104 protein-coding genes, 1 tRNA gene and 1 pseudogene (2 of these 106 running past the window's edge) are annotated in these 115343 nt (G+C 64.2%); 86 read left to right on the forward strand and 20 right to left on the reverse strand.

Annotated elements, in window-relative coordinates; translation table 11 throughout:
• From CXY71_RS18660 to CXY71_RS18685, 6 genes and pseudogenes are all read left to right on the forward strand, one after another.
• Positions 1-109 carry the final stretch of an adenine phosphoribosyltransferase gene (locus CXY71_RS18660; RefSeq protein WP_104139070.1) on the forward strand. It extends 443 nt beyond the left edge of the window, so only the last 109 of its 552 coding nucleotides appear in the window; its start codon lies beyond the left edge, outside the window; it ends in the stop codon at positions 107-109.
• 79 nt (positions 110-188) lie between these two features.
• Positions 189-695: pseudogene (locus tag CXY71_RS18665) on the forward strand (NUDIX domain-containing protein); the annotation flags it as partial.
• Positions 696-786: 91 nt separating this feature from the next.
• Positions 787-1383, forward strand: a complete 597-nt coding sequence (locus tag CXY71_RS18670) for a CDP-alcohol phosphatidyltransferase family protein (protein WP_104139401.1) — start codon at positions 787-789, stop codon at positions 1381-1383.
• A 211-nt stretch (positions 1384-1594) separates the two neighbouring features.
• Positions 1595-2008, forward strand: a complete 414-nt coding sequence (locus CXY71_RS18675) for an FHA domain-containing protein (RefSeq protein WP_233198489.1) — start codon at positions 1595-1597, stop codon at positions 2006-2008.
• A gap of 53 nt (positions 2009-2061) precedes the next feature.
• A complete protein-coding gene (locus tag CXY71_RS18680) occupies positions 2062-2730 on the forward strand; it encodes a MerR family transcriptional regulator (protein ID WP_104139407.1) in 669 nt (222 codons plus the stop codon).
• 308 nt (positions 2731-3038) lie between these two features.
• Positions 3039-3590, forward strand: coding sequence for a MerR family transcriptional regulator (locus CXY71_RS18685; protein WP_104139078.1), 552 nt, complete (start codon positions 3039-3041; stop codon positions 3588-3590).
• A gap of 47 nt (positions 3591-3637) precedes the next feature.
• On the opposite strand, the gene CXY71_RS18690 is transcribed toward CXY71_RS18685, so the two are convergent.
• Positions 3638-4450, reverse strand: coding sequence for a ParA family protein (locus tag CXY71_RS18690; RefSeq protein WP_104139081.1), 813 nt, complete (start codon positions 4448-4450; stop codon positions 3638-3640).
• Positions 4451-4528: 78 nt separating this feature from the next.
• Here CXY71_RS18690 and CXY71_RS18695 point away from each other — a divergent pair, with 78 nt between their 5' ends.
• From CXY71_RS18695 to CXY71_RS18705, 3 genes are all read left to right on the forward strand, one after another.
• Positions 4529-7933: a pyruvate carboxylase gene (locus CXY71_RS18695; protein ID WP_104139083.1), complete on the forward strand. Its 3405-nt coding sequence runs from the start codon at positions 4529-4531 to the stop codon at positions 7931-7933.
• 35 nt (positions 7934-7968) lie between these two features.
• Entirely contained in the window at positions 7969-9363 is a 1395-nt protein-coding gene (locus tag CXY71_RS18700) for a MinD/ParA family protein (protein WP_233204722.1), read from the forward strand.
• 94 nt (positions 9364-9457) lie between these two features.
• Complete coding sequence (locus CXY71_RS18705; protein ID WP_104139086.1) at positions 9458-9949, forward strand: peptide deformylase; 492 nt, start codon at positions 9458-9460, stop codon at positions 9947-9949.
• 227 nt (positions 9950-10176) lie between these two features.
• Here CXY71_RS18705 and CXY71_RS18710 read toward each other — a convergent pair whose 3' ends face one another.
• Positions 10177-12009: a long-chain fatty acid--CoA ligase gene (locus CXY71_RS18710; RefSeq protein ID WP_104139089.1), complete on the reverse strand. Its 1833-nt coding sequence runs from the start codon at positions 12007-12009 to the stop codon at positions 10177-10179.
• 173 nt (positions 12010-12182) lie between these two features.
• On the opposite strand from CXY71_RS18710, the gene CXY71_RS18715 reads away from it, so the two are divergent.
• The 3 genes from CXY71_RS18715 (at position 12183) to CXY71_RS18725 (ending at position 15419) form a co-directional block, all read left to right on the forward strand.
• Positions 12183-13127: an ROK family glucokinase gene (locus CXY71_RS18715; protein ID WP_104139092.1), complete on the forward strand. Its 945-nt coding sequence runs from the start codon at positions 12183-12185 to the stop codon at positions 13125-13127.
• A 131-nt stretch (positions 13128-13258) separates the two neighbouring features.
• Positions 13259-13948, forward strand: coding sequence for a 1-acyl-sn-glycerol-3-phosphate acyltransferase (locus tag CXY71_RS18720; protein WP_104139095.1), 690 nt, complete (start codon positions 13259-13261; stop codon positions 13946-13948).
• 100 nt (positions 13949-14048) lie between these two features.
• Positions 14049-15419: a class II 3-deoxy-7-phosphoheptulonate synthase gene (locus CXY71_RS18725; RefSeq protein ID WP_104139097.1), complete on the forward strand. Its 1371-nt coding sequence runs from the start codon at positions 14049-14051 to the stop codon at positions 15417-15419.
• Between the two features lie 179 nt (positions 15420-15598).
• Here CXY71_RS18725 and pknB read toward each other — a convergent pair whose 3' ends face one another.
• Together pknB and CXY71_RS18735 are read right to left on the reverse strand one after the other, a co-directional pair.
• A complete protein-coding gene (gene pknB, locus CXY71_RS18730) occupies positions 15599-17575 on the reverse strand; it encodes a Stk1 family PASTA domain-containing Ser/Thr kinase (protein WP_104139100.1) in 1977 nt (658 codons plus the stop codon).
• An 88-nt stretch (positions 17576-17663) separates the two neighbouring features.
• A complete protein-coding gene (locus CXY71_RS18735) occupies positions 17664-19076 on the reverse strand; it encodes a LysM peptidoglycan-binding domain-containing protein (RefSeq protein WP_104139103.1) in 1413 nt (470 codons plus the stop codon).
• A 200-nt stretch (positions 19077-19276) separates the two neighbouring features.
• On the opposite strand from CXY71_RS18735, the gene CXY71_RS18745 reads away from it, so the two are divergent.
• The gene (locus CXY71_RS18745) at positions 19277-19618 is read left to right on the forward strand and encodes an Rv2175c family DNA-binding protein (protein ID WP_092450557.1); all 342 of its coding nucleotides are present in this window, start codon (positions 19277-19279) and stop codon (positions 19616-19618) included.
• Between the two features lie 109 nt (positions 19619-19727).
• Here the strand turns inward: CXY71_RS18745 and CXY71_RS18750 are convergent, their stop codons facing one another.
• The gene (locus CXY71_RS18750) at positions 19728-20894 is read right to left on the reverse strand and encodes a polyprenyl synthetase family protein (protein ID WP_104139109.1); all 1167 of its coding nucleotides are present in this window, start codon (positions 20892-20894) and stop codon (positions 19728-19730) included.
• A gap of 132 nt (positions 20895-21026) precedes the next feature.
• Here CXY71_RS18750 and CXY71_RS18755 point away from each other — a divergent pair, with 132 nt between their 5' ends.
• The 12 genes from CXY71_RS18755 (at position 21027) to murC (ending at position 35112) form a co-directional block, all read left to right on the forward strand.
• Entirely contained in the window at positions 21027-21404 is a 378-nt protein-coding gene (locus CXY71_RS18755) for a DUF3040 domain-containing protein (RefSeq protein WP_104139111.1), read from the forward strand.
• Between the two features lie 334 nt (positions 21405-21738).
• Positions 21739-22170, forward strand: a complete 432-nt coding sequence (mraZ, locus tag CXY71_RS18760; protein WP_092339873.1) for a division/cell wall cluster transcriptional repressor MraZ — start codon at positions 21739-21741, stop codon at positions 22168-22170.
• Positions 22171-22269: 99 nt separating this feature from the next.
• On the forward strand, positions 22270-23226 hold the full coding sequence (rsmH, locus tag CXY71_RS18765) for a 16S rRNA (cytosine(1402)-N(4))-methyltransferase RsmH (protein ID WP_104139114.1): 957 nt from the start codon (positions 22270-22272) through the stop codon (positions 23224-23226).
• On the forward strand, positions 23223-23780 hold the full coding sequence (locus tag CXY71_RS18770; protein ID WP_104139116.1) for a hypothetical protein: 558 nt from the start codon (positions 23223-23225) through the stop codon (positions 23778-23780). Before rsmH ends, CXY71_RS18770 begins: the two co-directional genes overlap by 4 nt.
• 27 nt (positions 23781-23807) lie before the next feature.
• The gene (locus CXY71_RS18775; RefSeq protein ID WP_104139120.1) at positions 23808-25616 is read left to right on the forward strand and encodes a penicillin-binding protein 2; all 1809 of its coding nucleotides are present in this window, start codon (positions 23808-23810) and stop codon (positions 25614-25616) included.
• Positions 25617-25631: 15 nt separating this feature from the next.
• Positions 25632-27176, forward strand: a complete 1545-nt coding sequence (locus CXY71_RS18780) for a Mur ligase family protein (protein WP_104139123.1) — start codon at positions 25632-25634, stop codon at positions 27174-27176.
• Positions 27177-28586 (forward strand): UDP-N-acetylmuramoyl-tripeptide--D-alanyl-D-alanine ligase, encoded by a 1410-nt coding sequence (gene murF, locus CXY71_RS18785; RefSeq protein WP_104139126.1) that lies wholly within the window; start codon positions 27177-27179, stop codon positions 28584-28586. It abuts the gene before it with no gap.
• Entirely contained in the window at positions 28583-29674 is a 1092-nt protein-coding gene (gene mraY, locus CXY71_RS18790) for a phospho-N-acetylmuramoyl-pentapeptide-transferase (RefSeq protein ID WP_104139129.1), read from the forward strand. The genes murF and mraY overlap by 4 nt, the downstream gene beginning before the upstream one ends.
• Positions 29674-31173 carry a UDP-N-acetylmuramoyl-L-alanine--D-glutamate ligase gene (gene murD, locus CXY71_RS18795; RefSeq protein WP_233198480.1) on the forward strand — a complete coding sequence of 500 codons (1500 nt, stop codon included), beginning with the start codon at positions 29674-29676 and terminating at the stop codon, positions 31171-31173. The genes mraY and murD overlap by 1 nt, the downstream gene beginning before the upstream one ends.
• Positions 31174-31187: 14 nt before the next feature.
• On the forward strand, positions 31188-32546 hold the full coding sequence (ftsW, locus tag CXY71_RS18800; RefSeq protein WP_233198481.1) for a putative lipid II flippase FtsW: 1359 nt from the start codon (positions 31188-31190) through the stop codon (positions 32544-32546).
• Positions 32543-33616 (forward strand): glycosyltransferase, encoded by a 1074-nt coding sequence (locus tag CXY71_RS18805; protein WP_104139136.1) that lies wholly within the window; start codon positions 32543-32545, stop codon positions 33614-33616. The genes ftsW and CXY71_RS18805 overlap by 4 nt, the downstream gene beginning before the upstream one ends.
• 74 nt (positions 33617-33690) lie before the next feature.
• Positions 33691-35112: a UDP-N-acetylmuramate--L-alanine ligase gene (gene murC, locus CXY71_RS18810; RefSeq protein ID WP_104139139.1), complete on the forward strand. Its 1422-nt coding sequence runs from the start codon at positions 33691-33693 to the stop codon at positions 35110-35112.
• A gap of 114 nt (positions 35113-35226) precedes the next feature.
• Here murC and CXY71_RS21290 read toward each other — a convergent pair whose 3' ends face one another.
• The gene (locus CXY71_RS21290; RefSeq protein ID WP_158253161.1) at positions 35227-35466 is read right to left on the reverse strand and encodes a hypothetical protein; all 240 of its coding nucleotides are present in this window, start codon (positions 35464-35466) and stop codon (positions 35227-35229) included.
• A gap of 157 nt (positions 35467-35623) precedes the next feature.
• On the opposite strand from CXY71_RS21290, the gene CXY71_RS21295 reads away from it, so the two are divergent.
• From CXY71_RS21295 to CXY71_RS18860, 10 genes are all read left to right on the forward strand, one after another.
• The gene (locus CXY71_RS21295) at positions 35624-36439 is read left to right on the forward strand and encodes an FtsQ-type POTRA domain-containing protein (RefSeq protein ID WP_158253162.1); all 816 of its coding nucleotides are present in this window, start codon (positions 35624-35626) and stop codon (positions 36437-36439) included.
• A gap of 287 nt (positions 36440-36726) precedes the next feature.
• Positions 36727-37917: a cell division protein FtsZ gene (ftsZ, locus tag CXY71_RS18820; protein WP_104139145.1), complete on the forward strand. Its 1191-nt coding sequence runs from the start codon at positions 36727-36729 to the stop codon at positions 37915-37917.
• 80 nt (positions 37918-37997) lie between these two features.
• Entirely contained in the window at positions 37998-38711 is a 714-nt protein-coding gene (locus tag CXY71_RS18825; RefSeq protein WP_104139148.1) for a YggS family pyridoxal phosphate-dependent enzyme, read from the forward strand.
• Between the two features lie 32 nt (positions 38712-38743).
• Positions 38744-39277, forward strand: a complete 534-nt coding sequence (locus CXY71_RS18830; RefSeq protein ID WP_104139151.1) for a cell division protein SepF — start codon at positions 38744-38746, stop codon at positions 39275-39277.
• An 8-nt stretch (positions 39278-39285) separates the two neighbouring features.
• Positions 39286-39579, forward strand: a complete 294-nt coding sequence (locus CXY71_RS18835) for a YggT family protein (protein ID WP_233198482.1) — start codon at positions 39286-39288, stop codon at positions 39577-39579.
• Between the two features lie 189 nt (positions 39580-39768).
• Complete coding sequence (locus CXY71_RS18840) at positions 39769-40389, forward strand: DivIVA domain-containing protein (protein WP_104139154.1); 621 nt, start codon at positions 39769-39771, stop codon at positions 40387-40389.
• The gene (lspA, locus tag CXY71_RS18845; RefSeq protein ID WP_104139157.1) at positions 40379-41026 is read left to right on the forward strand and encodes a signal peptidase II; all 648 of its coding nucleotides are present in this window, start codon (positions 40379-40381) and stop codon (positions 41024-41026) included. The genes CXY71_RS18840 and lspA overlap by 11 nt, the downstream gene beginning before the upstream one ends.
• Positions 41023-41955 (forward strand): RluA family pseudouridine synthase, encoded by a 933-nt coding sequence (locus tag CXY71_RS18850; protein ID WP_104139160.1) that lies wholly within the window; start codon positions 41023-41025, stop codon positions 41953-41955. The genes lspA and CXY71_RS18850 overlap by 4 nt, the downstream gene beginning before the upstream one ends.
• Before the next feature lie 75 nt (positions 41956-42030).
• Entirely contained in the window at positions 42031-45561 is a 3531-nt protein-coding gene (gene dnaE, locus CXY71_RS18855; RefSeq protein ID WP_255411407.1) for a DNA polymerase III subunit alpha, read from the forward strand.
• 84 nt (positions 45562-45645) lie between these two features.
• Positions 45646-46428: a 1-acyl-sn-glycerol-3-phosphate acyltransferase gene (locus tag CXY71_RS18860; protein WP_104139166.1), complete on the forward strand. Its 783-nt coding sequence runs from the start codon at positions 45646-45648 to the stop codon at positions 46426-46428.
• A 144-nt stretch (positions 46429-46572) separates the two neighbouring features.
• On the opposite strand, the gene CXY71_RS18865 is transcribed toward CXY71_RS18860, so the two are convergent.
• Entirely contained in the window at positions 46573-47163 is a 591-nt protein-coding gene (locus CXY71_RS18865) for a flavin reductase family protein (RefSeq protein ID WP_104139169.1), read from the reverse strand.
• A 121-nt stretch (positions 47164-47284) separates the two neighbouring features.
• Here CXY71_RS18865 and hisD point away from each other — a divergent pair, with 121 nt between their 5' ends.
• The 3 genes from hisD to CXY71_RS18880 all read left to right on the forward strand — a co-directional run bounded on the left by hisD (position 47285) and on the right by CXY71_RS18880 (position 50279).
• Positions 47285-48595, forward strand: a complete 1311-nt coding sequence (gene hisD / locus CXY71_RS18870) for a histidinol dehydrogenase (protein WP_104139172.1) — start codon at positions 47285-47287, stop codon at positions 48593-48595.
• An 87-nt stretch (positions 48596-48682) separates the two neighbouring features.
• Positions 48683-49225, forward strand: coding sequence for a transcriptional regulator NrdR (nrdR, locus tag CXY71_RS18875; RefSeq protein ID WP_104139175.1), 543 nt, complete (start codon positions 48683-48685; stop codon positions 49223-49225).
• A gap of 19 nt (positions 49226-49244) precedes the next feature.
• On the forward strand, positions 49245-50279 hold the full coding sequence (locus tag CXY71_RS18880; RefSeq protein WP_104139178.1) for a quinone-dependent dihydroorotate dehydrogenase: 1035 nt from the start codon (positions 49245-49247) through the stop codon (positions 50277-50279).
• A gap of 193 nt (positions 50280-50472) precedes the next feature.
• Here CXY71_RS18880 and CXY71_RS18885 read toward each other — a convergent pair whose 3' ends face one another.
• Positions 50473-51495 carry an App1 family protein gene (locus CXY71_RS18885; RefSeq protein ID WP_104139418.1) on the reverse strand — a complete coding sequence of 341 codons (1023 nt, stop codon included), beginning with the start codon at positions 51493-51495 and terminating at the stop codon, positions 50473-50475.
• A 148-nt stretch (positions 51496-51643) separates the two neighbouring features.
• Between CXY71_RS18885 and CXY71_RS18890 the strand changes: the two genes are divergently transcribed.
• The 5 genes from CXY71_RS18890 (at position 51644) to CXY71_RS18910 (ending at position 55697) form a co-directional block, all read left to right on the forward strand.
• Positions 51644-52321 carry a TetR/AcrR family transcriptional regulator gene (locus tag CXY71_RS18890; protein ID WP_104139181.1) on the forward strand — a complete coding sequence of 226 codons (678 nt, stop codon included), beginning with the start codon at positions 51644-51646 and terminating at the stop codon, positions 52319-52321.
• Between the two features lie 138 nt (positions 52322-52459).
• Entirely contained in the window at positions 52460-53359 is a 900-nt protein-coding gene (locus CXY71_RS18895) for an ABC transporter ATP-binding protein (protein WP_104139184.1), read from the forward strand.
• Positions 53356-54036 carry an ABC transporter permease gene (locus CXY71_RS18900; RefSeq protein ID WP_104139188.1) on the forward strand — a complete coding sequence of 227 codons (681 nt, stop codon included), beginning with the start codon at positions 53356-53358 and terminating at the stop codon, positions 54034-54036. The genes CXY71_RS18895 and CXY71_RS18900 overlap by 4 nt, the downstream gene beginning before the upstream one ends.
• Positions 54033-54740, forward strand: coding sequence for an ABC transporter permease (locus CXY71_RS18905; RefSeq protein ID WP_104139191.1), 708 nt, complete (start codon positions 54033-54035; stop codon positions 54738-54740). The genes CXY71_RS18900 and CXY71_RS18905 overlap by 4 nt, the downstream gene beginning before the upstream one ends.
• 30 nt (positions 54741-54770) lie before the next feature.
• Positions 54771-55697, forward strand: coding sequence for an ABC transporter substrate-binding protein (locus tag CXY71_RS18910; RefSeq protein WP_104139193.1), 927 nt, complete (start codon positions 54771-54773; stop codon positions 55695-55697).
• Positions 55698-55700: 3 nt separating this feature from the next.
• On the opposite strand, the gene CXY71_RS18915 is transcribed toward CXY71_RS18910, so the two are convergent.
• Positions 55701-56675: a M56 family metallopeptidase gene (locus CXY71_RS18915; protein ID WP_104139196.1), complete on the reverse strand. Its 975-nt coding sequence runs from the start codon at positions 56673-56675 to the stop codon at positions 55701-55703.
• Between the two features lie 25 nt (positions 56676-56700).
• Entirely contained in the window at positions 56701-57087 is a 387-nt protein-coding gene (locus CXY71_RS18920; protein ID WP_104139199.1) for a BlaI/MecI/CopY family transcriptional regulator, read from the reverse strand.
• Positions 57088-57195: 108 nt separating this feature from the next.
• On the opposite strand from CXY71_RS18920, the gene CXY71_RS18925 reads away from it, so the two are divergent.
• Genes CXY71_RS18925 through cydC form a run of 4 tightly spaced genes read left to right on the forward strand, consistent with a single transcriptional unit; the run spans position 57196 to position 62997 of the window.
• Positions 57196-58608, forward strand: coding sequence for a cytochrome ubiquinol oxidase subunit I (locus CXY71_RS18925; RefSeq protein ID WP_104139202.1), 1413 nt, complete (start codon positions 57196-57198; stop codon positions 58606-58608).
• Positions 58609-58624: 16 nt separating this feature from the next.
• The gene (cydB, locus tag CXY71_RS18930) at positions 58625-59629 is read left to right on the forward strand and encodes a cytochrome d ubiquinol oxidase subunit II (RefSeq protein WP_104139205.1); all 1005 of its coding nucleotides are present in this window, start codon (positions 58625-58627) and stop codon (positions 59627-59629) included.
• Positions 59630-59633: 4 nt separating this feature from the next.
• Positions 59634-61304 (forward strand): thiol reductant ABC exporter subunit CydD, encoded by a 1671-nt coding sequence (gene cydD / locus CXY71_RS18935; RefSeq protein WP_104139208.1) that lies wholly within the window; start codon positions 59634-59636, stop codon positions 61302-61304.
• Entirely contained in the window at positions 61297-62997 is a 1701-nt protein-coding gene (gene cydC / locus CXY71_RS18940; protein ID WP_104139210.1) for a thiol reductant ABC exporter subunit CydC, read from the forward strand. Before cydD ends, cydC begins: the two co-directional genes overlap by 8 nt.
• Here cydC and CXY71_RS18945 read toward each other — a convergent pair.
• On the reverse strand, positions 62985-63620 hold the full coding sequence (locus CXY71_RS18945) for a DedA family protein (protein WP_104139212.1): 636 nt from the start codon (positions 63618-63620) through the stop codon (positions 62985-62987). The genes cydC and CXY71_RS18945 overlap by 13 nt on opposite strands.
• A 186-nt stretch (positions 63621-63806) precedes the next feature.
• Between CXY71_RS18945 and leuS the strand changes: the two genes are divergently transcribed.
• From leuS to holA, 4 genes are all read left to right on the forward strand, one after another.
• On the forward strand, positions 63807-66407 hold the full coding sequence (leuS, locus tag CXY71_RS18950; protein ID WP_104139215.1) for a leucine--tRNA ligase: 2601 nt from the start codon (positions 63807-63809) through the stop codon (positions 66405-66407).
• 135 nt (positions 66408-66542) lie between these two features.
• The gene (locus tag CXY71_RS18955) at positions 66543-67235 is read left to right on the forward strand and encodes a helix-hairpin-helix domain-containing protein (RefSeq protein ID WP_104139218.1); all 693 of its coding nucleotides are present in this window, start codon (positions 66543-66545) and stop codon (positions 67233-67235) included.
• Positions 67232-69688, forward strand: a complete 2457-nt coding sequence (locus CXY71_RS18960; RefSeq protein ID WP_104139222.1) for a ComEC/Rec2 family competence protein — start codon at positions 67232-67234, stop codon at positions 69686-69688. The genes CXY71_RS18955 and CXY71_RS18960 overlap by 4 nt, the downstream gene beginning before the upstream one ends.
• A 39-nt stretch (positions 69689-69727) precedes the next feature.
• Positions 69728-70783: a DNA polymerase III subunit delta gene (gene holA / locus CXY71_RS18965; protein WP_104139225.1), complete on the forward strand. Its 1056-nt coding sequence runs from the start codon at positions 69728-69730 to the stop codon at positions 70781-70783.
• Between the two features lie 272 nt (positions 70784-71055).
• Here holA and rpsT read toward each other — a convergent pair whose 3' ends face one another.
• Together rpsT and CXY71_RS18975 are read right to left on the reverse strand one after the other, a co-directional pair.
• Positions 71056-71319 carry a 30S ribosomal protein S20 gene (rpsT, locus tag CXY71_RS18970; RefSeq protein ID WP_092339797.1) on the reverse strand — a complete coding sequence of 88 codons (264 nt, stop codon included), beginning with the start codon at positions 71317-71319 and terminating at the stop codon, positions 71056-71058.
• A gap of 297 nt (positions 71320-71616) precedes the next feature.
• Complete coding sequence (locus tag CXY71_RS18975) at positions 71617-72354, reverse strand: alpha/beta fold hydrolase (protein ID WP_233204723.1); 738 nt, start codon at positions 72352-72354, stop codon at positions 71617-71619.
• A gap of 63 nt (positions 72355-72417) precedes the next feature.
• Here CXY71_RS18975 and CXY71_RS18980 point away from each other — a divergent pair, with 63 nt between their 5' ends.
• From CXY71_RS18980 to hemW, 4 genes are all read left to right on the forward strand, one after another.
• Positions 72418-73641 carry an amidohydrolase gene (locus CXY71_RS18980; protein WP_104139228.1) on the forward strand — a complete coding sequence of 408 codons (1224 nt, stop codon included), beginning with the start codon at positions 72418-72420 and terminating at the stop codon, positions 73639-73641.
• A gap of 127 nt (positions 73642-73768) precedes the next feature.
• The gene (gene lepA / locus CXY71_RS18985) at positions 73769-75619 is read left to right on the forward strand and encodes a translation elongation factor 4 (protein ID WP_104139230.1); all 1851 of its coding nucleotides are present in this window, start codon (positions 73769-73771) and stop codon (positions 75617-75619) included.
• 5 nt (positions 75620-75624) lie between these two features.
• Positions 75625-76278, forward strand: a complete 654-nt coding sequence (locus tag CXY71_RS18990; protein ID WP_104139233.1) for a DUF1990 family protein — start codon at positions 75625-75627, stop codon at positions 76276-76278.
• 24 nt (positions 76279-76302) lie between these two features.
• Positions 76303-77526, forward strand: coding sequence for a radical SAM family heme chaperone HemW (hemW, locus tag CXY71_RS18995; protein ID WP_104139236.1), 1224 nt, complete (start codon positions 76303-76305; stop codon positions 77524-77526).
• 31 nt (positions 77527-77557) lie between these two features.
• On the opposite strand, the gene CXY71_RS19000 is transcribed toward hemW, so the two are convergent.
• From CXY71_RS19000 to CXY71_RS19005, 3 genes are all read right to left on the reverse strand, one after another.
• Positions 77558-77965 (reverse strand): DUF4870 domain-containing protein, encoded by a 408-nt coding sequence (locus CXY71_RS19000; protein WP_233204724.1) that lies wholly within the window; start codon positions 77963-77965, stop codon positions 77558-77560.
• A 157-nt stretch (positions 77966-78122) separates the two neighbouring features.
• Entirely contained in the window at positions 78123-78215 is a 93-nt protein-coding gene (locus CXY71_RS22240; protein WP_233198484.1) for a DUF4870 domain-containing protein, read from the reverse strand.
• On the reverse strand, positions 78216-78596 hold the full coding sequence (locus CXY71_RS19005) for a DUF4870 domain-containing protein (protein ID WP_233198485.1): 381 nt from the start codon (positions 78594-78596) through the stop codon (positions 78216-78218).
• A 238-nt stretch (positions 78597-78834) separates the two neighbouring features.
• On the opposite strand from CXY71_RS19005, the gene hrcA reads away from it, so the two are divergent.
• From hrcA to era, 8 genes are read left to right on the forward strand one after another with little or no spacing between them, the layout of a single operon-like run.
• A complete protein-coding gene (hrcA, locus tag CXY71_RS19010; RefSeq protein ID WP_104139239.1) occupies positions 78835-79854 on the forward strand; it encodes a heat-inducible transcriptional repressor HrcA in 1020 nt (339 codons plus the stop codon).
• A 51-nt stretch (positions 79855-79905) separates the two neighbouring features.
• Positions 79906-81012 (forward strand): molecular chaperone DnaJ, encoded by a 1107-nt coding sequence (dnaJ, locus tag CXY71_RS19015; protein WP_104139242.1) that lies wholly within the window; start codon positions 79906-79908, stop codon positions 81010-81012.
• A 1-nt stretch (position 81013) separates the two neighbouring features.
• Positions 81014-81754 carry a 16S rRNA (uracil(1498)-N(3))-methyltransferase gene (locus CXY71_RS19020; RefSeq protein ID WP_104139245.1) on the forward strand — a complete coding sequence of 247 codons (741 nt, stop codon included), beginning with the start codon at positions 81014-81016 and terminating at the stop codon, positions 81752-81754.
• A gap of 19 nt (positions 81755-81773) precedes the next feature.
• On the forward strand, positions 81774-82151 hold the full coding sequence (locus CXY71_RS19025) for an HIT domain-containing protein (protein ID WP_104139248.1): 378 nt from the start codon (positions 81774-81776) through the stop codon (positions 82149-82151).
• A 40-nt stretch (positions 82152-82191) separates the two neighbouring features.
• Complete coding sequence (locus tag CXY71_RS19030; protein ID WP_104139251.1) at positions 82192-83208, forward strand: PhoH family protein; 1017 nt, start codon at positions 82192-82194, stop codon at positions 83206-83208.
• Positions 83205-83669, forward strand: a complete 465-nt coding sequence (gene ybeY, locus CXY71_RS19035; protein ID WP_104139254.1) for an rRNA maturation RNase YbeY — start codon at positions 83205-83207, stop codon at positions 83667-83669. The genes CXY71_RS19030 and ybeY overlap by 4 nt, the downstream gene beginning before the upstream one ends.
• A complete protein-coding gene (locus CXY71_RS19040; protein WP_199184371.1) occupies positions 83669-85000 on the forward strand; it encodes a hemolysin family protein in 1332 nt (443 codons plus the stop codon). Before ybeY ends, CXY71_RS19040 begins: the two co-directional genes overlap by 1 nt.
• A complete protein-coding gene (gene era / locus CXY71_RS19045; RefSeq protein ID WP_104139260.1) occupies positions 84997-85914 on the forward strand; it encodes a GTPase Era in 918 nt (305 codons plus the stop codon). The genes CXY71_RS19040 and era overlap by 4 nt, the downstream gene beginning before the upstream one ends.
• 191 nt (positions 85915-86105) lie before the next feature.
• On the opposite strand, the gene CXY71_RS19050 is transcribed toward era, so the two are convergent.
• On the reverse strand, positions 86106-87317 hold the full coding sequence (locus CXY71_RS19050; protein WP_104139263.1) for an LCP family protein: 1212 nt from the start codon (positions 87315-87317) through the stop codon (positions 86106-86108).
• A gap of 448 nt (positions 87318-87765) precedes the next feature.
• On the opposite strand from CXY71_RS19050, the gene leuA reads away from it, so the two are divergent.
• Positions 87766-89532, forward strand: a complete 1767-nt coding sequence (gene leuA, locus CXY71_RS19055; protein WP_104139266.1) for a 2-isopropylmalate synthase — start codon at positions 87766-87768, stop codon at positions 89530-89532.
• Positions 89533-89638: 106 nt separating this feature from the next.
• Here the strand turns inward: leuA and CXY71_RS19060 are convergent, their stop codons facing one another.
• Positions 89639-90331, reverse strand: coding sequence for a hypothetical protein (locus CXY71_RS19060; protein WP_199184372.1), 693 nt, complete (start codon positions 90329-90331; stop codon positions 89639-89641).
• A 168-nt stretch (positions 90332-90499) separates the two neighbouring features.
• Between CXY71_RS19060 and recO the strand changes: the two genes are divergently transcribed.
• The 20 genes from recO (at position 90500) to pyk (ending at position 113054) form a co-directional block, all read left to right on the forward strand.
• A complete protein-coding gene (recO, locus tag CXY71_RS19065; RefSeq protein WP_104139269.1) occupies positions 90500-91237 on the forward strand; it encodes a DNA repair protein RecO in 738 nt (245 codons plus the stop codon).
• On the forward strand, positions 91234-92052 hold the full coding sequence (locus CXY71_RS19070; RefSeq protein ID WP_233204725.1) for an isoprenyl transferase: 819 nt from the start codon (positions 91234-91236) through the stop codon (positions 92050-92052). The genes recO and CXY71_RS19070 overlap by 4 nt, the downstream gene beginning before the upstream one ends.
• Positions 92053-92135: 83 nt before the next feature.
• Positions 92136-92813, forward strand: coding sequence for a DsbA family protein (locus CXY71_RS19075; RefSeq protein ID WP_104139275.1), 678 nt, complete (start codon positions 92136-92138; stop codon positions 92811-92813).
• 369 nt (positions 92814-93182) lie between these two features.
• Entirely contained in the window at positions 93183-94370 is a 1188-nt protein-coding gene (dusB, locus tag CXY71_RS19080) for a tRNA dihydrouridine synthase DusB (RefSeq protein ID WP_104139278.1), read from the forward strand.
• A complete protein-coding gene (locus tag CXY71_RS19085) occupies positions 94363-95613 on the forward strand; it encodes a deoxyguanosinetriphosphate triphosphohydrolase (protein WP_104139281.1) in 1251 nt (416 codons plus the stop codon). The genes dusB and CXY71_RS19085 overlap by 8 nt, the downstream gene beginning before the upstream one ends.
• A gap of 306 nt (positions 95614-95919) precedes the next feature.
• Positions 95920-96594 carry a ribulose-phosphate 3-epimerase gene (rpe, locus tag CXY71_RS19090; protein ID WP_104139284.1) on the forward strand — a complete coding sequence of 225 codons (675 nt, stop codon included), beginning with the start codon at positions 95920-95922 and terminating at the stop codon, positions 96592-96594.
• A gap of 4 nt (positions 96595-96598) precedes the next feature.
• Positions 96599-96862 (forward strand): phosphoribosyl-ATP diphosphatase, encoded by a 264-nt coding sequence (locus CXY71_RS19095; protein WP_104139287.1) that lies wholly within the window; start codon positions 96599-96601, stop codon positions 96860-96862.
• Between the two features lie 70 nt (positions 96863-96932).
• Positions 96933-97772, forward strand: a complete 840-nt coding sequence (gene hisG, locus CXY71_RS19100; RefSeq protein WP_104139290.1) for an ATP phosphoribosyltransferase — start codon at positions 96933-96935, stop codon at positions 97770-97772.
• Between the two features lie 24 nt (positions 97773-97796).
• Complete coding sequence (gene hisF / locus CXY71_RS19105; protein WP_104139293.1) at positions 97797-98558, forward strand: imidazole glycerol phosphate synthase subunit HisF; 762 nt, start codon at positions 97797-97799, stop codon at positions 98556-98558.
• Entirely contained in the window at positions 98558-98923 is a 366-nt protein-coding gene (gene hisI / locus CXY71_RS19110; protein ID WP_104139295.1) for a phosphoribosyl-AMP cyclohydrolase, read from the forward strand. The genes hisF and hisI overlap by 1 nt, the downstream gene beginning before the upstream one ends.
• Entirely contained in the window at positions 98920-100470 is a 1551-nt protein-coding gene (locus tag CXY71_RS19115) for an anthranilate synthase component I (protein WP_104139298.1), read from the forward strand. The genes hisI and CXY71_RS19115 overlap by 4 nt, the downstream gene beginning before the upstream one ends.
• Complete coding sequence (locus CXY71_RS19120; protein ID WP_146072879.1) at positions 100470-101114, forward strand: Trp biosynthesis-associated membrane protein; 645 nt, start codon at positions 100470-100472, stop codon at positions 101112-101114. Before CXY71_RS19115 ends, CXY71_RS19120 begins: the two co-directional genes overlap by 1 nt.
• A gap of 74 nt (positions 101115-101188) precedes the next feature.
• Complete coding sequence (locus CXY71_RS19125) at positions 101189-101419, forward strand: DUF6704 family protein (protein ID WP_104139304.1); 231 nt, start codon at positions 101189-101191, stop codon at positions 101417-101419.
• Between the two features lie 19 nt (positions 101420-101438).
• A complete protein-coding gene (gene trpC / locus CXY71_RS19130; protein WP_104139308.1) occupies positions 101439-102209 on the forward strand; it encodes an indole-3-glycerol phosphate synthase TrpC in 771 nt (256 codons plus the stop codon).
• Positions 102210-103436 (forward strand): tryptophan synthase subunit beta, encoded by a 1227-nt coding sequence (trpB, locus tag CXY71_RS19135; protein WP_104139311.1) that lies wholly within the window; start codon positions 102210-102212, stop codon positions 103434-103436. It abuts the gene before it with no gap.
• Positions 103433-104266: a tryptophan synthase subunit alpha gene (trpA, locus tag CXY71_RS19140; protein ID WP_104139314.1), complete on the forward strand. Its 834-nt coding sequence runs from the start codon at positions 103433-103435 to the stop codon at positions 104264-104266. The genes trpB and trpA overlap by 4 nt, the downstream gene beginning before the upstream one ends.
• Positions 104267-104359: 93 nt before the next feature.
• The gene (lgt, locus tag CXY71_RS19145; RefSeq protein ID WP_104139429.1) at positions 104360-105349 is read left to right on the forward strand and encodes a prolipoprotein diacylglyceryl transferase; all 990 of its coding nucleotides are present in this window, start codon (positions 104360-104362) and stop codon (positions 105347-105349) included.
• Between the two features lie 165 nt (positions 105350-105514).
• Positions 105515-110092 carry a glutamate synthase large subunit gene (gltB, locus tag CXY71_RS19150; RefSeq protein ID WP_104139316.1) on the forward strand — a complete coding sequence of 1526 codons (4578 nt, stop codon included), beginning with the start codon at positions 105515-105517 and terminating at the stop codon, positions 110090-110092.
• Positions 110085-111542: a glutamate synthase subunit beta gene (locus tag CXY71_RS19155; RefSeq protein WP_104139318.1), complete on the forward strand. Its 1458-nt coding sequence runs from the start codon at positions 110085-110087 to the stop codon at positions 111540-111542. Before gltB ends, CXY71_RS19155 begins: the two co-directional genes overlap by 8 nt.
• 66 nt (positions 111543-111608) lie before the next feature.
• The gene (pyk, locus tag CXY71_RS19160; protein ID WP_104139321.1) at positions 111609-113054 is read left to right on the forward strand and encodes a pyruvate kinase; all 1446 of its coding nucleotides are present in this window, start codon (positions 111609-111611) and stop codon (positions 113052-113054) included.
• Positions 113055-113111: 57 nt separating this feature from the next.
• Here pyk and CXY71_RS21300 read toward each other — a convergent pair whose 3' ends face one another.
• Positions 113112-113282, reverse strand: a complete 171-nt coding sequence (locus CXY71_RS21300; protein ID WP_158253163.1) for a hypothetical protein — start codon at positions 113280-113282, stop codon at positions 113112-113114.
• 186 nt (positions 113283-113468) lie between these two features.
• Positions 113469-113551, reverse strand: a tRNA-Leu gene (locus CXY71_RS19165).
• A gap of 38 nt (positions 113552-113589) precedes the next feature.
• On the opposite strand from CXY71_RS19165, the gene CXY71_RS19170 reads away from it, so the two are divergent.
• Positions 113590-114195, forward strand: coding sequence for an ANTAR domain-containing response regulator (locus CXY71_RS19170; protein WP_035879545.1), 606 nt, complete (start codon positions 113590-113592; stop codon positions 114193-114195).
• 134 nt (positions 114196-114329) lie between these two features.
• Positions 114330-115343, forward strand: the start of a protein-coding gene (locus CXY71_RS19175; RefSeq protein WP_104139323.1) for a bifunctional RecB family nuclease/DEAD/DEAH box helicase. It continues 2598 nt past the right edge of the window; 1014 of the gene's 3612 nt are visible here — the first part of the coding sequence; its start codon is at positions 114330-114332; its stop codon lies off the right edge, out of view.

Raw genomic sequence — 115343 nt, forward strand, 5'->3', positions numbered from 1 at the left:
ACGGGCCGGCTACACCGTCTCCGGTGTCGGCGTCGTGCTCGAACTGACCGATTTGCACGGTCGCGAACGTCTGGGCACGGCTCCGATGCACGCCATCATGTCGGTCTAGGGCCCGAGAATCCACCGACAGCGTAAATTCGTCGGCCGCCTGAATTCGTTTTGGGGTCGCAGACGGGCATGCTTAGAGCATGACTGACGGTTCTGACGTGTCTGGTCCGGCTGCAGCCGGTGTGCCTCGGCTTCCCGTGAATCGGGACAGCGGCGACGCCTGGGTCTACAGTCCGGACGGCCGTAAGTATTGGGGCCGATTCGGGGCGGCCGGTTTGCTCGTGCATCATCCCGACCGTGGGGTGTTACTTCAGCATCGCGCGGTGTGGAGCCATTTTGGTGATACCTGGGGACTACCCGGTGGCGCCCGTCACGAGAACGAAACCGCGCTCGACGCGGCGCTGCGCGAAGCGCGGGAAGAAGCGGGCGTTCCGGCCGACCTCGTCATTCTAAAATTCACCTCGCGCTTGGACCTGGGCTTTTGGTCGTATACGACCGTCGTCGTCGAAGCCACCGAGGTGTTTGAGCCGGTGATCAGCGATCTGGAGAGCATTGCCCTGCGCTGGGTACCCGCCGACGCCGTTGACCTGCTTGCGCTGCATCCCGGTTTCGCTGCCAGCTGGCCAGCCCTGCGAGCGCGACTGAGCTGACCGCACAGTCGGGCACGTAGCGTGTCTTGCCGTGCAGTCCCGGTCGGGCGCTCGATAGACTGCGTATGTGACAGGCCCAGTGAACGGCATGGTGAGCGATCGGGTCTTGACCCTGCCCAACATGCTCAGTTTTTTGCGTCTCCTGCTCGTACCCGTGTTCCTGGTATTGCTGGCTCAGGGAGAAGATGCCTGGGCGCTCGTCGTGCTCAGCATCTCCAGTTTCACGGACTGGCTGGACGGCTTCCTGGCCCGCCGCTGGAACCAGATCACCCGCCTCGGCCAGTTACTGGACCCGGCCGCCGACCGCCTCTATATTTTCGCTGCGTTAATCGGTCTGGCGTGGCGCGACCTCGTGCCGTGGTGGATCGTGCTCGTCGTGGTGGGTCGCGATGTGTTTCTCCTGGCACTGGGAATCATCCTCGCGAACTTCGGCTTCGGTCCGCTCCCGGTACACCAACTGGGCAAGGTCGCCACTTTTTGCCTGTTCTACGCCCTGCCGATGATCATGCTGGGGCAGGCATTTCCGCAGCTGGCATGGTGGTCGCAGCCGGTGGGATGGGCCTTCGGAATCTGGGGCGTTTTTCTGTACTGGTGGGCCGGCATTATCTACGCCATTGAAGCGATGCGAGTGATTCGACTTTCGAGGGTCTCCGAGGGTGTATCTTCCGATACGCTGGAACGATAGGAGGTGCATGATGGTCGATTTATCCGGTAGCAATAATTGCGAGAAACAGAACGATCCCGTGCCCCCAGATCAGCCAAAGAACCCGACGACAGGCGAAGCAATGCCCAGCAAGGCGCAGTCCACCCCAGCATCGTCCAACGGCGAGGTGCCCATCGACGCGGTGTCCGGCGAGACGACGACGGTGCACGACATGCTCAGCACCGATACGACGATGAATTTCAGCCAGGAGTTCGCCGTTCAGATCGCGTCGATTGACTCCAACGTGACCGCAGAGGAGCAGGAGTCGATCGCAGCGTTGCCGTCGGGCTCTGCGCTCATGGTGGTTCGTCGTGGCCCGAATGCCGGAGCCCGCTTTCTGCTGGATGCCGACCTTACGAGTGTCGGCCGGCACCCCAACGCTGACATTTTTCTAGACGATGTCACAGTGTCCCGCCGCCACGCCGAATTCCTGCGCAACGGCACCGGGTTCACCGTCAAAGACCTCGGTTCGCTCAACGGCACCTATTACGAGGGGGAGCGCATTGAAACGGCTCGCCTCACCGACGGTGCCGAGGTGCAGGTCGGTAAATTCCGCCTGACCTTCTACGCGTCGCGCCTTGACCTCGCCCGCACGGCGAGCGAATAGTGGCGGCAAGCGCCGCTCAGACTCGGCCCGTGTCGGCGGCGAAGGCGCAGTCCATGAGCTCCGCGCCGTTGCTGAGCATCGGCCAGGTCCTGGCGCGGCTCACCCCGGAATTCGCTGATCTCACCCCGTCCAAGCTTCGCTTTCTCGAGGAGCAGGGTTTGGTTTCCCCGGCGCGCACCGAATCGGGCTATCGCAAGTTCTGCACGGGCGACGTGGATCGGTTACGGCTGATTTTGTCCATGCAGCGCGATCACTACCTGCCGTTGAAAGTCATCCGTTCTTATCTGGACGATCTGGACGCCGGTCTATCGCCGGTGCTGCCGGGCGGAACGGCCCCGGGGCCGTCGATGCTCGGCACCGTGCGCCGGCTCGCCCGGGAAGATCTCCTGCGTGAGGCGGGGTCCTCGGCGACCCTGCTGCACGATGCCGTCTCGGCGTCGATCATTTTGCCCGCTGATTACTACGGCGAGGGGGCGCTGAACGTGCTGCGTGCTCTCGTGGAGTTGCAACGAAGTGGCATCGAACCGCGCCACCTGCGTGGCTTCCGTGGGGCCGCTGAGCGTGAGCTGGGGCTGATTGAGAGTGCCTTGGTGCCTCTGGCTCGACGTAAAGACGCCTCGAGCCGGGCAAAAGCTGCCGAAATGGCGGTAGAAATCGCCGGGCAGCTTGAAGTGATTCGGGGCAGTCTGATTCGCTCAGCTCTGGGCCGACTGACCAAGTAGGTCCTAGACTGGCACAGGCACAAACCGTCGTGAAGTCGGTTCGACGCCGTCGCTTTGGCGCCTTCGTCGGTGTCTGTCGCCGACACGCCAAACCTATTGCGCGAATGTCAGGCACCAAGGCACCCCACCTCGGTACCGTAGTTAGAGCGACCCACAGCAGGACCTCGTCGCAGCACCAGCTGTACGGCACCAACCTTCAGCACTAATTTTTCACTAGTTCTTTCTGCACCAATTCCGCACCACAGTGAGTCAGAGCGTCACCGCCAGCTGAATCACCGCACCAGGTAAATCCCCGAGAGGCAACCCATATGAGTGAGCTCAAGCCTGATGCTGACGCCTCGCGTTACTCGTTAGGACTGCTGTTCACCGATGGCATGCCCGAGCTTGATGAGAACTCCGGCTACCGCGGTGCTATCGCTGCGCGTGCTGCCGGTATCAGCTACCGCCAGCTCGACTATTGGGCCCGCACCGGCCTGGTCGAGCCAACAGTGCGTGGGGCGGCCGGATCCGGCTCCCAGCGTCTCTACGGCTTTCGCGACATCCTCGTGCTCAAACTCGTCAAACGCCTGCTCGATACCGGCATCTCGTTGCAGCAGATTCGCACCGCCGTCAACCAGCTGCGCGAATCGGGCATCAGCGATCTCGCCGAGACCACGCTCATGAGCGATGGCGCGAGTGTCTACCTCTGCACCTCCAACGACGAGGTCATCGACCTGGTCAGCCGCGGTCAGGGCGTCTTCGGCATCGCCGTCGGCAAGGTGCTCCGCGAGGTCGAGACCAGCCTGGTCGAACTCGACATGCAGCCGGTCGACCCCGCCGACGAGCTAGCAGCCCGTCGCAGCACCCGCAAAATTTCCTAGCAGCCCAGGCACGGAGCCACTGGCTCGCAGCGCGTGGCGCGAAAATTCTAGTGCGCCGGAACCTCGGCATACTCGCCGATGCGCGCTGTGCGCAGCACCCGGTCGAGAAGTTGGTCGAAGTAGCCCGCCATTTCGAGGGCACTGTCACCGGGCCAGATGTGCAGCGGCTTCGCAGCGCCCTGCGCCTGCTGTAGGGAGGTGCGCTCGGGCAAGTGCGGGCTGAGCACGAGCGGCCCGAACATGTCGCGCAGCTCCTTGATTCGAAACTGGTGCTCGAGCGACGCCGCGCGGGCCCGGTTCACGATGATTCCGAGCGGCTGCAACCGCGGGCTCAGCCCACGTCGAATTTCTTCGATCGCGCGCAGCGCCCGGTCAGCCGCAGCGACCGAGAACAGACCGGGCTCGGTCACAACCGCGACCCGGTCGCTCGCGGCCCATGCGGTACGCGTGAGGGCATTGAGCGACGGCGCACAGTCGATGAGCACGAGCTCGTAGTCCTTCTCGATCGTCGAGAGTGCTTCCTCGAGTTTCCAGATATCACGGATGCTCGGGTGTGGCCCGTCGAAATTGATGGCCGAAGGGCTGCCGATCATGACATCAATCGTGCCTGGACGATTCCGCGTCCAACCGCTGGGCGCAATCGCGGCCCGAACGGTCTTTTCCTTCGGCGAACTGAGCACATCGGCAACGTTGAGGTGACCGGCAACCTGAATATCCATTCCGGTGGAAACATCAGACTGCGGATCGAGATCCACGACCAGTGTTCGCACGCCGCGGGCGAAGGCTGCAGAAGCCAGACCAAGGGTCACCGTGGTCTTTCCTACGCCTCCCTTGAGGGAGCTAACGCTGAGTACGTGCATGAGTACCAAGGTTACCTTCACTAGTGTTAGAGAACCTAACCGTTAGCTGTGCGCCCCGTACGCCCTCGAAAGGCTTGCATGTTTGAGAAAATCCTTGTTGCCAACCGCGGAGAGATTGCGATCCGTGCCATGCGCGCGGCTTACGAGCTCGGATCCAAGACCGTGGCGGTGTTTCCGTTCGAGGATCGGAACTCCTTGCACCGTCTGAAAGCGGATGAGGCGTATCAGATTGGCGAGACCGGGCATCCGGTTCGCGCGTACCTCGACGTAAGTGAGATCATCCGCGTCGCCAAGGAATCTGGCGCCGATGCTATCTACCCCGGTTATGGTTTTCTGTCGGAGAACCCGGAGCTGGCCGATGCCGCTGCCGCTGCCGGCATCACCTTCATCGGCCCCGGCGCCGACGTGCTCGAAATGGCCGGCAACAAGGTCACGGCGAAAGAACACGCCATCGCGGCCGGGGTTCCCGTGCTCAAGTCAACCCAGCCGTCGACCGACGTTGAACTGCTGATCAGCCAGGCCGATGAGATCGGCTTTCCCATCTTCGCCAAGGCCGTCGCGGGCGGTGGAGGGCGCGGCATGCGTCGCGTCGCCAAGAAGAGCGAGCTGCGTGGAGCACTGGAAGAGGCCATGCGCGAGGCCAACAGCGCCTTCGGCGACGCCACGATGTTTCTCGAGGCCGCAGTGCTTCGGCCCCGGCACATCGAGGTGCAGATTCTGGCGGATGCCTCCGGCGAGACCGTGCACCTGTTCGAGCGCGACTGCTCGGTGCAGCGCCGCCACCAAAAGGTCATCGAGATCGCTCCGGCGCCCAACCTGAGCGATGAGATTCGGGTCCAGCTCTACGCCGACGCCATCAAGTTCGCCCGCTCGATCGGCTACGTCAACGCCGGCACGGTCGAGTTTCTGCTCGACACCGTCGGGGAACGCGCTGGTCAGCACGTGTTCATCGAGATGAACCCGCGCATCCAGGTCGAGCACACCGTGACCGAAGAAGTCACCGATGTCGACCTCGTGCAAGCGCAGATTCGTATTGCTTCGGGGGAGACCCTCGCCGAGATCGGCCTGACCCAGGGCGAGATCCGCCTGCGCGGCGCAGCCCTGCAGTGCCGCATCACCACCGAAGACCCCGCGGCCGGGTTCCGGCCCGACACCGGCAAGATCACCACCTACCGGTCTCCCGGTGGCGCCGGCATCCGTTTGGATGGTGGCACGATCAACCCGGGAGCGCAGATCAGCCCGCACTTCGACTCGATGCTCGCCAAGCTCACCTGCCGCGGCCGCGACTATGCCGCCGCCGTCGTGCGGTCGAAGCGTGCGCTGGCCGAGTTCCGCATTCGCGGCGTCTCGACCAACATCTCGTTCTTGCAAGCCGTGCTCGACGACCCAGACTTCGCCGCCGGCGATCTGAGCACCTCGTTCATCGACGAGCGCCCGGAATTGTTGCGCGGCCGCGAGTCCAAGGACCGCGGCACCAAGATTCTCAAATGGCTGGCCGAGGTCACCGTCAACCAGCCCAACGGCGTGCCGCCGACCACGGTGCACCCACGCGATAAGCTGCCGCAGCTCGACCTGAGCCAGCCGGCGCCCGATGGCTCGCGCCAGAAGCTGCAGCTACTCGGCCCGACAAAGTTCGCCGCCTCCTTACGCGGCCAGACCGCGCTGGCCGTTACCGACACGACGTTCCGGGATGCCCACCAGTCGCTGCTCGCGACCCGGGTGCGCACCAAGGACCTTGTCGCAGTGGCCCCTTATGTGGCCCGGCTGACGCCGCAACTGCTGTCGGTCGAGGCGTGGGGCGGCGCCACCTACGACGTCGCACTGCGTTTTCTCGGCGAAGACCCATGGGAGCGCCTCGCAGCCCTGCGTGAAGCGCTTCCGAACATCAACCTGCAGATGCTGCTGCGCGGCCGCAACACCGTCGGTTACACGCCGTATCCGACCGAGGTAACCGACGCGTTCGTGCGCGAGGCGACCGACACCGGCGTGGACATCTTTCGCATCTTCGACGCCCTCAACGACGTGTCGCAGATGCGTCCGGCGATCGATGCGGTGCTGAATACCGGCACCGCGCTGGCCGAGGTGGCCGTCTGCTACACCGGTGACCTGCTCGACCCGGCCGAGAACCTTTACACCCTCGACTACTACCTACGCCTGGCCGAGCAGATCGTCGACAGCGGCGCCCACGTCATCGGGATCAAGGATATGGCCGGGCTGCTCCGTCCGAGCGCTGCCGAGAAGCTCGTCGCCGCGTTCCGCGAACGCTTCGACCTGCCCGTGCACGTGCACACCCACGACACCCCGGGCGGCCAGCTCGCGACCCTGCTCGCCGCAGCGCGGGCCGGTGCGGATGCCGTGGACGTGGCATCCGCACCGATGGCCGGCACGACCAGCCAGCCGTCGGCATCCTCTCTCGTCGCCGCCCTCGCCCACACCGAACGCGATACCGGCATTTCGCTCAAGGCCACGACCGACCTCGAGCCGTACTGGGAAGCTGTGCGCACCCTGTACAGCCCCTTCGAATCGGGGCTCAGCGCCCCGACCGGCCGGGTGTACTCCCACGAGATCCCGGGCGGGCAGCTGTCGAACCTGCGCACCCAGGCCGTCGCTCTCGGCCTGGCCAACCACTTCGAACTAATCGAAGACATGTACACCGCCGCGAACACCATCCTCGGCCGGGTGCCCAAGGTTACGCCCTCGTCGAAGGTCGTCGGGGACCTCGCTCTCTACCTCGCCGCGGTGAAGGCCGACCCGGCCGACTTCGAAGCGAACCCGGGCAACTACGACGTGCCGGACTCCGTCATCGGATTCATGGCCGGCGAACTCGGCGACCTGCCAGGCGGCTGGCCAGAACCGTTTCGCACCAAGGTACTCGCCGGACGTAACGTGCGCGTCGGCGTCACCGAAATCACCGACGGTGAACGTACTGCCCTCGATGCCGGAAGCGCCGAGCGTCGTGCAATGCTCAACCAGTTGCTGTTCCCGGCGCCGACTCGCCAGTTCGAACAGGTCAAGGAAACCTACGGCGATCTCTCCGTCGTTGACACCCACGACTACCTTTACGGCCTGCAGCAGGGCCACGAGCACGCCGTCGAGATAGCGAAGGGTGTGCGGCTCTACGTGGGCCTTGAAGCGATCGGTGAGGCCGACGACAAAGGCATGCGCACCGTCATGACCATTCTCAACGGCCAGCTGCGCCCGGTGTTCGTACGTGACACGAGCATCACCGTGCAGACCAAGGTCGCCGAGAAAGCGGACGCGAACCAGCCCGGCCAGATCGCCGCGCCCTTCTCCGGTGTGGTCACTTTGAAAGTCGAGGAGGGTACGCACGTTGAAGCCGGCCAGAGCGTCGCGTCGATCGAAGCGATGAAAATGGAAGCCGCGATCACCTCACCGATTGCCGGAACCATCGAGCGGGTCGCTATCCCGCTCACCCAGCAGGTCGATGCCGGCGATCTGCTCGTAACGGTGCGTCCACGCTAAGATTAGGGCCGTTATCGATCAGTTGAGGATGTACCGTGCCAGACAAACGTACTGACGACCAGAGCGCGCTCGCGCGCCCCGTGTCGGCCGCCGCCAAGCGAACCAGGGACGAGCATCGCGGTACCGATGACCGCGGTGTCGACAGGCGCAGTGACGAGTCTGGCATTACCGACAACAACGGCGACGAGTACCACAGCGAACTGCCACCGCACACGATCGACAACCTCGCTGCCTCCCTGCCCGAGAGTTTCAGCGTTTCCATCGACGTGCCCGCCGCCCCACGGCGGGCCGTCGCACAGGGGGGACCGAGCACCTCTGTCGAAAACGCCCGTGTCCTGCCGACGCCGGTCACCCACACCGTCGAAATCAACACGCCGGCCCCGGCCAGAGCTGCCGGCGCAAATTCCGCCATCGAATCGCTCTCCAGACCGGATGCCGCAGCGTCGGTTCGGCGCGATCGCATCCGCTCCGAAAACAGCTCAGCCCCCGAGTCGGCGGCCATGCTCACCTCGGATCGCCTGCTCACCGTGAACCGTAAGACCCGCAAGGCGCCGCAGGGCGTCTGGCCGGAATTCATCTACGCGCTCTCGCTGCACCTGGTCAATCTCGGCGACTCGGCCAAGGTACGTGCGTCCAAGGAGATGAACGAGCGCATTCGTCGCAAGTTCGAGGGCGGCACCCGGTTCGTGCCGATCCTCACTCGCAAGGGCGGCGTGGGCAAGACCACCGTCACGACGCTGCTCGGCATGGCTCTGGCCGACGCTCGCGACGACCGCATCATCGCGATCGACGCCAACCCCGACCGCGGAACGCTCTCCGAACGCGTGAGCAAGCAGACCCGTTCGACCGTGCGCGATGTCGTCTCAAAGGCGGCATCGATCGGCAACTTCACCGATTTCTCCGCTCTCGTCTCGCGCGATGAAACCCGCCTCGACATTCTTGCTTCGGACACGGACCCGCTGCTCTCCGAGGCCTTTGACGAGAACGACTACAACGTCGTCGCCGACCTGGCTGCCCGCTACTACTCGATTGCCCTCACGGACTGCGGCACCGGAATTGTGCACTCGGTCATGCGCGCCACCCTGCAGCGGGCCGACTCGATCGTCATCGTCTCCGGCGGAAGCGTCGACGAGGCGCGTTTGGCCTCCGAAACCCTGACCTGGCTCGAAGCGAACGGCTACGGCGACCTCGTGCGTAACGCAATTGTCGCGCTCAACACCGCCACGCAGGGCACGAACCTGGTGCGGCTCGAAGAGATCGAGTCGCACTTTCGCTCGCGGGTGCGCGAAATCGTGCGCATTCCCTACGACCCGCAGCTCGCCGCCGGCAGCGTCGTGTCCTACAAAGACCTGAAGCCGATCACCCGGCTGGCCGCGCGCACCCTGGCCGAGCTCGTCGTCGCGGGCCTGCCCGCCGACCGCAGCGCCTAGCGCTGCCGCTCGACCGGGGCACGCTGTATCCGTTCGAACTAGTCGTGTCCTCCTGCTCAACCTGACCCATCCGCTCACCCCGAGGAGTGTCCCCGTGCCCGAACGTCAAATCCGTCTCTTCGGGGATCCGGTGCTGAAGACCGTATCCGACCCCATCGACGGAATCGACGACCGCGTGCGCGGTCTCGTGCGCGACCTCGTCGACAGCGTGCGCCTACCCGGCCGGGCAGGCGTCGCCGCCTCCCAGATCGGTGTCAACCTGCGCGCCTTCAGCTACAACGTCGACGGCGTCATCGGCTACATCCTCAACCCGATCATCGTCGAACTCTCCGGTGAACCCGACTTCGTCGACGAGGGCTGTCTGTCCGTTCCCGGCCTCTGGTACCCCACCAAGCGCTACCCCTTCGCGCGCGTGACCGGCATCGAACTCGACAATAACCCGGTCGAACTCTCCGGCACCGGCATCATGGCCCAGGCGCTGCAACACGAGACCGATCACCTCGACGGCTTTCTCTACATCGACCGTCTCGACAAGGAAAACCGTCGCGCCGCGATGAAAGAAATCCGCGGGTCTACCTGGTTCTAGCCCCTGACCGGAGCGTGACCATTCGGTGCTGAGCCGGCACGATCGAAGCTTTGTGCCGTCACGGAGATGAGGGAACGGGGAAGTGTTCCGCGGGTTTGCGAGTTCACGGTTTAAGCGTGGAAGGCAGTGCTTTTCTCGGACCCGACCCGCCAGAAATAGTACTGGGCCCGACCTACAATTACAGCAAGCCTGAACCCGACCCACACAGGGCCGGGTCCCACCTCAAACTACTCGCGCAGCGAGATCCCCTCAGTCACCGGCGCATTCGCGTACATCGTGTCGATCTCCTGAGCGAAGTCGCGCAGAATGATGTTGCGTTTGATGCTCATCTTCGGTGTCAGATGCCCGCTGTTCTCGGTGAGCTCGATCGGCAGCAGCGTGAACTTGCGAATCGATTCTGCCCGCGACACACCCTCATTGGCATGATCGACCGCGGCCTGAATTTCGGCGAGCACGGTTTTATTGACGGATGCCTGTTCCAGCGTCATTCCGGCATCTTCTTGATGGTTGTTCAGCCAGACCGGCAGCATGTCGGGGTCGAGGGTGATGAGCGCGCCGATGAAGGGTTTCTGGTCGCCGACAACGATCACTTGCCCGACCAGTGGGTTGGCCCGGATTGGGTCTTCGAGTGCGGCCGGAGCGACGTTCTTGCCGCCGGCTGTGACGATGATCTCCTTCTTACGCCCGGTGATGGTGAGATAACCGTCGGAATCGAAGTCGCCGATGTCGCCGGTCTTCAGCCAGCCGTCGTCGAAGGTGTCTGCGGTGGCCTGTGGGTTATTCCAGTACTCCTTGAAGACGTTGACACCCTTGACCTCGATCTCGCCGTCGTCCATGACGCGCACCGACACTCCGGGCAGCGGCGGTCCGACCGTGCCGATCTTGGCCCGCGTGGCCAGACCGACATTGGCCGGGGCGGTCGTCTCGGTCAGGCCATAGCCTTCGAGAATGACGATGCCGAGGCTTTTGAAGAAGTGACCGAGGTGGGCGCCAAGCGGAGCCGAACCCGAGACGGCCCAAATGACCTTGCCGCCCATCGCGGCGCGCAGCTTGCTGTAGACCAGCTTGTCGAACAGGGCGAACTGAATTTTCATGCCAAGCGGAATCGACGTTCCGGCCTGCACGAGCTTGGAATGCTCGACGGCTACGTGAGCGGCCGTGTTGAAAATCTTGCCCTTACCGCCGGCGATGGCCTTCTGCTGGGCCGAGTTGTAGACCTTTTCGAACACCCGCGGGACTGCCAGCAGAAAGGTCGGCTGGAAGCTGCCCAGCGCGGCCAGAAGGGTCTTGGTGTCGGCCTGGTGCCCGACGCGCACCCCCGCGTGCACGCACAACACCGAGATGAAGCGGGCGAACACGTGCGCGGTCGTGATGAACAGCAGGGTCGAGGCGCCCTCGGGGTGGATCAAAAGCTCTTTGAGTGCGACCGCGGCATTGCGGCTGGTCTCGAGGAAATTCGCGTGCGTGAGTACGCAGCCCTTCGGCTTGCCGGTCGAACCGGAGGTGTAGATGAGGGTGGCCATGTCGTCTCCGACGGCGAGGTTGCGGCGGCGTTCGATCTCGGCGTCGGTGACGTTGACACCCCCGGCTACGAGCTTGTCCAAATCGCCCAAATCGATCTGCCAGACCGAACGGATGTCGCTAAGTTCCGGATGAACTTCATCGAAGCGGGCGAAATGGTCGGCGGTCTCCACAATGACGGACGTAGCGCCGGAGTCGCTGAGGTTCCACTGCACCTGGCTCGGAGAACTGGTCTCGTAAACCGGAACCAGAATCGCCCCGGCGAACCAGGTCGCGAAGTCGATCAGGGTCCACTCGTAGCGGGTCCTGCAGATCAAGCCGATTTTGTCGCCGGGCTCGATGCCGGCGGCCACGAGACCCTTGGCAAGGGCTACGACCTGGGCATGGAACTCCTTCGTGGTGACAGGAAGCCACTGGCCGTTGCGCGGCAGAGAAAACAAAATGAGGTCTGGAGTCGCAGCGAGGCGATCCATCAGGAGATCGGTGAGGTTGGCGCCAGGATCGGCGGGAACAACGGCGGGCATATCAAACTGTTTCACGGCAACTCCTTTGGTACCGGCTGAACGTGCCAACTGCTCGCGAGCCAGAAAATCTGAGGTGAGCGGGTGTTTCGTCCAGCGGCAAACTGGTTTACTACACTCTAGAGCGTGCCATGCCCGGCCACCCGGTGCCGCCACACTACTTCTCGATCGCCCGCAACGAAAGGTGCCCCGTGCACGCAATTGGTATCGATATCGGGGGCACCAAGATTGCCGGCGCCCTCGTTGACGAGGCGGGCACCATCATTCGCTCTGATCGGCAGCCGACTTCCCCGGGAAACCCGCGGGAAATCGAAGATGTCGTCGTCGCCATGATTTTGGGCCTCTCCGTGGGCGAAGATGTCGTCGCCGCGGGGGTCGCCGCCGCCGGGTTCATCGACTCCGCCCAGTCGACTGTGTACTACGCGCCGAACATCAGCTGGCGTAACGAGCCGTTCCGCGACAAGCTCGAGGCGCGCCTCGACCTGCCCATCATCATCGAGAACGACGCCAATGCCGCCGGCTGGGCTGAATTTCGCTTCGGCGCCGGACGCGCGTACACCGATATGGTCACCCTCACCATCGGTACTGGGGTGGGCGGCGCGATCGTGATCAACAACGCACTTTTTCGCGGTGGATTCGGCGCCGGCGCTGAACTCGGCCATCTGCGTGTCGTCCCCGACGGTCTGGCCTGTGGCTGCGGTGCCCACGGCTGCCTCGAGCAGTACGGTTCCGGCCGGGCACTGCTGCGCATCGCCAATGATTTTGCGGATGCCGGCGGCATTGGCCTCGGTCTGGCCGCTGTCCGCGAGCGGTGCGGTAAACTCACCGGCAAAGAGGTCGGACTGCTGATTCAGGACGGTGACGGCGGAGCCCTCGCCGCTCTGCGTCAGCTCGGCAGTGCGCTCGGGCAAGGCTGCGCGAGCCTGGGCGCTGTACTCGACCCGCAGGTCTTCGTGTTCGGCGGGGGAGTCGCCGCCGCCGGCGAACTGTTGCTCGAGCCGATCCGGGCGGCCTACCTCGCCCACCTTCCAGCCCGCGGGTATCACCCTGAAGCTGAGTTCGCCATCGCCCAGCTCGTCAACGACGCCGGTGTGGTCGGTGCGGCAGACCTCGCTCGGCTGCACGCGGTGCGCTAAGCGGGCGCTCAGCGGGCTTGGCGGGGTGGTGCGGGAGGCCGCGGCGGCGACCAGTCTGGTCCGGCCGCGCGCGGCATCCGCTTGGATAGCGTAGGCGGACTAAGCTTTCACAGCAGGATAAAGGAGTGCGAATGTTCTATTGGTTCATGAAGAACATCGTCATCGGCCCACTGCTGCTCTCGCTGTTTCGGCCCTGGATCATCGGTCTGGAGCACATTCCGAAGACCGGCCCGGTCATTCTGGCCAGCAACCACTTGTCGTTCATCGACTCGGTTTTTCTGCCGCTCGTCGTGCCGCGCCGCGTGGCATTCCTGGCCAAAAGCGATTATTTCACCGGCAAGGGGCTCAAGGGCTGGGCAACGCGGCAATTTCTGACCGCAGCCGGACAGCTGCCGATCGACCGCTCCGGCGGCAAGGCCTCCGAAGATTCACTCAATACCGGCTTGCGCGTTCTGCGGGATGGCCGAATTCTCGGCATCTACCCAGAGGGCACCCGCAGCCCGGATGCCCGCCTATATCGTGGGCGTACCGGTGTGGCACGCATGGTGCTTGAGTCTGGCGTGCCGGTCATTCCGGTTGCCATGATCGACACCGAGAAGGCCATGCCGACCGGAACTCGCATTCCCCGGGTTCGCCGAATTGGAATCGTGATCGGTAAACCGCTCGATTTTTCCCGGTTTGAGGGCATGGAAGGCGATCGGTTTGTGCTGCGCAGCGTCACCGATGAGCTCATGTACGAGCTGCGACAGCTGAGCACACAGGAGTACGTAGACGTCTACGCGTCCTCGGTCAAAGAGAAGCGGGCCAGCCTTTCGCGATAAGCTGCCAGAATTGCTGTTTGCGCCGTGCGCGTTGCAGCACCTCATCCATTTCGTAGCCGGCGCGCGTTACCGGTCCAGCAGAGAAAACAGGAACTATCCCGTGGTAGACCCCACCGAGCCCATTGTTGCCGCAGAAGCCTCTGTCATCACGGGTCTCGACCACTGGCGCACCCTATCGATCAAGCAGCAGCCGACCTGGCCGGACGCCGACAAGGTGGCCGCGGCGTCCGCCGAATTGGCGACGCAACCGCCGCTGGTGTTCGCCGGTGAGGTCGACATTTTGCGTGATCGGCTCGCGCAGGCCGCCGGCGGTCAGGGATTTTTGCTGCAGGGTGGCGACTGCGCCGAGACGTTCAGCGGTGCCACGGCCGATCAGATCCGCAATCGGGTGAAGACCGTGCTGCAGATGGCCGTCGTACTCACCTACGGTGCGTCGATGCCGGTGATCAAGATGGGGCGGATGGCCGGCCAGTTCGCCAAGCCTCGCTCGAGCGACTTCGAAACCCGCGGCGACGTGACCCTGCCCGCCTACCGCGGTGATATCGTCAACGGCTACCCGTTCACGCCCGAGTCACGCGAGGCCGACCCCGATCGGCTCGTCAAGGCGTACCACACGTCGGCGTCGACCCTCAATCTCATTCGTGCGTTCACGCAGGGTGGCTTCGCCGACCTGCGCCAGGTGCACAGCTGGAATCAGGGCTTCGCCGCCAACCCGGCCAACCAGCAGTACGAGAAGGTAGCCAAGGAGATCGACCGCGCGATCAAGTTCATGATCGCCTGTGGCGCCGACTTCGAGGCCATGCGCCGCACCGAGTTCTACACCAGCCACGAGGGCCTGCTGATGGACTACGAGCGCCCGATGACGCGCATCGACTCCCGCACCGGCACGCCGTACAACACCTCGGCCCACTTCATCTGGATCGGGGAACGCACCCGCGACCTCGACGGTGCACACGTGGACTTTTTGTCGCGGGTGCGCAACCCGATCGGCGTCAAGCTCGGCCCGACAACGTCGGCCGACGACATGCTGCGTCTGGTCGACAAGCTCGATCCGAACCGGGAGCCGGGCCGCCTCACCTTCATCACCCGCATGGGTGCCGGCAAGGTGCGGGATGCTCTGCCGCCGCTGCTCGAGGCCATCAAGGCCAGCGAAGCGACGCCGCTGTGGGTGACCGACCCGATGCACGGCAACGGTGTCACCACGCCGACCGGCTACAAGACGCGACGGTTTGACGATGTCGTCGACGAGGTCAAGGGCTTTTTCGAGGCGCACCGCGCCGTCGGAACTCACCCCGGTGGAATCCACGTCGAACTCACCGGAGACGACGTCACCGAGTGCCTCGGCGGCTCGGAGCACATCGACGAGGCCGCCCTGGCGACCCGCTACGAGTCGCTCTGTGACCCGCGCCTGAACCACATGCAGTCCCTCGAGCTGGCCTTCCTGGTGGCTGAGGAGCTGGCCGCTCGCTAGCCCCTTTTTTGCACCGAACCCGGGCCCGGAAAGTAGATGTCGCTAGTCGCGTTCCTGAGGCGGACCGCGTCGTCGGAGGGTCATCCGTTCCTCGCTCAAACACCCCGAAACTCGCCACCCCACGGAGCACCCACCGCCCTCGCTCTTCTGAAACTGGGTCGGCGCGGCGAGCTGCAGAACTAGGCGGTGAAGCCGATTCTGAGAGGCTCACTGGGTAGTACTAACTCGCCTTCCCCGGGATCTAATGTCGCGACTTTGAAGAAATTCGAAGCGCCGGGGGTATCGGCGAACCCGTTGTATTCGAGTTTGAGGCCAGTGGCCTCCAGTATGGGTTTGGCTTCAGTCCACGATTTGCCGATGATATTCGTGGGCACTTGTACGGGCTCTGGGCCACGGGAGATGACAAGGACCAGCGTGGCGCCTTCGCGAATCGTGCCCTCGGGAACCTGCGCCGTGATGACGTCGCCCTCCTGCACCGTGTCGTTGTAGGTCTGCTCTCCGGAGATCGCGAGCAGGTTTTTCCCCACCAGAATGTCGGTGGCTTCGGCTACGGTCTTGCCGTCGACGTTCGGAATGGCGCCGAGTGACACGACGAGGTTCACGGTCAGGCCCTCGAAATACTCGCCACCGGCTGAGAGATCGGCACCGTCGGTTTCCTTGCTCGCGGCCATTACGGTGCCCTCGGGCACGTCGCCATTGAAGATCGGGTCGATGCTGCCGACGGCGGCGTTCAAGTCGGTGATCAGAGTGGATGCCGCCTCCTGCGTCAAGCCCGCCAGCGTGGGCAGCGTGATCGGTTGCAGTCCCTGGGAGACGATGATCGTGACCGGGCTGTCCTGGGGAACGCGGCTGCCGGCATGCGGATCTGTGCCGATGACGATCCCCTCGGCGACGGTGGCGCTGAAGGCGCCACCGAGCTCGGGTTGGAGGCCGAGTTCACTCAATTTAGCCGAAGCTGCTTCGGGAGAGGCCGACGCAAAATCGGGCAGCATCACGTCGGAGCCCGGGCCGGAGCCGAAGTACCAGCCGGTGCCGCCGAGAGTCGCAGCGATGAGAATGACGAGGGCGAACAGCCAGAATCCGCGGCGCTTGCGCTTGTCGGCCTTCTTGCCCAGTAGCTCGCCGCTGTCGGGCGGCCCCACCGGACCGGTACCAACCGGGTGAATACCGAGCAGGGTCGCGGCGGGCGGGCTGGTGGTAGCGAGTTTGGCGCCGAAAACCTGGGTTTCGGCATCCGCTATGGCGTTGGCGCCGGCACGTCGGCTCGAGGGCAGCACCATGGTCGATTGCAGGGCCAGCTCCTGGGTACCGCCACGCACCAGTGCGCTGACGTCGTGCAGTTGGTCGAGCATGACCCTGGCGTCTCGGGGACGGTCCTCTGGGTCGCGAGCGGTGGCCCAGAGCACGAGCTCATCGAGTTCGCGGGGGATGGAGTCGACCTTGCTGCTCGGTACCGGCACGGTGTCGTTGGCATGCTGATAGGCGATCTGCATCGGGGCTTCGCCCACATAGGGCTGCTCACCGGTCAGCATCTCGAACGTCATGATGCCGAGGGCGTAGATGTCGCTGCGGGCATCAGCGACACCGCGAGTGACGAGTTCGGGGGAGAGATAAGCGATGGTGCCGAGCAAGGCCTGACCGGTGGCCGTGTTGTTGTTGACGGCGCGAGCCAGACCGAAGTCGCTGATCTTGATGCGGCCGTCATCGGCCAGCAATACATTCTCGGGCTTGACGTCGCGGTGCACGATGCCGGCCTTGTGGGCGGCGGCGAGCCCGCTGAGCACGGCTTCGAGAATGTCGAGGGTCTGCTCGGGGGTGAGCCGGCCGTAATCCTTGAGCAGGTCGCGCAGGGTGATGCCGGGTAGGTATTCCATGACCAGGTAGGCCATATCGGCGTCCTGGCCCTGGTCGAAGACGTTGACGACGTTCGGGTGCGCGAGCCGGGCGGCCGACCGGGCTTCTTGAATGAAGCGGATCTTGAAGGCGCTGTCGTCGGCCAAATGACCGTGCATGATCTTGATCGCGACGCGACGCTCCAGCCTCAGATCGGTGGCCAGATAGACCGTGGCCATGCCGCCGCGCGCGATCCGCGAGCGCACCTGATACCGGCCGTCGATAAGACGGCCAATCATCGGGTCGGTCGAGGGAACGCTCACTCCTTGATTCTAGGTAATAGGGTGGCGCCCGCGGCGCGCGGCGCGCAGGGTTCGCCGGGGAGACACCCGGTCGGTGCGCTGAATTCGGTTAACCGATTTCGACGAGCCAGGCTTGCGCCGATGTTTCCCACTTTGCGTAGTAGTTGGGGTAGGCCGAAATCTGTACCGATTGGGCGGCCTGGGTGACGGTCATGGATTCCCAGCCGGCGATGTCGAGCAGACCGCGGGTGATGCCGGGGTTTGGGTTTCCGGCGCCGCCGAAGAAGGCGAGGCTGGCCCGCACCGGGTCCATGACCTGCTCGGGGGTGCCCCAGCCGGCGCTTGGGCGCTGTTGGAACAGCCCGAGGGAATCCCGGTCGCCATAGTGGACATTACGCAGCCCCGACTCCTGGGCGGCGGCGGCCAGCGCGATCACCAGACCGGCATCGTTCACACCCGCGCCGCGCCCCGTCGCCACGATGGTGCGGGCGTTCTGGCGCATTTCGTCGGTCATCGGCGTGACGACGCCCGCGGTAGCGCGGGTGATAGAGGCCGCCGGGACGACCGTCACGGGCAGCGTCAGAACCTGCCCGGGGTAGATGATGCTCGACCAGCCGAGCCCGTTGGCGTCGAGCACGGCCTGCACGCTCACACCGGCCTCATCAGCGACCGTGGTAATGGTCTCACCCGAGGCAATCGTGTGGGTGGCTGCGGAAGCCGCGACCTCCGGCGCGACGTACACGGCGGCCTCCATCGAGCCAGCAGCGGCCAATAGTACGACCTGGCCGGGGTAGATCACGCTACTGCCGCCGAGGCCATTGGCTCCGAGCAGGTCGGCGGTCTTCAGCCCATGTGCGGCCGCAATGCCGCTGATCGTGTCGCCGCTCTGCACGACATAATTCGTCGATGCCGTTGAAACGGAACCGGCCGGCGCTGCCGCCTCGGCCAGGGTCAAGATTTGGCCGGGGAAGATCAGGCTCTGGGAATCGAGACCGTTCAGCGCCAGCACGGCCGCCGTCGCCAGACCGAACCGGCCGGCGATACCACTAACGGTGTCGCCGTCAACGACGGAGTACTGCTCCGGTGCGATCTGCACGGTGGCAGCGACCGACGTGGGAACTACGGCGAGAACCGGTGTGGACTGGGCGAGCTTCGCTTTCAGCGGCTTCTTGGCGAGGGCCTGGGCTTCGACGGGAGCTGCGATGTTGAGGCTGATGGCCAGGGTGCTGACCAGCACAATCGGCACCGTGAGCAGGGCCTGGCGGGACCGCAGGTCTGCGGCCTTCTTCACCCGCCGCTTTGTGCCGCCGGCCACAGCCGTGCTGGCACGATTGGCGCCGCTCACCTCGGTACCGCTTACCTCGGTACCGCTTACCTCAGTACCGCCCAGTTCAATACCGCCTAGTTGAATACCGGCGTGTGCAGCACCAGCCTGCGAAACGGTGGCCCGCGGTGCGGCCAGCGCCGCCGCATCCGTCTTGATCTGTTCGGTCCTCGTGTGTACTGTCACCCTGGTCGACATGGTGCTCCATTTCATTGTGTACATCACGCTCGGTGTGGACATCGAGTTCACAGCACTGGCTGCTGTGCAGCAATCTCTCTCTGAGGTTTTCATAAATATGAGGAGGAGTCAATTGACACGGAGCAGCGAATTGGCACTGATCACGATAAAAAGCTGTGCAAGGTTTTGTGCCGGCCCCAAAATCATGGGAAACTACCAACGTGAGTGATCTGTCTTCAGAGCCCGAGTGGCTTACTATTCCTGCCCTTGTCAACCTCCTCGGAATGAGCCAGAGCCGCGTGCGGCACCTGATCGACGACAAGTACCTGCTGGCTATCCGGCGGGACAACGTCGTGTCGGTACCCTCCCTGTTTCTGCGTGATGGAGCTCCCGTTCCAGAACTGCGCGGCACGCTGTTTGTGCTGGCCGATGATGGCTTCACCGACATGCAGGCAATGACCTGGCTGCTCGAGGTCGACGACAGTCTCGGTGTGGCGCCGATCGAAGCCCTCCGCGCCGGCCGCAAGGCCGAGGTGCGGCGCGTCGCCCAGGCGCTGGCCTAACCGCTTTCAATCACGTCCGCCGGCGAGCAGCGCACGGCGCAGTACGACGTGCCGTTCAGCACGAGCCTGGCGATAAAAACGGATGCGCCAATCACATTGGCTGCGCCGGTCAGTACGCCCGGCGCGTCACGCGGTCGGTCAGATCGAGCAGGGTCTGCCGGGTGGCTCCGGCGATCGGTGCGGTTTCCAGCGCGGTCAGCGCTTCGGCGACCTTGGCGGTAATCAAAGCTTCGACCCGTTCGACCGCGCCACTGGCCGTGATGAGCTCCTGAAGGGCGCGAATCTGGCCCTGATCGAGCGTGGGGTCGCCGAGCTGCGCGTCTAGTATCACTCTGTCCCGGTCGTCCAGCCGCTCCCGAGCCAGCGCAATCAGCACGGTGCGCTTGCCCTCGGTCAGGTCGTCCCCGCTCGGTTTTCCGGTGACCGCGGCATCACCGAACACCCCGAGCAGGTCGTCGCGCAACTGATAGGCCATGCCGAGCGGCAGACCGAAGGCCCGCAATGAACTGAGCTGGTCAGCCGACGCTCCGGCCAGCGCGGCCCCGATCACGAGCGGAGCCTGCACACTGTACTTGGCCGATTTGTAGACGATCACTCGCAGCGCACGGTCGAGCAGTTGCGATTCGGGGTGTGCCAGCCAGGCCCGTTCCTCGAGAATGTCGAGGTATTGCCCGGCCGTGACCTCGGTGCGCATGTGGTTGAACTCGAGCCGAGCGCGTCGGGCTGAAGGTCGGTCGGCGACCGCATCGAGTCCTTCGTCGAGAAGCTCGTCACTCCAGCCGAGCAGCAGGTCGCCGAGCAGCATCGCCGACGCCCGTCCGAACGTGACAGGACCGCCGGACCAGCCCTCATTCTCGTGCAAACTTTCGAACAACTTGTGGGCACTCGGTGCCCCGCGTCGGGTGTCCGAGTTGTCGATGATGTCGTCGTGCACGAGCGCGGCGGCATGAAAAATTTCAAGGGCGCTGGCCGCTGAGACGACCGCCTCCAACCGTGCTGGGGCAGTGGATGCCGCGCCTCGCCCACAGTCTACGTCCGCCGGTGTTTTCGCCTCTAGCTGGGCCGCATGTGGGCCAGTGTCTGCCGCTAGGACGCTCTGCGCGCCCCAGTAACAGAACTGGGCTCGAAACCGTTTTCCACCGCTGAGAAACTGCCGTGAGAAGTCCATCAGAGGCGTCAGATCCGAGCCGATCAGGGTCACAATTGAATCGCGGGACATGAGAAACTCGTCGATGCGAGATTGAACCAAGTCGACCAGGCGTTTGCTTTCAGGCACCCGTATAGCCTAGCCGCCATGGCGGGGTTAGAATTGAGTAGTTCGACCTTACCCAGTTCGAATTTTGCAGTTCAAATTGTGCAGTTCAAATTTTAAACCACCCGCTCGATCCCGCAACTGGAAGGGAATGAGATGCCGCTTTCGGAACAGGAGCAGCGACTCCTTGAAGAGATGGAGCGCAGCCTCTATCACAACGATGCCGACTTTGTCGCCAGCGTCGGAGTGTCGCGACTTCGCCCGAACTATCGTTCCATCGCCGTCGGTGTGCTGCTCGCCGTCGCGGGCATTGTCGCCCTCATCGCGGGTGTTGCACTGGCGTGGCTCTGGCTCGGCATTCTCGGCTTCATTGTGATGTTCGGTGGCGTTCTCATCGCCGTCTCGCCCGGCAAGGCCATCCGTGGTCTTCCCGGGCCGTCTGCACCCGGGCGCCGACCGGAGCAGACTAAGTCAGACCAGGGGCTGATGGATCGTCTGAACGACCGTTGGGACCGCCGTCAGGATGGCCAGTAACACGAACGCCCAGTAACACGAAGAAGCCAGTAACACGAAGAGCCAGTAACGCCACCAGCCAGCAAGCGCAGCGTCCCTCCACAGGGCTCCCAAACTAAAGAAATTGCAGCCCCAAAGGGCCGATCACCCGATCGGCCCTTTTTTTGTGCCCAAAAATCGCCAAGAGGCATCCGTTTTGAACGAATAAGCTCTCTTTTCCTCCACCATGAGTTGCCAATGAATTCATGGCATTTTGTCGAAAAAATTCTGAAACAGGTCAAAATTCTTCGATAAGTGGTTGAAGGTGGAGTAAAGTGGAGGTAGACCTGAATCTGGCCGGAAGAAAGGGGTCCGCGTGTTCCTTGGCACGTACGCTCCCCGGCTCGACGAGAAGGGTCGAATAATTCTTCCCGCGAAATTTCGGGAGGAACTTTCTACCGGCGTGGTGATGACGCGGGGGCAGGAACACTGCATCTACGTGTTCAGCACCCGCGAATTCGAAACGCTCCACGACAAGATCCGCCAGGCGCCGGTCACGAGCAAACAAGCTCGTGACTACCTCCGGGTATTCCTGTCCGGAGCGAGTTCTGAAACGCCGGACAAACAAAACCGCGTCACCATCCCCGGCAATCTCCGCAGCTATGCGGGGCTTGACCGGGAACTGACCGTCATCGGTGCTGGCAGCCGAGTCGAGATTTGGGACAGCGAAGCGTGGGCCACGTACCTCGCCGAGCAGGAAACCTCGTACGCCAACACGACGGAGGAGGTGATTCCGGGACTCTTCTAGCCCTTGGCGCCTGACTCCTCGCCGTTTTAGCCCTGACACACTTCCCCGGTGCCAGGACGAAATGGAGGGGAATCTGGCCTCACGGACTTTCCCGGCATTATGGCCAGCAACGAAATTCACACCCCGGTACTGCTCGAACGCTGTGTCGAGCTACTCGCCCCCGCGCTTGAACAACCCGGAGCAGTGCTCGTTGACGCGACGCTCGGAATGGGCGGTCACGCCGAAGCGATCCTGTCCCGCTTTCCGGGGCTCACGCTCGTCGGCCTAGACCGCGACACCGAGGCCCTCGCCATCGCCGAGGAACGCCTTAAGGGATTCGGCGATCGGGTACACCTCGTGCACACCGTCTATGACGGCATCGGCGAAGCCCTCGACGGCCTCGGCATCACCGAGGTCGCCGGCGTCTTGTTCGACCTTGGTGTGTCCAGCCTGCAGATCGACCGGGTCGAACGCGGCTTTTCCTACTCAAAGGATGCCCCGCTCGACATGCGCATGGATGGCACCGCCGGCCTGACCGCTGAGAGCATCCTCGCCGATTACAGCGAACGCGATCTCAAGCGTATCTTTCAGGACTACGGCGAAGAGAAACTGTCCGCTCGCTACGCCAAGGCCATCGTCGAAGCTCGCCAAACGACTCCCTTCGTGCGGTCGGCACAGCTCGTCGACGTGATCACGAAGGCGACTCCGGTCGCCGTTCAGCGGCAGGGCCACCCGGCCAAACGGGTCTTCCAGGCGCTCCGCATCGAGGTCAACCAGGAGCTCGCCGTGCTCGAGCGGGCCATTCCCGCCGCGCTTGAGCGCGTGCAGGTCGGTGGGCGCATCGTCGTCATGGCGTACCAGTCGCTCGAAGACCGTATCGTCAAACGGGCCCTCGCCGCGGCATCCGGTTCAACTGCCCCCGCCGGCCTGCCGGTGGAACTCCCCGAACACAAACCGCTCTTCACCCTGCTGCTGCGCGGAGCCGAACTGGCATCCGACGAGGAGAAGGCCATCAACCCCCGCGCGACGCCGGTTCGGCTGCGCGCTGCTGAACGACTGAGAAGGGCCGCCGCATGAGCGACAACCTGGCACGCGTATCGTTTGCGGTCGAACGCGAAGAGTTCGAGGCACCGGGGCGTCGCCCCTTTCGTATCGTCTCGTCGAGCCCGAGCCGCCGTACCCGCCCGCGCATCTTCTATGCCCTCACCGCTGTGGCCGGAATGGCCGCAATCATCGTCGCCCAGCTTCTCCTGAGCGTGGGCATCTCCCAGGGCGCCTACGAGATCTCCAGTCTGCAGTCGAGCCAGTCCGAACTCGGCCGCACGGCGGCGGGCGTGAGCGAAGACCTCGCGCGGGTCTCGTCGCCGCAAAGCCTCGCCGCCAACGCAGAGGGACTAGGCATGGTCAGCAACTCCAACCCCGTTTACCTGCGCCTGTCCGACGGCGCTGTTTTGGGCGCTCCGGCATCGGCGTCGGGTTCGCAGGCCGGGGCGGCCAGCCTCGTTCCGAACGCCCTGCTGACCGGCAGCACACTGCTGTCGCAACTGCCCGACCACGCGGCGGCGGGCACCGTCGCGATCACGAGTGCTCCGGTAGTTCCTGCAGGACTCGCGGCGCCCACTACCCGATAGTTTCTCCGTGTCGACCATGATGGGCAGATGAGCGTGCGCAGCAGCAGTGCCCGAACCAACCCGACCAACACCCGGTCCAGTCGTCGACGCACCTTTTTCACCATCGTCGTGCTGTTCGTCATCATCGCTGTCTTCGTGGTGCGACTGGTCGACATTCAGGTGGTGCAGGCCGATTCGCTCACCAAGGACTCCGTGGGAAACCGTTCGGTCGGCCAGGTGATCTACGGCTCGCGCGGCGAGATTGTCGACGGGAACGGTGTGGTGCTTGCCGGAACGGTCATGCGCTACAACATCACCATGTCGCCGGTCAACGCCACCCCTTTCAAGCGCACGGTCGACGGAAAAAAAGTCGAATTGTCGGTGGCCGATGCGGCCGCCGAAATCGGTGCTGCCACCGGTCAAACCGGTGACGCCATTCTGCTGACCATTTCCACCGCCCTCGAGGCCAACTCCAAGGCCAATTTCGCCTACATCGCCCAGAAGGTCGACGTCGACGTGCTGCGCGCCGTGCAAGAGCTGCACATTCCGTGGACGTACTCCGAGAACAGCCCGAGCCGGGTGTACCCGAACGGAGCAGTCGCCGGCAATCTACTCGGATTTCTGTCGGGGGAGGGTGTGCCACAGGCCGGACTCGAATCCGGGCAGGATGCCTGCCTGGCCTCGACCGATGGCTCGGAAACCTACGAGAAGGGCGCCGACGGCGTGCGCATCCCTGGCAGCAGCGTCACGGGCACCGAGGCCGTTGATGGTGGCGACGTCGTCACCACCATCGATTCCGATCTGCAGTGGTTCGTGCAGCAGACCCTCGCCGCTCGGGCACAGGAGACCGGGGCCGCCTGGGCCAACGCGGTCGTGCAGGACGCCAAGACCGGTAAGCTGCTCGCCGTCGCCGACTACCCCTCGGTCGACCCGAACAATGTCGGCGGTACCGAAAACCCCGACGATCGCGGTTCCAGGGCATTCACCCAGTCCTTCGAACCGGGGTCGACCTTCAAAGCGCTCACCGCGGCATCCGTTCTCGATGCCGGCGTTGCCACACTCGACACCGGCGTCGTCGCGCCATACCGCTACCTGCCGTCCAACGGTGCCAACATCAATGACAGCCACTCGCACCCGGACCAGAACATGACCCTCACCGGCGTGCTGATCGACTCGAGCAACACCGGCATGTCCAAGTTCGGCGAGATGCTCACCGATCAGCAGCGCTACGACTATATGAAGGCCTTCGGATTGGGCACCGCTACCGAGACCGGATTCCCGCGCGAAGACGGCGGCATTCTGCACCCCGCCGACGAATGGGACAACCAGACCAGCTACGCGACCATGTTCGGCCAAGGCCTGACCACGACTGCCCTGCAGATCGCCAGCATCTACCAGACCATCGCTAACGACGGCGTGCGTATGCCGGTGCAGCTGGTGGAGGGCTGCCGTCAGACCGACGGCACACTGACCGACGTGCCCGATACTACGGGTACCCGGGTGCTCTCCGAAAGCGCGGCGAACGACACGAGTGACGTGCTCGAGATGGTGTACCAGAAGAGCTGGGTGAACGCTAAGTGGAACATTCCGGGCTATCGCGTCGCAGCCAAGACCGGCACCGCCCAGATGCCCGACGGGCACGGTGGATATTCCAACGGATACCTCGTTTCGGTTTCCGGGTTCGCTCCGGCCGACGATCCGCAGTATGTCGTCTCGGTCAGCATCGCTGATCCTGTTAAACTGAACACATCTGCCGCACCGGCTCCGGTCTTCCAGGAGATCATGAGCCAAGTTTTAAAAAAGTACCGGGCGGTTCCCTCCGGCGCGAGTGCGCCCGACCTCCCGTCCACCTGGTAAGAAAGCGAGCCCAGCGTGTCTGAATTGGCGCCGTCGGCTCTCCGTCCCGAGCATCCCGTTCCGCGGTCGCTGTCGGGATTGGTTGCCGAATTTGATCTAGAACTACGTGGAGACATCGACGGTCTCGAAGTCACCGGGGTGAGCCTGAGCTCCCGCACTGTGCAGCCCGGCGACCTCTACGTCGGTGTTCCCGGCGCACACCTGCACGGAGCCACCTTCGCAGCAGCCGCAGCAGAGTCCGGCGCCGTGGCCATCCTGACCGACCAGGCGGGGGCGCTCCTGGCCGCTGACAGCGGGCTGCCCGTGCTCATCACCCCTGATGCCCGCGCCGCACTCGGTGCTGTCTCCGGGTGGATCTACCGCACCGCCGACAACCCAGCGACCCTGTTCGCGGTGACCGGAACGAACGGCAAGACCAGCGTGGTCTACCTGCTCTTCGGTATCCTGAGCCAGCTGGGCATCGTCTCCGGGCTGACCTCAACGGCTGAGCGCCGCATCGGCGATCTCGCCGTGACCAGTGCGCTGACCACCCCGGAGGCGAGCGAACTGCACGCCCTGCTCGCCCGCATGAATGAGGCCGAGGTGCGCGCGGTCGGCATTGAAGTGTCGGCCCAGGCGCTCAGCCGCTATCGGGTCGACGGGCTGGTCTTCGACGTCGCTGCGTTCACGAACCTCAGCCACGACCACCTCGACGATTACGCGGCGATGGACGACTACTTTCAGGCCAAGATCGAGCTGTTCCAGCCCGATCGCTCGCACCGCGGCGTTGTCACCGTCGACACCGACTGGGGCCGGCGCATCGCCGACGAATGCCGCATACCGGTCACGACCATCACCAACCACACGGATATTGACGCCGACTGGCGCATGACCGTGGTCGGTGAAACCGCCAACCACACCGATTTTGTGCTCGACGGTCCGGACGGCCGGCGCCTGCGCACCCGGGTACCCTTGCTCGGCTGGTACATGGCGGCGAATGCAGCCCTCGCTATCGTGATGCTGGTCGAATCCGGCTTCGACCTCGAGGCCATCCAACACACCCTCGACCGTGACGGCGGCATCGTCGCCTATATTCCCGGCCGGGCCGAGCGCATCTCCGGCGACCGGGGCCCGCTCGTCTACATCGACTACGGGCACAGTCCAGACGCCTTCGTCAATACCCTCGCGGCCCTGCGCAAATTCACCCCCGGCAAGCTGATCATGCTGTTCGGCGCTGACGGCGACCGTGACACCACGAAACGCGCCGATATGGGCGCGATCGCGGCCCGCGGCAGCGATATCGTGGTCGTGACCGACTTTCACCCGCGCTACGAAGACGCCGCGAGCATCCGTGCTGTCTTACTCGAAGCAGCGCGCGCGGCCGTTCCCGACGGCGAGTTCTACGAGGTGGCCAACCCTCGTGCGGCATTCCGCACGGCGTTGTCACTGGCACACGAAGGAGACACCATTTTGTATGCCGGCCCAGGCCATGAGGACTACCACGAGGTACAGGGCAGGAAACTGCCCTACTCGGCCCGCGAGGATGCCCGAGAAGCGCTGCGCTCGGCTGGGTGGCTATAAATGATCGCCCTCTCCCTGGCCGAGATCAGCGAGGCCGTTGACGGTACGCTGCACCTGGCCGGTCCGGCCGCCGACGCTGACCAGGTCAGCGGATCGGTTCAGACCGACTCCCGCCTGATCGAACGAGGCTCGATTTTCGTCGCCAAGCCCGGCGCAGTGACCGACGGTCACCTGTTCGCGCCACTCGCCGCCGAGCGCGGCGCCGCCGTGCTGATCGTCGAGCGACTGCTCGATCTGCCGGTCACCCAGATCGTCGTCGCCGACGCCGTGGCCGCGCTCGGCGCCCTTGCCGCGGTCGTGGTCGCCCGGGTGCGCGCCGCCGGAACGCTCAAGGTTGTAGCAGTCACCGGCTCCAACGGCAAGACCACCACCAAGAACCTGCTGCGCAGCATGCTCGAACGGGTCGGCCCGACCGTCGCCCCGCGCGGATCCTTCAATAACCAGGTCGGCGCGCCGATGACCATGCTTGAGGTCACCGCCGAGACGCGTTTTCTCGTGATCGAGATGGGCGCCAGCAGCGAGGGCGCCATCGCACACCTGGTGCGCCTGGCCCGGCCCGACGTAGGAATTGTGCTCAGTGTCGGCCTCGCTCACGCCGGCGAGTTCGGTGATCTCGATGCCACAGTGCGTGCCAAGTCCGAGATGGTCACCGACCTGCTTGCAACGGATGTCGCGGTGCTCAATGCAGACGATCCGCGCGTCGCGCAGATGGCCGCGCTCACCCCGGCCCGCATCGTGTACTTCGGCGAATATGGTCAGGTCGACGTGCGCGCGAGTGACCTGCACTCCGGCCGCACCGGAACGACCTTTACGCTGTACCTCGCCAACGGGCAAAGCGCCCAGGTCGTGTTTCGGGTGCTCGGTGAGCACCACGTTATGAATGCCCTCGCCGCCGCCGCCGCCGCTGAGGTGCTCGGAGTCACGCTGGTCGACATCGTCGCCGCGCTCGAGGCCACGACCAGGGCTGAACGCTGGCGCATGGAGGTACTCGGCGGCAAGGACGACGTCACCGTCATCAACGACGCCTACAACGCGAGCCCCGACTCAATGAGTGCCGCGCTCAAGACCCTCGCCCAGATTGGCACCCCCGGAAAGCGCACCATCGCCGTGCTTGGCGAAATGGCCGAACTGGGGGAACTAGCCGGTGAGGAGCACGATCGCATCGGTCTGCTCGCCGTGCGTCTCAATATTTCGCAGTTGATCGTGGTCGGGCTCGCCGCCCGCCGCATGCACATCAGCACAATCAACGAGGGGTCCTGGGACGGTGAGTCGGCGTATGTCGACACGCCGGAGGAGGCCTTCGACCTGGTGCGTAGCTCAGTGAATCCGGGTGATACCGTGCTCGTCAAGTCATCCAACTCTGCGGGTCTGCGGTTCCTCGGCGATCGGCTGGGAGACTTGTTCTCGTGAGAGTCTTGCTATTGTCCGGCGCGTTTTCGCTCGCCTTCACCCTGTTTCTGACGCCGCTGTTCATTCGGCTGTTCAAGAAGTTCGGCTGGGGCCAGTTCATTCGCGACGATGGGCCAAAGAGCCATCATGCCAAGCGCGGCACCGCCACCATGGGTGGCATCATCATTATTCTTGGCGTGCTGATCAGCTATTTCACCGCCATGCTGATCGAGCAACGACCGTTTACCCCTTCGCCCCTGCTCGTGCTGTTCATGATGGTCGGCCTCGGACTGGTCGGGTTTCTCGACGACTTTTTAAAGACCCGCCATCAGCGCAGCCTCGGCCTCGGCGGTTGGTCCAAGGTGCTGGGGCAGGTCATCGTCGCCGGCGCGTTCGGAGTGCTGTCGCTGCAATTCGTCGACCGTAATGGTCAGACTCCCGCCTCGACCAGTGTGTCGTTCATTCGGGACCTGCCACTGGACTTCATGAAGCTCGGCACCTTCCTCGGCATCGCCGTGTTCCTGCTCTGGATCTGCCTAATCGTGGCCGCGACCTCAAACGGGGTGAACGTCGCTGACGGCCTCGATGGACTCGCCACCGGGGCATCCATTTTCGCCATTGGATCCTTCGTCGTGATCGGGTTCTGGCAGTCCAACCAGAGCTGCTTTGGGGGATCGGATGCCGCCGACCAGTACAAGTGCTACCTCGGACCCGACTCGTTCGACCTTGCCATCGTCGCGGCGACCATCGTCGGCGGCCTGATCGGATTTCTCTGGTGGAATACCTCCCCGGCCAAGATCTTTCTCGGCGACACCGGTTCGCTGGCCCTCGGTGGGGCGCTGGCTGCCCTCGCCATTCTCAGCCGCACCGAGCTGCTGCTCGTGCTCATCGGTGGGCTGTTCGTGATGGAAGCCGGGTCGGTCATCGTGCAACGCGCCTACTTCAAGATCACCCACGGTAAACGCATCTTTTTGATGAGCCCGGTCCATCACCATTTTGAACTCAAGGGCTGGGCCGAAGTCACCGTCGTTGTGCGGTTCTGGATCATCGGCGGCCTGCTCGTCGCCGCCGGTGTCGGCTCGTTCTACCTCGAATGGCTGTCTCAATAGTGAACCCTGAAACCCCCGCTTCCGGCGACCGCCTGAACGGGCTCGTCAGCTGGCACGCCGACTGGCGGGCCTTGCGGGTCACCGTGCTCGGTCTTGGGGTGACCGGTTTTTCCGCCGCGGACACCCTCGCCGAACTCGATGCCGACGTGCTCGTGCTCGCGTCGCCGGGTATCGACGAGCGCTTCGACCTGTTGACCGTGCTCGGGGTGCCGTTCGTGCAGGCTGACCTGCGTGAGGTGCCGGCTGAGCTAGTAGCGCAGCATCCGGAATTGATCATCGTCTCTCCCGGCTTTCACCCCGACCACCCCGTACTACTCTGGGCGGCCGAGCACAATGTGCCGGTCTGGGGCGACATCGAATTGGCCTGGCGGCTGCGCGACAAGGTCGGGACCCCGGCCGAGTGGATGCTCGTCACCGGCACTAATGGCAAAACCACCACGGTGCAGCTGACGGCGACCATGCTCGCCGCGCATGGCAGTCGAGTGGCCCCCTGTGGCAATATCGGCGTGCCCGTACTCGACGCCATTCGCGACCCACAGGGCTGGGACGTGCTAGTTGTCGAACTATCGAGCTACCAGCTGCACCACCTGCCGCCCAGCGGACCCGGTGCACTACGTCCCTGGGCCAGCCTCTGCCTCAACGTCGCCGACGACCACCTCGACTGGCACGGCTCCGCTGCGGCCTACCGCGCAGCCAAGGCCAAGGTCTACCTCAATACCGCCGTCGCGTGCGTGTACAACACAGCGGATGCCGCGACCCTCGCGATGGTGCAGGATGCCGAGGTGCAGGAGGGCGCCCGCGCCATCGGTATCGGCCTCGGCGTGCCCGGACCGAGCGACCTCGGCATCGTCGACGGCATCGTCTGCGACCGGGCCTTTCTCGACGACCGCTTCGAGCGGGCCCTCGAACTGACCACCGTTCCGCACCTGGTCGCAGCTGGGCTCGGCGCCCCACACGTGATTACCGACGTGCTCGCCGCGAGTGCGCTCGCGCGCTCCTTCGGGGTTGAGCCGGCGACCATCCACCGCGCGCTCGAAACCTTTCACCTCGACGCACACCGCATCGAAACGGTCGCGATCGGCGACGGCGTGGAGTGGATCGACGACTCCAAGGCCACCAACCCGCACGCCGCGGATGCCTCGCTGGCCGCCTACGAGTCGGTGGTCTGGCTGGTTGGGGGGCTGCTCAAGGGTGTCGACATCTCCGAGCTCGTGCTGAAGCACGTCGGCCGACTACGCGGCGCCGTCATCATCGGCGTTGATCGAGCCGCAGTACGCGAGGCATTCGCGCGACACGCCCCCGACCTGACCGTGTTTGAGATCGACGCCAGCGACACTGAACAGGTGATGACGGCTGCAGTGCGGCTGGCTGCCTCGATCGCACAGGCCGGCGACACCGTTCTGCTCGCACCGGCCGCGGCATCGATGGATCAGTTCGAGAGCTATGCCGAACGCGGCCGGCTCTTCAATCAGGCAGTACACGATTTCTTGGGCAGGTGACGCGGTTGGTACAGGTGCCCCGTAAGCCCGCATCCGAGCTGGCAGCGCAGAACCCGGGCAGCACGGAGAATGCGCGCGCCTTTCGCCCCACACCCGGCGCGCGCAAGACCGAGCGCAGGTCGGGGATTCCCGAGCAGCCGGCGACGGAAGGGCCGGGCGGACCATCCGTTCGAATCAACCTCGGTCGGGTGTTCAAGGCCGAGGGCGGCAACTACTTTCTGCTGCTCGGCACCACCCTGTTCCTGGTGGTTTTCGGCCTCGTCATGGTGCTGTCGTCGTCGTCGGTCGATTCCTTTCTGGCCGATATGGGCTTCTTCGGCGGAATTTTGCGTCAGGGTATGTTTGCGCTGATCGGCATTCCACTCATGCTCGTCGTGAGCAGGCTGCCGCTCGCCTTCTGGCGTCGCATGGCCTGGCCGGCGATGCTGATCACCTGCTTCTTTCAGTTTCTGGTCGTCGCCACCGGCCTCGGCGTCGGCACCGGCGGCAACACCAACTGGCTCAACATTTTTGGTATTCAGTTTCAGCCCTCCGAGGGCATCAAGGTGGCCCTGGTTATCTGGCTCGGTGTGATCCTTTCGAAAAAACAGCACCAGTTGCACGACTGGAAGCACGTGTTCATTCCGGTCTTCGGGGTTGGCGGTGGCGCCGCGCTTCTCGTCATGCTCGGCGGTGACCTCGGAACAACGATGATCATGGCCGGCATTCTGTTCGGCGCACTGTTCTTCGCCGGCGTTAAACTGCGCCTGCTCATTGTGCCGCTGCTGGTCGGCGTCGGCGCAGCGGTCGTGCTGGCCATTGTGAGCCCCAATCGGCTGACTCGCATCACGAGTTTTCTGCACGAGGGCTGTACGGAACTGGTCGGGGAGATCTCGTCGAGTTGCTGGCAGCCGCTGCACGGCACCTGGGCCCTCGCCAACGGAGGAATCTTCGGCGTCGGCCTCGGCAACTCCGCGGCAAAATGGTCGTGGCTGCCGGCCGCCGACAACGACTACATCTTCGCCATAATCGGCGAAGAACTCGGCCTGATCGGCTGCATAGTCGTGCTCGGCATGTTCATTTTGCTGGCCTTCGCCTTTTTGCGCATCATGCGCGCAGCCACGACCGTGCAGGCCAAGGTCTCCACCGCCGCCGCCATGGTTTGGATCATCGGACAGGCCTTCGTCAACATCGGCGTCGTGCTCGGTGTGTTCCCCGTTCTGGGCGTGCCGCTGCCGCTGATCTCGGCCGGAGGCACCGCCCTGCTCACCACCCTCGTCGCGATCGGCATCGTGCTCTCTTTCGCCCGCGGCGACCGATCGAGCGACGCGGAGGGCGCCTTCAGTCCGAATGATCTGCACGACACCAATCTTGTTGAGGCTGACCGAGCATGACCACGTACCTTCTGGCGGGCGGCGGCACCGCTGGCCACGTCAACCCCCTGCTCGCCGTCGCCGACCGAATTCGCGCGAGTGAAGCGGATGCCACGGTGCTGGTTCTCGGCACCGCTGAAGGTCTCGAGGCACGTCTGGTGCCGGCCCGCGGCTACGAACTCATCGTCGTTCCCCGGGTGCCGTTTCCGCGTCGGCCGAACTGGACGGTCCTCGCCTTTCTGCCGCGCTTTAGCGCGGCCGTGCGCGGCGTGGCCGCGGTCATTCGCTCTCGAAAGGTCGACGTGGTCGTTGGCTTCGGCGGGTATGTTTCGACGCCGGCCTATCTCGCGGCCCGGCGCGCGGGTGTGCCGATCGTCATTCACGAGGCCAACGCCAGACCAGGCCTGGCCAACAAACTCGGCGCCCGCCTGACCCGGCATGTCGGGGTGGCTTTCGCCGGCACCCCGCTTCGGCACGCCCGCTTCGTCGGGATGCCGCTCCGGCCCGAAATCGAAGAGCTCGACCGTTTGGCCGTCCGCGCCGAGGCCCTCGCGTTCTTCTCGCTCGAGCCCGAGCGTCCTGTGCTGCTGGTCACCGGGGGATCGCTCGGCGCGCGCCGGCTCAACGAGACCATGGTCGAGTCAGCCTCCGCCCTCGTGGCCGCCGGCTGGCAGGTGCTACACATCACCGGGTCCAAGGCTGAGATCGTCGACCCCGGCGTGCCGCAGTATCACCTGGTTGCCTATTGCGATCGGATGGACCTGGCCCTCGCCGTAGCCGATTTCGCCGTGACCCGGGCGGGTGCAGCGACGGTCAGCGAACTGTGCGCGCTCGGCATTCCGGCCGTGTACGTGCCGTATCCGGTCGGCAACGGCGAGCAGCGCTTCAATGCCGCGCCGGTGCTGGCCGCCGGCGGCGGCGTGCTGATCAATGACAAGGACTTCGTGCCGGCCTGGGTTCTTGGCGAGTTGGTGACCCTGTTGGGTGACCGGGCGCGGCTGCATTTGATGGGGCGTGGGGCGGCATCCGTCGGCGTGTTGGACGGCACGGCACGCATGCTCGACCTCGTGCACGGGGCACTCACGACTTGAACGTCGGTCGGCACGCGTAACCTAGTGCCCGCACGAATTGTTTTATTTGCTTCGATCGAGAAGAGCACACCACCGTGATCCAACCAGACCTCACCCTGATCATTCCCGAGAACCTCGGCGTGGTGCACTTCGTGGGCATTGGAGGCTCCGGAATGAGCGGAATCGCACGCCTATTCCTGAATCAGGGCTACACGGTTACCGGCTCCGACGCCAAGGATTCGCCCAACGTGCAGGCGCTGCGTCAACTCGGTGCCAGCGTATTCATCGGGCACGATGCGGCGAATGTCGGCGCGGCCGACACCCTCGTCGTCACCGGCGCGCTCTGGCAGGACAACCCGGAGTACGTACTCGCCAATGAGCGCGGCCTTCCGGTGCTGCACCGCGCGCAGGCACTGGCCTGGCTCATTCGTGAGCACCGCCTCGTTGCCGTCGCGGGCGCCCACGGCAAGACCACGTCCACCGGAATGATCGTCACCGGGCTGCTCGGCCTCGGCCAGGACCCGAGCTTCGTCAACGGTGGCGTGATCGAATCGCTCGGGGTGAGTTCTGCAAGCGGAACCGACGACCTGTTCGTGGTCGAAGCCGACGAATCGGACGGCTCGTTCTTGCTCTACCACACAGCGGTGGCGCTGGTCACAAACGTCGACCCCGACCACCTCGACCATTACGGCTCGCTTGAAGCGTTCGAGGCCGCGTTCGTCCAGTTCAGCAGCAAGGCCGGCGAGCTCGTCGTCATCTCTTCCGACGATGTCGGCGCCGTGCGGGTCACCGCAACGGTCACCGCCGGCCTGGCCGAAGCGGATGCCGCCGCGCGCGTGATCACGTTCGGCGAGCACCCCGATTCCACCGTTCGCGTGCACTCCATCACCACGACCGGTCCGGTGAGCTTCAGCGTCGCCTGGCAGGGCCAGGATTACAGCGCCACCCTGCGCATTCCCGGCAAGCACAACGCCATCAACGCGGCCGGCGCCTTCGCCGTGCTGGTGGGGCTCGGCTTCGATCCCGCGGCAAGCCTCGACGCGATCGCCGGCTTTGGCGGTACCCAACGCCGGTTCGAACTGCACGGCACCGTCGGCGGCGTTAGCGTCTACGACGATTACGCCCACCACCCGACCGAGGTCGCCGCGGCCCTCGCGGCCGCCCGCACCGTCGTGGGGGAGGGCCGCATCATCGCGGTGCACCAACCGCACCTGTACAGTCGCACCCGCCTGTTCGCTCAGGAATTCGCCGAGACGCTCGAGAACTTTGCCGACCAGACGATTGTGCTCGCGGTGTACGGCGCCCGCGAAGACCCGGAGCCCGGAGTGACCGGCGCGATCGTGTCGGAGCGGTTCCGCGACCCGTCGCGCGTCGCCTATGTGCCGGACTGGCAGGATGCCGCCGATTACCTCGCCAGTATCGCCCGCGAGGGCGACTTCGTGGTCACTCTCGGCTGTGGCGACGTCAACCGTATTGTTCCCCAGCTGCTCGCCGCGCTCGAACAGGCACGCGCATGAGGTGGCGGTGAGGCGGCCGGCCGGCTTCGATCGCCCAGCCAGGGCGACTCCGACCCCGGCGGGGAAGCCATCTCGGGCTCAATCGAATGCTCAGCCGAATGCTCAGCCGGATGCTCAGCGGACTCCAGCACCGAAACCGTCGAGCTCTAAGCCGCCTGCCCAGGCAGCTTCGGCGCCGAAACCCTCGCGCACCCGGCCGGCTGTGGGGTCGAACCAAAAACCTGACGGCCCGACTGGCGCCGCCGCGAGTTCGGTGACGACACCGAAGATGTTCCTCCGGCGTGGCATCGGCGGGAAGAGTGGGTCGAATGGGCCCTCGATATCGTCCGCGAGGCCTTTCGATGGTTCCGACACGACGACGGAGCCGATTGTTATCCCCGGGGCCGGGGCATCCGATTCACCGACTCCGGTAGGCGGGGGCGAGCGCGCCGCCCCGGCAGGCCCGGCCGCTCTAACGACCCGTCGGTTAACGACGGTCGCGGCAACCTGGGCGACGTTCGTAACCCCTCGGATGTCGACAACGGCCGCGCCAGCAGGGCTGGCACGCGGCGGACACGCTGGGGCGCGCGCAGCACGGTCGGTCCTGCGAGCAGCTCAACGCGCCCGCAAACGCTTCGAACGTGCGGAGGTGCGTCGGTTCACCGGGCGTACTCGGCGCCGTCGTATTGCTTGGATCGTCGGGGGCGGCAGCGTTGCGCTCGCGTTCGGCCTGATCATCGGCGCCGCTTACTCGCCGCTCATGGCGCTGCGCACGATTGAGGTCGTCGGCACCAGCCGCATTCCTGCAGGCGCCGTCGCCACTGCGCTTGTCGGCCAGCTCGGCACCCCGTTGCCGCTCCTCGACGCCGACGAGGTCAAGACCGAACTCTCCCAGTTCAAGCTCATCCAGAGTTACGTCACCGAGAGTCGCCCGCCCAACACGCTCGTGGTGCGGGTCATTGAACGGGTTCCGGTGGGCGTCCTCACCGGAGCGACCGGCTTCGACCTCGTAGATGCTGCTGGCGTCGTTGTGGAAACGACACCGGAACGTGCCGTCGGCTACCCGCTCATCGAGGTACCCGATGGCGTCGACAGCGCCGGATTCACCGCCGCGGCCGCAGTCCTCGCCGTGTTGCCCGAAAGTATCCGCACGCAATTGGATTCCGTCACCGCCGTGACCACGGATGACGTCACGCTCAGCCTGCTCGGCGGCGAACGGGTGGTCTGGGGCAACCCGGAGAAGTCGGAGTACAAGGCCGTCGTGCTCGCCGCTCTGCTTATCGGGCACCCGGCTGGCACGGTCAATGAGTACGACGTTTCCTCGCCCGACAGCGCCGTGCTGCGCTAGTTTCCGGCGTCGACAACCTCTCACCTCGCGCCAGCGGATGCTGCGCGCGCGTGGCCTGCCGGGTGCGCGAGTAGCTTTTTGGCGCGCGGGCGCGATTCAGGAGCGCGAGCATCGGGTTATGAGCCCCGAGCAAGGTCACGGTAGCGGATTTTGTGTGTACTTCGCGACACGCGGGCGTGCCTCCCCATTCGCGCGCGTCGCCCGCATACTTTCGTAATCAGGAATTGCATACTCAGCATAACTTTAAACTTCGACTAGAGGTTTAGGGTTCCACCCGGAGGCCGGACGTGTCAAACAATCAAAATTATCTAGCCGTCATCAAGGTTGTCGGCATCGGCGGTGGTGGTGTCAACGCCGTTAACCGCATGATCGAACTGGGCCTCCGCGGTGTCGAGTTCATCGCCATCAATACGGATGCCCAGGCTTTGCTTATGAGCGACGCCGACGTCAAGCTTGACGTCGGTCGTGACCTCACCCGCGGCCTCGGTGCCGGCGCTGACCCCGAGGTGGGCCGTCGCGCCGCCGAGGATCACGCCGAGGAGATCGAAGAAGCCCTGGCCGGGGCAGACATGGTGTTCGTCACCGCCGGCGAGGGTGGTGGCACCGGAACCGGTGGCGCTCCCGTCGTCGCCCGCATCGCCAAGTCGATCGGTGCCCTCACCATCGGTGTCGTCACCAAGCCGTTCGGCTTCGAGGGCAAGCGCCGCCAGGCTCAGGCCGAGACCGGCGTGGCTTCGCTCAAAAACGAGGTCGACACCCTCATCGTCGTGCCCAACGACCGTTTGCTGGAGATCAGCGACCGCGGCATCAGCATGCTCGAGGCTTTCGCGACCGCCGACCAGGTGCTCCTGGCCGGCGTACAGGGCATCACCGACCTGATCACCACCCCCGGCCTGATCAACCTCGACTTCGCCGACGTCAAATCGGTCATGCAGGGCGCCGGTTCGGCCCTCATGGGTATCGGCTCTGCTCGAGGCGCCGACCGCGCCATCAAGGCGGCCGAACTGGCCGTGGCCTCGCCGTTGCTCGAGGCCTCCATCGATGGCGCCCACGGCGTGCTCCTGTCGATCCAGGGTGGCTCCAACCTCGGAATCTTCGAGATCAATGACGCGGCCCGCCTCGTGCAGGAGGCAGTGCACCCCGAAGCGAACATTATCTTCGGTGCCGTCATCGACGACACCCTCGGCGACGAGGTACGGGTCACCGTCATCGCCGCCGGCTTTGACGGGGGCGAGCCCGGCGCGAAGGCTGTCGAGGTGCGGCGGGCCGACCTTGTCGCGGCCGGCATTGCGGCCGGGACCGGAACGGCATCCGCTGGATCAGCTGGCGCGCCGCCCACCGATTCGGGCAGCTACAGCGACGGCGAGCTGGCAGCCTCCGTCTGGAGTGGTACCGACTCCGCGAGCGGCGTCACCGTGGCCGACCCGGCCTTCGAAGAAGAGGCCGACGACCTGGACATCCCCGACTTTCTCAAGTAGGTCGAGATCCATCCTGGGGCCGACTCAGTCGGCCCCGGAAATCGTGCCTTAACCGCCTGAATTGAAACGAACCGAGCAGCATGAGCATGGCAACTCCAGGCGCGACAGCGCCCGATCTGGTCACCCGTCTCGAAACCGTGAGCGTCGGTGTGGCCGACGCCGCTCGCGAGGCCGGTCGCGATCCGGCCGAGATCACGACTATCGTCGTCACCAAGTTCCATCCCCTGTCGATGATCGAAGCCTTGTATGCCCTCGGGGTGCGCGATGTGGGGGAGAACCGACACCAGGAGGCGCAGTCCAAGGCTGCTGAGCTCGCCAAGCTCGACCTGACCTGGCATTTTGTTGGACAGGTGCAGGGCAAGAAGGCGCGCCAGGTGCGCGCCTACGCCGACGTCATCCACTCGGTTGATCGGGACTCTCTCGTGGCCGCACTCGCCTCGGCGGAATCGACCATCGACTGCTTCATCCAGGTCAACTTGACAGACGATGCAGCTCGAGGAGGCGTGGATCCCGCGAACCTGCCGGCTTTGGTCGACACGGTCCTCGCCGCGCCCGGCGTGCACCTGCTCGGGCTCATGGCTGTCGCGCCGCTCAGCGCTGGAGAAGGCGGGGAAGAACCACGCCGCGCCTTTGCGCGCGTGCGCAACCTTGGTGAGCAGATTCGCAGCCAGGCCCCCGCGGCCACGGCATTGTCGATGGGCATGAGCCAGGACTACGCCGCTGCCGTACTCGAAGGGGCGACACACCTAAGAATTGGCACCGCAATCACCGGTAATCGTCCGGCGTTCAGTTAATCTCGAAGAAGCAAACCAACACGGAGGTCGACATGTCCAACCCGCTCAAGAAAACCATGGTCTACCTGGGTCTGGCAGACGAAGAGCTGGAGTACCAGGCGCCCGCAGGTGCCCAGGGTGCTGCCAACACGAACCACGTGAGCGCAGTGCCGGCCCGTGGGCACGACAGCACGCCCCACGGTACCGCCGCGCACTCCAGCGCAGCCCAGAACACTGCCGGTCGCGCACCGGTCACCCCCCTGCGCAAGACTGCGACCCCCCAGAATGTGGCTGCGTCCGAAATGAATGAAATTCTTACCGTTCACCCGCGTGCCTACAAGGATGCCCAGGTCATCGCCGAATCCTTCCGTGACGGCATCCCGGTTATCATCAACCTGTCGCAGATGAGTGACGGCGACGCTCGCCGCCTCATCGACTTTGCGAGCGGCCTGTCGCAGGGACTGTACGGCAAAATCGAACGGGTCACCGCGAAGGTCTTCTTGCTGTCGCCGTCCCACGTCATCGTCTCCGGCGACAGCACCACCGAAGAGGGCGCTGAGGACAGCTCCTTCTTCGCGCAAGGCTAGACTTGAGTGTGACTGGTATACCGATTCTCGGGAATCTCTTCTACTTCCTGTTCTTTATGTACTTCCTCGTTCTGTGGGGTCGTTTCATCGTTGATCTCGTGCGCGGCGTGAACCGATCCTGGCGGCCGCAGGGCTTCCTACTCGTGTTGGTAGAGCTCGTCTACACGCTGACCGACCCGCCGGTGCGATTCTTCAGAAAACTGGTACCGCCGCTTCGGATTGGTCCTATCGCGTTGGATTTCGGTTTCACACTGACGATGCTGTGCTGCATCGTGGGCATGTCGCTGTCGGGCTTACTGTAATAGCCCCACCGAGGCATGTATCCTTGTCCGATGATGGTTCGTCGCGAGCCCGTACTCGCTCGTCGGCAGCTCGGGTCGGTCATCGGCGCAAGTCATTCAAATGCTCAAGTCATTCATATGCTCGAAGCAAACAATTGCTTGGGTAAGTCAAATGTTCGCAATAAATATTAGTTTTGAGGGTGAAAAGCCATGGCGCTAACTCCGGAAGATGTAGTCAACAAAAGGTTCCAGTCGACCAAGTTCCGCGAGGGATACGATCAGGATGAGGTCGATGACTTCCTCGATGAGGTCGTCGTCGAACTGCGTCGCCTGACTAAGGAAAACGAAGAACTGCGCGGCCAGGCTGGCGAGAGCGTCACCACCGCAGCCGAGTCCGCTCCGGTTGCCGCGGTGGTTGCCGAACCGGCCGTCGTCGTAGCCCCTGTGGCCGCGGCCGCATCGATCGTACCGACGCCGATCGACGAGACGGCCGGCACGACCAACCTGCTGCAGCTGGCTCGCCGCCTGCATGAGGAGCACGTCAAGGAAGGCGCCGAGAAGCGCGATGCCCTGATCGCTGAAGGCCACGCCACCGCAGCTCGCGTCATCGCCGAAGCCGAGACGCAGCAGCGCGTTCAGCTGCAGAAGCTCGATCTGGAGCGCACAGCGCTCGAGGGCAAGATCGACGGCCTGCGTACGTTCGAGCGTGAGTACCGCCTCAAGCTCAAGAGCTACATCGAGGGTCAGCTGCACGACCTCGACGCGAGTTCGGTCGACTCCCCGTCGGCCGACTCCAACTCGAAGCCCAGCTTCCAGGGCTTTGGAGCCTAGGGCACGAACGAAGAAGCGTTCGCGAGCGCTTATCGTTCTAGCCCTCGTCGCGCTCGGCGTTTACGCGCTCGATCAAATCAGTAAGTACTTCGTCGTCGCGTCGATGACGGAGGGCTCCGTCATCCGGGTTCTGAACGATGTGCTGCAACTGCACTTCGTTCGGAACCCGGGGGCCGCGTTTTCCCTCGCGAGCGGGTCCACCTGGATCTTCTCGATCATCGCTGCGGCCGTCGTGGTGTTCATCATCTGGTTCGCCCGGCGTATCCGCTCACTCGCCTGGGGGCTCGTCTTCGGCCTACTGCTCGGCGGTGTACTCGGCAACCTAACCGATCGACTGCTGCGTGAGCCCGGTTTTGGGCTCGGCCACGTCATCGACTTCATTTCAACGCCCTGGATGCTGCCGGCGATCTATAACGTCGCCGACATGGCCATCGTGACGAGCATGGCAATGTTCATGATCCTGACCATCCGAGGCATCGGCCTCGATGGCAACAAGGTCGTGGCCGAAAGCAAGACCCCCGCTTCAACCCTGAAACAAACGGATGCTGTAACTCCAGACACACCCACCATCGCACCGACCCTAGCTGCACCCGCTCCGACACCGGCCGAGGCTCCAACCACCGAGCCCCGCCCATGACCGGTGCCTCGGAGAGTCGTTCCCTGCCCCTTCCCGACGGTCTGGAAGGCGTGCGCGTTGACGCCGGTCTGGCCAAGCTGTTCGGATTCTCCCGCAGCTTCGCCGCCGAGGTCTCCGAAGCCGGTGGCGTCGTGCTCGACGGCACCGTCGTTGGCAAGTCAGACCGACTGCGAGCCGGAGCCTGGATCGAAGTCACCTGGCAGCCCAAACAGCCACTGCGTATCATCCCCATCGCCGTACCAGACCTGACAATCGTGCATGACGACGAGAGCATCGTCGTCATCAACAAGCCGGCCGGGGTGGCCGCACACGCGAGCGTCGGCTGGACCGGTCCGACTGTTCCGGGAGCCCTCGCGGCGGCGGGCTTTCGCATCGCCACCTCCGGTGCGGCCGAACGCGCCGGCATCGTGCACCGCCTCGACGTCGGCACCAGCGGCCTCATGGTCGTTGCCAAGTCGGAGACGGCCTACACGGCGCTCAAGAAAGCCTTCCATGACCGCGAGGTGCAGAAGATTTACCACACCGTCGTACAGGGGCACCCCGACCCGCTGACCGGCACGATCGACGCCCCGATCGGTCGCCATCCGCGGTCGGATTGGAAGTTCGCGGTGATGGCCGACGGCAAGCCCTCGATCACCCACTACGAGACCCTCGAAGCCTTCCCTTACGGTTCCCTGCTGGAGGTACACCTGGAGACCGGCCGCACGCACCAGATTCGGGTGCACATGACAGCGCAGCGGCATCCGTGTGTCGGCGACGCCATGTACGGCGCCGATCCATCGATCACCGCCCGGCTCGGTCTGAAACGGCAGTGGCTGCACGCCACGCAGCTAGCTTTCACCCACCCGGACAGTCACGAGTGGGTTACCTACAACGCCGACTATCCGGCCGACCTCACGCACGCGCTCGGTGTGCTGCGCGGAGATTAGCCGGGCATCCGCTGGCCCAGAACCAAGCTAGGCACCCCAACCGATCCACCGTTCCACCAAATGCTCGGAGCAATCGTGAGTAACCCGGCAAGCGCGACCGACTCGTTCGTGCACCTGCACGTGCACAGCGAATATTCCATGCTCGACGGAGCCGCCCGGGTGAAACCCCTGATCAAGGCCGCCGTCGACGAGGGGATGCCGGCGGTCGCGATCACCGACCACGGCAACGTGTTCGGTGCATTCGACTTCTGGAAGAGCGCCACCGACGCCGGCATCAAGCCCATCATCGGCACGGAGGCGTACATCACACCCGGCACCGATCGCCGGGACAAGACCCGGGTGCGCTGGGGAACCAGCGGGCAGAACCGCGACGATGTCGGTGGCGCCGGCTCGTACACCCACATGACACTGCTCTCGGAGAGCACCGCGGGCATGCACAACCTGTTTCGGCTCTCTTCGAAGGCGAGTCTCGAGGGCTATTATTTCAAACCGCGCATGGACCGCGAGCTGCTCAGCCAGTTTTCCCAGGGACTGATCGGCACCACCGGCTGCGTTGGTGGCGAGGTGCAGACCCGCCTGCGCCTTGGTCAGTACGAAGAAGCCAAGAAAGCTGCCGGGGACTTTCAGGACATTTTCGGCAAGGAGAATTTCTTCTGCGAGATCATGGACCACGGCATCGACATCGAGCGCCGCACCATGACCGACCTGCTCAAGCTCGCTAAAGAGCTCGACCTTCCGCTGCTGGCCACGAACGACCTGCACTACACCCACGCGCACGATGCCACCGCCCACGCGGCGCTGCTCTGCGTGCAGTCGGCGTCGACGCTCGACGATCCCAACCGGTTCAAGTTCGACTCCAACGAGTTCTATCTCAAGACCGCGGCGCAGATGCGACACCTGTTTCGGGACCACCCGGAATCCTGCGACAACACCCTGCTCATCGCCGAACGCTGCGAGGTGGAGTTCAACACCAAAGCCAACTACATGCCTCGCTTTCCCTGCCCCGAGGGTGAGAACGAGGAAAGCTGGTTCATCAAGGAGAACGAAATCGGGCTGGCCAAACGCTACCCGAAGGGCATCCCGGACAACGTGCGCAAGCGCGCCGATTACGAAATTGGCATCATCGTGCAGATGGGGTTCCCCGGCTACTTTCTCGTCGTCGCCGACTTCATCATGTGGTCCAAGCAGCAGGGCATCCGCGTCGGTCCAGGGCGTGGCTCGGGCGCCGGCTCGATGGTCGCCTACGCGATGGGCATCACCGACCTCGACCCGCTCGTGCACGGCCTCATCTTCGAGCGGTTCCTAAACCCCGACCGCGTCTCCATGCCCGACTTCGACGTCGACTTCGACGAGCGTCGCCGCGGTGAGGTCATCAAGTACGTCACCGAGAAATACGGCGAGGAACGCGTCGCACAGATCGTCACCTACGGCACGATCAAGGCCAAGCAGGCGCTGAAAGACGCTTCCCGCGTGCTCGGCTTTCCGTTCGGAATGGGCGACAAGCTCACCAAGGCCATGCCGCCGGCCATCATGGGCAAGGATGTGCCGCTCACCGGCATGTTCGACAAGGACCACCCGCGCTACCGCGAAGCAGCCGACTTTCGCGCCGTGATCGAGAGTGACCCCGAGGCCCGCACCGTCTTCGACACGGCGCTCGGCCTCGAGAACCTCAAGCGTCAGTGGGGTGTGCATGCCGCCGGCGTGATCATGTCGAGTGACCCCTTGATCGACATTATTCCGATCATGAAGCGTGAAGCGGATGGTCAGGTCGTCACGCAATTCGATTACCCCGCCTCCGAAGCCCTCGGGCTGATCAAGATGGACTTTTTGGGGCTGCGCAACCTCACCATCATCGACGATACCCTCGACAACATCGCGGTGAACCGTGGACACCGGCCCGTACTCGAGGATCTCGGCCTCGAAGACCCGGCCGCCTATGAACTGCTCGCCCGCGGCGACACCCTGGGCGTATTCCAGCTCGACGGAGGGCCGATGCGTGCCCTGCTGCGGCTGATGAAGCCCGACAACTTCGAAGACATCTCGGCCGTCATCGCCCTGTACCGACCGGGCCCCATGGGCGCGAACTCGCACACCAATTATGCGCTGCGCAAGACCGGGCAGCAGGAGATCATCCCGATCCATGCGGAGCTCGAGGAGGCCCTGAGGGATGTCATCGGCAATACCTACGGTCTGATCGTTTATCAGGAGCAGGTCATGTCGATCGCTCAGGTGCTCGCCGGCTTCTCTCTCGGTGAGGCCGACCTGTTGCGCCGCGCCATGGGTAAGAAGAAGAAGTCCGAACTGGACAAGCAGTTTGAAGGCTTCTCGAAGGGCATGCAGGACCGCGGCTATTCAATGGATGCCGTCACCACGGTCTGGAATATTCTGCTGCCGTTTTCCGACTACGCCTTCAATAAGGCGCACTCGGCTGCCTATGGGGTGCTTTCCTACTGGACCGCTTACCTCAAGGCCGTCTACCCGGCCGAGTATATGGCGGCCCTGCTGACGAGCGTCGGCGACTCCCGGGACAAGCTCGCGCTGTACCTCAACGAGTGCCGCCGCATGGGCATCCAGGTGCTGGCGCCCGACGTGAACGAGTCAATCGGATTCTTTGCGGCGGTGGGTACGGACATCCGTTTTGGTCTGGGCGCTGTGCGTAACGTCGGTTTCAACGTGGTGGAGGCCATTCGCGGCGCGCGCGAGGAGAAGGGGCGCTTCGAATCGTTCCACGATTTTCTACGCAAGGTTCCGCTGCCGGTGGCCAACAAGCGCACCGTTGAATCGCTGGTCAAGGCCGGGGCGTTCGATTCGCTCGGCGCGACCCGCCGGGGCATGGTCGAGATTCACGAGTCAGCCGTCGAGTCGGCCGTCAAGATCAAGCGCGAAGAGAGCAACGGCAATATCGGGTTCGACTTCGACAGCCTGTTCGACGAGCCGCAGGACACGGAACAGGTGCCCGACCGGCCGGAGTGGAGCAAGAAAGAGAAACTCGCCTACGAACGTGACATGCTCGGGCTGTACGTATCGGACCATCCGCTTGCCGGATTGGAGATACCGCTCGCCAAACACGCGAGCACCACGATCGCCGACCTGATCGCGTCGGAGTCGACCGAAGACGGCGACACCGTGACCGTGGCCGGACTGATCACGAGCGTGCAGCATCGCATTGCGAAGAAGTCTGGCAACCAGTACGGCATGATCCAGGTCGAGGACTTCGGCGGCGAGATCACCGCGATGTTCATGGGCAAGGCCTATCTGGAGTTCGCACCCGAGCTGATCAGCGACTCGGTCGTCGTGGTGCGTGGCCGGGTGAGCCTGCGCGACGACGGCATGAACCTGCACGCCTTCAGTGTGTTCCAGCCCGAGCTGGGGCAGGGGTCAGACCAGAGCATGGTCTCGATCACGGTGGGGGAGGCGCGAGCGACAACCGACACGGTGAGCGCGCTCGGTGAAATTCTCAAGCGCCACGCCGGCGACGCCGAGGTGCGACTCAAACTGGTCAAGAGTGATGTGGCGCGAGTGTTCGAACTGCCGCATCGGGTGAAGGTGAGCGCTGACCTGTTCGGCGAGCTCAAGAGCATCCTCGGGCCGAACTGCCTGACCTGACCCTCCGGCCTCCTGCGCCGACCCGGTTCGCTGCCCTTGGACGGGCTGCAGATGACTGACAGGATGTCCGTTTAGGCTGGATACATGCACAAGCGAGAGCCAATTTACGCGACCGCGATTGGCGCCGGACGCGCCCTGTTCGGCCTGCTCCGGGTACGCCGGACGACGACCGAGCTGGAACAGCTGCCGTCCACCGGCGGCGCAGTGCTCGCAATCACTCACTTCGGCTATCTCGACTTCGCCCTGGTCGAATGGGTCACCTGGCTGCACAATCGCCGGCACGTCCGCTTCATGGTCAAGAAGGGCGCCTTCGACCAGCCGCTCGTCGGGCGGCTGCTGCGCGGCATGAAGCATATCTCCGTCGATATGGAGAGCGGCGGCGAGGCTTACGCGCAGGCCGTGACCGCGCTGTGTGAGGGCGAACTGCTTGGCGTGTTTCCCGAGGGCGGCGTCAACGCGTCGTTTACCGTGCGAGAGCTGAAGACCGGTGCTGTGCGAATGGCCCAGGCTGCGAACGTGCCGATCATCCCGGTGGCCGTGTGGGGTGGGCATCGCCTGATGACCAAGAACCACCGCTCGACACTGCGCGAACGGGTCGGCTTGCCGGTCAGCATCCGATTTAGCCAGCCGTTTCAAACGGATGCTGCTGGCCAGGACGGTGACGCTGCGGTCGCCACCCTGCGCCTGCACGCGGCCATGCAGTCCCTGGTCGACGCGGTGCAGTCGGAGTATGCGGTGCCGGGCTCGGGCCAGTGGTGGCAGCCTGCGCACCTCGGCGGAACCGCGCCGACCCCGACCGAGGCCGCCGTGGTCGAAGCCGAACGTCGTCGTCGCAAAGCCGCCGCAAAGCAAGCCGCCCAGAAGTAACTACGCGGCTCAACCAGGACCGGACCTCGGGCGCCCGATCGTTCGCGACGTGCTATCTTCGACCCTTTGAACGCCTGCCGAGGGGTCACGGTGGCACCTCGCGCCGGCGGGCGCTGCCGCGGCCCGCAGGGAGCAACGGCAGCTCTAGACGGCAGCGCCCGGAACCCGATAGGTACGCTCGTGGTAGAGCAGGGCCTCATCGTCGGCGCCCATGCCGCCGCCCTCGATCTGAACCACCACCACGGCGTTATTGTGCACCGACACTCGTTCGACAACCCGGCCGATCATCCAGCTGGTCACTCCGATCAATACTGGAAGCCCATACGGCCCCGGCTCCCAGTGGTCACCGTCGAAGCGTTTGGCGTGCGGGCCCGCCAGCTTCTCGGCGATGGTCCGGTTCTGGGCACCGAGCATGTGGATGACCACGCGGTCGGCGACGGCGATGGCGGCCCAGGAGCTCGCAGATCGAGCCATGTTGAAGGTCGCCAGTGGCGGAACGGCAGAGAGTGAGGCGAGAGAGGTGGCGGTGAAGCCGACCGGGCTACCGTCGGGCGCGAGGGTCGTGATCGCGGCGACGCCGGCGGCATGACGGCGAAACGCGTGCTTGAACGCCGCGAGGTCATCGGGAGCATTCAGATCGGCTGCAAGCGGCGGGCCGGCAGACGGGAGCAGAGCGGTCGGGAACACAGTTGTTGCGGCTTCACTTATGACTTGGGGTTCAACGTTGCTTTGCATACTCAACCAACAATCTGTTTCACCTTTAGCCTATTCCCGCGCACGGCGTGTTGATGCGTGTTCGGTAGTCCGAGCGGCGGCGCCGGTCGACGCGCAGCGTTCACGGATAGGCTGGGTCACGATGATTCAGACTATTGACCTTCGCGGCACAGAACCGACCGCTGCCGACCTCTTGGCGTCCGTACCCCGTGCGCTGACCAGTGTCGCCGTAGCGGCCGATATCGCCGCCGAGCTTATTGCCGACGTGCGCGCGCGTGGCGAGGCCGCCCTGCTGGACCAGGCCGAACGCCTCGACCGGGTGCGCCCCGAGCAGGTGCGCGTTCCGGCCAGCCACATTGCCGACGCCATCGCCGGGCTTGACCCGGCCGTGCGCACAGCCATCACCGAAACTATTCGTCGCGTTCGCCTGGCCAGCGCCGCCCAGGTTCCGCCGTACGTGACTACCACGATCGAGGCCGGCGCCACCGTCACGCAACGCTGGCAGCCGGTGAACCGGGTCGGCCTCTACGTTCCCGGCGGCAAGGCGGTCTATCCGTCCAGCGTCGTGATGAACGTCGTACCCGCGCAGGTCTCCGGCGTGCGCTCGATTGCGCTCGCTTCGCCGCCGCAAAGCCACTTCGACGGACGCGTGCACCCGACCATCCTCGCCGTCGCCGGACTGCTCGGCGTCGATGAGATCTACGCCATGGGCGGCGCGGGTGCGATCGGAGCCCTCGCCTACGGCGTCGAAGGCATCGGCCTCGACCCGGTGCAGATCGTCACCGGTCCCGGCAACGTCTACGTTGCCGCAGCCAAACGCCTCATTCGCGGCCAGGCCGGAATCGATTCCGAAGCCGGTCCCACCGATATTCTCGTGATAGCGGACGCCGCCGCCGACCCGCTGCTCGTCGCCGCCGACCTGGTCAGCCAGGCCGAGCATGACGAGCTCGCCGCAGCGGTGCTCGTGACCGACTCGTTTGAACTCGCCGAAGCCGTGGCGGCGCGCCTGAGCGTGCTGGCAGCATCCACTGCCCACAGCGAACGGGTGACCGCGGCGCTCGGCGGCCGCCAGTCGGCGATCGTGCTCGTCGACAGCCTGCAGGTTGCCGCCGCGTTCAGCAACGCCTTCGGGCCGGAACACCTCGAAATTCAGACCAGCGACCCCGATGCCGTGCTGGCCGCGATTGAAAACGCTGGGGCCATCTTTCTCGGCCCGTATTCGCCGGTAAGCCTCGGCGACTACGTCGCCGGCTCCAATCACGTGCTGCCCACTGGGGGAGCGGCCCGGTTCTCCTCTGCACTCGGCGCCTACACGTTCCTGCGGCCCCAGCAGGTCGTACGGTACGATCGCCGGGCGCTTGAGGCCGTTGCCGGTCACATTGCAGCGCTCTCCAACGCCGAGGCGCTCCCCGCACACGGCGACGCCGTAACCGCGCGGTTCACTCCCAGGTAGACCCGTTGCAGGAGAGCGGGTGAATGGTTACCTCCCCCGCTCTTGTGGAGCAGCGGGGGTGGTAGGGACCGGTAGACTGGTAGCACAATGTTTTGCCCGTTCTGTCGCCACCCCGATTCCCGAGTCATCGACTCGCGTACGAGCGACGACGGCCTCTCGATTCGCCGTCGCCGTCAGTGTCCCGAATGCGGTCGCCGCTTCAGTACCACCGAAACAGCGAGCCTGAACATCATCAAGCGCAGCGGCGTGGTCGAGCCGTTCAGCCGCGAGAAGATCGTCACCGGCGTGCGCAAGGCCTGCCAGGGCAGACCGGTTACCGACTCCGACCTGGCGATGCTGGCCCAGAAGGTTGAAGAGACGATTCGGCAGACCGGGGCGGCACAGATCGAGGCCAACGACATCGGCCTGGCGATCCTCCCGCCGCTTCGCGACCTTGACGAGGTCGCGTACCTGCGCTTCGCGAGCGTGTACCAGGGCTTCGATTCGCTCGACGACTTCGAGAGCGCCATAGCGCAGCTGCGCACCGAGCATAAAGCCGTTCAGGCGAGCAAACGCGCGCAACAAGCGGATGCTGCCGGCGCCATCGCCACCGCGGCGGAGTCCACGTCTACCAGTTCTACTAAACCGTAGGCGTAGGGTTCAAGGCGCGATGTATCCACTGTTCTTCAAATTCGTGCTCACCAGGATGGACCCCGAGCGCGCCCACCACCTCGCGTTCACCGTCATCCGCTTCCTTCCGAGCCTCGGAATTGGTCGCCTCGTTCACCTCTTCACCCGGCCGCGCACCGACCTCGCCGTCAACACCCTCGGCCTGCACTTCGACTCACCGTTCGGCGTCGCCGCCGGATTCGATAAAGACGGCGAGGCCGTCATCGGACTCGGCCAGCTCGGCTTCGGCCACGTCGAGGTCGGCACCCTCACCGCGCTCAGCCAGCCCGGCAACCCGACCCCGCGACTCTTTCGGCTGGTGGCCGATCGCGCCGTCATCAACCGCATGGGCTTCAACAACCACGGTGCCGCGGCCGCCGTCGATCGACTTGCCCGCGTACGTGCCGTACGCGGGCGCCCCGTGCTCGGCATCAACATCGGCAAGAGCCGTGTCACCGCCGTCGAGAACGCGACGGTCGACTACCTGCAGAGCGCCAAAACCCTCGCCGCCCTCGCCGACTATCTCGTCGTCAACGTCAGCTCGCCCAATACCCCGGGCCTGCGCGGCCTGCAGGAACTCGACCAGCTCGCGCCGCTGCTGACCGCGGTCAAACAGGCTGCCGGCGCTACCCCGCTGCTCGTGAAAATCGCCCCCGACCTAGCGGATGCCGAGGTCGCCCGCATCGCCACTCTCGCTGTTTCCCTCGGGCTCGACGGAATCATCGCCACCAATACCACGATCTCCCGCACCGGCCTGAAAACAGACGCCGTGACCATCGCCGCTGCCGGGGCTGGTGGCCTGTCCGGTGCCCCGCTCGGTGCCCGTTCCCTCGCCGTCCTGCACCAGATTCGCGCTGTCGTGCCCGACGATTTCTGCGTCATCTCGGTCGGCGGCGTCGATACGGCCGCCCAGGTCGCTGAACGCCTGGCTGCCGGAGCAACCCTCGTGCAGGGCTACACGGCGTTCCTCTACCGCGGTCCGCTCTGGGCCCGCCAGATAAACCGCGGCCTCGACCGCCTCCTCGCCGCTCGCTGAAGCGACCGCCGATCGAACCGGCAGCTGGGCTCCTGGCCCGTTTCCGGTGCACAAGACGTGCGCACGGGGTTGCGGAAGTGGGAGCGGCGCGCATCCGTTGAGGGAGAGCTCATTGCGCGGGGGCTGCGCCCGTACGCGAAAGTTCCGGCGTGGCCAGAAATCCCGTGCGGCGTGAAAATATCTTGAATGCGGGCTAGAGCAGGCCGTGTTCGGCGAGCTGGCTCGACAGGCTCGAGCCGTCCGGACCATAGACCCAGGGGGCCTCCGGGCCGCCCTCGATCAAGACGGCATCGCGGGACCGGCCACCGGCGAGTACGGCTTCGCTGGGGGAGAGCTGGCGAATGGCGACAGCGGCGACGCTGCTGGGGTAGTCGCGCTGAAAGTCGCTGTAGATGGCTTCGTCGTGCTGGCCATCGTCACCGATCAGAATCCAGCGGATGTGTGGAAACTGCTCGGCAAGTCGCCGCAGGTTGTCCCGTTTGTGCGCACTGCCACTGCGAAACCAGCGGTCGTGGGTCGGACCCCAGTCCGTCAGGAGCAACGCCCCGGCCGGGTACAGGTTGCGGGAGAGAAAACGGGACAGCGTCGGCGCCACGTTCCAGGCTCCGGTCGAGAGATAGATGACCGGAGCACCCGGGGTGAACGACGCGAGCCGTTCCAGAAAGACCGCCATGCCCGGCGTCGGTACCCGGGCATGCTCGTCGAGCACAAACGTGTTCCAGGCTGCCAGCAGGGGGCGGGGGAGGGTTGTGACCATGACAGTGTCGTCGACATCGGAAACGACACCGTAGCCCACCGTCGGGGCAACGACGAAGATAGGGGCATGCTGAACGTCGGAGAATTCGGTGTGCAGTCGGGCGACGTGCCAGCCCGGGGGTAACGATACGGGCACCACAGTGTCGACGACCCCGCCCCGGTCGGCCTGCACATGATGGGTCTGGCCGTCAATCTCGATCGTGACCGTTACGTCGTTGACCGGAACGCTCGTGAAGCTTCGCCAGCCTCGAATACCGGCATCGCGGCCATCCGCTCTCGGACGCTTTTGCCTTTTTTCGGGCTTGTCCGGCTTGGCCAGGAGCACCCGGCAGAAAATGCGCACCCAATCGGTAGAGCCATAGCCGGAATATGGAATAACGGTCGGCCGGTAGCCGCGGCGACGGGCGGAGTGTTCGCGCCGATCGTGCAGCCAGTCCTCGATCCGGGCGGCGCGGTGCATGATTCGCACGGGACTGGTCGCGTTCGGCGTGTTGTCTCGGGACTCTGGCACTCCCTTATTCTGCCATGCTTGCTGTGCATCCCCCGATCAGAGCTGTATAAATGGGGTTTTACCCCGTATGATGATGATTTATCTTCAAGGGGGATAAATGTCGCTTGGTGGCCTATTAGGTGAAGACGCCGGTACCGCACTACAGCAGGTGCGCACCGAACCGATTCAGCAGCGCAGTGCAGCACGGTTGTCCGGTTTACTCGATGCCGCAGCTGCGGTCGTGGACGAGGTCGGTTTCGACCGCATCACGACTGCGATGATCGCTGAGCGTGCCGGTGCGTCGATCGGAACGGTCTACCGCTACTACCCCGACCGGGTGGCCGTTCTGCACGCCCTCCACGAGCGTGCCGTCGCACGTTTTCGGCAGCGCGTCGTCGACGAACTCGGTGCCGGCACCCTCACTACTTGGTGGGACGCTGTCGACTGTGTCGTCACGGCCTTCGTTGGTCTGTACCGTTCAGAGCCCGGCTTTCGTATTGTCAACTTCGACGACCGAGACGGTGTGCCGGCAGCGGATGTCGTGGCTGACGTTGATTTCTTCGCCCGTCGCCTGGCCGATGTCCTCGTGAACGAGTTCGAGCTGCCCGCCGGTCCGGAGCTCATCTTTCGCCTTGAGGTCGCCGTTGAAATGGCAGACGCGTTATTGGCCCGTGCATTCCACAGCGAGCCGCTCGGCGACGACCGGTTCATCGATGAGTGCCGTCTGGTGCTGCGGAACTACCTGGACGGGTTCTACAGCCCGCAGGCGCTCAACGTTCTCGCCACTGCGTCCTAGAACGTCGGCCCCGCGAGTCCTGCGCGTTCGCCGAGAGGTGAATGGTTTACGGTCCTTCATTTTGCCTATCGTGTGAAATGGTGGTTTGGTTAACGTCTGGTTTGTACTGAATCGACCCGATGTGAGGAACGAGCCACCATGATCGAATTTCGTTCGGTGACCAAGCGTTTCCCCGACGGTACCGTTGCCGTTGACAATTTCAGCCTCGTCTTGCCCTCGCGCAGGACTACTGTACTGGTCGGCACGTCCGGGTCCGGCAAGACCACCCTGCTGCGCATGATCAACCGCATGGTGGATCCCACGAGCGGAACGGTCGAGATCGACGGGGCCGATATCGGCACGCTTGAACCGGTCAAGCTACGGCGCAGCATCGGTTACGTCATGCAGAATTCCGGGCTCCTACCCCACCGCAAGGTCATCGATAACGTCGCAACGGTACCGATGCTGCGTGGACTGAACCGAAAAAAGGCCAGGGCAGACGCGCTGCGCCTGCTCGATACCGTTGGTCTGGACCGGTCGCTCGCCGACAAATACCCCAGCCAGCTCTCCGGTGGACAGCAACAGCGCGTGGGCGTTGCCCGTGGTCTCGCCGTAGATCCCAACATTTTGCTGATGGACGAACCGTTCGGAGCCGTCGATCCCATCGTGCGTGCCGAGCTACAGCAGGAGTTGCTACGACTGCAGCGTGAACTCGACAAGACGGTCGTTTTCGTCACGCACGATATTGACGAAGCTTTTCTGCTCGGCGATCAGGTGGTGATCCTGCGCACCGGCGGCAAGATCGCGCAGGTCGGCACCCCAGCGGAGATTTTGGCCAATCCGGCCGACGAGTTCGTGTCGAGCTTTATTGGGGCCGAGCGTGGAAAGCGTTCGCTGCATTTTGAAAACCACGGGCAGGGCGATGTGCTCGTCGATGGGGACGGGCGTCTGGCCGGGGTTCTCGTCGACGCACCAGCCGCCCAGGCAAAAGCCGCTCAGGCAAAGGCCGGTCCTGTTTCGGGTCCGGGTGCTTCGGCGCAGGGTGTCGAGGCGCGGTGACCTGGGTCTGGTCGAACCTCGACTTCATCTGGGATCGCACGCTCGATCACCTGCTTTTGAGCGTGCCTCCGATCATCCTAAGTTTTCTGATCGCGGTGCCGCTGGGCTGGCTCGCCCACCGCTACCGGGTGAGTCGTGGCATCATCCTCACGGTCGTCGGACTGTTTTATGCGGTTCCGTCGCTGCCGCTCTTCATCCTTTTGCCCTTCATCGTCGGAACCAGCGTGCGATCCCCGCTCAATCTCATCATTGCGCTCACCCTCTACGGAGTGGCTCTGCTGGCGCGGGTGGTGGCCGATGGCCTGGAGTCGGTGGACCGCGAAGTGCGGCAATCTGCCACGGCCGTCGGATTCTCGGCGCGGAGTCAGTTTTGGCAGGTAGAGCTTCCCCTAGCCGGCCCGGTGCTGCTGGCCGGGCTCCGCGTGGTCGCGGTGAGTACGGTCAGCCTCGCTACCGTGGGAGCTGTCATCGGTGCGCAAAGTCTCGGAAGTTTGTTCACCGATGGGTTCCAACGGGGCATCCAGGCCGAGATCGTTGCCGGAATTGTAGCCACGGTGGCGTTGGCGCTGCTCCTCGACGGCATACTGGTTCTTCTCGGCCGGATGATCATGCCGTGGACCCGACCACACGCCGCCGGTGCCCGGCGCGTCGCCGTGCTCAAGCGGGTGGCAGTATGAATTTCTTCATTGAGGCCCTGCACTGGCTGGTCGAACCGGCCAACTACGCGGGGGACGGTGCCATCGGCATCCGCGTTCTGCAGCACCTCGGTTTCACCGCCGTCACGCTGCTGTTTGCGTCGGTCATCGCTATTCCCATCGGCTTTCTGATTGGTCACACCGGCCGCGGACGCGGTCTGGCGGTCGCCGGGGCTGGCGCCCTCCGCGCCATCCCCACCCTGGGTCTGCTGACGATCGTGGCCTTGTGGGTGGGAATCGGGTTGAACGCCCCATACGTTGCCCTGACCGTCCTGGCGATTCCGCCGATTCTCGCCGGCGCGTACACGGGGTTTCAGGCCATTGACCGCACGACGGTCGATGCTGCCCGCGCGGTCGGCATGTCGGAGGGCCAAATCGTGCGCCTGGTCGAAATGCCCCTCGGGCTTCCGCTGCTGATCGGCGGCCTGCGCTCGGCCACCCTGCAGATCGTCGCAACGGCCACCCTTGCCGCCTACGTTGCCGATTTCGGCCTCGGCCGGTTCCTGTTCGCCGGGTTGAAAACCCGGGACTACGGTGAGATGCTCGGCGGGTCGATTCTTGTTATCCTGCTTGCGCTGGCGCTTGAAGGAGCATTCGCGCTCGTGAGTATTCTGATCGTTCCACGCGGTGTCACCGCGGGACGACCCACAGACATTCGGGTGAGGTCGAAAGACCTGACCCGATGATGGAATCCCCCATCGAGGAAGGAAGAACACATGTTCACAATACAAAAAGGCCGACTCGCGCTCGTTAGCGCCGTCGCGGTTGGGGCCGTAGTAGCCCTTGCAGGGTGTGCGTCCGGTGATCCGCTGGGCACTGGAAGTACGACAGCGAGCGAATCGGACACGTTGGTGGTTGGATCGCAGGACTACTATTCCAACGCCATCATCGCCGAGATCTACTCGCAGGCCCTCGAGGCCAACGGATTCACGGTGGAGCGTTCGTACCGTATCGGCCAGCGTGAGGTTTATCTGCCCGATCTCGAAGCGGGTGGTATTGACGTGTTTCCCGAATACACCGGCAGCCTGCTGCAGGCACTCGACGGTGAAGCCGCCGGCGGCACCAGCGATGCGACCTACACGCAGTTGCAGGAAGCTCTCCCCGACGGCCTGCGCGTGCTCGATAAAGCAGATGCCTCCGACCAGAATTCCTGGACGGTCACTAAGGACTTCGCTACGAAATACAACCTCACCGACATCGCTTCACTCAGCAACGTCACCGAGTCGATCACGGTCGGCGGAAACTCCGAACTCGAGACGCGCCCATACGGACCGACCGCGCTGAAGGAAAAGTATGGCATCGACATCGCCGGTTTCAGTCCCGTTGAAGACAGCGGCGGACAGATCACGGTCGACGCCCTTGTTGCCGGAGATATCCAGTTAGCGAACATTTACACGGCGAGCCCGCTGATTGACTCGTCCAATCTCGTCGCGCTGACCGACCCTGACGGACTGTTCTTTTCGGACAACGTTGTGCCGGTGGTGTCGAACAAGGTGGACGCGGCAGCCGCCGAGGTTTTGAACGCGGTCAGCGCCGCGTTGTCGGCTGCCGACCTGGCGACACTCAACTCCCAGAGTGTGACCGACGAGACCTCAGAAGACGTGATCGCGGCCGACTGGCTCAAGCAGGCCGACCTCTTCTAGTAGTCAGGAGCCGAGCAGAATATAGGCCGGCCCGGCCAGGAGCGCCACCGACACGGTGAGCGCTCCGGCCGTGGCAGCGCGGCGCAGGGGTGCTATCGGGTGCACCAGACGTGCGACCCGCGGCGATACCTGATTCACCGGGTGCTCCGGTGCAGCGGCGACTGAAGCGGATGCCGCGGCGGTAGCCCTCGCATCCGCTACAGGTGGCGGCTGTGCGGTAAAGCCGGCGACTGCAAAGCCAACGAGCGCGATCGCGTGGGCGAGGGTGTGATCGTCGACGACGCGGCGGGCGTGATCGTCCGCGAGCATCTCGACCAGTAGTGCCACCGCGTTTTCGGCCCGATTGGCGATGGGAAACCAGGGCAGGGCGCTGTGCCAGCTCTTGAAGGCCAGCAACACTAGGTGGTGCCGTTGCACGAGGTGTGCCTGTTCGTGGGCGATCACCGCGCGCACCTGATCGGCATCGAGCAGGCGCAGCAGTCCATTGGAGAGCACGGTCGCCGAGTGGCCGGCCCCGGGCAGGCAATAGGCCACTGGCGCCGGATGGTCGATGACGCGCATGCCCGGCTGACCATGCAGGGGGTCGCTGAGCAAAATGATGAGCGTGTGGTGCCGTCGCCGTTGCCGCTCGGCGCGCACGAAGGTCGCGAGCAGGTTCAACAGCAGGTGAGTGCCGAGTAGAACGGCGGCCCCGAGTGCGAGTACGTGGGTGAAACTGATTCCGGCGGGGAGCGTGCCGGCGCGCAGATCGTCGCCCAGTGCCATGAGGCTGTGCCCCAGATCGTTACCGAAGGGAAACAAGCCGTAGAGCAGAAAGGACCCGATCATGGATACCCCACCGGACAGGGCGATGGCTTGCCAGAGCACAAGGGCGATACCGGGGGAGCGGGCCGGCCAGTGGGAACGGGCCAGCACAACCGGAACCGGCCAGGCCAGCAGCACGGCCAGGAGGCCCAGTGCCGCGGCGGCGGTGATCACGAGGGTTGGTCAGCCGACACGTCGCTCAGGCGCTGTCGGACGTGGCGACACCCAGCAATTGGCGCAGCGTCTCGGCTTCCTGTGGGGTCACGTCGCCGATGAACCGGGCCAGGGTCGCCTGGCGGTCGGGCACCTGCCCGAGCACCTCGTGCATGAGGCCGGCCGTGTGGTCCGCGCGGGTCATGACCGCGGAATAGGCATGGGGACGGATGCCGCGATCGCGCGTGACAAAGCCTTTGGTTTCGAGCCGGGAGAGCACAGTAAGAATTGTCGTCGTCGCCAGGCGCTTGGCCGGAGCGGCCGAATTGTCGGGATGAATCAGGGCATCCTTGAGCTCGTTAGCAGTGAACGGTGACGAGGAGTTCCAAAGGACATCCATCATCATCCGTTCGAGCACACCCAAGTTTCCCATGAGGCCCACACTACGCCGCAAAACTGTAAGTTTCTACACGTTGTAGAAGAGTAATGTTCTACATGGCGTAGAAAACCATGCGCGAGTATCACAAATGCTGGAGGGCAGATGAACGAGTGGTTGGATCCCTTACTCCTCTCACGGTGGCAGTTCGGTCTCACAACCGTCTATCACTTTCTTTTCGTCCCCCTCACGATCGGCCTGGCTCTCACGGTCGCGATCTTTCAGACGGCGTGGGTGCGCACCGACAAGATCAAGTACCTGCAGCTGACGCACTTCTTCGGCAAGATCTTTCTGATCAACTTCGCCATGGGCGTCGTGACCGGCATCGTGCAGGAGTTTCAGTTCGGGATGAACTGGTCCGACTACTCACGCTTCGTCGGTGACGTCTTCGGCGCCCCGCTCGCGTTCGAGGGTATCGTCGCCTTCTTCCTCGAGGCGACATTTATCGGGCTCTGGATCTTCGGCTGGGACAAGCTACCCAAGAAGATTCACCTTGCGACCATCTGGCTCACGGCTATCGGCTCGATCGCCTCGGCCTACTTCATCCTCGCGGCGAACGCGTTCATGCAGAACCCGATCGCTTATACGATCAACGAGGAGAAGGGACGGGCAGAACTCACCAGTATCTGGGAACTGCTCACGAATCCCATTGCCCTCGCCGCGTTTCCACACACGATTTTCGCCTGTTTCATGGTTTCGGCCGGACTGATCATCTCGGTTGCCGCCTGGCATCTGTACCGCAATCAGCACCTCGACACGATGCGTCCGGCACTCAAATTCGGTCTCTGGATGATGGTCATTGCTGGCGTGCTTACCACGCTCGCCGGTGACCAGCTGGGCCTGGCCATGGTCGAAGCCCAGCCGATGAAGATGGCCGCTGCCGAAGCGCTGTATGTCACCGCGGCCGGCGCAGAGGCATCGTTCTCTATCTTCACCCTCGGCACGCCCGACGGCGTGAATGAGCTGTTCTCGGTGCGCATTCCGTACCTGCTCTCGTTCCTCTCCACCCATACCTTCGACGGCACCGTCGAAGGTATCGACAACCTGCAGGCACAGTACGTCGGTGCGTTTGGCCCCGGCGACTACACCCCGACCATCTGGATCACGTACTGGTCGTTCCGCTGGATGATCGGCCTCGGCCTGGCGCACATCCTGGTCGCCGTGGCCGGCCTGTTCTTCACCCGCAAGAACGCCAGGCCGACCCGCCCGTGGATGTGGAAGGTCGCGATTTGGAGCTTCCCAATGTCGCTGCTGGCAATGAGCGTCGGCTGGGTCTTCACCGAGATGGGCCGCCAACCGTGGCTGGTCTTCGGACTGCTGCGCACGCAGGACGGCGTTTCGCCCGGCGTCAGTGGCGTGGAGATTCTGATCTCCCTGATCGCCTTCACTTTGATCTACGGAATCCTCGCGGTGGTCGAGTTCAAACTCATTCTCAAGGCCGTTCAGAAAGGCCCCGACGATGCGCCGGTGCCCGACGCCGAAACCGGCGAACTCCAGCACGCTGCCACGGTCTACTAGAAAAGGAGACGACACTATGGATCTCACAATTCTTTGGTTCTGGATCATCGCCGTCATGTTCATCGGGTACTTCGTGCTCGACGGCTTCGACTTCGGGGTCGGCATGTCCCTGCCTTTTCTCGGCAAGGACGACACCGATCGCCGCGTTCTCATCAACACCATCGGTCCGGTCTGGGACCTCAACGAAACCTGGGTCATCGTCGCCGGGGCGTCGCTGTTCGCAGCGTTCCCCGAGTGGTATGCGACCATGTTCAGCGGCTTCTACCTGCCATTGCTGCTCATCCTGCTAGCGCTGATCCTGCGCGGCGTTTCGTTCGAATACCGGCACCAGCGCCCCGAATCGCAGTGGAAGAAGTGGTTCGACGGCATGATCATCGTCGGCTCGGCCGTTCCGGCGCTGCTCTGGGGCGTCGCCTTCGCCAACGTCGTGCGTGGCGTGAACCTCGACGCCAATCACGACTATGCCGGCACGATCTTCGATCTGCTGGGCCCCTACGCCCTGCTCGGCGGCGTCACGACGCTGCTGTTGTTCTTCGTGCACGGTGTCTTGTTCATCTCGCTCAAGACCGAGGGTGACATCCGGCTGTGGGCGCGCAAATTGGCCATGCAGTCCGGAATCGTCACGATCGTCGTCGCGGCCACTTTCCTGGCCTGGACGACCCTTGCGTACGGCACCTCGGCATCTGCTTTGCTTGCCGCCGCCGCTGCCGTCGCGTTGATCGCCTCGTTCGTGGCCAACCTGCGCGGCGCCGAACGACTTGCCTTCGGCCTGATGGCCGCCACGATCGGTCTGGCGGTGCTGACCCTTTTCGCGTCGCTCTTTCCCGACGTCATGCCCGCCAGCAACGACCCGGCCAACAGCCTGACTATCGCAAACGCCTCGTCCTCGGCCTACACGCTCGGCGTGATGAGCTGGACAGCACTGATCGGGATGCCCGTCATCCTGCTCTACCAGGGCTGGACTTACTGGGTGTTCCGCAAGCGCATCGGACGAGTGCACATTGAGGTCGCCGTACACTGAGGCAGTGCGCCCCCTGGATCCTCGTCTTCTTCGATACGCCTCGGCAGCGCGCCGGTTTCTCGCGATCGGTGCGCTGCTCGGGCTTGCTCAAACCGTCGTCGTCATCACGTTTGCCTGGTTGTTGACTCGGGCCATTATGCTCACGGTCGCGGGCGAGCGCCTAAGCACGATCGTGCCGACCTTGGCGGCCCTGGCCGGAGTTGTGGTGCTGCGCTCGGTGCTCATTTGGCTGCTGGAAGTCGCGGCTAACCGAGGCGCAGCCCAGGTCAAGAGCCAGTTGCGCGCGCGCGTTCTGGCCAAGCTCGCCGAGCGCGGCCCCGACTGGGTCGACTCTCAGCAGAGCGCACGCTTGGCGACCGTTGTCACGACCGGCCTCGACGCACTCGACAACTACTTCGCGCGGTATTTGCCGCAGCTGTTGCTGACCGCGATTGCCACACCGATTCTGATCGCGGTCATGCTCTGGCAAGACCTGCCCAGCGGCCTCACCGTCATCATCGTGATCCCGCTCATTCCGGTGTTCATGATTCTGATTGGGCGGGTCACCCAGTCCGTACAGCAGGAACAGTGGCAAGCACTGCAACGCCTCTCTACCGGGTTTCTCGACGTGGTCGGCGGCCTCGGCACCCTCAAGATCTACGGCCGGGAACGCCGTCAGTTTGATCGCATCCGTTCCATCACCGAGCAGTACCGCACGCGCACCATGAAGGTGCTGCGCGTCTCCTTTCTGAGCGGTTTCGTACTCGAACTCGCCGCGAGCCTCTCGGTCGCCCTTATCGCCGTGTCGATCGGCCTGCGGCTCATCGACGGCGCGCTACTCCTGGGCGTTGGACTGTTCGTTCTGCTGCTGGCTCCCGAGGCTTTTCTGCCGGTGCGCCAGGTCGGGGCGCAGTTTCACGCCGCGGCCGACGGCCTGGCCGCTGCCGAAGAACTGTTCGCGATTCTCGACGACGACATCGACACAACGGATGCCCCGGCGCCGGTCGATCCTGCGGCTGCGGCTGTCGCGCCGGGAGGCCTCGGTGCCGGCTCTCTCCGCCTGGTCGGCGTATCTATTCGGCGCGGTGACACCGTCGTGATCGACCGGCTGGACGCCGAATTCGCCGCCGGCGAAATCAGCGTGCTGCGCGGCGTGAGCGGAGTCGGCAAATCCACCCTCGTTGCCGCCCTGCTCGGCTTCGTGCCCCTCACCGGCGAAGTGACGCTCGGCGACGTTGCCGTGACAGCCGGGCCAAGTCGGCCGTGGCTGGCCTGGGCTGGCCAGCGACCCGGCCTGTTCCGGGGAACGGTGGCCGAGAATGTGGCGCTGGGGACGGTATCCGCTGGCCAGGGTACGCGCACCGTGAACCTGGTCGCTCAGGCCCTTGATTGGGCGGGGGCCGCGCAGCTGTCACCGACCACGGTGCTCGGGGTGAACGGCGACGGGCTTTCGGGCGGGCAGGCCCAGCGCGTCGCCGCAGCGCGCGCCGTTTACCGGGCCCTCGCGACTGAGTGCCAGGTCGTGATTCTGGACGAACCCAGTTCGGCGCTCGACGCCGACGCCGAGGCCGGTCTCCTCGCCGGGCTACGTCGTCTGGCCGACATGGGCCGCGTCGTGATCGTGGTCAGCCACCGGCCGGCCGTCCTCGCTGCAGCTGACCATGTGATCGAGCTAGAGAAGCTGATTCATGTTTGACCTGACGCTGGACCCGGCCGCGTGCGACGTGCTGCGGCTCGCCCAGCCGCGCCCGCGCTGGTTTGTTCCAGGCCTGCTGGCCGGCGTGACGAGTGCTGTTATGGCGGTGGCGCTGCTGGCCTGCTCGGCCTGGCTCATCACCCGCGCCGCCGAAATGCCGTCCCTGGCCTATCTCGGTATGGCTATCGTAGGGGTGCGTGCCTTTGCGATTTTTCGTTCGGTGTTTCGCTACCTGGAACGCCTGACCAGCCACGATGCCGCGTTCCGGCAGCTCGCCGAACTACGCCTGGGCATCTTTCGTCGCATCGTTCCAGTTGCCCCGGCCGGACTCGCCCAGACCGGGCGCGGCGACCTGCTCACCCGCCTCGTGCGCGACGTCGATGACCTACAGGACCTGCCGCTGCGGGTCGTACAGCCGTTGCTCGTCGCGGGAATCACCGTAGTGCTCAGCGTGATCGGCATTTGGTTGATCGTACCCGCCGCTGGCCTCACCCTGCTCGTCTGCCTGCTGCTGGCCGGAGTGCTCGGTACGGTTTTCTCCGGCAGCGTGGCAGCCAGGGCAGATCGAGAGCTCGCACCGCTGCGCGGCACCCTCGCCGACGAGGTGCTCGAAATCGTGGAGAACCTCGACGTACTCACCGCCTTCGACGCTCTCAGGCCGCGCCTCGCCCAGCTCGCCCGCACCGATGAGCGCCTGCGCCGGGCCGCCCTGCGCCGCTCGGTCGGAGTGGGTGTGCAATCGGCCGTCGTAGCGTTCTTTGCCGGTGCAGCAACGCTGGGCACGCTGTACTTCGGAATCCCCGCGCTCGATGGCGGCGGCGGCCCGCTCAGCCCGGACCTGCTCGGCCCGACCCTCATCGTCGCCGTGCTCGTGCCGATGGCCGTATTCGAGGTGTTCGGCATGATTCTGCTGGCAGCTTCGGCCTGGCGCCAGGTGCGGGTGAGCGCACGGCGCGTCGCCGAGGTTGTCCCAGCTTCGCGACCGGCCGAGATTCCCGTCGATGTTCCAAACCCCCAGCTGTTGCTGGCGACCCCGGTCGTGCTCGAACTGACCGGCCTGAGTGCCAGTTGGCCCGGCCAGACCGAACCAGGCGTGGCCGGTGTGACGCTGCGCCTCGCGCCCGGGGACCGGGTGCATCTGGCCGGACCGAGCGGTGCCGGCAAGACCACCCTCACGCAGGCCCTGGTGCGATTTCTCGACTACACCGGTTCGTACCGTCTGAACGGCGTCGAAGCGCGCCTGCTTGCTCAAACGGAGGTGCGGCGGGTGGTCGGACTGTGCGAGCAGCGTCCGTGGTTATTTGACGACAGCATCCGTCAGAATCTGCTGTTTGCCCGCGATACCGCCACCGACGCCGAGTTGCTGGCAGTGCTGGCCCGCGTCGGACTGGCCGAATGGGTCGGGGAGCGCGGCGGCCTCGATGCTCGTGTCGGGGAGCGCGGCGCCTTGGTCTCCGGCGGCCAGGCACAGCGTATTGCCCTGGCCAGGGCCCTGCTTGCCGATTTTCCGGTGCTCGTCGTCGACGAACCCACCGCGAACGTCGATAGCGCCCAGGCTGATGCCCTGGTACGGGATATCTTGAGCGCTGCGACCGACGCGCACCGGGCTGTCCTGCTGATTTCCCACACGCCGGTGCCGGACGAACTAGTGACGGCAAGGGTGACCCTGCCGACCCGGGCTCAGTCCATGTGACGCAGCTCGCGGCGGTGCAGCCACTTCTTGACCAAAAACATCGCCAGTATGAACAGCGCGATCACGCCGACGAACAGGTATCCGGCGAAGTGCAGGCTGCCGCTGAGCTCGCGGTAGCCGCCGGCCGCCACCGAGCCGACGGTGACATAGGTGAGTGACCAGATGACGCAGGCCGGCACGGTCCATGCTATGAAGGTGCGGTACCGCATCCGGCTCATGCCGACGGTGACTGGAATAAGCGAGTGCAGCACCGGCAGAAACCGGGAGATGAAGACAGCGACACCGCCGCGCCGGTCGAGGTAGTTTTCGGCGCGAATCCAATTGTGTTCGCCGATACGGCGGCCCAGCCGGCTCGCGCGGATGAACGGTCCAAAGTGGTGCCCGAGCGCGAAGCCGATGCTTTCCCCGCCCAGTGCTCCGACGATCACGGCCAGTACGAGCGTGACAAACTCGACCGGGCCGGACACGGCCGTGCTCGCGACGATCACAATGGTGTCGCCGGGAACGACCAGGCCGACCAGAACCGAGGTTTCCAGCAGCATGCCCAGAAAGGCCAGCAGTGTTCGAACGACCGGGTCGACGCTGGACACGGTGTCGAGGATCCACGTGAGGATGTCATTCATTTCGTTCAGCCTACGTGCTGCTCGGGAATCAACAACGCCGGGCTCTCTGGCGGCCGGGAGGTCAGCGGCGAAGGCTTCGTACTTCTTGCGACCTTGGCGTTGCTGCGTCCTAGTAATCTAAAGGGGGTACACCGGCGCTCTGTTGCGCGTGCACCTTGCATCAATCATGACTAACCCCTGCAATGAATGAATGAGAGTCACGTGGCACACGAGCACGAAAGCGTCCGCATCGATTCGCGCGATGAGATCGACGAAGAAGTGTATGACTTCGCCGCGATCCAGGCGAAGTGGCAACCCATCTGGGAGGAGCTCGCTCCTTTCAAGACGAGCGGTGAGGGCGACACCCGCCCGCGCAAGTACGTGCTCGATATGTTCCCGTACCCCTCCGGTGACCTGCACATGGGCCACGCCGAGGTCTATGCGCTCGGCGATGTCGTCGCCCGTTATTGGCGCCACCAGGGCTTCAACGTGTTGCACCCGATCGGCTGGGACTCCTTCGGCCTGCCGGCCGAGAACGCCGCCATCAAGCGGGGCATTGACCCGCGCGGCTGGACCTACGATAACATCGCCCAGCAGAAGAAGAGCATGAAGCTCTATGCGACCAGCTTCGACTGGGACCGCGAACTGCACACGAGCGACCCCGAATATTACAAGTGGACCCAGTGGCTGTTCCTGCAGCTGTACAAGAAGGGCCTGGCCTACCGCAAGGACAGCTGGGTCAACTGGGACCCGATCGACCAGACTGTGCTCGCCAACGAGCAGGTCCTGGCCGACGGAACGAGCGACCGCAGCGGCGCCGTCGTCGTTAAGAAGAAACTCACCCAGTGGTACTTTAGGATCACTGACTACGCCGATCGTCTGCTGGATGACCTCAACCAGCTTGAGGGCACTTGGCCGGCCAAGGTGCTCAACATGCAGCGGAACTGGATCGGACGCTCCATCGGAGCGGATGTCGACTTCGCCGTCGAAGGCCGAACCGAACGCATCACCGTTTTCACCACGCGTCCGGACACGCTGTTCGGTGCCACCTTCATGGTCGTCGCCCCGGACAGCGATCTCGCCGCCGAACTTGCCGCAGAGTCCACGCCCGAGGTACAGGAAGCCTTCCAGGACTACCTCGTGCAGGTTCAGCGCAGCACCGAGATCGAGCGTCAGGCGACCGACCGGCCCAAAACCGGCGTGTTCCTCGGCCGCTACGCCATCAACCCGGTCAATGGCGAACGCCTGCCCATCTGGGCGGCCGACTATGTGCTCGCCGACTACGGCACCGGTGCGATCATGGCCGTGCCGGCCCACGACCAGCGCGACCTCGACTTCGCCCGCGCCTTCGACCTGCCCGTGCGCGTCGTCGTCGATACCAACTCGCCGGCCACCGGCATGATCCCCGTCATCACCCAGAGCATGCTCGACGGCACCGAAGAACTGCCGGCGCTCGACCCGCTCAGCACCGGCATCGCCCTGGCGGGCGAGGGCCGCCTCGTCAACTCCGGTCCGCTGAACGGCCTGAGCAAGATCACCGCCATCAAGCGCATCATTGAACAGCTCGCTGCCGACGGCCTCGGCCGCTCCGCGAAGAACTATCGCCTGCGCGACTGGCTCGTCTCCCGGCAGCGCTACTGGGGCGCTCCGATCCCGATCATCCACGGCGCCGATGGCACCGAAATTCCGGTCCCCGAAGATCAGCTGCCGGTGCTGCTGCCGCCCGCAGAGGGTCTTGACCTGAAGCCCCGGGGAACGTCGCCGCTCGGCGGTGCGACCGATTGGGTCAACGTGCCGAACCCGATCGACGGCACTCCGTCGACACGCGACGCCGACACTCTGGATACCTTCGTCGACAGCTCCTGGTACTTCCTGCGGTTCCTGAACCCGAGTGATGACACCAAGGCCTTCGACCCGAAGGATGCCGAAAAGTGGGCTCCGGTCGACCAATACGTCGGCGGCGTTGAGCACGCCATTCTGCATCTGCTGTACGCGCGTTTTATCACGAAGTTTTTGTTCGACGAGGGCCTGGTGAGCTTCACCGAGCCCTTCACAGCTCTGCTCAACCAGGGCATGGTCATTCTCGACGGCGCCAAGATGAGCAAGAGCAAGGGCAATCTGGTCTACTTCACCGAAGAAATCGAACGCCATGGCGTTGATGCCGTGCGCCTCACGATGGCGTTCGCCGGTCCGCCGGAAGACGACATCGACTGGTCGGACGTTTCCCCGGTCGGCTCGGCCAAGTTCCTGGCCCGCGCCTGGCGCGTCGCCCGCGATGTCACGAGTGCGCCTGATGTGGAGTGGAAGACCGGTGACGTCACCCTGCGCCGCATCACCCACCGCTTCCTGTCCGACGCGCCCGGCTTGGTGGAGTCGTTCAAGTTCAACGTCGTCGTCGCACGCCTGATGGAGCTCGTCAATGCGAGCCGCAAGGTCATCGATACCGGTGCCGGGCCAGCGGATGCCGCGGTGCGTGAAGCCGCCGAGGCCACCGCCATGGCGCTAAACCTGTTTGCCCCCTACGCGGCGGAGGACATGTGGGAGCACCTCGGCTACGAGCCGTGCATCGCGCTCGTGCCATGGCGCAAGGCCGAGCAGACCCTGCTCGTTCAGGAATCGGTCACGGCGGTCGTCCAGGTCGACGGCAAGATGCGCACCCTGCTGGAGGTATCGCCGAAGATCTCTAGTGAGGACCTGGAGAAGATGGCGCGGGAAGCCGCCGCTGTCATCCGTTCGATCGGTGATCGCGAGATCATCAAGGTGATCGTGCGGGTGCCCAAGCTCGTCTCCTTCGTCACCCGCCCGTAGCGCCGGACAAAATCGGCCCTGGCTGACCCTCGTAGGATCGGTCGGGGCCTTCTCCACAGGCCCGTTTAGTCTCATCTGTGCACAGATGGGTCATCCGACCACAAACGGATGCTTCGCGCGGCCTAGCCTGCGAGCATGCAGCATGACCGGTTCCCCCTCGATCTGGAGCGCCTCGCTCCGGCCGCGCGGGGACGTCCCCGACTGCGAGTCGGCGTGGGAACCGCCGTCGTGCTCTTGCTGCTCGCCCTCGTGTTCGCCGTCATCGTGTCGGCGGTGGGCCAGCAGGCGGGGCAGCGCACGGTCGGCTCGGAAACGGTATCGATCCCCACGGGCGGCAGCCTAGAGCCGTTTGATTCCGGTGCGAGCACAACTCCGGATGGCTCTGCCACGAGCGCGATCATCTTCGTGCACGTTTTGGGAGCGGTCGCCCGGCCCGGTCTGTTCGAGTTGCAGGACGGTGCCCGGGTCATGGATGCGATCGCCGCCGCCGGCGGGCTGAGCCCCGAGGCCGACCCTGCCGGGGTCAATCTCGCCCGCATCGTGAGCGACGGGGAGCAGTTCTACGTGCCGCGGCAGGGTGAGGTTCCACCGGGCGTTCCAGCGGCGACCGTCTCGGGGGGAGCTGGCGCACCCGCCGCCAAGGTCAACCTTAACTCGGCGACGCTCGCCGACCTCGATTCCCTGCCCCGCATCGGCCCAACCATGGCGCAGCGCATCATTGACTTTCGCACGGCTAACGGGCGATTCGCCAGCGTAGACGGCCTGCGCGATGTCGCGGGAATCGGCGACAAAACGTTCGAGGCGCTCAAAGACCTCATTACAGTATGAGCCTCGACCTACGGCTGGCGCTTCCGGCCCTGGCCGCGTGGCTCACGTCGGGGTTGCTGATCGGAGCGCCAGAGGGTGCCTGGTCCATTGCCCTTGTGCTGTGGGCAGCGGCCGGGGTGACGGCGGGCATCCTCGTGATGAAACGGATGCCGGCGCGCAGACGTGAAATGAACCAGCGTTCAGAGCCCAGCCGCTGGCAGCTGCTGGGCGGCAGCGTCGTTCTCTGCTGTGCCGCCGCGGCACTTGTGGCCACTGCCGTCGGGGTGTGGGCGCCGGTGCGCCTCCCGCCGGAGATGCGTGCCGCCGCGGAGTCGCACGCGACGCTCACGGCCACGGTCACCGTCTGGTCGGTTCCGGTTGCTGCCAGGGCCTTCATCGGTAGTGGCACTTCGGGACGAGTACGCTACCGGGCCACGCTCACGCAGGTCGACCTGCGCGGCGATACGACGCGATTGGAAAGCCCGGTGGTGGTGTTCGCCGAGGCAGCCAGGGGAGGCCACGAACCCGAGATCGGCACCAGCCTGCGCCTGCGCGGCACCCTGCGCCCGACGAACCCGGGCGACGCAGCGGTCGCCTTGGTCTTCGCCACCGAACCCGCTCAGGTGGCCGAGTCGCCGCCCTGGTGGCTGCAGTGGTCGAACGAGCTCCGCGCTCGGTTCGCGGCGGCGGCGACGAGCCTCCCCGGCGACGGGGGAGACTTGCTCCCCGGCCTGGCGATCGGCGACACGAGCGCAGTCAGTCCAGCCCTCGATCAAGCCATGAAAACCAGCTCACTGAGCCATTTGACCGCGGTTTCCGGCGCCAATTGTGCCATCGTCATCGCTTCGATCATGCTCCTCGGTGGCTATCTGCGCCTGCGCCGCAGCTGGCGCATTCTGCTATCACTCGTGACACTGCTCGGCTTCACAGTCCTGGTTACTCCGGAGCCGAGCGTGCTGCGCTCGGCGGTCATGGCCACCCTCACCCTCGCGTCGATCGGCGTGGGCCGGCCCGGGCGAGGCGTGCCCACCCTGCTCGTCGTCGTGATCGGGCTGCTTGCGAGCGATCCCTGGCTGGCCCGAAACTACGGCTTTGCGCTGTCCGTGCTCGCGACCGCGGGGCTCCTCATCCTGGTCGGACCGCTCAGCCGAGTACTCAGCCAGTGGATGCCGCTGGCCCTGGCTGCCGTCATCGCCATCCCTTTGGCCGCCCAACTGGCCTGTCAGCCCATACTCATTCTGTTGAGCCCCAGCCTGCCGCTCTACGGGGTGCCGGCCAACATTCTCGCTGGTCCTGCCGCACCGGTCGCCACGGTGGTCGGGCTGATCGCCTGCCTGACTCTGCCGGTTCTCCCGGGCGTAGCGTCGGGCCTGCTCGCCGGGGCCTCGCTGCCGTCGGCCTGGATCGCTGCCGTGTCCCAGACCATGTCGACGCTGCCGGGCACCCGTCTGCCGTGGCCCGGCGGAGTGCCCGGCGTCTTGCTGCTCTCGGTCGTCACCCTGCTCACTCTCGTGGTCGTATTGCGTGGGCCCGCTGCTCGCCCCGCACGCTGGCCGGCGGCGGTTCTCGCCGTGCTGCTGGTCGGGTTCGGGGGCTACGCCGGGTCACTGATTGGCACCCAAATCGGCCGCGCCACCACTTTTCCGGCGAACTGGCAGATTGCGGCTTGCGATATCGGGCAGGGTGATGCCGTTGTCGTGCGCGACGGTGATGAGTACGGCCTGGTTGACGTCGGGCCCGATCCGAAGCTGCTCTCGAGCTGCCTCGCGACTCTCGGCATCAGCCGCATCAACCTGCTCGTGCTCACCCATTACGACCTCGACCATATCGGCGGAGTAGATGCAGTCATTGGCATGGTCGATACCGCCCTGGTCGGGCAGCCGGAGAACGCGCAGGACGAACGCCTGCACGAGCGTCTCGCGGCTGGCGGAGCCGTCGTGCGCCAGACGTCTCGGGGTGATGCCGGTACGCTTGGAGGACTGCGCTGGAACATTCTCTGGCCCGTCCGTGGAGCCACCACGATGCAGGTGGGCAACCCGGGAAGCATCACCATTTTGTTCGAAGGGCGGGGCCTTCGTTCGATTTTTCTCGGAGATCTTGGCGAAGAATCGCAGAATGCCCTGCGGCGGATCTCGCCACCCGGCTCGGTCGACGTCGTGAAGGTCGCCCACCACGGCTCGGCCGATCAGAGCTTCGAGCTGTACGCCGAACTGCGGGCCAGGGTGGGGCTGATCTCGGTCGGCACGACAAACACCTACGGGCATCCCACCGACGCGTTGCTTAACACTCTCGCCTCGGCGGGAACCCTGTCCGTGCGCACCGACCGGGAGGGAATGTCAGTGGTTGCGCCGGGGGATAACGGCACGATCGTGCTCTGGACGGAGAAGATCGCCGACCGCGGTCCGCCCGCGCCGTCGACTGCTGCACCGACTGCTGCACCGACTGCTACCGGGAGGGTCAGCGGTGCGCGTTAGGCTTGATCGACCACCCGCATGACACGCAAGGAGAGCGCTATGGCCGCACGATCCGCCACGACCGGCTCCCGCGCGGGCAAGGCAGCCCCCACCCGCGCGGCCAAGGGCGCCGTCATCCCCCAGCTCGGCTGGCATCAGGTGCGTCCGGCGCCGATCGTGCTCGTCTCGGGGACCGAAACGTTTCTCGCGGAACGTGCCATCCGTCAGCTGCGCGACTTTCTCAAACTTGAAGATCCCAGCCTCGAAATCAGCGACGTGCAGGCTGATAGCTATGCCCCCGGTGAGCTGCTCACCCTGGCGAGCCCGTCCCTGTTCGGCGAGCCGCGGCTGATTCGGGTCAGCAATGTCGAGAAGTGCAGCGACACCTTTCTGGCCGAGGCGCTCGATTACCTGGAGAACCCGGCCGATGACACCTATGTCGTGCTGCGACACGGCGGGGGAGTGCGCGGGAAGAAGCTGCTCGACACCATTCGCAGCGGTCTCGGTGGCGCCATCGAGGTGGTCTGCACCGAGCTCAAGAAGGACACCGAGAAGTACGAATTCGCATCCAACGAGTTTAAAGCGGCCGGCAAACGGGTCACCGCGAGTGCGCTGCGCCAGCTCGTTGCCGCGTTCTCCGACGATTTGGCCGAACTCTCCGCTGCCTGCCAGCAGCTCATCGCGGACGCGACGAGCGAGGTCACCGAAACCACGGTCGACCGTTACTACGGTGGCCGCGTCGAAACCAACGCCTTCAAAGTCGCAGACTGGGCTATCGCGGGCCGCACTGGTGAGGCCCTCGTGACGCTGCGGCACGCCCTCACATCCGGGGCTGACCCGGTGCCGATCGTCGCGGCTTTCGCCATGAAGATTCGCACCATGGCGAAGGTCTTTGGAGCCCGCGGCGGTTCCGCCCAGCTCGGCGCCCAGTTCGGCCTGGCCCCCTGGCAGGTGGAACGAGCGCAGAAGGACCTGCGAGGCTGGAGCGATGAGGGCCTCGCCCGCTGCATCGTCGTGCTCGCAGAAACGGATGCGGCGGTGAAGGGTGCCGGTCGCGACCCGGTCTACGCCTTGGAACGTCTCATCGGCGTGATCGCCCGCCGAGGCGAGGGCTAGCGCCACTGGCAACGAGCGGGTCTCCGGGGTACTGAGTTTGCTGTGGCAGCATGAGGGGTCGACCGCAACGTACGCCCAGTCATGGATCACTGCGTCACAGATATCGCGCCCGATTCGTGGCCCAGGCAAGGCGTCACGGCTGACCGAACGGGTTGCGAGCCGACGGACGCAAAAAACCCCAGCCGAGACGGCGGGGGTTTCTGTGCGACGAGGGACGGCATCCGCTCTAACGAGCCGATGCAGACACCAGGCGCGAATGGAGCCAGTGTCGATTAGACGAGTGCGGAAACGGCTTTCGCGATGGCCGACTTCTTGTTCGCAGCCTGGTTCTGGTGGATTACACCCTTGCTGACGGCCTTGTCGAGCTTCTTGGAAGCAAAGGCGAGACCGACGACGGCCTTGTCCTTGTCGCCAGCGGCAATCGCAGTACGAGTCGCGCGGATCGCGGACTTGAACTCGCTCTTGACAGCCTTGTTGCGCTCCTGGGCCTTCTTGTTGGTGCCAATTCGCTTGATCTGCGACTTGATATTTGCCACGTTTTTTACGCTTTCGTTAGGTTCTCGTACGGACAGCCGCTCAGCGGTAGAGGGCGCTTCTGCGGCGAAAATCGTGCGGGGTGGGACCCAACACGCAAGCCAAGTAGTAATGTTACCAGCAATTGCTGCCTCCCCAAAACCCGCCCGGTCTCCGGGAGTCCCTTCCCGTCCGCGCGAGTGGAGACCGCTCTACCCGCCGTGCACATGACTGCGCCCGATCTGGCTAGCCGCTACGCCGGTTACCGTAGTGCGCAGCGGTATCGAACGCGGCCACGTGGGTACAGCCGCAGCCCGCCGTCATCGAGCCGGGGGCGCGGCCGACACCCGCCCGGTGACCTGCAACAGGATCGCGGTGAAGCGCTCGGGCTGGACGAGGCTCGACAGGTGCGTCGCTCCCGGCACCACGACGACCGTCCCGTTGCGGCAGGCGGCAAGAAAGCGCCGCTCGTTCAGCCGAAAGTGATCGAGTGCACCGTTGACCAACCAGATCGGGCCGGGATACGCCGCGAGGCTGGCCAGGGGAGTCAGCGTTGAGGTCGCCTGCAGGCCCGAATCCATCACGTCGAGTGCGGCGCCGCCCGCGAGCACGTCGCGGGCGGCGGCCGCGGGCAAAAGGAGGCGCGCCAGGCCCTCGTGCAACCACAAGCCTCGATCGGGCAGCCGGTGAATTATTCGGGCCAGCAGTCGATACCCCTCAAGCAGCACGCCTTTCGGCACGGCGCTACAGCCGGCAGCGACCAGCCCGGCCACCCGAGCGGGGTGCTTCGCAGCGTAGGCCACGGCATAGTAACCGCCGAGCGAGAGCCCGACCAGCAGTACCCGGCCGCCGAGCGCCGTCACCCCATCGTCGATGGCGGCGAGCGCGGCCGGCACAGTGAACGTCTCATTCATCCGCTGCCCATGGCCGGGCAAATCGATTGCGAGCACGGGATACCCGGCAGAACGCAAGGTTTCCTCCTGATACCGCCACATCGTGGCTGAGGCGCGAATGCCGTGCACGAGCAGAACCGGCACGCGGGCTTCGGGAGTCTCCATGCCGTGAGCCTAGCCAGCCCCGCTTGGAGTGCCCCGATCAAAGTGCATGCCTAGGCTAGAGCCATGAGACCTGCACCCACGACCACCCTGACCGCCATCATCAATGCTCGCGTCGTGCCGGTACTCGGTGACACCATCCCGAACGGCACGGTGCTGATCGAGAACGGTCGTATTAGCGCTATCGGCGCCGACCTCCCAGTACCGAGCGGCGCGCAAATGATCGACGCCAGTGGCAAGTGGGTACTGCCCGGCTTCATCGAGGCACACGGGCACGTGGGCATCCACGAAGAGGCGAACGGATGGGCCGGCAACGACACCAACGAAATGACCGGCCCGAATATGGCTGCTGTTCGTGCCATCGACGCCATCAACATCGATGACGAGGGCTTTCGCGACGCGCTCTCCGGCGGAGTCACTACGATCGTGGTCAAGCCCGGCTCCGGCAATCCGATCGGCGGCCAGTCGGTCGCGATCAAGAGCTGGGGCGGCCGCACCATCGACGAGCAGGTGATCAGCGACGCAGTGAGCATCAAGAGCGCTCTTGGGGAGAACCCGAAGCGGATCTACGGCGAGAAGAAGCAGACCCCGAGCACCCGCCTCGGCGTCAGTCTGGTCATTCGCCAGGCCTTCGTCGAGGCCCAAAACTACGTGCGCGCACGCGATGCCGCCGCCGAGAAGGGCGAAACCTTCACCCGCGATCTCGGCAAGGAGGCCCTGGCCCGGGTCCTCTCCGGGGAACTCGTCTGGGACCAGCACGTGCACCGCCACGACGACATTGCCACGGCCATCCGTTTAGCGGAGGAATTCGGCTATCGCCTCGTGATCAACCACGGCACCGAGGGGCACAAGGTCGCCGACGTGCTCGCCGAGAAGAACATCCCGGTCATCTTCGGTCCGATGCTCACAGCACGCACCAAGGTCGAACTGCGCGACCGAGCCATCGGCAACCTCGCCGTTCTCGCCGCCGCCGGCGTTCGGGTGGCCATCACGACTGACCATCCGGTCGTTCCGGTGAACTTTCTCGTGCACCAGGCCGCCCTGGCCGTGAAGGAGGGGCTGCCGGTGCAGACAGCGCTCGAAGCGCTCACCGTCAACCCGGCCGTGATTCTCGGGCTCGACAACCGAGTCGGATCCCTCACCGTTGGGCTCGACGCCGACGTCGTGATCTGGTCCGGTGACCCGCTCGACCTCGCCTCCCGCGCCGAACTCGTGCTCATCGACGGCGTCGAGGTCTACCGGCACAGTGACGGCTTCGGCCAGGTCGTCGAACGAGCACATCGCGCCTGAGCTTCGGTCATCTCTGCAGAACTCACAAATTTCTGCGCGGGGTGGCGCGTATGAGTCATCAGTGCCAGCTCGTGCGCGACTCGCGTAGACGGTACAACCCAGCCGAGCATGGAAGAATGGACGGACTATGTCACCGAGAGCCCTTCACGCGCTGGAACCGGCCGCCACGGCCCCCGAGTTCATCCGCAACTTCTGCATCATTGCCCACATCGACCACGGGAAGTCGACGCTCGCCGACCGGATGCTGCAGATCACCGGCGTCGTCGACGAGCGCTCTATGCGTGCCCAATATCTGGACCGTATGGACATCGAGCGGGAACGCGGCATCACCATCAAGAGCCAGGCCGTGCGGATGCCCTGGGAGCTGGACGGTGTCACCTACGCGTTGAACATGATCGACACCCCCGGACACGTCGACTTCACCTACGAGGTCTCCCGCAGCCTCGCTGCTTGCGAGGGCGCCATTCTGCTGGTCGATGCGGCCCAGGGCATCGAAGCTCAAACCCTCGCCAACCTCTACCTCGCGCTCGAGAACGACCTTACGATCATTCCGGTGCTCAACAAGATCGACCTGCCGGCCGCCGACCCCGAGAAGTACGCCCGCGAACTCGCGAGCCTCATCGGCGGTCGCCCCGAAGACGTGCTGCGCGTCTCCGGCAAGACCGGTGCCGGGGTCCAGGAACTGCTTGACCTTGCTACGACCATGATTCCGGCGCCGAAGGGCAACCCGGATGCCGCCGCCCGGGCCATGATCTTCGACTCGGTCTACGACAGCTATCGCGGCGTCGTCACCTACGTGCGCATGATCGACGGGCACCTCAAGGCGCACGAAAAAATTCAGATGATGTCGACCAAGGCAACCCACGAGATCCTCGAGATCGGCGTCATCTCGCCCGAACCCGTCGAGAGCAAGGGCCTCAAGGTCGGCGAGGTCGGCTATCTGATCACCGGCGTGAAGGACGTGCGCCAGTCCAAGGTCGGCGACACCATCACAACAGCCCTGCGCCCGGCGACCGACGCTCTGCCCGGCTACGACGAACCGCAGCCCATGGTGTTCTCCGGCCTATACCCGATCGACGGCAGTGACTACCCGGCGCTGCGCGAAGCTCTCGACAAGCTCAAACTCTCCGACGCCAGTCTCGGCTATGAGCCCGAGACATCCGTCGCCCTCGGTTTCGGTTTTCGCTGTGGCTTTCTCGGCCTGCTGCACCTCGAGATCATCACCGAACGTCTCGAACGCGAATTCAACATCGACCTCATCACGACCGCGCCAAGCGTGCCGTACGAGGTCACCACCGACGACAAACGCACCATCACGGTCACCAATCCGAGTGAATACCCCACCGGCAAGATCGCCAAGGTGCTCGAACCCATGGTCAAGGCGGCTATCCTGGCGCCAAAAGACTGCGTCGGCGTCATCATGGAGCTGTGCCAGAGTCGCCGCGGCACCCTGCTCGGCATGGAATATCTCGGCGAAGACCGGGTCGAGATCCGCTACTCGATGCCGCTCGGTGAGATCGTGTTCGACTTCTTTGACATGCTCAAAGGCCGCACCGCCGGCTACGCCTCGCTCGACTATGAAGCCTCCGGCGAGCAAGAGGCCGACCTGGTCAAGGTCGACATTCTGCTGCAGGGCGAGCAGGTTGACGCGTTTTCCGCCATCGTGCACCGCGACAAGGCCTATGCCTACGGCGCGCTCATGACCGGCCGGCTGCGCAAACTGATTCCGCGCCAGCAGTTCGAGGTGCCCATCCAGGCTGCGATCGGCGCTCACATCATCGCCCGCGAAAGCATCTCGGCGATGCGCAAGGACGTACTCGCCAAGTGTTACGGCGGTGACATCTCGCGAAAGCGCAAGCTGCTCGAGAAGCAGAAAGAGGGTAAGAAGCGCATGAAGATGGTCGGCCGGGTCGAAGTTCCCCAGGAAGCCTTCATCGCCGCATTGAGCGGCGACATCGAGACCAAAGACAAGAAGTAGAGCGGATGCGCAGGGCCACCTTCACCGGCGCCGCCGTCAGCTACGCTGCCATCGGCGGTACGCTGGCGCCCGACCTGATGCGCTATCCGCCGAAGGGCTACCGGCCGATGGAGCAGAGCGTCAGGCTCGGCAGCTCATCGGAGCGATTCGAAGCGACCACGAAGCTGCTGATGACCTGGGGGATTCAGCGCGGCAGCGGCATGGAGGTCACCGATCTCGAAAACGGTACTGGCGTGCAGTACACCCCGGTCACCTTTCAGCCGGACGGCACGCCGGCGGCCGGCCAGCAGCATCCGGTCAACGAAGCGACCTTCGCCGAGGACGGCACCCCTTACATCGCCAACGGCATGACGGCGACCCTGAAAATGAAGGTCTGGCTGTTCCAGGTGACCGCGCCCGTGCGCGTCGTGTACGTGATCGACGAGGCGGCCCGCATCGGATTTGCGTACGGCACCATGGCCGGCCACCCGGAGAGCGGCGAGGAATCCTTCATCGTCGAGCATCGGGGCGATGACTCGGTCTGGCTGACCATCCGCTCGTTCTCCCGGGCCAGCACCTGGTATTACCGCCTAGCCTGGCCGGTTCTGCGCTTTCAACAGGCTAGATTCACCAGGCTTTACCTGCGCGTCCTGCACCCCGTTGGCGCCATCACTAACTGAATTCAACGTACTGGAGCACCACCCATGGCCGGACCACACCCCGTCGGAGACCCCGCACCCGACGATGGCCTCCTTCCCTCGTCAGCAGCCGTCCAAGCGGCCGAACGCGACTTCGGCGTCTACCTGCACGTGCCCTTCTGCCGGGTTCGCTGCGGCTACTGCGACTTCAACACCTACACCGCGACGGAACTGCGCGGCGTCAAGCAGAGCGACTATGCCAGCCAGGCCGTGCTCGAGGTTGAGGCCGCCGGCCGCATCCTCACAGCATCGGGACTGCCGGACCGTAAGGTGGCGACGGTATTCTTTGGCGGAGGCACACCGACGCTGTTGCCGGTGACCGACCTTGTGAAGATGCTCAGCGCGGTACGTGAGCAATGGGGCCTCGAGCGCGGCGCCGAGGTCACCACGGAGGCGAACCCCGACTCTGTCGACGCCGCCTACCTCGGTGCTCTCGCCGACAGCGGATTCACCCGGGTGTCCTTCGGTATGCAGTCCGCCGTGCCGCACGTACTCGCGACGCTCGAACGTACTCACGACCCAGAGCGGGTGCCGCTCGTCGTGGAGTGGGCCCGCGGCGCCGGCCTCGACGTGAGCCTCGACCTGATTTACGGCACGCCGGGGGAGTCTCTCGCGGATTGGCGCACCAGCCTCGAACAGGCGCTCAGTTTGCACCCCGACCACCTGAGCGCGTACTCGCTCATCGTCGAAGACGGTACCAAGCTCGCTCGGCAGATTCGCCGCGGCGAGATCGCTCCGACCGACGACGACCAGCAGGCCGACTTCTACGAGCTCGCTGACGAACTGCTCGCTGCTGCCGGCTACGACTGGTACGAGGTCAGCAACTGGGCCACCAGCGACGCGCACCGTTCCCGCCACAACCTTGCCTACTGGACCGGCCAGGACTGGTGGGGCGTGGGCCCTGGCGCGCATAGCCACGTCGGCGGTGTGCGTTGGTGGAACGTCAAACATCCGGCGGCCTATTCAGAGCGGATGCTTGCCGGCCTGTCCCCGGCAGCCGGTCGCGAGACGCTCGACGCGCTCACCCGCGAACTCGAGCGCATCCTCTTGCAGAGCCGCATCCGCACCGGCATCCCGGTCGCGTCGTTATCTGCGGCCGGACGCCGCGAGGTCGCCGGCCTGATCGCCGATGAGCTTGTCAACGCCAAGGCAGCCCTCGCCGGGACCATTGAACTGACCCTGCGCGGACGACTGTTGGCCGACGCTGTGGTGCGTCGGCTGAGCGACTAGGACTGAGCTGAAGAGGCTGAGCTGAAGAAGTTCAGCTAAAGAACCTGATGGTCAGCGGGTAGGAATACCCCTGGCCGCGGTTGGCCGCAAGTGCGGCGAGGATCGAGAAGATGATGCCGAGCACCCAGGCCACAGGCACAATCAGGTAACCGATGAGGATCGCCGTTAACGCGGTCCCGACCACGTAGGCGATCGTCAGGGTGATCTGAAAGTTCAGAGCCGTCGCGCTGTGCGCCCGAATAAACGGCCCTCGATCGCGCAGCACGAGATAGCCGATGAGTGCGGGAACAAAGACAAAAAGGATGCCACCGACGTGAATCAGGGTCGCCCACATCTTCTCGTCGGTAGGGCTCATGGGCGAGGGCGGAACACTCTGCGCATAGGGGTTGTGCGGCGGGGTTGATTCATATGGGTTTGAGCGCGAATCGTTCTCAGACATGTGGTCTCCCGTTCCAGCGTGGTCGATTTGGTCGCGATGAACTGGCATTGGGTTGGCCACAGCATCCAGTGCAGAAGCACTGTCTGGGTTCGGACAACGTACAAGCCAGCCTTCTTTAGACTAACCGTCCGAGATGCGTATTGTCCCGGTCTGCTCGCTACTTGATCAGGCGAATCGCGAACGGATATTGGTAGTTCTGGCCGTCCTTGGCCTTCAGAAACAACATGATCGAAAAGATGGCTCCAGCCATTCAGAGCAGCCAGGTCAGTCCGATGAGCAGGCCGCCGATTCCGAAGGTGACGATCGCAAGGATGAACGAGACGATATTAATCGCGACGTATCCAATCACGAGGGTGATCTGAAAGTTGAGCGTCTCCTTCGCCTCGGTATTGGTGAAACGGCCGCGGTCCTTGAAGACCAGCCAAATGATCAGCGACGGCAGAAAGCTCAGGATGCCGCCGAGGTGCGCCAACGAGGCCCATTGCCGGTCGTCGACTTCCGAGAGTGGGGCCGCGGCTGCCGGGGTGCCGAACGGACTGCCCGTGCCGGGCTGCTGGCCATACGGCGGCTGCCCAACATTGGGGTCACGGTAGTTGGAATCGCCGGGAGGTTGTGCCTGTGGATCGCTCATGATTGTCCCTTTCGTTGAACGCCGGGGGCGCTGGTATCAGGAATTAAACGCTCGGTTCGCGATACTGGCAATGGGTGCGCTCAGCCGGAACACGGCCGGTCGCGATAGTATTAGCAGTCAGTGAATGCGAGTGCCAACGACGTGCGGGCAAACCTGCGTTCCGGCGCGCTCACCGGTGCGACGACCCGGAGCATCCGCTCAATTGACGCTGGACCGGAAAAAGAGGAAGGCGGGCGAAATGGTTTCCGACCGTGGGCTCGATGTGTTGCGCGTCATCGTGCAGGACTACGTCGCCTCCCGCGAACCCGTCGGCTCCAAATCCATCGTTGACCGGCATTCTTTCGGCGTCTCCGCCGCGACCATTCGCAACGACATGGCCCTGCTCGAAGAAGAAGAGTTGATTGCGGCGCCACACACCTCGTCGGGGCGCATCCCGACCGACAAGGGTTACCGGGTCTTCGTCGACCACCTCGCCGACCTGCGCCCGCTGACCCCGGCCCAGCGTCAGGCCATTGAAACCTTTTTGGGTCACTCCGCCGACCTCGACGAGGTGCTCGTGCGGAGCGTGCGTCTGCTCTCGCAACTCACCCACCAAGTCGCGCTCGTGCAATACCCCTCGCTGTCCCGCGCGAAGGTTCGGCACCTCGATTTCGTGCCGCTGACCGAGACGCGCATTCTGTCGGTGCTGATCACCGATTCCGGCGGGGTCGAGCAGCGGGTCATCGACCTGCCGCGGGCACTTGACGAGCAGACGCTCGGCGAATTGCGCGTCCGACTCAACGTCACGGTCGTTGGACTCGGCATGGCCGAGGCGAGCGCCGCACTCGCCGCGAATGTCTGGCCGGGATCGTCAGCGCTGCAGCCGATCGTCGACCTGCTCACGCGCACCGTCGCCGACCAGGTCGGAGCCAACCGTCAGGAGAAGCTCGTCATGGCCGGGGCTGCAAACCTGGTGCGCACCGAAGACGACTTCTCCGGCAGCATCTATCCGGTGCTCGAAGCCATCGAAGAACAGGTCGTGCTGCTGCGCCTGTTCGGCGAGATGGAGACCGACCAGCACGGCGTTTCGGTGAGTATCGGCCGCGAGAATGCCGCCTTCGGCCTGCCGGAAGCGAGCGTGCTGACCAGCGGGTACACCGCCAACGGCAATTTGGCCCGGCTCGGTGTGCTCGGGCCGACCCGCATGGACTATTCCAACAATATGGCGGCCGTGCGCGCCGTCGCCCGGTATCTCTCGCGCCTGCTCGACGAGACCTAAGCTCTGTGCCATTTCGAACAACCATCATCAGAAAATCAAGGAGAGCCACCTTTGGCTGACCATTACGAAGCGCTTGGCGTTGACCGCGACGCGACCACCGACCAAATCAAAAAGGCCTACCGGCGCCTCGCCCGCGAACTGCACCCCGACGTGAACCCCGGCGCCGAAGCATCCGAACGGTTCAAGAGCATCACGCACGCCTACGACGTGCTGAGCGACGCCAAGCAACGCCAGAAGTACGACCAGGGCGGCGGCCAGAACGGCGGCTTCGACGGGCAGAACTTCGGTAACTTCGGCGACATCTTCGAGACCTTCTTCGGGGGTGGCGGCAGCAGCAGCCGTGGCCCGCGCTCGCGCCGCGAACGCGGCCAGGACGCCCTCATTCGAGTCGACCTCGACCTCGATGAGGTCATCTTCGGCACGCACCGCGACCTTGAGGTAGACACCGCGATCGTCTGTGAGACCTGCAAGGGCTCCTGTAGTGCCCCGGGAACGTCCCCGATCACCTGCGACATCTGCCACGGCACCGGCAGCATCCAGCGCGCCGTACGCTCCCTGCTAGGCAACGTGATGACCTCGAGCCCGTGCGGTTCCTGCCGCGGCTATGGCACTATCATCGCCACGCCGTGCATAACCTGCTCCGGTCAGGGCCGCGTTCGCGCCCGCCGCACCGTTCCGGTCGACATCCCGGCCGGCGTTGACACCGGCTTGCGCCTGCAGATGCCCGGCAGTGGCGAAGCCGGCCCGGCTGCCGGTCCCAACGGTGACCTGTACCTCGAAATGAAGGTACGCCACCACGATGTGTTCAGCCGTGACGGCGACGACCTGATGTGTTCGCTAGACGTGCCGATGACCAATGCAATTCTCGGCACCACAGTGACCGTGAAGGCACTCGACGGTGACATCGAGGTGGAAATTCGTCCCGGATCGCAGAGCTCAGAGGTGCTCACGATCAAGGACCGCGGCATCACCAAGCTGCGCGGCAGTGGCCGCGGCGACCTCAAGGTCGGCATCCACGTCCTCACCCCGACCAAACTCGACCACAAGGAACGCGAACTGATTGAGCAGTTTGCCGCCCGCTACGCGGCCCCGGCGCCGACCCTGAGCCAGTATCAGCAGGGCTTGTTCGCGAAACTGCGCGACCGGTTCCTCGGCTAACGTGGCACATTTCTACCTGCAGGAATCGCTCCGCACGATCGATAGTCGCCCGGGGCAGGTCGTGACCGTGGACGGCGCCGAGGCTCGGCACGCGGTCACGGTCAGCCGGGTTCGCCCTGGGGACCGGCTCCGCTTGGGCAATGGGGCCGGGTTGCTGCTGGAGGGAGCCGTACTGACTGCAGAGGCTGCGCAGTTAACCCTGCGCGTCGATGACGCGAGCGAAACGGCGGCTGCGACACCGCGCATCCGCTTGGTACAGGCTCTCGCCAAGGGGGACCGGGACGAACTGGCCATTCAAGCCGCCACCGAACTCGGCGTCGACGGCGTCATTCCATGGTCGGCGGCCCGCTCGATCACCAAGTGGGAAGGCGCGAAAATCGCCAAGGGCCACGAACGCTGGAGCGCCATCGTGCGCGAGGCCAGCAAACAGTCGATCCGGGCCTGGCTGCCCGAGGTAGCCCCACTATCCAGCACCAAGCAGCTGGCCGTTCTGGCCGCCACGACACGGATGCTGCTGCTTGACCCGACCGCGACCGGTCGCCTCACCGAGGTGGCTGTCCCCACCGACGACCGCGACATTCTGCTCGTCGTCGGACCCGAGGGCGGAATTTCGCCGGCCGAACTGCTGCTGCTCGAGCAGGCCGGCGCGAGAGCGGTGCGCCTCGGCGACACCGTATTGCGCACATCGACCGCGGGCCCCTCCGCCCTCGCTATCCTCAATGCAACGCTCGGCCGTTGGTAGCGCCGCTTAAGATAGATGTATGACTTCTTTCGTCGCCCAACCGACCATTTTCAGCCGCATCATCGCGCGTGAGATTCCGGCGACGATTGTCGCCGAAACCGAGCACATCATCGCCTTCCTCGACATCGCACCCAAGGCCCCGGTTCACGTTGTCGTCACCACGAAAGACCCGCAGTATCAGAACGTGGTCGAGCTCGCCGCTGGCAATCCCGCCCTGCTGGCCGAACTCGTCGCCGTCGCCGAGCAGATTGCGGCCGAACGCACCAACGGACAGTTCCGCCTGGTGTTCAACACCGGAGCGGCTGCCGGCCAGACGGTCTTCCACGTACACGCGCACGTTTTGGGCAGTCCGGAACAGTCGGAGCAGCTGGGGGAGGATTCACTTGGCGCCCTCTGATCCCCATCTGGAATTACACTTCTCCGTCGACGGTGTCGCCATGGTGCGTCTGCTCGGCCCCGAAGACCGCTACCTGAACACCATCGAGGCCGCTTACCCGAACGTCGATGTGCATGTGCGCGGCAATGACGTGACCCTCGGCGGCTCGGCCGACGACGTTGAGGCCGTATGCCGCCTGATCGAGGAGCTGCAGGTGGCCCTGCGCACCGGCCACGACCTCGGTGAGATCGAGGTAGCTACCGCAGCACGGATGCTCGCCATCGACAGTTCTATCAGCCCTTCCGCCCAGCTCGGCGGCCCGATCCTGACCGCCAGGGGCAAGAGTATCCGGGCCAAGTCTCTCGGCCAGAAAGAGTACGTCGACGCGATCGATGACAACACGATCGTGTTCGGCATCGGACCGGCCGGAACCGGCAAGACCTACCTTGCCATGGCCAAGGCGGTGCGCGCCCTGCAGAACAAGGAGGTCGAACGCATCATCCTGACCCGTCCGGCTGTGGAGGCTGGCGAACGGCTCGGATTTCTGCCCGGCACCCTCACCGACAAGATCGACCCCTACCTGCGGCCGCTCTACGATGCACTCGGTGAAATGCTTGATCCCGAACTGATCCCCAAGCTGCTTGCGGCCGGAACGATCGAGGTCGCCCCGCTCGCCTACATGCGCGGACGCACTCTTAACGCGAGCTTCGTCGTACTCGATGAAGCCCAGAATACGACGCCGGAACAGATGAAAATGTTTCTGACCCGTCTCGGTTTCGGTTCGAAGATGGTCATCACCGGCGACGTCACCCAGATCGACCTGCCGGCCGGCACGAGCGGTTTGAAGCTGGTCACCCGCGTGCTCGACGGAATCGACGACATCCACTTCGCTTATCTGACCAGCGCCGATGTCGTTCGGCACTCGCTGGTTGGTCGTATCGTCGATGCCTACACCGAGTACGACGCGCAGAAGCAGGCCCTCCGACAGGAGAGCGCCGAAGCCCGAGAATTCGCCACCCGTGGCCCCCAGCGCACCGGCAATGCGCCCGGCCGCAATCCGAAACGGAGTTCCAGTTGAGCATCGAAGTCAACAACGAGTCGGCCATCCCGGTCGATGAGGCTGCCATCTTGCGCCTGGCCGCCTTCGCGCTCGACACCATGCACGTGCACGCCGACGCCGAACTCGCGATCGTGCTCGTCGATGAAGGGGCCATGGAGCAGCTGCATGTGCAGTGGATGGACGAGCCCGGTCCCACTGATGTTTTGAGCTTTCCGATGGACGAACTGCGCCCCGGAACCGAGGAGCAGGAGACCCCGCCCGGACTGCTCGGCGATATCGTGCTCTGCCCGCAGGTCGCCAAGGAGCAGGCCGAAACCGCCGGCCACAGCACTCTCGATGAGCTGCTGTTGCTCACCACCCACGGCGTACTGCATCTACTCGGCTTTGACCACGCCGAACCGGACGAAGAGAAGGAAATGTTCGGCATTCAGCGCGATATCCTCATCGGCTTCGCCATGCAGGAACGACAACGCCCCTGATGCACATTGTGTGGTTCATTTATGCGGCCGTCGTTCTGGTCGTTTTTGCTGGTCTGATGGCCGCCGTCGACGCCGCGATCACCACCCAATCGCGGGCTGATATCGCCAGCCTGGTGCCGAATCATCGCGCCAAACGGTCACTCCGCGCGATCGCTGAAGACACCGGCGCGCACCTGAACGCGATCAACTTCATTCGCATTACTGCGGAAACCACGGCGGCCGTACTGGTGACCCTCGTTTTTGCGACCACGATCGAGGCATTGTGGCTCGCGCTGCTGCTGTCGGCGCTGATCATGACCTCGGTTTCGTTTGTGCTGGTCGGTGCCAGTCCGCGCAGCGTCGGGCGGGCGCATCCGGTCGCCCTACTGACAGCCACCGCGCTGCTCGTGCATGTTGTGCGCGTTCTGCTCGGACCGATCGCGAACGCTCTGGTCGCCCTCGGCAACCGCGTCACCCCCGGGCGCACCAAACTCGCCACCTTCACCTCCGAAGATCAGTTGCTCAGCATGGTCGACGAGGCCACCGAACTCGACGTGATCGAGGAAGACGACCGCGAGCTCATCCACTCGATTTTTGAGTTCAGCGACACGGTCGTGCGCGAGGTCATGATTCCCCGCACCGACATGATCACCATCGACGCTGACGCGAGCATTGACGCGGCTATGGGCCTGTTCCTGAGCAGCGGTACCTCGCGCTTACCCGTTCGGGGCGGCGAGGTCGACGACGTCGCTGGCATCCTCTACCTGCGCGACGTCGCTCGGCTGGTCTTTGAACGCCCGATCAATGGCCTGCAACTGACGGTCGCCGAACTCGCGCGTCCGGCCGTGTTCGTGCCCGAATCCAAGAAAGCCGACGATATGCTGCGGCAGATGCAGCTTGAGTCTAACCACCTGGCCATGGTCGTTGACGAGTACGGCGGCATCGCCGGACTGGTCACCCTCGAGGATCTGATCGAGGAGCTCGTCGGTGATATCTCCGATGAGTACGACCGCGACGTGGTCGAGTTCGAAGACCTCGGCGATGGGCATTTTCGGGTCAGTGCCCGACTGCCGGTCGACGAACTCGGCGAACTCTTTGACCTCGAGCTCGACGACGATGATGTCGACTCGGTCGGTGGCCTTCTGGCTAAGGCGCTGGGGCGACTGCCGGTCGCCGGGTCAGTCGCCTCGGTGAGCGGGTTGAACCTCACCGCCGAACGCACCGAAGGTCGTCGTAAGCGCATCAGCACCGTGCTGGTGGAGCGAGACGAAGCTCTGATTGATGCGCAGACCGCATTTCTTACGGGAATGAATCGCAGCACAGTGTCTGATGATGAAGGAGAACGGTTATGACCGCAGAAACACAGGCGCACCCCGCCGATTACCGAGCGGGATTCGTCTCCTTCGTCGGACGCCCCAACGTGGGAAAATCCACCCTGACGAACGCACTCGTGGGAGAGAAGGTCGCGATCACCTCGTCAAAACCGCAGACCACCCGCCGCGCCATCCGTGGCATCGTGCACCAGAAGAACGGCCAGCTCATTCTGGTCGACACCCCCGGCATTCACCGCCCGCGCACCCTCCTCGGTGAGCGACTCAACAGCCTTGTCACCGCCACCCTGGCCGGCGTCGACGTGATCGGCTTGTGCATCCCGGCCAACGAGCCGATCGGCCCGGGAGACAAGTTCATCAACGAGCAATTGGATGCCTTCCCGCGGGCCAAAAAGGTCGCCATCGTCACCAAAATTGATGCGTCCTCCAAGACCAACGTCGCCAATCAGCTGCTCGCCGTCTCTCAGCTGCGGGACTGGGAAGCGATTGTTCCGATCTCCTCGACCAGCCGCATCCAGCTCGACACCCTGGCAACGCAACTCCTGCTCTTGCTGCCGCATGCCGATGCCCCGCTCTACCCCGCTGACACCGTCACCGACGAGACCCTCGAGTCGCGCATCTCGGAGTTCATTCGCGAGGCAGCCCTCGAGGGCGTCACCGACGAACTGCCGCACTCGATCGCTGTGACCATCGACGACATCATCGAGCGTGATGACCAAGAACTGGTTGAGATTTACGCCAACCTGTTCGTCGAACGGGATAGCCAGAAGGGCATCATCATCGGCAAGTCGGGCAGCCGACTGAAGGATGTCGGTACCCGCGCGCGCAAACAGATTGAACCGCTCGTCGGTAAGCGGGTCTTTCTCTCGCTGCGGGTGAAGATCGCCAAGGAATGGCAGCGCGACCCGAAGCAGCTCGGTCGGCTCGGCTTCTAGCCCGCCGAGCAGGCAGTTCGGGTCCCGTCCGAAAACCGCCATGGATCGGTAAGACTCACCAGCACTAAATGTTTAGCGCCCGCCCCGAAACGGGTGGCCGCTAAGGTAACCGTCGTAGCGGCTACCCATATCGGGCACACTCACGCCCGCCGGCCTGAAACCGGCAGGAACGGCCCGAGTGCCGCCCGCACTCACCCGCTGAAGGCCTGGACGCAGGAATCATCCTCGGCCGTTTGGCCGGTGAGTCCATCCAGAGCCTGAACGGTTGGCTCGGGGGTGGGGAGCGCAGTTTCGCCTGGCGCCGACGTTGACGTTTCGACCGGCATAGGGAGATTCGTCGTCGGGGCCGGCGTGGGTGTTGTACCGGCGAGAGCGAAGGGCTCGTCGGCTGCGAGTTTGGCGAACATCTCCTCGGCCACAGCGTCGAGCGGTACCACCTTGCCCGGAAAGTCAGAGTCCTCGGTCGTGCCCGGATATTGTACGAACAGCAGTCGATCCAGGTCGATGTCGTTGAGCGCCAGAGCCATCGAGACCATAGTGTCGATGTTGGCCAGCGACGTCGATAGTGCAATGTTGCTCGCCGCAGCGTCGGCCAGGTTGATCAAGGTCGGGATGCTCGTGAGCGTGCCATTGCCCTGAACCGTGCGCATGAGTGAGGCCATGTAAATCTGCTGCGAGGAGATTCTCGCCAGGTCGCTGCGATCGCCCACGCCTTTGCGGCTGCGCAGAAACGCCAGTGCGGTGTCCCCGGCGACGATACTCGTGCCGGCGGGCAGATTGAGGCCCGCAGCGGGGTCTTTGATGGCCGCATCCAGGCAGATCGGAACTCCACCGATGGCGTCGCTCAGCTGCACGGCCCCATCAAACGAGATGAGTCCGGCATAGGGGATGATCAGTCCCGTCAGTTCGGATATGGTCTTGACCACGCAGGGCAGCCCGCCACGCGACATGGCCTCATTGACGGGGCGTGCGGCCATCGCAGAAAACTCGTCCCCGTTTTTTGTATCCGTGCACGTGGGATGCGGCACGATGAGATCGCGAGGGATACTCACGACGACCGCATTGCTGTGGTCGGCAGAAACGTGCACGAGAATGTTCACATCGTTGAGGGTGGCGTCACGTTTTCCGTACGCCGCGCTTTGCGTTGCATCGTTGTCGATGCCGACCAAAAGAATATTGAAGCCGTTTTCGTAGCTTTCGAACTGTGACTCTGCGGCTGACGTGTCGCCATCGGTGATGTCGATGGCGTTGTCGTCGACCTTCTGGTGCAGGCTCCAGACCGCAATAGCCGCCACGGATGATGCGCTGATCACGGCAACAGCCAGCACCGCCGCCACCGCTTTGAGTGCCCTCGCATAGGGATTCGATCGCTTCAATCGCCCGTGGCGCGCGATTCCGACCATCCGTTTGCTGTGCCTGTTCGCGTCAACCACAAAGCCTCGTCCCCTTGCGCCCGATCACTGATCGAACCTTCTATCAACGTCACGACCCCATCATGCCCCTCGGCGTCGCCCTGGTACCTCCCGAGGCTATCGCCTTCGTCAGCGACCGCGGTGGTCACCAAAACGCGTTGGCGCGATTCAGCCGCCAAAATCGGGCAAGTCGTGAACGAGGTTCCCGCGTCACGCTTCGTACTCGTTCAAAGCGACCTCAGTTTCCGGACTCGGCTAGGAGCATCCGCGCGCCGACGCCTCCGCCGCCACGTGGGCGCAACGGTGCCAAACGGTGCTAGCCTAAAAATGTGTTGAACGGTGCGCTCCTCCTTAGCTGCCGCGACGGGTCCTAATCTAAAGGCCTCCCTCGTCGCGGCGTTCGTCGTTGGCTGTGCGACACCCACGAGGAAACAGGATCATGAAGAACAATCAGACCGCATCCACCCTGCCGATTCATCGCTACCGCCCGTACCACGAGCAGTTCGCCGTTGCGCTACCCGACCGTACCTGGCCGAGTAAGCACATCACGGTTGCACCGCGTTGGTGCGCGGTCGACCTGCGGGACGGCAACCAGTCGCTTATCGACCCGATGAGTCCCGAGCGCAAGCGCATCATGTTCGACCTGCTCGTGCGTATGGGCTACAAGGAAATCGAGGTGGGCTTTCCTTCGGCGAGCCAGACCGACTTCGACTTCGTACGCAGCCTCATCGACGAGAACGCCATCCCCGACGACGTAACGATTCAGGTGCTGACCCAGGCTCGTGAACATTTAATCAAGCGCACCTACGAGTCGATCGCCGGCGCCAAGCAGGTCATCGTGCACTTCTATAACTCCACGAGCATTTTGCAGCGCGAGGTGGTGTTTCGCGAGCAGAAGCAGGGCATCGTCGATCTGGCCCTGTTTGGCGCCCGCCTGTGCAAGCAGATGGAATCGACCATTCCCGGCACGACCATCTATTACGAGTACTCGCCCGAGAGCTTCACCGGCACCGAACTCGACTTCGCTGTCGACATCTCCAACCAGGTCATTGAGATTTTGCAGCCGACCCCGGAGCGCAAGGTCATCATCAACCTGCCGGCGACAGTCGAGATGGCCACGCCCAATGTGTATGCCGATTCCATTGAGTGGATGAGCCGTCACCTGAACCAGCGCGAGAACGTGTTGATCTCGCTCCACCCGCACAACGACCGCGGTACTGCGATTGCCGCCGCCGAACTCGGCTACCTGGCCGGTGCCGACCGCATCGAAGGCTGCCTGTTTGGAAACGGTGAGCGCACCGGAAATGTCGACCTGGTTGCCCTTGGCATCAATCTGTTTACCCAGGGCATCGACCCGCAGATCGACTTCAGCAACATCGACGAGATCAAGCGCACCGCTGAATACTGCAACCAGCTGCCGGTACCGGAGCGCAACCCATGGGCGGGCGACCTCGTCTTCACCGCCTTCAGCGGTTCGCACCAGGACGCCATCAAAAAGGGTTTCGAAGCCATGGATGCCGATGCCGCCAAGCAGGGCTGCACCGTCAACGACCTGGTCTGGGCCGTTCCGTACCTGCCGATCGACCCCAAGGACCTTGGTCGCAGCTACGAGGCCGTGATTCGGGTCAACTCGCAGTCCGGCAAGGGCGGCGTCGCCTACCTACTCAAAACGGACCACGCCCTCGACCTGCCGCGCAGGCTGCAGATCGAGTTTTCCGGCGTCGTGCAGGCCAAAACGGATGCCGAGGGTGGCGAGGTCACGAGCGAGCAGATCTGGGACATCTTCAACGACGAGTACCTGCCGGCCACGGTCAAGAACCCCGAAGCACAGTGGGGCCGGTTTGAACTGCACTCCACCCGCACCTCAAGCGACCTGTCCGGCACCGTCGACCTTGCCGTCGTACTTCGTGACGGCGACACAGCGGCTCCGGCCACCGGCTCCGGCAACGGCCCGATCAACGCGTTCCTCGGCGTCATGGCCGAGCGCGGAATCGCGATTACGCTCTACGACTACGTCGAACACGCACTCTCGGCCGGCGGCGATGCTCAGGCAGCCGCCTATGTCGAGCTCGACGTGAACGGCAAGCGCTACTGGGGTGTCGGCATCGATGCGGACATCTCCACCGCGTCGCTCAAGTCGGTCGTCTCCGCCGTCAACCGCGGCATTCGCGCGGAGGTCGGCAACCGGGAGTTGTCCGCCGTCTAAGCAGACAGCATCCGCTCTAGCGCAACACACGAAAGCCCAGACTCTGCAGTCTGGGCTTTCGTTGCACCATCCGGGTGCGGTTGTGAGCCTGGCCCTGTACCGGGGACTAAGCCAGGGCTGGCAGGTATTCTGATCGGTCCGGTGTACGGGTGCCGAGAAGGACGCGACAATCGTTGATCGCATGGTCTAGCAGGGTATACAGCCGGGCGTCCGGGTCGGAAATGCACGCTTCGCCGATGCCCTGCACGGCGACACGAATGATCGTGTCGGCGGTGCGCGGGGTGAACTTCGTGTGCGACCAGGGGTGCATGCTGCCAATGAAATCACGCGCCCATCGTTCGGCATCGGGAGCCTGATCAAGAGCGACCCGAATGCTGGCACGCAGCTGTTCGGCCAGCGGCAGATCTGACAATTGTAGATTCAGAACAGATGCGTTGCGTTCACAGGTGAGAATGCCCACCGTCAGCGCGCGCTGACGTTCCAGGCTCGCCACCGGAAGCGCTTCGCACCCGGCGCGCAGGGCGACCACGATTTCGACCCGCTTGTCGGGTCCGGTCAGGCCGATCACCGATGGAATCAGCAGCGCCAGCCGCGAGCGCGCCGTGTCGGAACTGCAGTCGTTGACCATTCGGGCGAGCGAGGCGAGCACCGGATGGGTGCACGCGGGGTGGTCGCTCCACGACTCGCCAGCGAGATAAGAGGCGAATTCCATGAAGCAGCCGCCGCTCTTGGGCGTGCGGTGTTTGCCACGTGACAGCACGGGCATAATATCGGGCAGGCTGCCCTGGACTGGCTTCATGAAAAACCTCCATACCACGGGGACTACGTCTTCTAAGTTTCCCCCCGTCTGCCCGGAAAAACCAGTGTCTGATGCGAGTCGTGACAAATTTTCAGCGACCGGAGCCAGCCGTTTGGCCGGTACTCGAGCCGTGACCGAAGTCTGCGCGACGGAGTGGGATAATTACCTGTGCCTGTCTACCGAGATGAAGCCGTCGTACTGCGCACCCACAAGCTGGGTGAAGCCGACCGAATCGTCACCATGCTCACTCGAGCGCACGGCAAGGTGCGCGCCGTGGCCAAGGGCGTTCGACGCACCGGCTCCAAATTCGGCGCCCGGCTGGAGCCGTTCATGGTCGCTGACGTACAGCTCTACGAGGGGCGCAGCCTCGACATCATCACCCAGGCGGAGTCCCTCGGCTCCTACGGCGCCCTGATCACGGCCGACTACGGAAGCTACACCGCGGCGAGTGTGATGGTCGAGACTGCCGACAAACTCACCGAATCGGAAGGATCACTGCAGCAATACCTGCTGCTCGTCGGCGCGCTGCGATCGCTGTCCCGGCAGGAGCACGGTTCCCACCTCACCCTCAACTCCTATCTACTACGGGCCGTGTCGATGGCCGGCTGGGCGCCGAGCTTTCAGGACTGCGCCCGCTGCGGCGCCACGCAGTCAAGCGATGGCGGGCAACACTCGGCCATGGTCGTGCAGCTCGGCGGCATCGTCTGCGACTCCTGCGCCCCACCCGGATCGCCGCGGCTCGACGCAGCGACGATCGGCCTGCTGAGCGCCTTGCTCACCGGCGACTGGGAACGCGCCGCCGCGAGCCCAGACCGCACCCAAAACCAAGCCGCCGGAGTCGTCGCCGCCTACACCCAGTGGCACCTGGGCCGCGGGCTTCGCTCGCTGGAACACGTCGCCCGATGATGGCCAGTCTGTTCGGCCACAAACCGTTCACCCGCAAAGACGCCGTCGCGTACAAACCGCTCGACTGGACCGGCTTCTACCCGCCCGACCTGCCCCGCAAGGTCGTACCCGAGCACGTCGCCGTCGTCATGGACGGCAACGGCCGCTGGGCAAACGGCCAGGGCCTCACCCGGGTCGAGGGCCACAAGGCCGGCGAGGCCGCCCTGCTCGACGTCGTCGCCGGCGCCATCCAGATCGGCGTCAAGCATCTCAGCGTCTACGCCTTCTCCACCGAGAACTGGAAGCGTTCGCCCGATGAGGTGCGTTTTCTGATGGGCTTCAATCGGGACGTACTACACCGCCGCCGTGATCAGCTCAATGAGTGGGGCGTGCGCGTCAGGTGGGCCGGGCGCAAACCGAAGCTGTGGGCATCCGTTATCAACGAACTGCAATTTGCCGAGAAACTCACAGCGGGCAATGACGTGCTCACCCTCACGATGTGCGTGAACTATGGCGGGCGCACCGAGATAGCGGATGCCGTGCGCGCGCTGGCCGAGGATGTTGCCGCCGGAAGGCTGCAGCCGTCCGGCATCACCGAGAAGGCTATCGCCAAGCAGCTGTACGTGCCCGAGCTGCCCGACGTCGACCTGTTCGTGCGCAGCTCTGGGGAGCAGCGCACCAGCAACTTCATGCTCTGGCAGAGTGCCTATGCCGAAATGGTTTTTCTCGATACCCTGTGGCCGGACTTTACCCGCGTCGACCTGTGGCACGCGGTTGAGCTCTATGCAGCCCGCAACCGTCGTTATGGCGGAGCGGTCGACACCCCAACTGCCTGAATGTTTCAGTTGGGAATACATCGGCCCGGCGCCCCGTTGACCAGAGTGTGACTGACACAATTCTTACTGAAGCGACCGCGTCCATGAGCACCGACACCATCAAGGTGGACATTTGGTCTGATGTGCAATGTCCCTGGTGCTATATCGGCAAACGCAAGTTTGAGACCGGTGTCGCCCAGTTCGACGGCACCGTCGAGGTCGAATATCACAGCTTTGAACTGTCGCCTGATACGCCGGTCGATTATGCCGGCACCCCTGTGCAGTATCTCAGCGAAAAGAAGGGCATGCCCCTCGCCGAGGTCGAGCAGATGCTTGAGCGCGTCACCGGTATCGCCGAAAGTGTCGGCCTGCACTACGACTACGACGCCGTGCACCAGACCAATACGGTCATTTCGCACGAGCTGCTGCACTACGCCAAAGCGCACGGCCGTCAGCTCGATATGAAGGAGCGCCTACTCAAGGCCTACTTCATCGACGGTCGCCATGTCGGCCGGATCGAAGACCTCGCCGATCTCGCCGCCGAGATCGGACTCGACCGAGCCGACGTCGTGCGGTCGCTCACCGCCCACGAGCACCTCGCCGCGGTCAAGGCCGACGTGGCACAGGCCGGCGCCTACGGTATCCAGGGGGTTCCGTTCTTCGTGATCGACGGCCGCTACGGCATTTCCGGCGCGCAGGATCCGACGGCGTTCACTCAGGCGCTCGACCAAGCCCGCGCCGACCGTTCGGTCAACGCTCTGGCCGACGAAGCCTCCGCGTAACGGCGACACCCAGCGAACTCGCGTAGCCTGACGGGTAAGCAACCAGCTGTACCCGCAGACTTCACCGTTTCACCCAATTGATACAGGAGATAACTTATGACCGACACCGCCACCACGACGCCGCCCGTCTTCACCGACGCGGCCGGCCGTCCCACCATAGAACTCCTGGGCGCACCCGCCGCAACCGACGAGGCGGCTGGGTCCTGCTGCGGTGGCGGCTGCTGCAGCTGATCTGAACCCCTTCATTGCTGTGCGCAGCTGCCGAACGCCCCATTTGCCGGGCCCGGCAGCTGCGTTTCTGCGTGCGCTGGGCATCCGGTCTGCAGAGGATTCGGAGCACCACGCGCTTTCTGGGAGAATTGGTCCACCATGACTTCACCTACTTCTGCCGTCGACCAGCGGGCGCCGATCGTCCAGCTGGCAGTCGGTCCGCTCAGTATCGGCCCGCTCACGCTTGATGTGCCCGTGGTGCTCGCCCCGATGGCTGGCATCACCAATACCGCGTTTCGCCGGCTGTGCCGCGAATACGGTGCCGGACTGTTCGTGAGCGAGATGATCACTTCCCGAGCGCTCGTCGAACGCAACACCGAGACCATGCGGTTGATCACCCATCATGAAAGTGAAACCACCCGTTCCATTCAGCTCTACGGCGTTGACCCGAAAACGGTGTCAGAGGCCGTGACCATGCTCGTCGCTGAGGACCGCGCCGATCACATCGACCTCAACTTCGGCTGCCCAGTTCCCAAGGTCACCCGCAAGGGCGGGGGAGCTGCCCTGCCGTGGAAGATCGGCCTGTTCCGTCAGATCGTCGAGGCGGCCGTCACCGCGGCCGGCCCAATACCGCTGACCGTGAAGATGCGCAAGGGCATCGACGCCGACCACCTCACCTACCTTGAGGCCGGAAAGGCCGCTGCCGGAGCCGGCGTTGCCTCCATCGCCCTGCACGGCCGAACGGCCGCCGAGTTCTACTCCGGCCACGCCGACTGGTCGGCCATCGAGAAGCTCAAGAACGCCATCAGTGACGTACCGGTGCTCGGCAACGGCGACATCTGGTCGGCCGACGATGCTCTGCGCATGGTCAGTGAGACCGGATGCGACGGCGTCGTCGTCGGGCGTGGCTGCCTCGGCCGCCCGTGGCTCTTTGGCGACCTCGACGCTGCATTTCGTGGGCAGGAACTCAAGGCCGAACCGGGCCTGGGCCAGGTCATCAACGCATTCCGCCGCCACGCCGAACTGCTCACCGAATACTTTGACAGCGAAGACCGGGCTTGCCGCGACATTCGCAAGCACGTCGCTTGGTACTTCAAGGGCTACCCGGTCGGCGGCGACCTGCGCGCGAGCCTCGCCATGGTGCAGTCTCTCGCCCAACTCGACGACCTGCTCGGCACCCTCGACTCCTCGCTGCCCTACCCAGGCGCGGACGTTGAAGGACCGCGCGGCCGGGCGGGAACACCGAAGAAACCATCGCTGCCCGAGCACTGGCTCGAGTCGCAGGATCTCGTCGGTGAGCAACGACTGAATTTGACCGAGGGCGAAGGGGACACCAGCGGTGGCTAACAAAACCGGGTACAGCGAAACCGATGAGGCCCGCTGGTTTCCCGAAGAGCACTATTCGCGGCGCAGCGATTTTGCCCGCGACCGCGCCCGCCTGCTGCACTCAAGCGCCCTGCGCCGCCTCGCGGCCAAGACTCAGGTGCTCAGTCCCACGGCGGGGCTCGACTTTGCCCGCAACCGACTAACCCATTCGCTCGAGGTCGCCCAGGTCGGGCGAGAGATCGCGTCACGCCTCAACGTAGACCCCGACATCGTCGATACCGCCTGTCTTGCGCACGATATCGGGCATCCTCCCTTTGGGCACAACGGCGAGAAAGCGCTCAGCCTATGGTCGGAAGACATCGGCGGCTTTGAGGGTAACGCGCAGACCCTGCGTTTGCTCACCCGGCTCGAGCCGAAGGTGTTTGGGCCTGATGGGCGAAGCTACGGCCTCAACCTGACCCGGGCGAGCCTCGATGCAAGCTGCAAGTATCCCTGGCCAGAAGGATCCTCGGTCTATGACCCGAGCGGCCGGGCCAAGTTCGGGTTCTACCAGGACGACATGTCCGCGTTCGAGTGGCTGCGTACGGGTGCGCCCGACCGGCAACTCTGCATCGAAGCCCAGGTGATGGACCTCTCCGACGACATCGCGTACAGCGTGCACGACTTCGAAGACGCCATCGTCAACGGCTACGTCGATGTGGCAGCGCTGAGCAGCCGTGCAGATCACGACGAACTCCTCGCCACCATGTCGGAATGGATCGGCGACGAGACCAGCGCCGAGGACCTGGCGACCGCGTTCAACCGGCTCGACTCCCTCGATGTCTGGATGGACTCCTGGACCGCGGGGCGGCGCGACCAGGGTCACCTGAAAAACCTTACGAGCCAGCTCATCGGCCGGTTCAGCAGTGCCGCCGTGCACGCCACCAAAGAGTCCCACCCCGACGCGAACATGCTGCGGTTCGGGGCAAATGTGATCGTGCCGCGCGAGATCCAGGCCGAAATTGCGGTGCTCAAAGGCATCGTCGCGGCGTTCGTCATGACCCGCAACACCCGCAAACCCATCTACGTGCAGCAGCGCCAGGTACTCACCTTGCTCGCCCAAACCCTGCACCAGTCCGGTGATGAACACCTCGACCCCGGCTTTCGCGAAGACTGGCAGGCCGCCGCCGACGATGCCTCCCGCAAGCGAGTCATCGTTGACCAGGTCGCGAGCCTCACCGACCAGTCCGCCCTGGCCTGGTACGAGCGCCTGGTACAGGGCTAGCACCCGCCTCCTCTCGACTCCCTTGCTGGTCGGGGCCCAGGCCCACGTTCAGATCCTGGGACCAGACACGAAGTCCCGCGTAACGCCGTAGGTCCCGCGCGGTGCGCTCGGCTGGCGCCGCGCTGGTGCCAGAACGCGCGGGCACTGGCGCATGTTCCACCATCGGCTTCGCGACGTATGTTTCGTCTTGGGCGAATCCGAGGATTCAGATTGCTCCAACTCTCGAAGACACATGACTGTACTGCAAGCGGCGCGAACCACCACAGGATACCCACGCAGTCAGCTGTGGCTCGATAAGCTAAACGGATGGCTACCCGCATAAATCCGAGCATCCTCGCCGCCGATTTCGCCAATTTCGAGAGGGAACTGGGCCGTATCCGCTCTGCCGACCTCGTTCACGTCGACATCATGGACAACCACTTCGTGCCGAACCTCACCTTCGGGCTGGGCATGGTCGAGCGGCTCCAGCAGGTGTCGCCGCTGCCGCTGGACATCCACTTGATGATCGACGACCCCGAACGGTGGGCGCCTGGCTACGCCGAGGCCGGTGCCTACTCGGTCACCTTTCACGCCGAGGCGACGACCGAGCCCGTCGCTCTGGCCCGTCGCCTGCGGCAGATCGGCGTGCGCGCTGGCATCGCCCTGAAACCGGGCACCGATGTCGCGCCGTATCTCGAACTGCTCCCCGAATTCGACCAGGTGCTCGTGATGACCGTTGAGCCCGGTTTTGGCGGGCAGAGCTTCATGGAAGAGACCATGCCGAAGCTATCCCAGCTCCGATCACAGGTGCAGAAGATCGGCCTCGACGTTTGGCTGCAGGTCGACGGTGGCATCACCGCGCAGACCATCGAGATCGCAGCCAGAGCCGGTGCCGACACCTTCGTGGCCGGATCCAGTGTGTTCGGGGCCGAGAATCCGGCCGCCCAGATCGGTCTGTTGCGGGAGCGCGCGGCGAGTCACCGTCACGGGCGGGTAACCTAGAGTCGTGAAAACTTTCGATGACCTGTTCGTAGAACTCAGCGACAAGGCCCGCAACCGCCCGGAAGGCTCCGGTACCGTTCGTGAACTCGATGCCGGCGTGCATGCCATTGGCAAGAAGATCGTCGAAGAAGCGGCCGAAGTCTGGATGGCCGCCGAGTTTCAGAGCGATGATGAAACCTCTGCCGAAATCTCTCAGCTGCTCTATCACCTGCAGGTTATGATGATCGCTAAAGGCCTCTCTCCAGCCGATATTTACCGACATTTGTGACCGCGCCAGCGCCTGTGCTGGCCCGAAATCATTGACTAGTCGCGTGATCTAAAACCGAGAGAATATCCCCATGCTGAGAATTGCCGTGCCCAACAAGGGCTCGTTGTCTGAAACCGCCGCGCAGATGCTCGCCGAGGCCGGCTATGCCGGTCGTCGCGACCCGCGCGACCTCGTCACCGCCGACCCGCGCAACGGGGTCGAATTCTTTTACCTGCGTCCGCGTGACATCGCCACCTACGTCGGCTCCGGTGCCCTCGACGTTGGAATCACCGGTCGTGACCTGCTGCTGGACTCTCACTCCAAGGCGCGGGAAATCGCCAGCCTCGACTTCGGCGACTCCACCTTTCGCTTCGCCGGACCGGCCGGGCGCTTCACCGAGCTGAAAGATCTCGACGGTTTACGGATCGCCACGAGCTATCCCGGTCTGGTCGAACGCTTTCTCGCCACCCACTCGGTGACCGTCGATCTGGTCGAACTCGATGGGGCCGTTGAATCAGCGGTTCAGCTCGGGGTAGCGGATGCCGTTGCCGACGTTGTCTCCACCGGCACCACACTGCGCAAGGCCGGCCTCGAAATCTTTGGACCGGTCATCCTCGAATCCACCGCCGTACTGATCAGCTCCACCAACGACAAGGCCGGAATCGCGACACTGCTACGCCGCCTGCAGGGCGTTCTCGTGGCCCGCCAATATGTGCTGCTCGACTACGACATTCCGGTCGCGCTGCTCGACACGGCCGCCGCGCTCGCGCCCGGCATCGAATCGCCGACCGTCTCCTCGCTACACGACCCCGAGTGGGCCGCAGTGCGGGTCATGATCGCCCGACTGGACATGAACAACGTGATGGATGCGCTCTACGCCATCGGGGCCAGAGCCATTTTGGTCACCACCATTCACAACGCCCGTCTCTAGGTACACGGAAGAGGACAACCAGCGATGAGCCTGAGTGTGCGCGTCATTCCCTGCCTCGACGTGGCCAACGGTCGTGTCGTCAAAGGGGTCAAGTTTCAGAACCTGCGCGACGCCGGCGATCCGGTCGAACTCGCGCGCCGCTATTACGAGCAGGGCGCAGACGAGTTGACCTTTCTCGACGTCACGGCGACCGTCGATAACCGTTCGACGACCTATGACGTGGTGAGCGCGACCGCCGAGCAGGTGTTCATTCCGCTCACTGTCGGCGGTGGTATTCGCAGTGTCGAAGACGTCTCGCGGCTGCAGGCGAGCGGTGCCGACAAGGTCGGACTGAACAGCGCCGCCATCGCCCGCCCGGCGCTAATCGCCGAGATCGCCGATCGGTTCGGCGCCCAGGTGATTGTGCTCAGCCTCGATGTGAAGCGATCCGCTCGCACAGAGAGCGGCTTCGTTGTCACGACCCACGGCGGCCGCACCGAAACCGATCTGGATGCTGTGGCCTGGGCCCGGCAGGCGATCGAGCTCGGCGCCGGGGAGCTTCTGGTGAATTCCATCGACGCCGACGGAACCAAGGCCGGCTTCGATATCGACCTCATCGGCCTCATGCGTGCGAACAGTCGGGTTCCGGTGATCGCTTCTGGCGGGGCGGGACGCGCCTCAGACTTTCCGCCGGCGATTCGAGCCGGTGCGGATGCCGTGCTCGCGGCATCCGTTTTTCACAACCGACAATTGACCATCGGCGATGTTAAGCGAGAACTCGCCGCCGAGGGAATGGTGGTGCGCTGATGAACGATATACTAACCGATCAGCTTGACGCCGCGGTGTTCAACGACGCCGGGCTGCTGCCCGCGGTTATTCAACAGTGGGACACTCATGAGGTGCTCATGCTCGGATGGATGAACCGGGAAGCGCTGCGCCGCACCCTTACCGAGGGGCGCGTCACGTTCTGGTCGCGCAGCCGCCAGGAATTCTGGCGCAAAGGCGATACCTCCGGCCACGCTCAATACGTTCACTCCGCTGCCTTCGATTGCGACAACGACACCTTGCTGGTTCAAATCGACCAGGTCGGAGCCGCCTGCCATACCGGCAGCCACACCTGCTTCGACGGGCGCGACCTCGGCGCGATCACCATGGAAAGGCCCACGGAATGAGCGGTAGCAGCCCCTCAGGATCCCGCACCGCGGGCTCGACTGCCCGCGTCCAGTTCGATGCGCTGATCGGCGAGCACCGGGTCATCCCGGTCATCCGTGAACTCTTCGCCGATGGCGAGACCCCGGTGGGCATCTACCGCAAGCTCGCCAATGGGCTGCCCGGCAGCTTTCTGCTCGAGTCCGCCGAACAGGGCGGCATCTGGTCGCGATTCTCCTTCGTCGGTGTCTCCTCGTTCGGAGTGCTCACCCAACAGGGCGACGACACCCGGTGGATCGACTATGGGCTCTCCGCCGAGCGCGCGCTCGGGTCTGCGGCCTCCCTCGGCCCGCTCGCGGCGCTGGCGTACCTGTTCGACCGCTGGCAGACGCCGCGGCTGCCCGAACACCCGCCACTGACCGGCGGGCTGGTCGGCTTCATCGGCTGGGAGGCGATTCGTCAGATCGAACGCCTGCCGCACCAGCCGCCCGCCGACTACGACGTTCCCGGCCAGTCCTTCAGCTTCGTCGCCGACCTGGTCGTGCTCGACCACAAATACGGCACCGTGCAGCTCATCGCCAACGTGCTGAACGACGGCACCGACACGCCCGACAAACTCTGGGCTGCCGCGACTGAGCGCCTCGATTCGCTGCAGAGCCGACTCGCCGCGCCCAGCGAGGCGTGGCTGGCCGAGGTCGACCTGCAAGCGCCGAGCGCACCCACCAACCGCACCACCCGCGACGATTTTCTGTCGGCTGTCAACATCGGCAAGCAGCACATCGTCGACGGAGACGTGTTTCAGGTGGTTATCTCGCAGCGCTTCGACCAGGTCTGCACCGCGCACCCGATCGACGTCTACCGGGTGCTGCGCAGCCTCAACCCCAGCCCGTACATGTATCTGCTCAGCCTCGAAACCCCGAGCGGCGATCCATACTGGATCGTCGGATCCTCACCGGAAGCGCTGGTCAAGGTGCAAGACCAACGCGTTTTCACCCACCCGATCGCCGGTTCCAAACCGCGGGGCACAACACCGGATGCCGACGCCGACTATGCGATCGAGCTCGCCGAAGACCCCAAGGAACGTGCCGAACACCTCATGCTCGTCGACCTCGCCCGCAACGACCTGCTCAAGGTATGCACGGCCGGCTCGGTCGAGGTGACCGAGTTCATGCGCATCGAACGATTCAGCCACATCATGCACCTCGTCTCCTCGGTCGAGGGCAACCTGGTTCCTGGCAAGACCGCGATCGATGTCTTCCGGGCCACCTTCCCTGCCGGTACGCTCTCTGGTGCGCCGAAACCGCGGGCGCTCGAGATCATCGACGCTCTCGAACCGGCCCAGCGCGGTGTGTACGGGGGCGTGGTCGGCTATTTCGGTTTCGCCGGCGATGCCGACCTCGCCATCGCCATCCGCACCGCCACGATCAAGGACGGCATCGCGCGGGTGCAGGCCGGCGGCGGCGTCGTCACCGACTCCGACCCCGCGTCCGAGTACCAGGAGTCGCAGAACAAGGCGGCAGCCCCGCTGCGAGCAGTCGCCGTCGCCAACGTCATGCGCAGGGTGTACTAGTGATAGAACGAATGTCCGCGCGTCGCCTGAAACTCATCCTCATCTTCGCCGTTTTGGGCGCGAGTTCGCTCGCCCTGTTGGCCTGGACTCAGGTATGGGTGCAGGCCGAAGTCGGACTCCCCGACGCCGGCACTCAGGTCTTGCAGATCGACGGAACCATTGCCGCGCCGGCGCTGACCGCCCTCGCGCTGTCCGGATTCGCCCTCGCTGCGGCACTCACCATCGCCGGTCGGCTCATTCGCATCGTGCTCGGCGCGCTCGAGGTACTCCTCGGGTTCTCGGTGTTTCTCGCCGCGTTCCTAGCGGTGCAAGACCCCGCCGATGCCAGCGCCGCAGCGGTGACCGCCGCTACGGGAATAGCCGGCCACGAATCGATTCAGCTGAGCGTGCTCGGGACGGTCGTCACTCCGTGGCCGTACGTGGCGATGAGCGCTGCAATCGTCATGGCGGGTGTTGGTGTGGCCGTCATCGTCACAAGCGGTCGGTGGCCGGGTCCGACCCGAAAGTATCAGGCCGTTCGGTTTGAACAGGTCGCTTCGCCCGACGGTGCACAACCACTGGCAACCCCGGCCAAAACTGCCGCAGGCGACTCCGTCGGTGACTGGGACGACCTCAGCCGCGGCGATGACCCGACCGCACGCTGAAGCGCTCGCGTCCGCTCCGCTAGACTTAAGCCGCTTGTCAACGTACACAGCAGAATGTATTTATGAGGAGAACCATGAGCATCGATCTGTCAGATCCCGGACACGGCCACTCCCCGGCAGCCTGGACTGCTGTCATCATCATGCTGGTCGCGGTCACCATCGGCACGACCGCATTTTTCTTTGAGCTGCACTGGCTGGTCTGGGCCTCCTTCGGCCTGCTGCTCGCCGGCCTCGTTGTGGGCTATGTGATGAGCAAGGTCGGCTATGGCGTCAACACCATGACCGCCACGCCGCACGGTCACTGACCGGCTGCGCTGCCACCTGGTGCTCCAAGAACTTCTCGCCGGCGCGGTTTCCGACGCCGAAGAACGCCTACTCACTCGCCCGTTCGCGAGCGTGGAGGCTGCTGCGCGTATCCGCGCGCCCGCACTCGACGCCCTGCACGCCCTTGCTCCCGCCGAACGGGTCAAGATTCTCGCCGAGATCAAGCGGGCGAGCCCGAGCCGCGGCGCCCTCGCGGCCATCACCGATCCCGCAGCGCTGGCCGTCTCCTATGAGGCCGGCGGGGCAAGCGCCATTAGCGTGCTCACTGAGGGGCGACGCTTTCACGGCTCGCTGACCGACCTCGAGCAGGTGCGCGCCGCGGTGAGCATCCCGATTCTGCGCAAGGATTTCATCGGAACGCCGTACCAAGTGTTCGAAGCCCGCGCGGCCGGAGCCGATCTGGTGCTGCTGATCGTTGCCGCTCTCGACCAGCCCACCCTGCTGTCCCTGCACGACCTCATCCGTGAGCTTGGCATGACGGCGTTGGTCGAAACACACAGCGGGGATGAGGTTAGTCGTGCCCTCGACATTGGCGCCAGCCTGGTCGGGGTGAATGCCCGCAACCTGTCCACCTTTGAGCTTGATCCGAACCTGTTTGGCACTCTCGCCGACAAAATCCCTTCCGGCGTTATTCGCGTCGCCGAGTCCGCCGTCAAGACGGCAGTCGATGTCGCGCACTACCGTGCGTCCGGAGCTGATGTTGTTCTGGTCGGCGAAGCGCTCGTCACGAGTGATCCCATCCGAACCCTCTCTGAGTTTTTGGCGGTATAAATGTCTTTGCGAAAAGAATCTTTGCGTGCGGAATCCGGCCCATATTTTGGTGAATTTGGCGGCAGGTTTGTACCGGAGTCCCTCGTTGCAGCGCTCGATGAACTCACCGCGGAATACGAACTCGCCAAGAAGGATCCAGCTTTCGCCGCGGCGCTGATGGACCTGCACATTAATTACACCGGTCGCCCGTCCATCATTACCGAGGTGCCTCGATTCGCCGAGCATGCCGGCGGCGCCCGCATCATTCTCAAGCGTGAAGATCTCAACCACACCGGATCGCACAAGATCAACAACGCTCTCGGCCAAGCTCTACTGACCAAGCGCATTGGTAAAACTCGAGTCATCGCCGAAACCGGAGCTGGCCAGCACGGGGTCGCCACTGCAACCGTCGCCGCCCTGTTCGGGCTCGAATGCGTCGTCTATATGGGGGAGGTCGACACCGAGCGGCAGGCCCTGAACGTGGCCCGTATGCGCTTGCTCGGTGCCGAGGTCGTACCGGTGAAGACCGGCTCCCGCACCCTGAAAGACGCGATCAACGACGCCATGCGTGACTGGGTCACCAACGTCGAGACGACCAACTATATTTTCGGAACCGTGGCCGGGCCGCATCCGTTCCCTGCCATGGTGCGCGACTTTCAAAAGATCATCGGCGAGGAGGCTCGCCAGCAGGTCCTCGACCTGACCGGCAGCCTGCCGGATGCCGTCACGGCCTGTGTCGGTGGCGGCTCAAACGCCATGGGTATCTTCCACGCTTTTCTAGACGATGCCGATGTCGCGCTGTACGGCTATGAAGCGGCCGGCGACGGCGTCAATACACCGCGCCACGCGGCGACCATCACCAAGGGACGCCCGGGTGTGCTGCACGGCGCCCGCAGTATGCTGCTGCAAGACGAAGACGGCCAGACCGTGGAATCGCACTCGATCTCAGCGGGTCTCGACTATCCCGGCGTTGGCCCAGAGCACGCCTGGCTCGCCAGCATCGGCCGGGCCAGCTACCTGCCGATCACCGACGACGACGCGATGAGCGCCCTGCGGTTACTCAGCCGTACCGAAGGAATCATCCCGGCGATTGAATCCTCACACGCCCTGGCTGGATCGCTCGAGCTCGGCCGTCAGCTCGGCCCGAACGCGACCATCCTGATCAACCTCAGCGGCCGCGGCGATAAAGACATGGAAACAGCTGGCCGGTATTTTGACCTGCTCGATGAAGGCGCGGAACAGTCATGACGACTCGAGTCACCAGCAATGTGGCCAGCACGGTCGAACAGACCATCGCACAGCGACGCACCGAGGGTGGCGGCGCTCTCATCGGCTACCTGCCGGTAGGTTTCCCGACCCTGACTGAGAGCATTGACGCCGCCGTGGCGCTCGTAGTCAATGGCGTCGACATCATTGAACTCGGTCTGCCGTATTCGGACCCCGTCATGGACGGCCCGGTCATTCAGGCTGCCACGCAGCAGGCCCTGGCGAACGGGTTCAAGCTGCGCCACGGATTTGAAGCCGTCAAGGCGATCTCCGCCCAGGTTGACGCCCCCATTCTCGTGATGACGTACTGGAACCCAGTGGTGCAGTATGGCGTCGAGCGTTTCGCCGACGACCTGCGTGTCGCGGGTGGTGCTGGCCTGATCACCCCCGACCTCATTCCCGACGAGGCCTCAGATTGGATGGCCGCCAGCGAACGCACGGGGCTGGACCGGGTGTTCCTTGCCGCGCCGTCCTCGTCGGATGCCCGATTGGTTCAGGCTATTAAAGCAAGCCGGGGCTTCGTCTACACCGTCTCGACGATGGGCACGACCGGCGCCCGCGCCGGCGTCGATGCTGCCGCTCGTATTCTGGTGGAACGCCTCCGCGGCGTCGGCTGCACGAGTGCCTGTGTGGGTCTGGGCATCTCTACCCCTGAGCAGGTACGGGAAATTCTCGGCTATGCCGACGGTGCCATCGTCGGGTCTGCCCTCGTAAAGGCGCTCACCGACGGGGGAGTGACCGCCGTAGCGCGGTTGGCCCTCGAACTCGCCGCGGGTGCGAGCGATATTCGCCCGGCCTCCGCGCTCCAATAAGCGCAGGCGCGCTTTACACTAAATTGTTCGAGGCGATCGATTATTTCGCCCCAAGTGACGCAAGTCACGATGAGAGGTAGTACCTAGGTGTTGTTGAGTCTCCTGAGCACGAGTATTCCGAGTCCCGAGTGGCGGTTTTTCGACCTCGGCCCGTTCCGCATCCACGCCTATGCGCTGTGTATTCTCGCCGGAATCATCCTCGCGACCATCATCACCTCGCGCCGCTTGACGAAGCGCGGTGCCGAGCCGGGTGTCGTGCTCGACATCATTCTGTGGGCCGTTCCGCTCGGCATCGTCGGAGCCCGCATTTACCATGTGCTGACGCACCCGGGGGACTACTTCTTTGAGGGAGCGGACCTGCTCCGCACCCTTTATATTTGGGAAGGCGGAAACGCCATCTTCGGGTCGCTGATCGGCGGCGCCGTCGGCGCATATATCGGCTGCCGGATGGCCGGCATCCGTTTCTGGACCTTCGCGGATGCTGTTGCTCCCGCACTGTTGGTCGCTCAGGCCACCGGTCGGCTTGGCAACTGGTTCAACCACGAGTTGTTCGGGCTGCCGACGACTTTGCCGTGGGGCCTGGAAATCGAGTCGGGCAATGCCGCCTTCCCGGTCGGACTGCCGGCCGACACCCTATTCCACCCGACTTTTCTCTACGAAGTTATCTGGAATCTGATCGGCGTCGCCGTCATCCTTTATCTTGAGCGTAAATTCCGTCTGCGTTTCGGTCAGACGCTGGGCGTCTATCTCATCTGGTATGGACTGGGTCGCAGCTTTTTTGAGTCGATTCGCATCGACCCGAGTGAGATCTACTTCGGAATCCGCACCAACGTCTGGGCCGCTCTGGCCGCTATCGCGCTCGGCCTCGTGATTATCCTCGTGCAACGCCACCGCCACCCCGGACTAGAGCTCAGCCCTTATATTCCCGGCCGGGAATGGATTGGTCCGGACGCTGGGGTAGAGTTCGATGACAGCGATTCGGATGATCTTGATCAAAGCTCCGCAGATCAGAGCGATGATGCCGATGATCACACCGAATCGACCGAGGCCGCAGCCACAAGCACGAGCGCGTCGCGTCTGTAGAATCACGTCGGTTGAATCCCAACCGGAACACTCGTAGAGGTGCCCGGTCAAGGCAAACTCGAACAGGGCCAAACCCGATCAGGGCTCCCGCTACAAGTCCCTGCACACATTTCCTTCGGGCCAGCGTCGTCCCTTACTGCCAGTTATTTCGTGAGGACGGTCTCAATGCCGCAGAAACCTCTCTATTCCCGCTTCAGTAGCATGCCCGAAGCGGCCGGTTTGTACGACCCAGCCGCCGAACGTGATGCGTGCGGCCTTGCCATGGTGGCGACCTTGCGGGGCACCGCCGGGCATGACATTATTACCCAAGCCCTCGACGCGCTACGCAATCTTGAACACCGCGGAGCGGTCGGTTCCGACGCCGGAACCGGTGACGGTGCCGGCATCATTACCCAGATACCCGACGCATTCCTGCGCGCCGTGACGGATTTCGCGCTTCCGCCCGTTGGGCAGTACGCCGTCGGTAACGTCTTTCTGCCGACCGACCCGACCGCGCGCACGGCCATCAAGCGGGCCATCAGTCTGATCGCCGACGAGGAAAGCCTGACCATCCTCGGCTGGCGTGAGGTTCCGGTGCACCCGGAAGATCTCGGCAACCAGGCGCGTGCGAACATGCCGGCTATCCAACAGCTGTTCGTGCAGAGCGTGCGAACGACCGAATCCGGCGACCTGCTCGCCGACATCGCACTCGACCGGCAGACCTTTCGGCTGCGCAAGCGCGCGGAGCGTGAGCTTGAGATCTATTTCGTCTCGCTGTCCTGCCGCACCCTTGTCTACAAGGGCATGGTCACCACCCTGCAGCTCGAACCGTTCTACCCCGACCTGTCGGACGACCGATTCGTGTCGACTCTCGCCCTCGTGCACTCGCGTTACTCCACCAACACTTTTCCGTCCTGGCCGCTCGCCCAGCCGTTCCGCATGATCGCCCACAACGGCGAGATCAACACGGTGCAGGGAAACCGCAACTGGATGCGAGCCCGCCAGTCCCAGCTCGAGTCCGAGCTGCTCGGTGACCTCGCCCCCCTGCTGCCGATCGTCACGCCCGGCGCGAGCGACTCGGCCTCCTTCGATGAGGTCGTTGAACTGCTCAGCCTGTCGGGTCGATCCCTGCCGCACGCCATCATGATGATGGTGCCCGAGGCTTGGGAGAACCAGACCGATCTCGATGACGAACGTCGTGACTTCTACGAATACCACTCCATGCTCATGGAACCGTGGGACGGACCGGCTGCGATCGTCTTCACCGACGGTTCTCTCGTCGGTGCCACCCTTGACCGCAACGGCCTGCGTCCCGGTCGCTACCTCATCACCGACGACGGCCTCGTCGTGCTTGCAAGTGAGATCGGCGTGCTCGGAATCGATCCGGCACGGGTTGTGCGCAAGGGCCGCCTGCGCCCCGGCCAGATGTTCCTGGTCGATACCGTGGCCGGCCGCATCATTGACGACCGGGAGATCAAAGCCGAACTGTCGGCCAGCGAACCCTGGGGCGACTGGCTGCAGAAGGGGCGCATCAACCTCAAGGACCTTCCGGAGCGGGAACATATCGTGCACCCGCCGGCATCCGTTGTGCGTCGTCAGCGCACCTTTGGCTATACCGAAGAAGAGGTGCGCATTCTGCTCACCCCAATGGCACGCACCGGAGCAGAACCACTCGGCGCCATGGGCAGCGACACCCCCATCGCGGTGCTGAGCGACCGCTCACGTCTCATATTCGACTACTTCACCCAACAATTCGCGCAGGTCACCAACCCGCCGCTCGACTCGATTCGCGAAGAAGTCGTCACGAGCCTTAAGCTCGGTCTAGGCCCGGAACGCAACCTGCTCTCGGCGGGTCCTGAGCATGCTCGCCAGGTCATTTTGGATTTCCCGGTCATCGACAACGACGAACTGGCAAAGATCCAGCACATCGACCCCGCCGTCGGAAGCCGCACCACCACAACCGTCCGCGGCCTGTACCGCTTCGAAGAGGGCCCCGACGCCCTGGCCAATCGACTCGCCGCGATCTGCGTCGAGGTTGACGAAGCGATCGAAGCCGGCGCGCTGTTCATCGTGCTGAGCGACCGCGATTCCAACAAGGACCTCGCCCCGATCCCGTCGCTGCTCATGATCGCCGCAGTGCACCACCACTTGATCCGCACCGAAAATCGCATGAAGGTCGGCATCGTGGTCGAGGCCGGCGATGTGCGCGAGGTGCACCACGTGGCTCTGCTCATGGGCTACGGCGCCTCTGCCGTCAACCCCTACCTCGCTATGGAAACCTGCGAAGACCTTGTGCGCAGCGGCATCATCACCAACGTCACGCCCGAAAAGGCTGTGCGGAACGTGATCAAGGCTCTCGGCAAGGGTGTGCTCAAAATCATGTCCAAGATGGGCATTTCTACCGTGTCGTCCTACGCCGGCGCGCAGACCTTCGAGGCCGTCGGCCTGGCGCAGTCCTTCGTGGACCAATACTTCACCGGCACCACGAGCAAGCTCGGCGGCGTCGGCATCGACGTGATCGGCGTCGAAAACCTGGCGCGGCACGCATCGGCTTACCCCATGGATGCCGCGGTGACCGCACACGAGCGGCTCGCGACCGGCGGGGAATACCAATGGCGCCGGGATGGTGCCCCACACTTGTTCAACCCGGAGACCATCTTTCGGTTGCAGCACGCGACCCGCACCCGCCGTTACGATATTTTTCGCGAGTACACGAAAATGGTCGACGACCAGGCCGAATCGCTGATGACGCTGCGCGGTATGTTCACGCTCAGCGCCGGCCAGCGCACCCCCGTGCCGCTCGACGAGGTCGAATCCGTTTCGCAGATCGTGAAGCGATTCTCGACCGGAGCGATGAGCTATGGCTCAATCTCGCAGGAGGCACATGAAACCCTCGCCATCGCGATGAACCGGCTCGGCGGCAAGTCGAACACCGGTGAGGGCGGCGAGGACCTCGACCGTTTGCTGGACCCGTCCCGGCGCAGTGCCGTCAAGCAGGTAGCCTCCGGGCGGTTTGGCGTGACCAGCATGTACCTGACGCACGCCGATGATATTCAAATCAAGCTCGCTCAAGGAGCCAAACCCGGTGAGGGTGGCCAGCTGCCGCCCACCAAGGTGTACCCGTGGATCGCCCGTACCCGGAACGCAACGGCCGGCGTCGGCCTTATCTCGCCGCCGCCGCACCACGACATCTATTCCATCGAGGACCTCAAGCAGCTCATTTTCGATCTGAAGCGGGCTAACCCGAAGGCGCGCATCCACACCAAACTGGTCAGCCAATCCGGTATCGGCGCCGTCGCGGCGGGGGTCGCCAAGGCGCTCTCCGACGTGATTTTGATCAGCGGACACGACGGCGGAACGGGCGCCAGCCCGGTCAACTCGCTCAAGCACGCCGGCACGCCGTGGGAACTTGGCCTTGCCGAGACGCAGCAAACGCTCATGCTCAACGGCATGCGCGACCGCGTGGTCGTACAGGTTGACGGACAGCTGAAAACCGGGCGCGACGTTTTGATCGGTGCCCTGCTCGGCGCCGAAGAATTCGGTTTCGCCTCAGCTCCGCTCGTGGTCACCGGATGCATCATGATGCGCGTCTGCCATCTCGACACTTGCCCGGTCGGGGTCGCCACCCAGAACCCGGAACTGCGGGGGCGCTTCAGCGGTCAGGCCGACCACGTCGTGAACTTCTTCGAGTTCATCGCCCAGGAGGTGCGCGAGTATCTCGCCGGACTCGGTTTCCGCAGCCTCGACGAGGCCATCGGACACCGTGAAGTCTTGAATGTGAACCGTGCGCTCACCCATTGGAAAGCGCAGGGGCTTGACCTCTCACCCATTCTGAGCGGACCGGACTTCTCCGAGAGCGAACCACGCAAGTGGGCCAGGGCTCAGGAACACGAACTCGAGAAGCACTTCGACAACGAACTCATTCGTCGCAGCCGGAGCGTGCTCGAACACGGCGGCACAGTGCAGATCGATCTGCCGGTTCGCAATACCGAACGCGCCGTTGGCACCATGCTCGGCTACGAGGTCACCCTGCGGCACGGCGAAAACGGCCTGCCTGCCGGGTCGATCGAGGTCAGGTTGACCGGTTCGGCCGGCCAGTCCTTCGGGGCCTTCCTGCCGAGTGGAATCACCCTGCGGCTCGAGGGCGAATCCAACGACTACGTCGGCAAGGGCTTGTCGGGCGGACAGATCGTTGTACGCCCCCACCGGACCAGTCAGTTCCCGGCCGAAGACAACGTCATCGCCGGCAACGTCATTGGCTACGGTGCCACCCAGGGCAGCATGTTCATTCGTGGCATCGTCGGCGAACGGTTCCTGGTGCGCAACTCCGGTGCCATCGCAGTCGTCGAGGGTGTGGGTGACCACGCACTCGAGTACATGACCGGCGGGCTCGCTCTTATTCTCGGCGAGACCGGGCGCAACCTCGGTGCCGGCATGAGTGGCGGAACCGCCTATGTCTACGGCCTCACCGCCGAACGGGTCAACCGTGATGCGCTGACCTCGGGGGAGCTGCGCCTGCTCGCTCTCGACGGCGTGGACCGCGAGACCGTTCGCGACCTGCTCGAGCAACACCGGAACCAGACCGACTCGGCACTCGCTCAGCGCATGCTGGAGAACCTGGAAGAAACCATGAACGCTTTTGTCAAGGTGCTGCCGCGCGACTACGCGGCCGTGCTGGAGACCAGGCAGACTGCCGTCGATGAGGGACTCGATCCCGACGGTCTCGTCGTCTGGAATCGAATTCTGGAGGTAACCAATGGCTGATCCGAAGGGATTCCTACAGGACACGGAACGTGAGCTTCCCGCGAGGCGGCCCGTGGCCATCCGCTTGATGGACTGGAAAGAGGTCTACGAGCAGGGTGACAGTGCCGTGCTCAAACGGCAAGCCGGTCGCTGCATGGACTGCGGCGTGCCGTTCTGCCACCAGGGCTGCCCGCTCGGCAACCTCATTCCCGAATGGAACGACCTGGTCTGGCGCGACGAGGGCCGAGCAGCCATCGAACGCCTGCACTCGACCAACAACTTTCCCGAATTCACCGGACGGCTCTGCCCGGCGCCCTGTGAATCGTCATGTGTGCTGGGCATCAACCAGCCCGCCGTCACCATCAAGCAGGTCGAGGTGTCGATCATTGACCAGGCCTTCGCTAAAGGCTGGGTGCAGCCGCAACCGCCCGGACGCCTGACCGGCAAGACCGTCGCCGTCGTCGGCTCCGGCCCGGCCGGTCTCGCCGCGGCCCAGCAGCTGACCCGCGCTGGCCACACGGTCGCCGTGTTCGAACGCGACGATCGAATCGGTGGTCTGCTGCGCTACGGCATTCCCGACTTCAAGATGGAAAAGAAGCACCTCGAACTGCGCCTCGCGCAGATGACGGCGGAGGGGACCCGATTCCGCGCCAACGTCAACATCGGTGTGGACATCACCTGGGACGACCTGCGCGCCCGGTATGACGCCGTTGTGGTGGCGACCGGTGCCATGATTCCCCGTGACCTGCCGATTCCCGGGCGCGACCTGCCCGGCGTGCATTTCGCTATGGAATACCTCGTGCAGCAGAACAAGATCGGCGCCGGCGGAAGCCTCGAAGCCCAGATCACTGCCGAGGGCAAACACGTTGTTGTACTCGGCGGCGGTGACACCGGAGCCGATTGCATCGGCACTGCGCACCGCCAGCTGGCAGCATCCGTCACCAACCTTGCCATTGGCAAGCAGCCGGGCACGACCCGCCCGGACAGCCAGCCCTGGCCGATGTCGCCGACCCTGTTCGAGGTGTCGAGCGCGCACGAAGAGGGCGGTACCCGCCAGTACCTCGCGTCGACGGTGGAGTTTCTGGCCAACGATTTGGGTGAGGTGCGTGCCATTCGCATCGCCGAAACCGAATACCTCGATGGACGTCGCGTTCCCAAGGCTGGCACCGAGAAGGAGATTCCAGCTGACCTCGTGCTGCTCGCGATGGGCTTTACCGGCCCGGAATCGGACGTACTCCGCCACCAGCTGAAGCTCCCGTTCGACAATCGCGGCAACGTCGAACGCGACGCCCAATACCAGACCAGCCACGAGGGTGTCTTCGTGGCCGGCGACGCCGGTCGCGGCCAGTCCTTGATCGTCTGGGCCATCGCCGAAGGCCGAGCCGCTGCAGCCGCCGTCGACTCGTTCCTCGAAGGAACGACGCAACTACCGTCTCCCGTGAAGCCCACGGACAGGTCCTTCGCCCTCTAGCCCCTAATTCTTCCGCACTACGCTGTTATTGCGCCCACCGGGCGCGGAAATCGGAGATTCACCAGTATGAGACGTGCAAAAATCGTTGCCACCCTTGGGCCGGCAGCGGCCAGCTACGAGCAGATCAGGGCGCTCATTGATGCGGGGGTTGACGTCTGTCGCATGAACCTGAGCCACGGCAACTATCAGGTGCACGAAAGTGTCTACGCCAACGTGCGCAAGGCCGCCAACGATTCCGGTCGTGCCGTCGCCGTCATGGTCGACCTGCAAGGCCCGAAGATTCGTCTCGGCAAGTTCGAGGGTGGCCCGTACGACCTCGCCGTTGGCGACATCTTCAAGATCACCACCGACGATGTGCTCGGCACCAAGGAGCTTTCCGGTACGACCTTCAAAGGTCTGCCGCACGACGTGCACCCCGGCGATTTTCTGCTCATCGACGATGGCAAGGTCAAGGTGCAGGTCGTTGAAACGGATGGCGTCGTCGTCACGACCAAGGTCATCGTCGCCGGCCCCGTCTCCAACAACAAGGGCATCAACCTGCCCGGCGTGGCCGTCAACGTGCCGGCCCTGTCGGAGAAGGACGAAGCCGACCTGCGCTGGGGCCTGCGTCTCGGAGCCGACCTCATCGCGCTGTCCTTCGTGCGCAGCGCCGATGACATCACCCGCGTGCACGAGATCATGGCCGAAGAAGGGCGACGCGTTCCGGTGATCGCGAAGATCGAGAAGCCGCAGGCCGTCGACAACCTCGAAGAGATCGTCGATGCCTTTGACGCGATCATGGTTGCCCGTGGCGACCTCGGTGTTGAACTTCCGCTCGAAGCCGTGCCGATCGTGCAGAAGCAGGCCGTTGAGATCGCCCGCCGCATGGCCAAACCGGTCATCGTGGCCACGCAGATGCTCGAATCCATGATTCTGAGCCCGGTACCCACCCGCGCCGAGACCAGCGACGTCGCCAACGCCGTGCTCGACGGTGCCGATGCCGTCATGCTCAGCGGTGAGACCAGCGTCGGGGAATACCCCGTCGTCACGGTGCAGACCATGGCCCGCATCGTGGAATCCACCGAAGTACATGGGCTCGAGCGCATCGGCAAGCTGACCAATAAGCCGCGCACCCAGGGCGGTGCCATCACCCTGGCCGCCATCGAGGTCGCCGAATTCGTCGACGCGAAGTTCCTCTGTATCTTCACCGAGTCCGGGGACTCTGCTCGGCGCATGTCGCGGCTGCGGTCCAAAATTCCGATGCTGGCGTTCACTCCGGAGGCTGGCATTCGTCGTCGTCTGGCCCTCACCTGGGGTATCCAGACCTATCTGGTGGAGCCGGTGACCCACACCGACGCGATGTTCGGTCAGGTCGATGACATTCTCATCGGGCAGGGCCTCGCTGAAGTCGGTGACAAGGTCGTCGTCATCTCCGGTTCTCCTCCCGGAATCGTCGGCTCGACGAACGACATTCGCGTGCACCGCGTGGGCGACGCCCACAACGAGGTCGCACCGGCGTACGTCAAGAAGTAGCACCTGACGTAAAAGCCCCGCCCGGATCGTTCCTGGCGGGGCTTTTACGCGTGCGGTTCAGGAAACGGGTGGACGTTGTTCCCGCGTGTCCAGCCATTCCTGGTGCTGTCTCAGCCCCGAACGGATTGCATTTCGAATAACGAAATAAGCCATCCAAAACCCCAGCGCGATGAGCGCTGGATAGATCAGTAACGCGAGATAGCCCCAAAGGGTAATATTGTTCATCATCGCGGCAGCCTGACAGATGCCGGCGGATCAGCACAATCTGGCGCGCGTCACAAACCCCTGAGGGTGCCGATAAATTGCCGTGATTCGGGCGCCCGGCGGCATAGATTCGTGGCATACCAGTTATCGAAGTGGCTGTGAACATGAAAAAACCCCCGTTTGACCAGGGGTTTTCTCTGTTGAAATAAGTACCGGTGGTGGGACTCGAACCCACACGTCCTTGCGAACAAAGCATTTTGAGTGCTCCGCGTCTGCCATTCCGCCACACCGGCTTACAACTACTCGATCAGAATACCGTAGGCTTTTGCACGTGACCGACCAAGACAGCACCCCCACCCCTCCGCGACGCGTTGTCGTTGCTGAGGATGAATCCCTCATCCGCCTCGACATCGTCGAGATTCTGCGCGACAACGGCTTTGAAGTCGTCGGCGAAGCCGGTGACGGAGAAACTGCGGTCGCCTTGGCACGGGAGCTTCGCCCCGACCTGGTCATCATGGACGTCAAGATGCCCCAGCTTGACGGCATCAGCGCGGCTGAACGCCTCTCCAAGGAGCACATCGCCCCGGTTGTTCTGCTGACCGCGTTCAGCCAGAAGGAACTGGTCGAGCGCGCCACCGAAGCCGGCGCCCTCGCTTACGTCGTCAAGCCTTTCACCCCCAACGACCTGCTGCCGGCCATCGAGATTGCCCTCTCGCGCTACAGCCAGATCATCACCCTTGAGGCCGAGGTCGCCGACCTGGTCGAACGGTTCGAGACGCGTAAGCTCGTCGACCGGGCCAAGGGCCTGCTCAACGAGAAGATGGGCCTGACCGAGCCAGAAGCCTTCCGCTGGATTCAGAAAGCCTCGATGGATCGTCGCCTCACCATGCACGACGTGTCGCAGGCCATCATCGAGCAGCTCAGCGCGAAGAAATAACAGGACTCATCAAATGGAACGGCCCGGCAGATTCTGCCGGGCCGTTCCATTTGCGGCCAGGGGACCGCCGGCGGCCTTTCGGATCGTATGTCGGTGGTGTCCGATACGCTCGAAAAAAGAGCAAGGGCGGACGCATGTTTTTACTGGACGGAAGCGTGGTGACAAGCGCGAGTGACCTGAGCGCGGCTTCCGTGTGCGAGTTTGCCTTCTTGCGCCGCATCGACGCGAAGCTCGGTCGCATCGATAGCGTGTCCGACCCGGTCGACGCCATGCTCGAACGCACGTCCCGGCTCGGCGACGAGCACGAACACCGGGTACTCGAACGCTACCGGCAGAGTCATTCCGTCGTCGAGAACTCCCGGCCGGAGAGGATGTCCCGCGCCGTCCTCGTGGCAGCAGCCGACGACACGCGGCTGGCCTTCACCGCGGGCGCCGAAGTTATTTTTCAGGCGACGTTGTTTGACTCCGACTTTGGCGGCTCTGACTTCGGCTCGCCCACCGCAGACATCGCCTTCCTCGGGTTCGCCGACTTTATCGTGCGCCAGAGCGACGAAGCCTGGCTGCTGCAGGACACCAAACTCGCCCGGCACGCCCGAGTCACCGCGTTGCTCCAACTCGCCGCCTACGCGGAGCAACTGGAGCGCATCGGAGTTGCCACGGCTTGCTCGGTCGAGTTGCTACTCGGCGACGGCTCGGTGAGCGTGCACCGGCTCGCCGACATTCGGCCGGTCTATCGCAAACGCCGGCAGCGCCTGATCCAGATCATCACCGAGCGCCTCACCGACACCGAAGCCGTCGCCTGGGGAGACCCGCGGTACACCGTCTGCGGGCGTTGCGCCAGCTGTGAGACCGAGGTGCAGGAGCATCGCGATCCGCTGCTGGTTGCTGGGCTACGGCTCTCACAGCGTGCCCGGCTGGCGGCTGGTGATATCCGCACCATTGACGACGTCGCAGCATCGACCGGCAGTATCGACGGAATAGCCGACTCGACGCTCACCGCCTTGCGTACGCAGGCGCGGCTGCAGCTGCAGGCGGTCGTGGGCACGGCCCCGCCGATTGACCTGTACAACGCGGGCGCACTTGCGGTGCTGCCCGAACCGAACCCCGGCGATATCTTCTTCGATTTCGAAGGCGACCCGCTCTACTCT

The organism is Cryobacterium sp. Y62 (assembly GCF_002929785.1).
Classification (GTDB): Bacteria; Actinomycetota; Actinomycetes; order Actinomycetales; family Microbacteriaceae; genus Cryobacterium.

What these genes read in the sequence shown, in the direction of transcription:
- CXY71_RS18670 (WP_104139401.1), top strand. Translation starts at nt 787, where the DNA reads ATGGTGAGCGATCGGGTCTTGACCCTGCCCAACATGCTCAGTTTTTTG.
- CXY71_RS18675 (WP_233198489.1), top strand. Translation starts at nt 1,595, where the DNA reads ATGAATTTCAGCCAGGAGTTCGCCGTTCAGATCGCGTCGATTGACTCC.
- CXY71_RS18680 (WP_104139407.1), top strand. Translation starts at nt 2,062, where the DNA reads ATGAGCTCCGCGCCGTTGCTGAGCATCGGCCAGGTCCTGGCGCGGCTC.
- CXY71_RS18685 (WP_104139078.1), top strand. Translation starts at nt 3,039, where the DNA reads ATGAGTGAGCTCAAGCCTGATGCTGACGCCTCGCGTTACTCGTTAGGA.
- CXY71_RS18690 (WP_104139081.1), bottom strand. Translation starts at nt 4,450, where the DNA reads ATGCACGTACTCAGCGTTAGCTCCCTCAAGGGAGGCGTAGGAAAGACC.
- CXY71_RS18695 (WP_104139083.1), top strand. Translation starts at nt 4,529, where the DNA reads ATGTTTGAGAAAATCCTTGTTGCCAACCGCGGAGAGATTGCGATCCGT.
- CXY71_RS18720 (WP_104139095.1), top strand. Translation starts at nt 13,259, where the DNA reads ATGTTCTATTGGTTCATGAAGAACATCGTCATCGGCCCACTGCTGCTC.
- CXY71_RS18735 (WP_104139103.1), bottom strand. Translation starts at nt 19,076, where the DNA reads ATGTCGACCAGGGTGACAGTACACACGAGGACCGAACAGATCAAGACG.
- CXY71_RS18755 (WP_104139111.1), top strand. Translation starts at nt 21,027, where the DNA reads ATGCCGCTTTCGGAACAGGAGCAGCGACTCCTTGAAGAGATGGAGCGC.
- rsmH (WP_104139114.1), top strand. Translation starts at nt 22,270, where the DNA reads ATGGCCAGCAACGAAATTCACACCCCGGTACTGCTCGAACGCTGTGTC.
- CXY71_RS18770 (WP_104139116.1), top strand. Translation starts at nt 23,223, where the DNA reads ATGAGCGACAACCTGGCACGCGTATCGTTTGCGGTCGAACGCGAAGAG.
- CXY71_RS18775 (WP_104139120.1), top strand. Translation starts at nt 23,808, where the DNA reads ATGAGCGTGCGCAGCAGCAGTGCCCGAACCAACCCGACCAACACCCGG.
- murF (WP_104139126.1), top strand. Translation starts at nt 27,177, where the DNA reads ATGATCGCCCTCTCCCTGGCCGAGATCAGCGAGGCCGTTGACGGTACG.
- CXY71_RS18805 (WP_104139136.1), top strand. Translation starts at nt 32,543, where the DNA reads ATGACCACGTACCTTCTGGCGGGCGGCGGCACCGCTGGCCACGTCAAC.
- CXY71_RS21295 (WP_158253162.1), top strand. Translation starts at nt 35,624, where the DNA reads ATGTCGACAACGGCCGCGCCAGCAGGGCTGGCACGCGGCGGACACGCT.
- CXY71_RS18825 (WP_104139148.1), top strand. Translation starts at nt 37,998, where the DNA reads ATGAGCATGGCAACTCCAGGCGCGACAGCGCCCGATCTGGTCACCCGT.
- CXY71_RS18830 (WP_104139151.1), top strand. Translation starts at nt 38,744, where the DNA reads ATGTCCAACCCGCTCAAGAAAACCATGGTCTACCTGGGTCTGGCAGAC.
- CXY71_RS18840 (WP_104139154.1), top strand. Translation starts at nt 39,769, where the DNA reads ATGGCGCTAACTCCGGAAGATGTAGTCAACAAAAGGTTCCAGTCGACC.
- CXY71_RS18850 (WP_104139160.1), top strand. Translation starts at nt 41,023, where the DNA reads ATGACCGGTGCCTCGGAGAGTCGTTCCCTGCCCCTTCCCGACGGTCTG.
- CXY71_RS18860 (WP_104139166.1), top strand. Translation starts at nt 45,646, where the DNA reads ATGCACAAGCGAGAGCCAATTTACGCGACCGCGATTGGCGCCGGACGC.
- CXY71_RS18865 (WP_104139169.1), bottom strand. Translation starts at nt 47,163, where the DNA reads ATGCAAAGCAACGTTGAACCCCAAGTCATAAGTGAAGCCGCAACAACT.
- hisD (WP_104139172.1), top strand. Translation starts at nt 47,285, where the DNA reads ATGATTCAGACTATTGACCTTCGCGGCACAGAACCGACCGCTGCCGAC.
- nrdR (WP_104139175.1), top strand. Translation starts at nt 48,683, where the DNA reads ATGTTTTGCCCGTTCTGTCGCCACCCCGATTCCCGAGTCATCGACTCG.
- CXY71_RS18880 (WP_104139178.1), top strand. Translation starts at nt 49,245, where the DNA reads ATGTATCCACTGTTCTTCAAATTCGTGCTCACCAGGATGGACCCCGAG.
- CXY71_RS18885 (WP_104139418.1), bottom strand. Translation starts at nt 51,495, where the DNA reads ATGCACCGCGCCGCCCGGATCGAGGACTGGCTGCACGATCGGCGCGAA.
- CXY71_RS18890 (WP_104139181.1), top strand. Translation starts at nt 51,644, where the DNA reads ATGTCGCTTGGTGGCCTATTAGGTGAAGACGCCGGTACCGCACTACAG.
- CXY71_RS18895 (WP_104139184.1), top strand. Translation starts at nt 52,460, where the DNA reads ATGATCGAATTTCGTTCGGTGACCAAGCGTTTCCCCGACGGTACCGTT.
- CXY71_RS18905 (WP_104139191.1), top strand. Translation starts at nt 54,033, where the DNA reads ATGAATTTCTTCATTGAGGCCCTGCACTGGCTGGTCGAACCGGCCAAC.
- CXY71_RS18910 (WP_104139193.1), top strand. Translation starts at nt 54,771, where the DNA reads ATGTTCACAATACAAAAAGGCCGACTCGCGCTCGTTAGCGCCGTCGCG.
- CXY71_RS18920 (WP_104139199.1), bottom strand. Translation starts at nt 57,087, where the DNA reads ATGGGAAACTTGGGTGTGCTCGAACGGATGATGATGGATGTCCTTTGG.
- CXY71_RS18925 (WP_104139202.1), top strand. Translation starts at nt 57,196, where the DNA reads ATGAACGAGTGGTTGGATCCCTTACTCCTCTCACGGTGGCAGTTCGGT.
- cydB (WP_104139205.1), top strand. Translation starts at nt 58,625, where the DNA reads ATGGATCTCACAATTCTTTGGTTCTGGATCATCGCCGTCATGTTCATC.
- cydC (WP_104139210.1), top strand. Translation starts at nt 61,297, where the DNA reads ATGTTTGACCTGACGCTGGACCCGGCCGCGTGCGACGTGCTGCGGCTC.
- CXY71_RS18945 (WP_104139212.1), bottom strand. Translation starts at nt 63,620, where the DNA reads ATGAATGACATCCTCACGTGGATCCTCGACACCGTGTCCAGCGTCGAC.
- leuS (WP_104139215.1), top strand. Translation starts at nt 63,807, where the DNA reads ATGAATGAGAGTCACGTGGCACACGAGCACGAAAGCGTCCGCATCGAT.
- CXY71_RS18955 (WP_104139218.1), top strand. Translation starts at nt 66,543, where the DNA reads ATGCAGCATGACCGGTTCCCCCTCGATCTGGAGCGCCTCGCTCCGGCC.
- CXY71_RS18960 (WP_104139222.1), top strand. Translation starts at nt 67,232, where the DNA reads ATGAGCCTCGACCTACGGCTGGCGCTTCCGGCCCTGGCCGCGTGGCTC.
- holA (WP_104139225.1), top strand. Translation starts at nt 69,728, where the DNA reads ATGGCCGCACGATCCGCCACGACCGGCTCCCGCGCGGGCAAGGCAGCC.
- CXY71_RS18975 (WP_233204723.1), bottom strand. Translation starts at nt 72,354, where the DNA reads ATGGAGACTCCCGAAGCCCGCGTGCCGGTTCTGCTCGTGCACGGCATT.
- CXY71_RS18980 (WP_104139228.1), top strand. Translation starts at nt 72,418, where the DNA reads ATGAGACCTGCACCCACGACCACCCTGACCGCCATCATCAATGCTCGC.
- lepA (WP_104139230.1), top strand. Translation starts at nt 73,769, where the DNA reads ATGTCACCGAGAGCCCTTCACGCGCTGGAACCGGCCGCCACGGCCCCC.
- CXY71_RS18990 (WP_104139233.1), top strand. Translation starts at nt 75,625, where the DNA reads ATGCGCAGGGCCACCTTCACCGGCGCCGCCGTCAGCTACGCTGCCATC.
- hemW (WP_104139236.1), top strand. Translation starts at nt 76,303, where the DNA reads ATGGCCGGACCACACCCCGTCGGAGACCCCGCACCCGACGATGGCCTC.
- CXY71_RS19000 (WP_233204724.1), bottom strand. Translation starts at nt 77,965, where the DNA reads ATGTCTGAGAACGATTCGCGCTCAAACCCATATGAATCAACCCCGCCG.
- CXY71_RS22240 (WP_233198484.1), bottom strand. Translation starts at nt 78,215, where the DNA reads ATGGCTGGAGCCATCTTTTCGATCATGTTGTTTCTGAAGGCCAAGGAC.
- CXY71_RS19005 (WP_233198485.1), bottom strand. Translation starts at nt 78,596, where the DNA reads ATGAGCGATCCACAGGCACAACCTCCCGGCGATTCCAACTACCGTGAC.
- hrcA (WP_104139239.1), top strand. Translation starts at nt 78,835, where the DNA reads ATGGTTTCCGACCGTGGGCTCGATGTGTTGCGCGTCATCGTGCAGGAC.
- CXY71_RS19025 (WP_104139248.1), top strand. Translation starts at nt 81,774, where the DNA reads ATGACTTCTTTCGTCGCCCAACCGACCATTTTCAGCCGCATCATCGCG.
- CXY71_RS19030 (WP_104139251.1), top strand. Translation starts at nt 82,192, where the DNA reads ATGGTGCGTCTGCTCGGCCCCGAAGACCGCTACCTGAACACCATCGAG.
- CXY71_RS19040 (WP_199184371.1), top strand. Translation starts at nt 83,669, where the DNA reads ATGCACATTGTGTGGTTCATTTATGCGGCCGTCGTTCTGGTCGTTTTT.
- era (WP_104139260.1), top strand. Translation starts at nt 84,997, where the DNA reads ATGACCGCAGAAACACAGGCGCACCCCGCCGATTACCGAGCGGGATTC.
- CXY71_RS19050 (WP_104139263.1), bottom strand. Translation starts at nt 87,317, where the DNA reads ATGGTCGGAATCGCGCGCCACGGGCGATTGAAGCGATCGAATCCCTAT.
- leuA (WP_104139266.1), top strand. Translation starts at nt 87,766, where the DNA reads ATGAAGAACAATCAGACCGCATCCACCCTGCCGATTCATCGCTACCGC.
- CXY71_RS19060 (WP_199184372.1), bottom strand. Translation starts at nt 90,331, where the DNA reads ATGAAGCCAGTCCAGGGCAGCCTGCCCGATATTATGCCCGTGCTGTCA.
- CXY71_RS19070 (WP_233204725.1), top strand. Translation starts at nt 91,234, where the DNA reads ATGATGGCCAGTCTGTTCGGCCACAAACCGTTCACCCGCAAAGACGCC.
- CXY71_RS19075 (WP_104139275.1), top strand. Translation starts at nt 92,136, where the DNA reads ATGAGCACCGACACCATCAAGGTGGACATTTGGTCTGATGTGCAATGT.
- dusB (WP_104139278.1), top strand. Translation starts at nt 93,183, where the DNA reads ATGACTTCACCTACTTCTGCCGTCGACCAGCGGGCGCCGATCGTCCAG.
- rpe (WP_104139284.1), top strand. Translation starts at nt 95,920, where the DNA reads ATGGCTACCCGCATAAATCCGAGCATCCTCGCCGCCGATTTCGCCAAT.
- hisG (WP_104139290.1), top strand. Translation starts at nt 96,933, where the DNA reads ATGCTGAGAATTGCCGTGCCCAACAAGGGCTCGTTGTCTGAAACCGCC.
- hisF (WP_104139293.1), top strand. Translation starts at nt 97,797, where the DNA reads ATGAGCCTGAGTGTGCGCGTCATTCCCTGCCTCGACGTGGCCAACGGT.
- hisI (WP_104139295.1), top strand. Translation starts at nt 98,558, where the DNA reads ATGAACGATATACTAACCGATCAGCTTGACGCCGCGGTGTTCAACGAC.
- CXY71_RS19115 (WP_104139298.1), top strand. Translation starts at nt 98,920, where the DNA reads ATGAGCGGTAGCAGCCCCTCAGGATCCCGCACCGCGGGCTCGACTGCC.
- CXY71_RS19125 (WP_104139304.1), top strand. Translation starts at nt 101,189, where the DNA reads ATGAGCATCGATCTGTCAGATCCCGGACACGGCCACTCCCCGGCAGCC.
- trpB (WP_104139311.1), top strand. Translation starts at nt 102,210, where the DNA reads ATGTCTTTGCGAAAAGAATCTTTGCGTGCGGAATCCGGCCCATATTTT.
- trpA (WP_104139314.1), top strand. Translation starts at nt 103,433, where the DNA reads ATGACGACTCGAGTCACCAGCAATGTGGCCAGCACGGTCGAACAGACC.
- gltB (WP_104139316.1), top strand. Translation starts at nt 105,515, where the DNA reads ATGCCGCAGAAACCTCTCTATTCCCGCTTCAGTAGCATGCCCGAAGCG.
- CXY71_RS19155 (WP_104139318.1), top strand. Translation starts at nt 110,085, where the DNA reads ATGGCTGATCCGAAGGGATTCCTACAGGACACGGAACGTGAGCTTCCC.
- pyk (WP_104139321.1), top strand. Translation starts at nt 111,609, where the DNA reads ATGAGACGTGCAAAAATCGTTGCCACCCTTGGGCCGGCAGCGGCCAGC.
- CXY71_RS21300 (WP_158253163.1), bottom strand. Translation starts at nt 113,282, where the DNA reads ATGATGAACAATATTACCCTTTGGGGCTATCTCGCGTTACTGATCTAT.